Raw genomic sequence first — 115,343 nt, forward strand, 5'->3', positions numbered from 1 at the left:
GACCAACCTACGAATACGAAGCGATCGCGCTTGAGCCAGTCGTCTAGAACGTCAAACCACCCTCTACTGGGGGCACGTCCAACTGCGATGGTCATTAGAGCAAATCTCCAAATGTTTATAAGTACAGGTTGTATCTGTATTATAGATGGCTATATAAAAGCCTTCCACAAGCAGAAAGTTAACCGGGTTGTTAACCAAGTTTACAATTTTTTACATACCTTTAATCATATTAGGTGTAAATCGCTAATTTTTCTAGGGGATTTGTCATAAAAATTAATTTTTTATTCAGAAGAGGGGGAGTAGGGAGTAGGGAGTAGGGAGTAGGGAGTGGGGGAATGAGGGGACAAGGGGAATAACCATGCCCAATGCCCAATGCCCATTTCCCTAGAATCACTCAGCTGACGCTAAAATGAGTCCTACAGTTAAATTTGATTATTGCTAAATGTTTACCATCGATTTAAGCATCAGAAACACTGCTTTCCCGATCTCAGTACAACGTAAGTCAGCAGAGGATGCTGAAGCTGTCTATCAGCTAATTTTGGCAGCTATACGCTCTGGGAACCCTGACATTGTGGAACTCAAGTGCGAGGGCAAGACAGAGAAAAAAATTGCTGTCCGCGCTAGTGAAATTTCTGGGGTGCAGATTGTTCAGAAAGATGGTACAACCCCTGGTGGTGGCAGACCTCCTGGCTTTTTCGCTGTAGCTGCTGAGTAACCAAGGTTGACAAATGGCTCAAGTGGGCATTGAGGTCAAGGATTTAAATTTCAGCTGGCCTAATGGAGAGCAAGTTATCAAATCTTGCTCTTTAGAAGTACCCAAGGGTGAGTTTTGGATGCTCTTGGGTACAAATGGCAGTGGAAAATCAACGTTACTTAGACTGCTGGCGGGGCTATTAGCTCCTGAATCTGGCGAAATTCGGGTTTTGCACCCTGTTGGCTTTGTCTTCCAAAATCCGGATCATCAACTGGTGATGCCAACGGTTGGTGCTGATGTGGCTTTTGGATTGGTGGAAGAAAAGTTGCCACCTGCTGCAACTAGAGCAAGGGTTGAGGAGGCGCTAGGGGCAGTGAATTTGCTTGCCTTCCAACGACGCCCTATTTATGCACTTTCTGGGGGACAGAAACAGCGAGTTGCGATCGCAGGTGCGATCGCCCGCCGCTGTGAAGTCTTATTATTAGATGAACCCACTGCTTTACTAGATCCAGATAGCCAGTTGGATTTAGTTGCTGGTGTGCGCCGCCTCGTCAAAAGTCGAGGTATTACAGCCCTGTGGGTAACACATCGATTAGACGAGTTAAATTACTGTGACGGCGCTTTCTTGCTAGAAAAAGGCTCTCTTGTTGATGGGGGTGAAGCCCAGCGCCTTAAACAACGTCTGATGGAGGTACACAGCGAAGCCTCTTAATTAAGTGCTGAGTGCTGAGTAAATAAGTAAAATTCATTGCACTCAGCAATCAGCACTCCTGAACACTACTGAAAAAGAACTACAACGCGCCTTTTAAACAAAGGCGCTTTTTAATTTGGTGCGTCTGTCTTAGGTTGTAGTTTTGTGAGGCTATCGTATTTTTTATTCTGTGTAGCATAGTGTTACAGACAATGCATCAATTATTATAAAACTTATGAATGAATTTTGTTAACTCTAGAAAATTGTGATTAAAAACCATGCCCCGTTCCTTACTCCAAGCCGTTTTGTTAGTGGACGGCTACAATATAATTGGCGCTTGGCCTTGCCTTAAAAAAACGCGTGATCGTGTTGGACTAGAGGCAGCACGGGGTGAACTTGTGGAAGCAATGACTGGTTATAGTGCGTTTCAAGGTTATGCAACTCAGATAGTTTTTGATGCCCAATATCAGAACTCCTCTAGTAATAAAGAAATAATTACTGAGCTTTTATCAGTTTATTACACTGATTTTGGGCAGACAGCAGATACTTATATTGAAAAATCCTGTGCGTCTATGCGCCAGCAAATAGCCCAATGTTTGATTTCTCGTGTGATTGTTGCTACATCAGACCGGGCACAGCAGTTGATGATACAAGGGTATGGGGCTGAATGGTTGTCGGCACAACAACTCTGTGGGGAAGTGGAAACTAGCGTCTGCCGGATGCGACAAAAGTATCATACGCGCAAACAATCTAAAAGTAGGTTTTTAGCGAATGCTATTGATGCTAAAGCGCGGCAGCGTCTGGCTGAGTTACGAATGGGATTACAGTAGATATCAGTATTTATATTTAAAAGTCTCTGCTTAAGTTTCTGAATGGATTTTGACTGCAAAAATTCTATAATTAAGCATCTAAAAAAAATATTGGCGAAAGTACTTGCCAAATCCGATTTTTAGCCCTAAGATTATAAATCGTGAGTGGTCCTCAGTAGCTCAGTGGTAGAGCGATCGACTGTTAATCGATTGGTCGCTGGTTCGAATCCAGCCTGGGGAGTTGAGCAATTTTGGATTTTAAATTTTGGATTCTAAATTATCCATCAGAGGTTTATGGTCGCTTGACTCGGCTGTGACGTTTCTGAATCATGGGTCTTTTGGTGCTTGTCCTAAACAAGTGCTGGAATTTCAACAACGTCTGAGGTTGCAACTAGAACAGGAACCTCTACGCTTTTTTGGTAGAGAGTGGGAACCCCTGCTAGACGATGCGAGAAGTAAGCTGGCGGCGTTTGTGGGTGCTGATGTCGAGGATTTGGTATTTGTCCCCAATGCGACGACTGGTGTTAACTCGGTGTTAAGGTCGCTGAGGTTTTCACCAAAAGACGAAATACTTACAACCAACCACGAATATAATGCTTGTCGCAATGCACTTGATTTTGTTGCTAGTCGCACTGGGGCGCGGGTAGTGGTGGCAAAAATTCCTTTCCCTATTGACTCGCAACAGCAAGTAGTAGCAGCAGTAATTGAGCGAGTTTCGTCAAAAACCCGATTAGCACTTTTAGATCATGTTACCAGCCAGACAGGGCTAATTTTCCCGATTCAAGAGTTGGTGAAGGAGTTACAACAACGGGGTGTAGATACATTGGTAGATGGTGCCCATGCGCCTGGAATGATTTCCCTGAATTTGCGAGAAATTGGTGCAACTTATTACACCGGGAATTGTCATAAATGGCTGTGTGCGCCCAAAGGAGCAGCATTTTTGTATGTGCAACGAGATAAACAGTCAGAAATTCGTCCTCTGACAATTAGCCACGGGACAAATTCACCACGGACTGATAAAACACGCTTTCAGTTGGAATTTGATTGGACAGGTACAGATGATCCTACAGCTTATATGTGTGTACCAGAAGCGATCGCTTTTATGGGTTCGTTGCTACCTGGTGGGTGGAAAGAATTGATGCAGCAAAATCATCAGCTAGTATTGCAGGGAAGACTGCTACTTTGTGAAGCGCTAGAAGTGCAGCTGCCTTGTCCAGAGGAAATGATTGGTTCAATGGCGGTTGTGCCAATGCCTGCGATGTTGGAAAACCGCGATTTTATGGCTGTACACGATGAGTTGTTTGATAAGTTTGGGATTCAAGTGCAGATGATTCCGTGGCAGGAAAAACCTCGGCTACTGGTGCGGATTTCGGCGCAGATTTACAATAGGCGGGAGGAGTATGAGTATTTGGCAAAGGTGATTGTGGAGTTGTTCAAAAGTTGATGAGCAAGTATTAAGTGATCTCCTCGCACTGATTCTGAGTTAAAAGTAATCCAAAGTCTTATGATTCGAGGTATGGGGTATAAAGGTAGCAATACAGTTGTGCCAAAATATCCAAGGCACAGAGCAACCTGTATACAGGCTAATTTGCCGTGAATTTACCGGAGTGGAACGAAGACCTAAACAGTTTAGAAGCTAAAACAGCTGCTAAAAAACTTAGTCCTCAACAGAAGTTAATTTTGCTTGTTGAATTAGATCAGCTAAAAGTTTGGTATTCAGCAGCAAAAGAATCTCACAAACCAGAATGGTTTCAACAAGCTAGTATATGGGGATTTCCTTGGAAGCCAGGAAACAATAGAGAGATTTTGACACCATTTTTTAAATTTTTTGGGCAAGGATCAGAATGGTCAGCATCCAAGCGAGCTTCTTGGTCTAAATCTCTAGCAAAGTTAGAGTATCGTGGTTTAATTATTCGGAATAATTACAATTGTCAGCCTCGCCTATCTACCGATACTCCGCCACCTAAGCGCACCACAGCAATTAAATTTACCTACTTAGGTTACATAGTAGCCAACTTGGTTGATACACAAGGCTCAGTGTTTCCAGCCAAGCAGTTGCGGAAAGAAAGCGAAGCTAAATTGAGGATTGCTGAGATAAACAAACATTTGGACAGTCCACAAGTTAGAAAAGCAACTCGAAAACTCAGCCGTTTACAAAAAAGAATTTTGAGCGTTTTGGAGTTTCGGATGCAAGTAGTAGAGGAGGAAGATATTAAGTTTTCTAATCCTGACCTTGCTGATGAAGATCAAACTGGTGACTCTAATCCTGACCTTGCTCATTACATTGATGACTTGGGATTTCCGTGGTGGCTTCATCCATCAGAATTTTATGAGAAAAATATTGAGAATAAAAGCTTAAGTAAATATACATCATCTGACCGTTCTGACCTGTCTCGCTCTCTTAAGAGACTAGAAAATCGGGGCTTGATTATCCGTAATAATTACAAAAACTTACCTCGAAAGTCTAATAAGATAGCGGCTCCTAAGTACAGTACGCATATAAAAATTACTACTTTGGGGCGAGACGTAGCCAAATGGCTGATGAAGGGAAATCACTACGTTGGCGATACAAATTTATCTTGCAAACAACGTAAACAGCTAGTAAACCAAATAAAAAAACGGTTAACAAATAAGCGAAACTAACAAAACCCATTTGTTAGCTTTTTGTCAAAACGGCTAACATTAAAATTTCCAAAAAAATGTCAGCATTGCTTTGTGCTGTAAGCAATGTGGCTGTTTACTCACGTAATGTAGTGCGGGTAAATATTTCATAATTCCTCAATTGCCGGGATATATTTCTGTTTAACCTAAATGCTGAGTTTCCTATAGCTCCATGCATTGATGGTGAATCTCCAACTGAGAGCATCACTGCCTAAAGAAAGATCCTTTAGCTGTGACGAATCAGGGAAAGTTCATCTTTTAAACATCAAAGTTCAATATGAATCACCAACAGCACAATATATCTGGGCTTTTTCAGCCTTTATCCTCGTTTGGGCAAAAACTGGAAGAATATAAGCAACTGGAGTTAAATCTTCAACGTCCCATTTCGCTTAATGGTCTATCCTTCTACCAGGATGAATTTGACGGAAAACTTCGTCCGGCTATAGGCACAGTGTTTAACACCACTTGGTCTAAGAAAACTATCACTGTTCCAAAACGGCAGCAAAATCTAGATAAACGAGAATCAGATTGGATTGCCTATAGAAATCGTACTGAGGGAGCATCTTTTCATAAAATGATGGAGCAGCACTTTAATAATCAGCCTTTAGCGCACTACTGCGATCGCATTAAGGCTTATCGACTTAGCATAGAACCAGTTATAGAAAAAATCAGTGAAGTTCACCTTGTAGAAAAGGTAGTTCCTTGGAAAGGAATTTTACCCTATGCTGCCAAGCTAGATTTTATGGGCAAATACGATGGAATACTTCATGTAATTGAGTGGACATCAAGCACGCAGGCTATTTCTGAGTTAGCATTTCTCGGCAATGGCAATAAGTTAGAGCAAGTAACTGCCCAAGTCAAGGCAGTTCGGAATTTTTACAATCTGGAAATTAGTCATGCACTAATTGTTGTTGCCCACCCTTACACAGATGCAACTGTTTTTACTCTTGAACTAAAAGACTTGGCTAACTGCTGGGAAAATCAGTTAGTGCCTCGTCTGAAACGATTTTACGGCGACCAGATGTCACTTGCTTGTTAACTAAACAAGCAAAAAACAGCGATCGCTTACCTTCCTGCCTATAGGACTCATATTTGATTTTTGAAAAAACTCAGTACAACTCAAAGAGGCTTCTTCCCTACTCCCCACTCCCTACTCCCTACTCCCAGCCTACGCAAATAATTTCACAAATCAAATCGGATTGCTATAGTACTTGAGGAATAGTAAGCGATCGCGTCGATATTTGCATTTTGAACAGATGCGATAGTTGTCAGTACAATTATTAATTGACTCCCCTGATAATTGTATTATTTAGGCCAAATTACTTATTATGTGTGAAATATCACAGCTACTAGAGGCAATAACGCCAAAAGAAAACCATGCCAAGACTGCAATTGAGATTCTTGGATTGGTTCTGGTGGCGCTAATAGGGCTTCAATTCTCTGTTCTAAGCGATCTGCACCAGAAGAACCCAATGCAGCACAGCAAATTTCCGATAATACTGGGCTGGTACTCACTACTAATAAAAGTGATTCCGCTAACACCAAAGGGTCTACCTGCAAGGCTGCATAACTATCGGCACGGAGTTCGCGCAAAGCTAACAGTTCTTCCCACAAAGACTCTGTATTTGGCAACCATGCTGTGCAGGAACGCACCCAACCCAGCCAAAAAAACCAGAACGTATCCCTATAATAATGATGCCCTTGCTCATGCGCTAAGACGCTTTCTAAATGATCTGGTGAGAGAGTTTGCAGTAATCCCTGGCTAATCACTAATTCTGGTTGCCAAAAACCAATTTGACCCGCAAACAACGCGCCCGTTTGCAGTAACCTGGCTCGTTTATCCCCCAAATTCACCAGAGGACAGTTACGCGCAGATTCCACAGACTGCCAACCCTGGAAGGCAAGTTTAATACATAAAATGGCAAAAAATGCTATATAAATTAATGCCACCACATAGCTGACGGAGCCTGTGTACATCCCGCCCATTTCTCCTTGAGGCCCCATAAACAGCACAGCGATCGCAGTCATGAAAATTAGCAAGGGGGGGAAGAGGAACAAAAATAGCGATCGCCTCCACCGCAGACTCCAACTTCCTTGGTGTTGATTCCAAGAGGATCTTAACCACCAGGCAACTGCCAAAGCATTCAAAATCATTATTAGATGCATCATTTTTCCTCCCTGGCTTGGCGTGCTGATTGAATGCGTTTGGCGATCGCGGCTATTTGCTCACTAGCTGCTTCATCCAGACTATCGGCGAAGGCAGCAACAACATCGGGGTTTCCCACCGCTAAAAATCGCTGTAACTGCTCGTGAGCTTTGATCACATCTGCTTGCTGCTTACTCAGCATTGGCCGCCAATAGAATGCTCGCTCTTTTTTGTCGCAGGCTAGCCAACCTTTATCAGTGAGGCGACGTAAGACGGTGGTTACAGAAGTATACGCTAATTCGCGGTTGGGATCAGCCAGAATGCGATCGTGTACATCCTTTACTGTGGCTGAACCAAGTTCCCAGATGATATTTAAAATTTCCGCTTCCAACGGGCCTAAAGATAGTTGTTTAGGGCGGTAGTCGGGTAAAGGTGCCATAGCAATTTGCGATTTGAGATTTTGGATAAGCTGAGTGGAGGTGAAAATTTGGGTTTTTATTTGGCAAGCTTAGTCAGTATGCGTAGTGGTGCTAACTTGGAATGCCAAATACAGCTTTAAAAGGTACGTTCTTGTTTTAGATTACAGGATAGTGCAGCAAATCTGAAAGTCTAAAAGCATAAAAATGGACTTTTTGAGTATTTATCTGTTGAATGACTTACATCGTGCATTTTGATGCTAAAAAATGCTTTAGGAGCAATTGTGACTATAGTTAGTGACATCAACTAGGTAGAATGTTATTTGCGGCAGTAGTATTAAAGCAGGTGTATCCAGCGCGTGAAGCTATTTGTATACCACACTCCTGAATTGACTCCAACGGATGAAGCGCCAGAATGTGCGATCGCAGTCGATGTCTTGCGAGCCACTAGCACAATTGCGACAGTTTTGGCAGCTGGAGGCGAAGCTGTACAAGTATTCAGCGATTTAGATCAGTTAATTGAAGTTAGCGAAAAATGGCCTCTTGAAAAACGTCTGCGGGCTGGAGAACGCGGCGGCGCGAAAGTAGCTGGCTTTGAATTGGGTAACTCTCCCCTCGACTGCACACCAGAATTGGTGCAGGGGAGGCGTTTGTTTATCAGTACCACAAATGGCACTCGTGCTTTACAACGCATACAAGACTCCCCAAATGTATTAGCAGCAGCCTTGATTAACCGGGCGGCGGTGGTGCAATTTCTCCAAGAGTTGCAACCAGAGACAGTATGGATTGTCGGTTCTGGTTGGGAAGGCAGTTTTTCTTTAGAGGATACAGTTTGTGCGGGTGCGATCGCTCATAGTCTTGTGCAGCAAACCCAGTTGTCACCAGAAGAACTCGCTGGTAATGATGAAGTAATTAATGCGATCGCTCTTTACTCTCAGTGGCAAGATAACTTATTGGGATTACTTCACCAAGCTAGTCACGGCCAACGATTGTTGCGTCTTGACTGTCAAGAAGATTTAAAATATTGTTCTCAAACTGATATTTTAGATGTCTTGCCCATACAACATGAGACGGGAGTTTTAAAAAGAGGATAGGGACTGGGGACTGGGGGAGCAAGAATTTTAGATTTTGGATTTTAGATTGAAATTTAATCCAAAATTTAAAATCCAAAATCCAAAATTGAATTGCCCTATGCCCTATGCCCACTCTTGAAATCTGTGAGCATTTGTCGGAGTCTTTGTCGCCAATGGGGGGGATAAGTTCCTAGAATTGCCGCAATTTTTCCACAAGCAAGGACGGAATAAGCAGGGCGACGGGCTGGTGTGGGATATTCGGCAGTTGTAATCGGGACAATACTTTCAACTTTTAAAGGGAAGCCCAGCTGTTGGGCTTCTTCAAAAATGGCAACAGCAAAGTCATACCAGCTAGCAACGCCGCTATTAGTGTAGTGATAAGTGCCGCTAATTTCTGGGGTTAACTGAGGAATCATCTGGGCTATGACTGTGGCTATATCTTGCGCCCAAGTCGGGCTACCAATTTGATCGGCGACAACACGAAGTTCTTGGCGTTCTGCACCTAGTCGCAGCATGGTTTTGACAAAGTTACTTTTGCCAAAGGTTCCATAAACCCAAGCAGTACGGAGGATGAGGTGGTGGGCGCAAGTTGCCCGAATTGCTTCTTCTCCAGCGAGTTTGGTTTTACCATAGACACTCAAGGGATTAGTCGCATCGGTTTCTTGATAAGGGCGATACTCATTACCATCAAAAACATAATCGGTCGAAATATGAATTAGAAAAGCTCCTAATTTTTGGCTTTCTTGGGCAATAATTAAGGGTGCAGTAGCATTAATAGCAGTAGCAAGTTCGGCTTCGCTTTCTGCTTTGTCTACAGCAGTGTAAGCTGCGGCGTTAATGATGATTTGCGGTTGGTTGGATCTGATAACACTGCACAGAGTATCAGTCTGGGCAAGGTCTATTGTTGGGCGTGCCACTGAGATAATATTGCCGTAAGAAGGCAGAATTTGTTGCAGTTCCTTACCCACTTGACCGTTGCTACCAATCAGCAAAATTGATTTACTCATCCTAATTAGTTCTCGAACCTAACGCAATCATTAAGCTTAATCAAATATTTCCGCAGTTTTCAAAGGTTTCCCGGCTTGGTCTTTAGCTGATAAAATCGGTGGCGCACTCAGAGGCCAATCTATAGCTAAATCCGGATCGTTCCATAGAATTGTGCGATCGCTTTGGGGCGCGTAGTAATCTGTAGTTTTGTAGAGAACTTCGGCTATTTCTGAAAGCGCCAGAAAACCATGAGCAAAGCCTGGTGGTATCCACAGTAGGCGTTTGTTCTCAGCACTGAGTTCATAACCCACCCATTTACCAAACGTAGTCGAACTTTTTCTAATATCTACGGCTACGTCAAAGATAGTGCCAACAATAGCCCGGACAAGTTTACCTTGGGGTTGTTGGATTTGGTAGTGCAATCCACGCAGGACGTTTTGTTTGGAGTAGGAGTGGTTATCTTGGACAAAGTTCGTAACAATACCAGTCTCTTGGGCAAATTTTTGGTCGTTGTAAGCTTCAAAAAAGAACCCGCGATCGTCTGCGAATACTTGGGGATCGAGTTGTATAACTTCGGGAATTTTGGTACCGACAATGCTCATTAATATTATTTCGAGTAACCCACCACAGTGTTAATTGTGAGAGTAATTTAATGCTTGTATTTTACAGCTAGTAGGTAACACTTCGACTGTGGCTTTTCCTGTTTTTAACAAGTAAATCACGTTAGTTCAATTTGACAGTCATCGCCAATTAGAAATCGCAAAGCTTTGGGGCGACGGGGCGCAAGAGTCAATTGTGCCCTTTGCCCAATCACACTATCAATAATACGCTGATGAATTCCAACAATTTTAGCAGCTTCTAAAATCACACTGTGTTCTAAATCAGTATCAATGAGTGTGACATTGTTAGCGATGCTACTATAAGGGCCAATAAAGCAGTTTTCTAAATGACAATTGCTACCAATGACTACTGGCCCCCGAATTGTGCAGTTAATTACTTTAGATTTTACCCCGATTTGGACTCGTCCAATAATCTGACTATGGGCATCAATTTCGCCCACAACTGATGCTGTCAGATAGGTATCGAGAATTAATCTATTAGCTTCTAATAAGTCATCTTTTTTACCCGTATCTAGCCACCAACCTTTGAGATTGTAGGCTAAAACTTGCTTTTCCTGATTAATGAGGTATTGAATAGCATCAGTGATTTCTAGTTCGCCTCTGGTCGAAGGTTCGATATTTGCGATCGCATCATAGATGAGGTGAGAAAAGAAATAAACCCCTACCAGTGCCAAATTTGAAGGCGGAACTTTGGGTTTTTCAATTAACTGTAATACCCGTCCTGTATCATCTACCTGAGCCACACCAAAGGCGCTAGGATTGGCAACCGAACGTAAGAGAATCAAAGCATCTGGCTGTTGTTGGCTAAATTGTTGCAGAAAGTAACGTAACTCACCTAATTGAATCAGGTTATCGCCCAAGTACATGACAAAAGGAGAATCTCCTAAAAACGGACGGGCGATTTGGACGGCATGAGCAAGTCCAAGTGGCTGGTCTTGGATGATGTAGGTGATGTTCGCTCCAAAGTATTCTCCATTTCCAGTTTTCGCTTGGACTTCTGCCCCAGTTTCCGGGCTGATGATGATGCCAATATCAGTAATACCAGCAGCGACCATTTCTTCAATGCCATACCATAAAACAGGTTTATTCGCAACTGGTACGAGTTGTTTTGCTCCGCTATAGGTGAGGGGACGTAGGCGTGTACCTTTTCCGCCAGAGAGAATTAGTGCTTTCATAAGGATTGAGGATTGATTACAAGTCATTAGTCAAGATAATCTGAAATCTGGACAAAATCCCAAATCCTGGCATCTAACATTCTGGCGTTAGATTATCTTTTATATGTAACGGGATAAAACTTCGACGGTTGCTTTTCCTGTTTTTTCCCAACTGAATTGTTGAGAGTGAGTGATACCGTGGCTAGAAAGGCGCGATCGCAATTCCGAATCAGTTGCAATAACCTGCATCGCCTCTGTAATTTCTCCTGTGTTGTAGGGGTTGATCAGAATCGCCGCATCGCCAGCCACTTCTGGTAAGGAGGAGAGATTGGAGGTAATGACGGGAGTACCACAAGCCATTGCTTCCAGGACAGGTAAACCAAAACCTTCCCAGAGACTGGGGAAAACCAGAGCGATCGCTTGATTGATTATTTTTGGTAATTCGCCATACGGTACATAGTCAAGGAACTTTACCTGATTAGTTATACCTAGTTTCTCTACTTGCGCTTTTAAAACTGGAGTATAACGGCGATCGCTTGGTCCTGCTAACCAAAGTTCATAGTCTTGACGGTTAGGCAGTGCGGCAAAGGCCGTAATTAAGCGTTCAGGATTTTTGTGAGGATTATGCCGTCCTAAATAGAGAAAATAATTTTGCGTTGGTAAATCCAAAAAACGAAACTTTTCGCTGTCGTATGCTAGTGGAATCGCAGTTATTTTGTCTTCGGTAACTCCCAAAAATTTTCTTAAATCTTCAGCAGTTGCCATTGAATCACAAATAACGTGCTTTGATTGTCTTATTACAGCACGAATATAATAGCTGCAATAAAGTCGCTGCGTTATAGAAAACCATTGTGGAAATCTTAAAGGAATTAAATCATGAACAGTAACGACATAAGAACAGGAAGAAAATAAAGGAGCCTCTGGGATAGGACAAAATAGTAATGTAGACTTCATCTGTCGATATAAATTTGGCAGTTTAAATTGCGTCCATAGCAGACGCTTTAAATGGCCTTTCATCCCAAAATCCGTCGTCATATCTGGTGGCGAATGATGAGATTTAATATCAGAAATTCCAATTGGACTTAATACATTAATGTCTAAATTTTTTAGCTCTTTTAATAAATTCAGACTATAGCTTAACCAACCTGTAGGCTGTGCTGGGGCAAAAGATAAATTGACTAATATAGGCATAATAAAGTTACTACATTATTAATTAGATACAGGTGCTTTGATAGCAGATTTTTTAATTGCAAATAACAAAATGATAACTTTTAGACTGTTAGGATTAGCTGTAGTTATAAATTCCCAAAAAAATTTATAGAAAAGATATATACGTAATAGTAATTGTTCCCACCAAGGGCGATGTTTTTGATAATAATAAATCTGGCTACGTCTATATTCTATAGCCATTGTATTTGCAGCCTTTTGAATCGAGTATCCTTTCAAATGAATCAAAGATACATGAGGCGTGTAGATAATTTTATATCCTTGATTCTGCGCTCTTTGGCATAAATCTGACTCTTCAAAATACATGAAAAAGTTTTCATCAAATCCACCTAATTCATCAAATAAAATTGAACGAATAAAAAAAGCAGCCCCTACAACAATATCGACCTCTTGAATTTCTTGGAATTTCTGCTCAATCAAATTTTGCTGAGAGATATTTTGATAAGCTTGGTGTATCTGACGAGCTTGATATTCACCTTGAATTCCTAATGCTGGTGAAATAGAAATTTGTAAACTACCATCTGAATTCAACAATTTTGGGCCAATAATTCCTACCTGTGGGTCTGCTTCCATCAACTTAATTAGATGCGGAAAAATATTACTAGTAAGTACCGTATCAGTATTTAATAAAAATAAGAATTCTCCACTAGCAAGTTTTGCACCTGCATTATTTCCTGCTCCAAAGCCGCGATTTTCTTTCTGTTTAACTAGGCGAATTTGGGGGTAATTTTCTGCAACTAATTCAACACTACCATCGCTAGAAGCATTGTCCACAAGAATGATTTCATAGGTAGGTACATCAATAAATTTTTGTATAGATTTTAAACAATCTGGTAGAATTTCTGCTCCATTATAGTTAACTAAAATAACGGATACTGAGATAGGTTGCTGCTGGTTCATTTGTTTTGGATATTGCTCTTGGTCGCTTGAAATATGGGCAACACCTTGAAGATATAATTTTGAACTCGTTGAATATCGAATAAAATTTTAAAAATTAAAATTCGTAGTGCTATGCCTTCAGAACGATATCCTACTTTTAAACTTTGGTAACACAGCTTAAAAACAGCCCAACCAAAATCTAATCGCCGATCATCAAAAGGATTAGACCAGCTTGAGTCTAATTGTTGGTAAAATCTAGCCTGAAATGCTTTACTCAAGTTACAATGAATTAAATAGCTTTTACCTGTAATTCGATATTTTTTCCTGAACCACAGCATAAGTTCAGTGTAAAAATTGCCCGCATTTTGCATTGCTCCTACTGCATTGGAACTATGGAGCCTATAGCGGACTAAAGGTTGCCGAATATGGCCAATTTTACCTTTTTGAATTGCAACCAATGCTACCCACCAATCGTGATGCAAACCAACCTCATTTCCTTGTGGAAAGGGTAGAATATAAGTGAGTAGAGAAGTACAAAACAACAACGAGCATCCCGTTACCACATTGCGAAGCAGTAATAACTCCATCGTAGCTTTTTCAGGATTACGTCCTTCAAAATTCCAGGTAGAAGGATGGATTATTTCATCATAACTGTTGATAAGTTCCAGGTCAGAATGGACTAGGAGCATTTGTTCTGAGCGTAGTTCTGTTATCAATATTTCTAGCTTTTCTGTTTGCCAAATATCATCTTGATCTGAAAAGGCGATCGCTGTAATACTAGGATCTTGAACACAGTATTGTAAACCCCGTTCAAAATTATAATAATGTTTAAGATTATGGCTGTGAAAATGATAGATAAATCGTGAATCATTTTCAATAATTTTCTGGATTTCAGTTTGATATTCCGGCTTAGAGCAGTCATCAACAATATGACAAATCCAGTTTTGCCAAGTTTGGTTTTGAATTGACTTAATCTGTTTATAAAAATATTCAAGTTGAGGATTATAGGTTGCTAAAACAATGCCAATTTTTTCTTTATCCTGCATTTGAGTTAAATTTATTTATCAGTTTGAAATAACGAAATCTTGTAATTAAAAGCAGAATCTTTGTGAGTCAGTGAAGGCTTGGTGTTCGTTGAAGAAGAATTCAGAAATCAGAATAAGAAAGTCGGGGATTCAAACTCACGACTACGAAAGTTGACCTCTAAGTATGCAGATTTAGTGGAGGTACAAAAACGCCTTTGATTCAGATGCCCGCGAACTCGCTACTACTGCGTCATTCGCCAGTCGGACTCCAATTCAATACTGAATTCTGACTCCTGACTCCTGAATTATTTTCTGGTTGTCAACTTTCACGTATTCTGACTAAACTAGTATTTTGAAAAGATGATTTAGTGAGTTTTAGATTAGTTTGTTTTCTAGATGCTTGAGCATAATAAATCTCCTCTAGTATCTGTTGAAGATTATAATTATATTCCCATCTTGGATAGTGAGAACGAAACTTCCTTACATCTGAAATGTACCAGATATGATCGCCAGACCGATTCTGTTCTGTATAGGTGTATTGCATCTTTTTACCTACAATCTTTTCGGAAATTGAAATTGCTTCTAACATAGAACAATTGCTATGTCGCGAACCCCCAATATTATAAACTTCTCCACATCTGGGATTTTCATAAAAATGGTAAAATGCATTGACCAGATCATAACTGTGTATATTATCTCTAACCTGTTTGCCTTGATAGCCAAATATGGTATAAGTTTCGCCAATTATAGTACATTTCATTAAGTACGCTAGAAAGCCGTGTAACTGAGCGCCAGAATGGTTCGGGCCAGTCAAGCAACCTCCTCTAAAGCTAGCAGTTCTCATGCCGAAGTATTTACCATATTCTTGAACTAGTATATCTGCGGCAACTTTAGAAGCACCAAATAAAGAATGTTTGGAGTTGTCAATTGTCATTGACTCATCAATGCCTTGTGTATATTGATGATTTGGTTCAATTTCCCAGCGAGTTTCTAACTCCTGCAAGGGTAAATAATTAGGAGTATCGCCATAGACTTTGTTTGTCGAGGTAAAGATAAAAATTGCATCAGGGCAGTATTGTCGAGTTGCTTCTAGTAATACTAAAGTACCATTGGCATTAACTGTAAAATCTGTATGAGGATCTTTTGCTGCCCAGTCATGGGATGGTTGTGCTGCTGTATGAATAATCAGAGAAATATTGGAAGAGTATTCTTGAAATAGGTTTTCGACTGCGGAGCGATCGCGGATATCAATATCATAGTGACAATAGCTCTCACCATATTTATCTTCTAGGATACGACGATTCCAATCTGTGGAAGCCGATTCCCCAAAAAATACCGCCCGCATATTATTATCGATACCTACAACATGAAAACCTTTTTGGGCAAAAAAATGAACCGATTCTGAACCAATCAGACCACAAGAACCAGTAATTAAAACGGTGGGCATAATATTTTAACTCAAGTCATACTACAATCAACAGTTTAGGATAAAATGGGCTTTCACTCCGAGTTAAACTAGAAGGGTTTAGTTGCTTTGATAAACATCTGCCCTCCTAGAAAATTCCAAAGGAATGGTAATTTGAGATAAAGCTTCAATAAATTAGGCGATCCTGGTCTACCTTTAGTTGAATATGGCAAAAATCTGGGAATTAAAACATCAATTTTGAACCCAAGAGTATGTAATAATTCTTGAAGAGAAAGATGGGTAATTGGTAATTGATGATCGATAAAATCATAATATTCCTTCATGGAATACTTGAAGTTTGGCTGTATAATTAATATGGCTCCTCCAGGCTTGAGGTAGTTAAAGCAAAATAACAAAACTTCGATTAGCTCCTCCTTATTGCTTAAATGTTCAAAAAAGTTTGAAACAAAGATTTTGTCAAAGCGTTCCGTTATTTTCTTCTGTTCTGTTAAGTTCAAAATATCCAGATTGAGAACATTGACATCAGGATTGGCAAAATTTTTAGAATCAGGATTGAGATCGATTAAATATTTTTTTCTTGCTTGAATATTATTAATAAACTCACAATAGCCTCCTCCAATATCTAAAGTAATTGAGTTATTTTCCACATACTTTTGCAAAAATTCCTCAATTAAGGTTTTCCACAGCGCTATTTTAGCTCTTCTTTGTTGATGGTCAAAACGGTTAGAGTAAAGCTTTTTCAGGTATTCATCTTGTTTCATAGGTTTTTGAGCACAAAAAGTTAGTTTTTAATAAACAGCTTAGGATAAAATTGGCTTCAGGGTTGTTTCATACTCAATAATCCAATTATAAATATCTCCGAGAGTTTGTTCTGGATTGATGATTGGTTTCCATCCGGTCTTAGAGCTTATCTTGGAAGAATCCGTAATATAAATGGGGATGTCACCTTGTCTAGCCGTTTCTTCTGATTTGATAGGAATAGATTTACCAGTAATTGCCTCGCATAATCTAGTAGTCTCTAATAGAGATAGACTATTATCAGCACCTCCACCAACATTTAAAACATCTCCATCTAGTTCTGAAAAATGTTCTAATTGATAATTAATCAAACTTAACAAATCTTCAATATGCAATAAATCTCTAACTTGTTTACCTGTACCGCCATAGCCTATGTAGCTTAGAGATTTTTCAAAATAGTGTGCGGCTAACCACAAAACAAAAACACCTTGGTCAACTTTACCCATCTGCCAAGGCCCTGTAATTACACCACAACGGTTGACTATTGCCTGAATACCATAAGCTTGCCGATACTCTTCGATTAGCATTTCCGAGGCAAGTTTGGTAGTACCATAAAGAGAACGATAGCTTTGAAGTGGAAATTCCTCTGCTATACCAAGATGAGATACTCCCGATATTGTCTGTTCAGGAGCAATGCTAAAGCGGGTTGGTAGTTCTACTAAGTTAACTGACTTAAGCGTTTCAATCGGATAAATACGACTAGTGGATAGAAAGAGCAAACGAGCATGAATTTGTCTAGCTAGTTCAAGGACATTGATAGTTCCTAATAAATTTGTTTGCAGGACGTATTGTGGAGAGGTAAATCCTGCAAGGACAGAAGGTTCAGCAGAACAATCAATGATGGTATCGATGTTATTAAAGATTCCAGGATCTAAATCGCTAGGAGAGCGAATATCACCGTGAATAAACTCAATATCTAGTTTTTTTAATCTGGGAAGGTTTAATTCTGAACCGCGCCTTCGGAGATTATCGAAACATATAACTTTCCAAAACGGGTGATGCTTTTTTAAACTAATTGCTAAGGAACTGCCAACAAAACCAGCTCCTCCTAAAATCAGAATATTCTCAGCCATTTGATTTCAACCTTTGATTTATTAGCAGTCTTTTTTTGCTGAGATGATAATCTCCACGCGATAAATGTTTTTCTAGCCAGATGTAGAGAACTATAAACAAATATCGACTACCCATTTCTTTTAGCTTTAGCTTAGAAACCCCTGTGGTTCTATTTCTCCAAGTAATGGGAATAGTTGTATAAGAATATCCTCTGACTATGGCTTTGAGTGGTATTTCTACTGTTAAATTGAAATGATGAGATACTAATGGAGAGATACCTTCAATAACTTCTTGACGATAAATCTTAAATGCATTAGTAGTGTCGTTAAATTTCAAGCCAAATAGGATTTGAATAAAAAGATTTGCTAAACGATTTACAATTAATTTGTGACTGGGATAGTCGATTACTTTACCTCCTTTAATGAAGCGGGAACCAAAAACACAATCGTATCCCTCTTGCAGTTTATGGTAGTAAGATACGATATCTTCTGGTGCATCTGAACTATCTGCCATAACCACTGCTACGGCATCTCCTGTAAAATTTTCTAACCCACAGCGAACTGCAAAGCCAAAGCCGTTGGGATAATAATTATTGAGATAACGCAGCTTGCTATTTTCCGAATTCATCTGCTGCAATAATTCTTCGGTTTTATCTTTGCTGTTGTCGTTAACAACTAAAATTTCGTAATCTATTTTTTCCTGTTCCAAAATTTGGCTAATAGTCTGAACAGTTTTAACTATGCAGTCTTCTTCATTGTAGGCTGGAATTACTATTGATAAAGTCTTGATAGATTTTACAGAATTATCTACGATATTTAGAACAGCTTTTTTGAATCCAGAATTTACTGATAAAGCTGGAGAAAATGATTCGGGATAATATGTATCTGGCGAATTGTCTGTTTGTGATTTGTTATGATTTTTTTGTTTTGGTGTTTTAAATACAAAGCGATCGCTAATCAAATAGTTAATTGAGGCGCTTAAAAGTGCGCCTATTAGAGTATTTATGGCATAGTTAACTTTTAACCAATCTAAAATAGGGAAGATAAGGAAAATGCGAGTAATGACTGCAACTCCAGCAGAAACATGGTAAAGCGGAAGTTGTCGTAAAAATACTTCTCTAAGGCTCCAAACGCCCCCAGTCCAAACCCAAGTTCGGTATATAAAAAAGCCAAATATTAGAGATATTTCAATTGATATTACATTGGCGATATTACGCAAAAAAGCTGTATTGAATCCTAACTTGTCAATTATTAAATAAATCAGTGCTAAATTTAGCGCTGCCGCTAAGCCACCACCTAGTAAAAACTTTAGTATTTTTGAGGGAAACATTTTTTTTAGCATTTTGGCTCTATTCCTCCCTTGACAATCCCAATAATAAATGCAATCGTTACTAAAGTAGGTTTCTTTTTTACTCCAGCACTTTAATCTTTGGTTCACTATTCAACTGTATGAACTGTTGACCGATTCGGTCATAAACCCAAGCCTTAATTACAGTTTCACCTGGTGGTATAGATTTTAGAGAAATATTTGCTTCCCAACCTGATGTCTCATAAAGACTTGACTTTAAAGCTGTAGCTACATCAGGTCTTTTTGCATTTATCAGCCCACTGGCAAAAAATGATTGATTATTGCCATAGGATAGTAAAACGATGGGTGGCTGTTCTTGACGTTCAGGAAGAATAGCCCAACCCGACAACTTTAAAGTATCGCTTCTGCGTAGATTTAATACTTGTTCTATTGTTGGGGGAAAGTCAATGTAACCGTGAAGTTTTTCAGGTTTAGTGATAAAAGTTATATTTCGAGGAAAATTTCTAAACTCTAATTTTTCAAGAGTTTTACTTAGTTCTCGTAGCTGCAATGTATCTGGGTAAATAAACTGTAAACAGTTACCAGGTGAATCACTGATAGATTTATCTATATAATTTATAATTTCTAAGCAATTTTTACTAGCTTTTCTCTGACTAAAAACATTTTGACCTTCTACAATGCTATTCGTAGAGCTAAAAACAAAAAGCGATATTAGAAATCCCAGGCAAAATCCTGAAAATATATATGTATCTATGTATGTGTTTTTATCTTGGCATTTATATAAAACCCATAATCGACACAGTTGTAGGCAAGATATGACTAATAATATTGAAACAGTTACATATCTTGATGAAGTAGCTTGCTCAACACCAAAACCAGATCTACCAACAGTAGTCATTAATGCAAATAAAATGGCAAACCAACCCAATGATAGCCAAGGGACTGCTTTATTGACAAACTCTGATTGATAATGTTTGAAACAGAAAATATTAAAAAATGAAAATAATAATAATATTATTAACCCAGTAATTATAGGATTCCAACTATTTTTGCCTAATGAAAAACCTATGATAGAGAAGAAATATTCAGATGCAATTAATGGCTGCTGGAAAATAAAGAATATATTAGGAAGAGTAGAGGGTTTTTCATAACCAATAGAGTAAATAGCAACACAAAAAACAAAAAGTACTATCCATACTAAAACCCTGATTTTTTTTTGTTTACTCCTCCCTTCAACTAAGTATACTGATGGTAGTAGTGCCAGCCAAGACAGTAATCCATGAGCCAACGAAAAGCTAGCAATAAAACAGCAAAGAGATGCAAGTGATAGTCTGGAATTAGGATGCAAATTTGTTGGTACTGTAAGAATAAAAACTGCTAGTAGTAGGCATGTATTTATTAAGAACCAAGCTATTTGAAATCCCCATAACCAATTCTCGGACTGAATTAAAGAAAAATTTACAATACAAATTGTAAAATTAAATAAATGAAATAATATTTTATTATCCTTATTGTAAGTACAAATTGCAATTCTATACAAAATAAGGAAATTTACTAAAGCCAGTAAAAGGCTAAAGTAAGTCTCCAATTTAATGTTCCACTTGGAGGATAATGCAAGGATAATAAATATTATTTTTGGGAAAAAAATACGATGCTCATTGTGTTGTTCAAAAAAATCTCCGAAGTTTGCAGTACCTCTATAAATTTTCTCAAAAAATTCTACTTGTTGCCATTCGTCAATCCAATAAGGTACGTTGACGCTGAAGGTACTAACAAACCAGAAAACTAGAATAACTGGTAGGGAATAAGCAACTAATAAGAGTATCTTTGTTTTTGGGAATGGAAGAGGTTTGTTATACATATTTGAAGATTGTCTGATATTTTGTATCATTTTGACTACTGCCATTAATTAATTGTGATTTGAAAAGATAGTTTTGTATAAATGCTATTAACTATACTGAAAGTGTAATAGTCTAAAGTAGTGCCGGGTTTTTAGGTAAGTTTTTCTTTGCTAAAAGAACAGTTTTTTCGCGAATCTGCACTTGAGAAATTAGATATTAGCTAACTTTTAGCTTGATAGTGAATTGTAGGTGTGGCTCAAGAAAATTTTACTAAAAAAATCTCATGTAATCATCACGCAACACTGATAATCTCAACTCAAATTTTCTATACCATTCAATTAGAAGTATCAGAGCAAAAATAAAGCGTTCTCGAATAATACCTTGCTGAAGATCAACCTTTACCATTTGACATATTTGGTTAATATCTAATCCTGGAAAGTGTATTCCAGCAAAATAATTATCAACTCCACCATGAGTCTCAAACCACTGTTTTAGCCAATTTGCCATAGGTAGTACAAACCCTTGTTTACGACGCTGCATGATTTCCTTAGGTAACCAACGCCCAGCCACGCGACGCAGAGCGATTTTGCTTATTTCGTTCGACATTCTCTCACGCTCTGGTAGATTTAGTCCAATTTCAACTAGTTGTGGCTGCAAAAATGGGGCACGTCCTTCTAAACTATGAGCCATTGCCATCCTGTCATATTTCACCAACAAATCATCAGGTAGCCAAGTTGCCATATCTGCACTACTGGCTTTTTGCAAAGGGTTTGCAGCAGAGTCTAGCCAAGATAGCAAGTCGCGTTCCCACTCATCCATTTCAGAACGCGATCGCCCCATGAGTTGTTCGCGCTGTGCTGCATCTGACAACAACGGAAATCCAGAAGGTGTGATTGGCAAAGGATTATGCACTAAACTTTGATATGATTCCGATGTATCAGGCGATCGCACCAATAATGCCTTAAGGCTGTTTTTCCAACTTTTTTTGGAGGCAAAACGATTATAGTAACTGTATCCGGCAAATATTTCATCTGCACCTTCTCCAGATAGCACCACAGTGACGTGTTGCTTTGCTTCTTTGCACAGCCAGTAAAGCGGTAGCATGGCTTGATCGCCAATTGGCTCATCCAAAGCAGCAGCTACCACAGGTAGCAATTGGGCAAAGCTGTTGTCATCAAACATGAAATGATGATGATTACTGCCAATAGCTTGAGATACTTGCTGAGCATAAATGCTTTCATCATGGTCTTTTGAAGAAAATCCCATAGAAAAGGTATCTATTTGGGGATTGTGCCGAGCGGCGATCGCTGCCACAATTGAACTGTCGAGTCCTCCTGAGAGAAAAACACCAACAGGTACATCAGCAATTAATCTTGACACAACAGCATTTTCTAGCTGTTTAGCTAATTCTTCATCAGATACGCGGCGTTGTTTATCAATGGGAATTTGATAGTAGCGAAATCTTTGTGGTACAGGGTTGTCTACCGAAATGCAAAGCCTTTCACCTGGTAATACTCGCTTAATATCTTTGAGAATCGTGCGATCGCCAGGGACAAAATGTAGCGCTAGATAGCGATCTAAACTCACAGGATCTATCTCGTTATTAACCCACGGCAATGCTGCCAAAGCTAACATATTTGAGCTATAAGCAAAACGCCCAAGGGCGTAGCAGTAAAAAAGTGGCTTTTCTCCAAAGCGATCTCTAGCAAGATGCAGCTCCCGACTTCTACGATCGAGAATGGCGATCGCATACATCCCGTCGATTTTTTCTAGTAGTCCGTCAATTCCCCATTGGGCAAAGCCATGAGCCAAAACTTCTGTATCGCTGTTAGTTTTAAAGACAAAACCTTGCTGTTCTAGTTCTTTTTTTAGCTTTTGGTAGTTATAAATTTCACCGTTTTGAAAAGCAATAATTTGTCCATCTTGACTGGTGAGAGGTTGCCAGCCCTGTTCTAAATCAATAATAGAAAGGCGACGCATTGCCATCCCCATAGAACCTTCAATGAAGTTTCCAGATCCATCAGGGCCACGAGCAAGCATCACATCTTGCATAGTCGCTATTAAGGCATTAGGAATCTTTTCTAGATTTATATCGATTAAGCCAACAATACTACACATAATTCCTCTCCACTTTTGTTATTTTATCAAAGTAAAATATAATACACTGACTTCGTTTATAGCAATACTATTTTATTTTTGAAAAAGCCTAAGTATACGTAGCGTGTATTACGGCTTCCGTAACGCACCATTCGTAAGGATTTGGTGCAGTCCTCTCGGCGATAAAACACCCTACGTATCTTTTCAGAAATAAAATATTAGTCCTATATTAAGTATTTTACTATTAAGCTTTGTTGAGAAATTTATCTTAGTATAATATGATCTGCTATTTTTAGAGCATATATTTCATGATTTAGCATTTAGCCTTGATTACTATGATGCTAAAATAATTTTTATAATTATAATTTATAAAACTTTGACGATAAGAAATTAGAGGTATTTGAAAAAAAAATTATTATCTATAGATCAGAAAACTTGCTGATCAGCTTAAAAAGTATCACATTAAATGTAAAGGAAATATTGAAATGTGGATTGATAGATGCATGGTATGTAAATATCTAGTGCGAGGTATTGTTTCATCTGAGAATACCACTACCTTGCCCTCAGATTGTTTGTCTTATAGAATCAATCAGGATAAAATATATAATTTGAAATCGGTATTTTTCAACGGAAAAACAAATGAATTTTACTTTAAATTTCCCATAACTTTATCAAAAAATGATCGGATTGAAATTTTAAATTCATCAAATGGTCAAATACTTCATTCGTTGTGTATTGAAGATGAATTTATTAATCCACTGCAAGTTTTAGCTCATTGTTTATTTCGTTTACCTGATTGGTCTATTGACAAAGTAAGAGTTGAGCAGGATTTAATTGAAATTGATGGCTGGATTTTGAAAGAGAATGTTTCTGCTACATACTCTCTGCAAGTGAATGGTGCGCTTATGGAAACTGTTTCAACATATAACCGCGCAGATGTAGTTGAAGCATTTCAAAATTTGGGATGTTTGAGTTTTGTTTCTGGATTTAAAGCTAATATTTCTTTTTCAAAAATTGAGCGACAAAAGTATCTCGAACAAGGACTTAGATTTGAACTTCATAGATCAGGAACTTCAAAAGAAGCCATAGCTGCTTCTTTTCACTATCCGAACGATTCTATTAATGGTCGCTATGCGCTACCAGATAATGAACAAGTTGAGCGTGTTTATGGTACTAATGATATACATATTTATATTAAAAATGGATATACTCATTTTAAAAGAATGAGAGATTTAATTTTATCGCTTTTTCCCGATGGTAATAAGTTGAGAATACTCGACTGGGGGTGCGGTTGTGCAGGCTTAGGAAGATACTTCATCGATGATAGTTATTTTGAGTATTTTGGTTGTGATATTGATAGTGACAATATCCAGTGGTGTAAAAATTTAATTGCAGAAAATGCTTTTACTGAGGTTTCACCTCAAGCACCAACACCTTATTTAGATGAGCAATTTGATTTAATATTTGGCATTTCTGTATTTTCTCACTTAAACGAACATAATCAATTTATTTGGTTGCAAGAATTGCATCGTCTATTGAAGCCAAATGGCTTTCTAGTTATATCAATATTAGGTACTCAAGCCATTAGCAAAATGCAATCTCCGCTTTGTCTAGATATTCTTGAGAAAGGTTTTGTTTTCTTTTGTTCTGAGCACAAAATTGGGGAAATTATAGACGATCAAAGCTATTATGGAACCGCATTTCACACTATAGATTATGTAATGGAGAACTGGACAAAATACTTTTCATTGTACCAATATACACAAAGTTTTCTAGGGCATCAAGATTTAGTCATTTTAAAAAAATGTAAATAATTGGTAGTATATTTGATAATTGCTCATAAATTTTACTTTTGAGCAGCTTCTACATCTGGACGATGACTACCATAAAATAGAGATGCATAAGGCTTTTGATTAAGATACAAGCTTAACTGTACATCTTGAGGTTTTTGAGGTATATACCAACCAGAAAATCTAGTTAAATAGCTTAGTTTTCCCTGATTTTGGGTATCCAGATTAAACAATGGCATAGAAAATTTACTTTTTAGTTGGAGAACATGAACTAAAATATGCTTCCCGAAAAATATGGGCATAACTCTGCACCATATCCTCAAAGTTATTTAAACAGCCTAATACATGACGAGAATTATCTGCAAAGCGCGATCGCATCTTTTCATCTTGTAATAAACGTAAAATGGCTTCAGCTAACTGTTCTAAGTTACCAGGGTCATAAAAAATAGCATTATTTCCTGGTTGTACCTGCTCTTTCACTCCAAATACAGGTGTGGTGATAATCGGTAGTCCATAAGCCATTGCTTCTAAAATGACTCGTGGAAAGCTTTCAATCCGAGAGGTCAGGATAAAAATATCTGCGGCTTGGTAATATTGGGCAATATCAGGTGTTTCTGGTACGATGCTCACTTTTCGCCTGATCGCCTCTGGTAGTTGGGTGACAAGATTTTTCAACTCAGTACTGTAACTACTGGGGCGATCGCCTACAATAAAAACTCTGACTTTACCGTGCCATTCCTGAGGGAGTTGTGCTAACGCTAATGCTAGATCGTGTTGTCCCTTGCGTTCACAAACAGTTCCGAGCAAGAGTAAGATAACTTCATCTTCACTAACATTCAGCAATTTTCTGGCTTTGTCCTTTGTCCAAGTTTTGCTTTTTTCCTCTAGCCTTTCTAAATTTAGACCATTGTGAATAACAGTAAAATTGTGATGGCTATTCAAAGCTAAGTATCTTTGTTTGGTGGCATCAGCTACAAAAACTACCCGGTAAGGAAAGCGAAAGCATTCTAAAGCACGAGCCGCAATTTCCTGCCCAAAATTATTGAAGTAAGTTTGCCAAGGTTCACTTTCTCGCACATTCCAAATTGAGGGGATGCCTAAATTTTTGGCCGCGGCGATCGCGTAAAAAGTCTGTAATGTATTACCATAAATTATCTCTACTTTCAGTTCTTCAATGAATACTGCTAATACAGAGATTGCTTGGTTATAATCATTATTTGTGACTACATCCTGAAGTGGATGTTCTTTCACGTATACAGGAATTCCTTGGCTCTCATAATCTGTCTTCAAAGGGCCATCTTGAGGCGAATAAATTATGGGATCGATCGCACCCATTTCTTTAAGTTTGACAGTTACTTCATACTGACTGTAAGGGGCACCTTCCCAATTCAAATTATGAGTAAATACGAGAGTCTTAATTGGCTTTACTGAGCCAAGTACAACTCTGCGGGGCTGGATTTTGAACTGCTCGTCATTTAAAGACAAGTGAGGGCTATACCAAGGATCAATTTTGTCATTGTATTTACGTTTGAAGGCAGCTGGTTCTCTGGGATCATCCCTAAAACCTCTAGACGCGCCTTCTTTATGAAGCAGTTCGGCAGTAGGGCAATAGACCGAACGGTATCCCTTTTCTAGTAACCTATAACAATAGTCCACATCGTTATAAGCGACCGCAAACTGCTTCTCATCAAACCCGCCTAATTCCAAAAACAACTGGCGAGAAGTGAGCAGACACGCAGCCGTAACAGCCGAATAATTCCGGTTAACTTTTGCATATGAAAGATAACCAGAATCCCAGCTAGGCACATTTTTAAAAGCTGGCCCTGCCAAGCCGTGATATAAACCATGAATGATCCCAGCATGTTGAATGGTTTGATTGGGATAAAGCAAGCGAGCGCCTACAGCTCCTACCCCTTGAAATAAAGCCAAGCCCATCATTTGACTTAGCCAATGGGGAGATATCACCTCAGTATCATTATTCAAAAATAGCAGATAATCGCTATCTACTTGCTCGGCCGCACGGTTATTAATAGCAGCAAAATTAAACCCAGCACCGCCATTTCCAATCTGCAAAACTTGATGAGGAATTTGGTCTAGATAAGCCAGTGTTTTCGGATCGTCGCTTTCATTATCAATCACTACAATTTGATAATTCTTGTATGTCGTCTTTTTCAAAGAATTTAAACATGCTTGCAGTAAAGTCAACTGATTTTTTGTCGGAATAATAATTGTTACGCTTGGTCCTCGATCGGGAAATTGGTATTCAAATATTCCACACCCTGCTTTTGCAGCCCAATCTGGATGATAGACAGTTCCCGAAATGCCTCGACGTTCTAGTGCTTCTTGCAGAGCTTTTTGTCCAGATGTAAAGCTAGCTGGTTTGGCAGAACCCGATGTTGCTGTTGAGCCTGGAACTGCTCGCCAGTGATACAACACTAAGGGCAGATGCCCAACGTGATGAGAAATTTCCGTAGCTCTCAAGGCAAAATCGTAGTCTTGCGACCCTTCAAACCCAACCCGTAATCCCCTAATTTCCTGGAAAATACTGCGTTTAACTACGCATAAATGACTGAGGTACATGTAGGACAATAGCAACTCTGGCGACCAATCCGGTTTAAATTGTGGGGCAAAGCGACAACCGTTAGTATTTATCTTGTCGTCATCTGAGTAAAGAAAGTCGGTTTCTGGATGCTCTACTAAATATAAAGCCACTTCCCCAAGAGCATCAGAGGTTAGCTCGTCATCATGATCCAAAAACACTAAATAATCAGCATCAGCTAAACTAGCAGCGCTGTTGGTTGCAGCGCTAATGTTGCCGTTTTCTTCTCGAAAAACCACGCGGATACGTTCATCACTGGCAGCCCATCGCTTTAAAGTTAAACGTACTCCTGGATCGGTGCTGCGATCGTCAGCAATACAAAGTTCCCAGTTTTCATAAACCTGATTAATGACGCTGGCAATAGCTGATTCCAGAAATGGAATTTGGGGATTGAAAACAGGCATCACCACCGAAATCTTCGGGAGGCTGGTTTTGGCTGCCTTTAAACGATAAGTTAGATGATCGATCGATCGCTCATTTAACTCATTCATTTCTAACCACGCCTCATAAACATCAAGGGGTTGAGGAATCAGAAAACCAGGAGGAAGTGTTGTTAAATCTGTATCTAAATTTTTTTGTTGTCTGTAAAGGTTGATCGCCCGCCTTGCTAATAAAGGTAACTCTCCCAAAGTGGGGAAGTGGCCGAGTCGTTCGCGTCTTTCTATTATTCGCTTAACGATCAACTTGGCAAATTTGATTAATTTCTGAAATCTAAGTTTCCAATTTTGCAAAAACTTAAAGCGGTAAACAACCAACACCTCAGATGCAGGAAAGGTTACTATCTCACCTGACTCTAAGTAAGCATTTAAAGCAATTTTCCAGCTTCCAGGCGGCACATCAATGTTGACAATAAATCCACTATTGATGCTGTTAGGCGATTCTGGATAAGTTTGTCCTACGTCTTTACGAGGATAACCGTAGGTACAATCTCCGACAATTTTACCACAGGATAGTGTTAATTTAGTAACCTTGAACTTTGGATGGAAGCACCACCCAGAAAAACAAATATTACTGTTTTCTTGCTTCCATTCTACAGGACTATCGAATGCAGCCTTGATAAATAAACCTAATTTTTTCATCTGCAACTGCTCGAATTCTGCCTGAGTTTGCTCCAATTCCGATTGCGATCGCTCCAGTTCTGCCTGAGTTTGTTGCAATTCCGATTGCGATCGCTCGAATTCTGCCTGAGTTTGTTGCAATTCCGATTGCAAATTATCCAGTTCCGCCTGAATTTGTTGTATCTTTCTACTGTTTGATATATCGAGAGAATTTGTCATTTTATACAGATCCGGTAAGGTAAAACTGTACTCATTCTTCGCTATCGATAAGATATTTTTATTTTGGAAAAGACAAGAGAGCTTTTCATATCCAATACTTTGGATTAAAGACAAACTATGACTTAAGTATAAAAATGCTTTTTCTAATTCATACTCTGCACCTTCTTGGAAATTACTTTTTCTTATATTCTTTTCAAAAGCTTTTTTGAATAATTCAATATTAACGTCATCAAAAATATTTCGATATATTTGATATTGTTCAAATAGAGAACGAACCGAGTTATTTGGGTGACTTAAGTTATCTTCATTTTGGCGGATTCGGTACTTGACTAACTTATCTTCCATGATGAAGATATCATATTTTTTAACCAGTTTTATCCACATATCAAAATCTTGTAGCTGAATGGATGCCAAGTTGAATAAACCAGCTTCCAATAACATCTTTTTTTCTAAAAAAGCGGTAACAGCACATAAATAGTTACCTTGCATGAAGAAGTAGTTGAGAATTTCTGCACTAGTTTTGTTGCTATTATTAAAATAATTTCTAGCGAAATGCTTTCCTGTGACTGGATGACTGTCATCATCTATGAAATCAACAGAAGAAAAAATTACTTGATTAATCTTTGTATATAAATATTGATATTGTTTTTCTAACCGTTGTGGATAACAGACGTCATCCCCAGACATTAAAGCAATATACTTGCCTCTAGCTGCTATAATACCTTGATTTAGACCAGTACTCGTACCTTGATTTTCTTGATTAATATAAACAATCCGACTATCTTGAAAACTTCTAATAACTTCATCATTTCTATCGGTGGAGCCATCATTGACAACAATCAACTCAAAATCCGTAAAAGTCTGCTCTAGAACACTTTGAATAGCCTCAGCAATATATTTTTCATGGTTATAAGTAGTCATAACGACACTTATTAAAGGCGAATTTAGTCCCATTTATAAATCCTCATCCTAGAGTTGTTATTAATGCTTGAATGAATTGATGTTTTAGATAACGAATTTTAATTGGGTAAATCTTAATCTTCTTTTTTAAGTTCGAGATAACAAGTTTTGAAATCAAGAAATAGCAGTTTCATTAGTCTCCACTCGTACATTTGCTATAAATTCCTGGTAATCTCTGTAATAGTCAGCTTCGTCATAAAAAGTAGAAGCTAAAACCATACAGACAGAACCAGAGGAAAAGTTGTCAATTTCTCTCCAGATCATAGGACAGATGTAGAGTCCATAATAGGAGCGATTCAGGTGGTAGCGTTTTTGCTCATAACCATCATCTAAAATTACATCAAAGCTTCCAGACATAGCAATAATCAATTGCTGTAACTCTTTATGGGCATGTCCGCCTCGTTCAGCACCTCCAGGAACATCATATAAGTAGTAAACTCGCTGAATCTCAAATGGAATGTGCCTTTTACTTTCAATGAAAGTTAAGTTTCCTCGTGGGTCGGTGATTTTAGGAAAATCAATAATTTTACAGTTAACAATCATAAATAGTTTTTCTGATTAAAAAATAAGTCGTAATAATTTTATCCAAGAATTTTAAATATTTTATCAATTTCAACTAAATATAATTTACTAATTTATACTACCTTTTGCCCTATAGATATTGACTAATATTTGATAATTTAAATCTTTTGGTATGTCTTCCACCTACTAGATGCAATTTCTATTATAAAGTATGTAATAGATGCTAACAAAGTTGATAAAATGAGAGTAGCAATTAACCTTCTATAAAATGCCTCAATAGGGATTTCTGATGTAAATATAGTACTAATTTTTGTGACAATTGGTAGATGCCATATATATACACCATATGATAGATTTCCAAACAACTCCATAACTCTTAATGGATTTCTTAAGATAGCGCTAAATGATAAAGTTTCATTTTTTATTGAAGGTTGATAAATGTCAAATTCAAATACAAATATGAAAAAAGATGTGATTAATGCAGTTATTGGTTGCCAAATAAAAAAGCTTGTAAATGTCCTTATACCTTTGCCAGCACGCTCTGGTAAATTCCATAGCTCTTGATGATACAAGTGATGAGCAGTCAATATATAAAGAGTAATGAGCAATATAACAGCGAAATATTTCATATATGATTGAGGTACTTTCATTTTTTTATGATGAAAAAGTAATCCATTCACTATAAAACCACACAAGAACAAATCCATATTTGTCACTAATGGAGTATAGGAATATTGAATTACGTATTTGATTTCCTCACTAATTTGATGACGTAAACTAATCCAAAATATAAGCTTGACAACAAAAGTAAAAAAAATGATGAGAATAGCTGTAATGAAAATCTGTTTTCTACTAACTAAACGATGTAACAGAAGAATGTATAAGAAGGGAACAAGTATGTAGAACTGTACTTCTGTTGACAAAGACCACATCGCTCCATTCCATGTTGGTGGCAATGACTGATTATATGTGAACGTAATTATTCTAAACAAATATCCCCAGTTTTCTATTTTAAGAATATCGGTATAAACGAATAGAGCCAAAATCAATACAGCAAAATAATAGAGAGGACAGATTCTCAACAATCGGTTACGCCAAAAATTGATAACTCCTGGTACATCGGCAGTATAACGTTCAGTGTAAAAAGCTTTACCCATTAAATATCCTGACAGAGAAAAGAAAATCCAGACGCCTACACCTCCTGGACTAAATGTTAGCCAACTCAGGTCATAACCTTTATAAAAAATCGCATTTCTAGGAGGGCTACAGTGAGGAATTACTACTATTAAACATGCAAAACCACGCAGAGCAAGTAGTGCATCTAAATGATTAGAATTATTAATATCTGTTCGGATAGTTGGAAGCATTACTTAATCAACTAATAGTTTTAATTACTCTTGCCGGATTACCTGCAACCATCTTCCCAGGAGGAACATCCTTGTTGACTACTGATGCCGCAGCAATAATAGAATCTTCTCCAAGGTATACTCCAGGAAGAATATTAGCTCCTGCACCAATAGCTACTTTGTTACTAATTTTTGGCCCTTGAATACGTTCTTCATCATATCCAAGTTTACCAATAGCATTGTCATTAGTTGTAGCAACTAGCACGCTAATAAATACATCATCACCAATTTCACAATTACCCGTAATGTGGGTTAGATCCATAATTTTTGTCCGGTTGCCAATCTTGGTATTATAGTTAATAGTCACCCCTCGGCTCAGAATACAAAATTCACCAATTTTTACTTTTTCTCTAATCGAAGCATTATCACCAATTAAAGTATTTTTACCAATCTCAACATCATAATAAATTACACAGTTAGGCCCGATAGAACAATTATCATGTATGAATAACTCTTTTCTAAACTCCTGCTTTCTTGCGGTTGCACCCGCTCCTTTTGGCTCTTTTCCCAGATAAGCTCCTGGAAATATTTCTACTCCATTGCCAATGACAACACCTGATTCAATAGTTACATGAGGATGAATAATTACATTATTTCCTAATCTGACATCCGCAGCAATAACTACAAAATCTTTGATTTCTGTATTATTCCCAATTAAACTGGTTTCTACTACAGCAGTTTTACTAATCATATTTATGAAAAAGTTTATTCGCTAACTTTCGTGAAATCGATTTTGACAGGCGCATAAGCCCTTGACCAAAATCGGTGCATTGGATTCATCGGAGCATTAACTTTAAATACTACACAGTTGTCTACTATATCTAGATAAATATGTTGCTCATTAGGCATGACTGGTAATTCTACTCCAAAAACTATTGTGTAAATTCCCTCATTCAAAATATTGAGTGTTTTCGTCTCAATAATATATACTTCTCCTGGTTGTACAGCAGGCATATCAAGATTTTCAGTAGTAGTTGTACTACCAATAATCTCAATTCCCTTTAAGTCTTTAATTAAATATCCAGCACAAAAAGTGGAAAATTCTTTTTCAAATAAAATAGAAGCTTGAATATAAAAATCTTCTTTGTAGTCTAACTGCTCTGTTACTTGGTGTTGACTATTCAAGATTTTTATATCTAATAACTTGGCTCCGCCATCTCCATAACGGTAAGTACCATCACCAAAATTGACTTCTCGATCAGTTTTGACTAAAATTTCAAAATCTGAGGTTATTTTTAATTGATTATTTCGCTGCTGGTATAAATTATTAGAAAGAGTTTCTACATTTGTTACTGTTTCTAATAATTGTTTTTTTAATTCTTGATTAGTAGTCTTACGAATATTATTTAAATAATTGTCTACTACTAGTGAAGCTTTCCCAATATTTATTAGTTGACCGTGTTCTATAAAAGCGCATCGCTGACAAAGACTCTTGACCGAACCTATATCATGACTAACAAAAAGTACTGTAACTCCCGAATCCATCATTTGACGCATCCGCGCCATGCACTTTGCCTGAAAGAACATATCTCCTACAGCCAAAGCTTCATCCACAATTAAAATATCAGGGTAAACATGAATTGCTGATGCAAAAGCCAGCCGTACATACATCCCACTGGAATATGTCTTAACCGACTGATCGATAAAATCTCCAATATCAGCAAAAGCAGCAATCTGATCGAAGCGCTCATCCACCTCTTGTCTAGAAAGGCCCATGATTGCGCCATTCATATAGACGTTTTCTCTACCTGTAAATTCTGGGTTAAAGCCAGCACCCAACTCTAGCAAAGCTGCAACTCTGCCATTAACTTGCAGTTCTCCACTCGTTGGGGTCAAAGTTCCGCAAATCAGTTGCAGGAGTGTGGATTTACCCGCACCATTGCGTCCGATAATGCCCATAGTCTCACCTTTAATCACCTCAAAAGAGACATCCCGTACTGCCCAAAACTCTTGAGCATAAGTTTTTGCTGGTAAGAGCAGCTCTTTTAGCCGATCAACCGGATGAGTATATCGCTTGTAGCACTTCGAGACATTTTTTAGGGAAATTACAATTTTTTCTCCCATGCTTTTGCTGTCAATCCTCAAAATTCTGACACCACAATTAAAAAGCAATTAATTTGCCATATTTACAATACATCAGCAAAGGCGGGACGCAAACGTTTGTACATGGAAAATCCACAATAAAATACGATCGCTGCGATCGCAGTAGCAACTCCCCACTCATACCAATGTTTAACCTCCCCAAGTAAAATTAAGTCGCGATAAACTTCAGCTATAGCCGTCATAGGATTTAACCAAAATACCCATCCCCGCCATTTTTCGGGAATTGCTGACGCTGGATAAACAATTGGTGTCAGATATAACCAAAGATTTAAAATCACTGTTAAAGTCTGCGGTATATCTCGCAAAAATACCGTTAGCCCTGCTGCTAAATAACCCAATCCTGCTGTTAGTAATAACTGTGTTAGCCATACCAAGGGTAATAGCGCCAAAGTAGGATGTAAAGTATGAGAACTTACCGCTACAAAAAAAATCAACGCCATTAAACCAAAGGAACTCTCAATAAACGTTGATAAAACTGGCACAATTGGTAACAAAGCTAGGGGAAATACAATCTTCTTGACTAAGTTTGGCTGTACTATAACTGAACTAGCAGACTGCATCAAACCCCCTGTAAAAGCAATCCAGGGAAGCAAACCCGCAAACAACCATAAACCAAAGATGAAGTTATTTTCTGGTAAACCTTTGAGAGTTAACTTTACCTTTAGTACAATCGAAAACACATAAGTGTAAATCAATAATTGTGATAGCTGATTTAGTAAAGGCCACAAATTGCCCAAAACAGAACCCTTATACCGCGCCTCTAAATCCCGACGCACCAAAGTTCTGAGTAAGTCAAACTTTACCCACAACCGTTCATTTATCGGCAGAATGCGCCTAAGCTTCCCTGCCTTATGTACAAATACTTGCATTTTCTGTAACAATTTATCCTTCCTCCTTCCCTATCTACACACCTAATTCCTCTCCAGAAAGCTTCATAGCTATCAAAGTACGCTTGTATTCTTTGGAAAATATATCGGTACTAGAAAATAATACCTAAATTGTCTTGGTGATTGTACAATAAATCGGCTATTCCCAAGTGTTTTTTGACTACAAATATAATTTTTGTCGATAATGCTGCTTTATTTGTCAAGGGAGCAAGTTTTTGCTTAACTCAAGCTATCTGGGTCGACTCCCTGCGATCGCAAATATTCTGCCAATCGCTCTGCCCGTTGACGTTCTTGTTCTGCTTGTTCTCTTCGCGTCGGCACCCAACCTGCTGCATTATACCAACGTAACCACAAACCCGTTGTCTGCTGATAAGTGCCTTGCCAAAGACCCAATCCTAGTTCTAACTCCTCCAACCAGAAGCGGTTCTCTGGTAAAGATATTGCCTCGTAGCGAGTGCCCATGAGTTTAAAGAGCACGCAAATGATTTTTATAGCGATCGTAGACAACGTAGTAGGGAACTCGCAAAATGCGTTCATATACTTCCCACTTTGTTGGGGGTCGGTTTACTTCCCGCAGTGTTTTTCCTAAGTCTTCTTGTTCTGTACCTGGTGAAAGTAATTCAACTACTAAAAATGGATCAATCCCCTCTTGCCAAATGACGTAACTTAAGCGTAGGTCTTGCTGTTGGCTAGCACTAGGTACTCCTAAAATCATGTACCAATCAGGACGCTTGTACCACAAAGGATGGCGGGGGTCGTAATAAAGATTTAAGTCACTAGCAAGTAAAGTTTCCTCAGATGGATTAAGTGAGAGGCTGAAAAGTCTCACTGAGCAAATCCGCCTGAATGCGGTGAAATTCATCTGGCAAACCTGATTCCCCGACTAATTCACTAGGTAAATCATACATCGTAGGCATTGTTTCTTGTGGCGGACGGGGTGGATCTGTTTGATGCATGACTACTACCTTTGTTACTTAACTCAAGCTATCTGGATTAACTCCCAACGATCGCAAATGTTCCGCCAACCGTTGCGATCGCAGCCGTTCTTGTTCCAACTGCAATTCTGCCTCAGATGCCTGTTGCTGTGCTTCTGATGCTTGTTGCTGCGCTTCTAATGCTTGTTGCTGTGCCTCTGATGCTTGTCGCTGGGCTTCTGATGCCTGTTGCTGTGCCGCAATAGCAGCTTCCTCTGGTGTTGGAACTAAATCACCATCGGGTGTAAAGTAGCGTAATTTACCTCCTTCTACGCCTAAATACAGCCTAAGCACATCGCTCCAACACCATCCCCGCGCATTTGGTGTAATTTCCTGATACTTGTTGCCTACCAATTCAAAACCCGCAAATTCCAAATTCTCCGGCGAAAACCAAAAATATTCTGGTGTGTGAAATCGATTTTCATAGAGATTTTTCTTTAAATTCCGGTCAATATCAGCCGTACTTTCAGAAAGTAATTCAATAATCAAATCTGGATAACGACCGTCTTCTTCCCAGACTACCCAGGAATTGCGCGATCGCTTTTCGGTGTCTTTGACCAAAAAAAAGTCTGGGCCTCGAAAATCTCGATTTCGCAACTGCTGACGGCTAAAATAAATTGTTAGATTCGCACCTATAAAGAAATCATTACAGTCACGCCACAGCCACTCCAGACAAGTTACTAGCAGCAGTAGCTGCATATAGTGCAATGAAGTTTCCATCTCCGGCTCATCACTTAACAACCGAGTTGCATCGGGCATCTGCTGTTCTAGCTGTTGCGCTGTGACAAACATTGGGTATGTACCTGTTTGATTGTTGATTTAATTTTAAGCTGTTAGGTCAACAGTTTGGAATTTTCTCCCTCATCTCTCTCATCTCCCCTGAATTTGTGAGAGCAGAGTCACGGATTCCGGTACACTGAGACGAAGGTTTATTGCATTGTAATCAGGCATGGAAATCGGACAAAAGGTTAAAGTCTTTCGTTTGCGCGATCGCGTTTCTCCCCCCGTTGTGAAAAAACTCGGACAAGTGGGTATCATCCAAGGCTACAAAGTCATTGATGCTGGGATCGGTGTAGTGGTGTTGTTTGACGACAATTTTTCCACTTGGTTTTTTGAAGATGAAATCAAACCTGTGTAGTAGTAAAGAACTCAGATCCGGGTTTTTCTGGGAATCTGAAGTTGAAAGCACAGGCTGATAGTCTTTGTTGAGTGCTAAGTTGGAGTTGAAAAGCTCGGCGGTGAAAATAGGAATCAAGTCATGGCTCTAATATTGACATTTTTGGGCAAAGGCGGCACCGCTCGTACCAAAATTGCGATCGCCGCCGCCAAATTATTGGCAAATCAAGGCAAGCGTGTACTCCTAGCAGGACAAGCAGAACCAACATTGCAAATCTTGCTGGGTACTCCCATTGCTGCCGATCCCCAGGAAATCGCTCCCAATCTGCAAGCAGTCCAGTTTAAAACATCTGTACTACTAGAACGCAACTGGGACGAAGTGAAGAAACTTGAGGCGCAATATCTCCGCACGCCCATCTTCAAAGACGTTTTTGGTCAAGAACTGGTAGCATTACCAGGTATGGACAGCGCCCTAGCCCTGAATGCTATCCGCGAATATGATGCCAGTGGCAAATATGACGCGATCGTCTACGATGGCACGGGTGACTCTTTAACGTTGCGAATGTTGGGTTTGCCAGAATCTCTCAGTTGGTATGTCCGGCGATTTCGGCAATTGTTTGTCAACTCCGATTTGGGGAAGACGATTACTGAATCGCCTTTGATTCAACCGCTGATTAGCAGTTTTTTCAATGTCAACTGGACAGCAGATAACTTTGCAGGGCCCACTAACCAAGTCAATAGTTTCTTAGAAAAGGGGAGATCCGCTCTTGCTGACCCCAAACGTCTCGCTGCTTTCTTAGTGACCACAGGAGATCCAATTGAAGTAGCAAATGCTCGTTATTTGTGGGGTAGTGCTCAACAAATTGGTTTAACTGTCGGTGGTGTTCTGCTTGTGTCTACGGAGGCGAATGTCAATCTGTCAGAGGAATTTATACCCTTACATGTGAGCGTTGTTCCCGACTTGCCAACAGGTGAGTGGCAACCACTAATAGACGCCCTACCCAACTTTGAACTACAAGCGTTACAGGCTCCCAAACCAATTGAAATAAACATCCCCAATCGTCAAGTACGCTTATTCTTGCCAGGATTTGACAAAAAGCAGGTCAAACTCACCCAATATGGGCCAGAAGTCACGGTGGAAGCAGGAGATCAGCGGCGCAATATTCCCTTACCCCCGGCTCTAAGCGGCAGACCTGTTGCTGGAGCAAAGTTTCAGAATAATTATTTGATAATTTCCTTTTAAGTTAGTTAGGAACAAAGTTAGGAGTTAAGAGTGAGGAGTTAGGAATAAAAATAATAATTTCTAATTTCTAACTCCTAACTAATAATTCATAACTCCTAACTTCTAACTTCTAACTCATTAATAAACCTTATGTCAGAATCAACTCCCATTACCCCAGACCCCAACCCAACTGAGGTTATAGACTCAGTAGCAAATAATCTTAATGAGCAAGCAATCGCATCTGCCGATCGCAGTGCGAAAACTAGGCAGCTGCTGGGGATGAAAGGTGCAGCGCCTGGGGAAACTTCAATTTGGAAAATTCGTTTGCAGCTAATGAAGCCCATCACCTGGATTCCCCTAATTTGGGGCGTAGTCTGTGGTGCGGCTTCTTCTGGTAACTATACCTGGACACTGGAAAATGTCTTGAAGGTAGCAACCTGTATGCTGCTGGCTGGGCCATTGATGACAGGTTACACCCAAATCCTCAATGATTACTACGATCGCGAAATCGATGCGATCAATGAACCCTATCGCCCGATTCCCTCTGGGGCAATTCCCCTACCCCAGGTAATTATTCAGATTTGGGTATTACTGATTGCTGGCATTAGTTTGGCATTTGTGCTAGATGTGTGGGTTGGTGATGAATTCCCCACAATTACAGCGATCGCAATCATCGGTTCTTTCATCGCTTATATTTATTCTGCACCTCCCCTGAAACTCAAGCAAAACGGCTGGCTAGGTAGCTACGCCTTGGGTGCAAGCTATATCACCCTACCTTGGTCTACAGGACACGCTTTGTTTGGTGATCTCAATTCCACAATTGTGATTTTGACAATGTTCTACAGCTTGGCTGGATTGGGTATTGCCATTGTCAATGATTTTAAGAGTGTGGAAGGCGATCGCCAGCTAGGATTACAATCACTACCCGTAATGTTTGGCATCACCACTGCGGCATGGATTTGTGTAGTGACGATTGATGTATTTCAAGGATTGATTGCAGCTTATCTCGTCAGCATCCACGAGAATTTGTACGCAGCAATACTATTACTGTTAATCATCCCGCAAATCACCTTGCAGGATATGTATTTCCTGCGCGACCCCGTGAAGAATGATGTTAAGTACCAAGCCAGTGCCCAACCGTTCCTTGTTCTGGGAATGCTGGTAACAGGTTTAGCGCTGGGTCATGCTGGCGTTTAACTTATACTTCTATAGTAAGAAGTTAGGAGTTAGGAGTTAATATACTTCTAACTCCTAATTTGTATCAAGAAATGCCGTGTTTAAACTGATATCTTTTCTCATTCATGGGATTCAACCTTTTTTAATCCCGATTTGCTTTGTCGGTGCTTGGAGTGTAAGTATTCTTGTTGTTTTGAGTATTTGCGCGGCGGCGCGAGATAGTGTGACTACAGCCAAGCAAATGCATCAAATCCCCTGTACTGGTTGCCAATTTTTTACCGACAATTACCGTCTTAAATGTACCGTACGCCCATCTATTGCCAATACAGAACAAGCGATCAATTGTTCTGACTATCAACCGAAGACGAATCCTTATCTGTATTAGGGATTAGGGATTGGGGATTGGGGATTGGGGATTGGGGATTGGGGATTGGGGATTGGGAAAGAGTTTCTCCAATGTTCAATAACTATTTACTAATATCCAGCAAGATTTTTAAAACACCCCTACTTTGAGCGTGTTCAAAAGCTGCAAGCCCTTCAATTAGGGGATAGGTGGCATGAATCAGGGGTTGTACATCAACTTGTCCTGTAGCTAGCAACTGGATGGCTGGAGGAAAGGGGCCGCAACGGGAGCCGATGAGGGTGATTTCATCCACTACTAAAGAAGAAGCATCCAGGCTGAGGTTGCCAGCATAAGTACTTTTAAGCACTAGTGTGCCACGGGGACGTAGGGCGCGACGGGCGATCGCAAATCCTTCTGGATTGCCAGTACATTCTACTGAGATATCAAAATATCCATCTGTAACAGCGTCGGCCAGACTCGTTTTTATTCCCCGTGCCTCTAAGTTAGCCAGTTTATCTCGATGACGCCCCACAGCTAAGAGTTCACAGCCAGTTAGGGCTAGTGTCTGAGCTACCAACTGCCCTAGTTTGCCATCTCCAACCACTAGCACCCGGTCATTTGGACGCAATGGCACTTGCTGCTGAATTTCCAAAGCTGCTGCTAAAGGTTCAGTAAATGTTGCTACTTCCGTTGGCACATTATCAGGTACAGGATGCAGGTTCTCTATCGGTAAACAGAGATATTCCCCAAAAGCTCCATTCCGATTGACAATACCTAGAACTGTGCGATTTTCGCAGTGAGTTGGTTGTCCGCTGCGACAAAACCGACAATGCCCACACACAGCGTTGATTTCTCCAACTACGCGTTGGTTAACTAAGTGTTCTGGCCCTTGTTCGACGACGCCGACAAATTCGTGACCTAAAATACCAGTATAGGGATAGTAGCCTCTAAGTAGTTCCAAGTCAGTGTTACAGATACCCGCACGCAAGACGCGTACCAAGGCTTCTCCCGGTGGTGGTTCAGGAATGGGAATATCTGTGCGTAATTGCAACTGGTTGTTTTCGAGCCAAAGTCCTTTCATTTTTCTTCACGTCCTTTGCCTAATATTTTGTCATCGCATTTTCAAAAATAATTTTTGCAACATAATGAATCGGCTGTAGGGGCGTATATCTGTACATATGTGTCAACTTAACATTAAAAGGGCGGTTATAAACCGCGTCTACACGAGGCTTTACCCGTCTGTGCGGGTTACAAAACCTTAATTTTTTCTTAATCCGCAGAGGCGGACTTTATTTGTATAGCCAAGCCAGTGCGGTCTTCTCCCAAAGGGAGAGGCTAGCGCCTTCTCTACGAGAGGCTTTGCCAACGCGGAGCGTCTCGTAGAGAAGGGCGTTTCCACGCCACTTGACGACAGTTGCTTCTCCCAAGGGGAGACGCTACGCGAACAAGTCGGGAAACCGGCTGTTAGCGTCTGCCTCCTTTATGCCTCTTAACCCGTCCACCGCAGTGGCTCCCCATGAGCAACTGGCGTGCGAATTCCATTCGTCTTTGGCTCTAAGTTGATACTAATGATATCTGTACGCCCCTACCCACGCCTATGTATTTGTAGTAGATATTTCTTTAATTTTGGTTACATCAATTCTGCTTAACCAAGTAACCAAGTCATCTGAGTCAAGTGCTATCTCGCTTCCTAAAGTTTTGATATAAAGAAGTCCGTCGCTAATAATTAAATCTCTAATTGGATACCATGAATCTCGTGTCCTAATCAGAAGTTCCAACGGAATCCCTGGTCGCAAAGTATACTTGCGATGTCTCCACCAAGCTCGCCATAGAAGTACACATTTAGTACAGTGCATCTCATAGCCTTTGGGAACTTCGCAGTATTGATACTGATAGAAACCCCGACTATCTACTTCTCCTTTAAGGAGATAACTAGATTCTGCTAATGCCTGATTTATCAATTCCCACTGAGATGATTTTGGATAAATCAAGAATTCAGATAGGGTGTTAGACACTTGAGCGGTGGCAATCACACCTTCGGCTTTTGCTGTCAGTTGGTTAGTTTTATAGACTGTTTGCGCTGTCAAAGCAGGATTTGACAACAAAATTTCTTTTTTCTGGATAGAGTTTTGCACAAACTCTCGAATTAAATCTAGATTAGACAACATAAAAATTATTTATACTAAATTAATCAGTGTAATGGAAGCTACAACACTACTTAAATTAGTAACTACACTGGTCTTGCACTTAAATCAGGATTATCACCAGCTTTATTTATACTCAATTCTTTGTTTGACTAGGCTTTTGTTAAGTTTAATATCGATATGCCCCCGTCTACTAGGCTAGTGACAAAATCACTGTTTCCAGGCAGCAGAGCGGCAAATTAAATTTTTACGCCTTCCAAAAAAGGTTGAAATACCGGAACTAATTCGGGACGACTAACCACAAGGGTGGGAAAAGAGCGATCGCTATAATCTTCTCCCGGTGACAATGGAAACGGCTCTGACTTGAGCGATAACCAGACACCTCCAGCAGCCTGGACAATTACCCAAGCCCCGGCTAAATCCCAAACTTTTGGTGTCGCCTCAATACCACCTAGAGTAGCCCCAGTAGCAACTGTCAAAAAGTTATAGCTAGCCACACCCAACATCCGAATTTTGCAGGGAAAGCCGTTTTGGATAACTGCGGTGCTGCGCGAACAGAGGTTGAAAAAGTGATTATTGCTGGGACTATCTATACTGGTGTGGATGGGGTGGAGGTTGAGAAATGCTCCTATTGGCGGTGTTAACCCAGATGAACCTGCCCAGAAACCATGAAAAGCTTGATTCAAGGTTGGTGCGTAAACATAACCGAAAATGGGTGTACCTTGATACAGTAAACCCAGAGAAATTGTCCAGATGGGAATGCCGCGTGTAAAGTTGGTTGTACCATCCAGAGGGTCAATTACCCAGCACCACTCCGTACCGGGAAATGACTGATCGCTCTCTTCGCTCAAAATGCCGTAACCAGAGAAATTAGAAACTATCGCATCCCGAATTTCCTGATCTGCCCATTTATCTGCTTGCGTCACCAGACTACCATCAGCTTTTTGGTCAGCCTGTACCTGCCCAAAATCTTGCATTAGCTGCTTACCCACTCTGGTAGTGGTAGTTTGGGCAAAATCAAGAATTGTTGTCCAAAAATCATTCATTGGTTAATTCTCGCGCAAAGACTCCCCTGAGCCAAGATTAGGTAGATTCGGGTTGGGTTAAGTTTCTAGTTTAATCCAAATCGCTTTCTAAAACCGAAGCGATCGCAAGCTTTGTACTTGTTTGAAATTCTGTGACGTTCACCCGATTCAGAAACCAAATCGACACAATCATCCCTACAGCTTCTAGGGCAAATACTAGTCCATAAGCTAAAACTAAATTGGGTAGTAGCTTGCGACCTATATCCAATAAACTACCACCTAAAACCACCGCCACTCCTCTAGAGACAGACTGCGCTAATCCCCATGCCCCAATAAACGTACCTGCGGCTTCTGCTGCTGTGAGATCCAACATTAAACTAACTGCTGCTGTAGTTAAGACACCAGTTGCTAAACCGAACAAAATTAAACTTAGCTTCAAGAAAGCTGGATTAGCTGTGAAGCCTGAGATGCCAATTAATACTGTACAAAATGCCACTAATATGCATCCTAGTCTTGCAGTTCTTTGCTTACCTAAACGCGGCACAATGAAAAAGCCACTCACACCGTAAGCAATCAGTACACCTGTTCCATAAAAAACGTTCAGTTTAGTACTTTCAGCCAAAGGCATTTTAAATACCTGACCTGCGTAGGGTTCCAAAACTGGGTCTTGCATAAACAAGCAGAGAGTCATCACCAGTAAAAAGGTGAAAAATAAACCCGTTTGCGGACTAGCCGTCAAAATTTCCCAAGCTTTGCCCAGAGTAATGCTATCTTCTCGGTTCACCAGTGCGGAACGGCTTAAGTATTGGGAGTATTTTTTTTCCACGCCCAATGTTGCGGCGATCGCTAACCCAAATACAATTGCTGGGACAATAATAAATAATCTGTTGACGGAAGCCTGTAAAGTTACTGTGGTTGAATCTGGTGTTAGCAACTTGGAACTGATAATCGCCCCGACAATAATCCCCACCATTAGCATTGACCAAACCACACCGACTACTTTGGAACGGTTATCTTCTTCAGATATATCCACTAACAAAGCAGCAAAGGCAGTACTACTAGCACAAATTCCTAGACCATATATAGCGAAAACTAAAGCCAAAAGTGCTGTCCAGCCCATTGTTTGGGTTGTCCATGCCCAACCACCTGCACTACTTGCAGCAACATTGATCTGCCACATCACTTGTACAGCTAAAAAGGCTGCGATCGCAAATATTGCCGCACCCACCCAAACATAAGCTGTGCGGTGGTATCCCCATAACGGCTTGGCATCGGAAATCTGTCCGAACCAGACACGGGAAGGAGCAACAAATAAGGGCAGTGCTAGAACTACTGATACCAGCGTCGCCGGAATTGCTATTTCTTGAATCATGACTCTGTTGAGTACGCCCAGAGTCAAAATAGACATCATGCTCAACCCCATTTGAAATAAACCCAGGCGGAACATGGTTAGCAGGTTTACCCTTGGCACAGATAAGGTTTTGGTTTTGGTATCAAATACTTCACCGCTTGCCATAGCTACTTTTTCGTATGGTTTATGGAATATAGTCTCTCTTTTATTAACAATAAACCGTTAGATAAAACTTAAATCCCATATTCCAAAAAAACCAGTTAGTTGGGGGTATCAATTTTTGGGTTTGGTGTTAGAGATGCTGGTGACTTCGCTGTAGTTGAGATTTGGTAGCAGGCATTGGTGTCAATTTAACGCGAAATGGGCGGTTAGAAACCGCGTCTATACAAACAAAACCCACCTCCGTGGGTTCCAGACAAGGGGATTTTGCCTCTTGTTTCCTTAGTCTGCGGAGGCGGACGAGAGTTTGTGTAAGGGCGGCAAAGTTAAGAACCCTTCAAACCCTGTATTAATAGCACATTCGATTTCTACACCTGAACGTTCTAGGGGAAGAATAATTACACTCATTCTTGCCTGAAGTCCAACAACAGTCCCGTGTATCAGTGTGCCGTCCTGAGCAATGTACCACCAACTGCATAAACGGCATCAAAACCAATTCTTTCTCCCCAAAGTGCTGCATCGGTTTGCTTGGATCGTAATCGAAGACTCGTTTCGACTAAATCATCACCGATTTCGTAATCTCCTGTTTCAACATTAATCGAGATAATTTTGCCAATGTTCTCTTCCGTCTCAACTTTGGCACGGATACTCCTTTCATAGAGTTTCTTTCCACGTCGGGCGACTTCTTGGCTACTGAGCGTAGGGTGGGACATAAATAAATCCCTTATTTAAGCTGCTAGATTCTTCACTTCATTGTAGAGCAGAAGCTATAGAGGTTAGAGAGCTTTGTTTTGGTATCAAATACTTCACAGCTTGCCATAGCTAATTTTTTGTATGGCGGTGATGCGATCGCGCCAAAATGTCACAGATTAAGATGCTCATAACTTCATCAGAGGCGATCGCATCTGATACCAAAATGGGAACTATAAGAAAAGAAGCTAATACCATGCTTTGGTATTAAGTAGAGAAACGTAATACATCACAATATATTTGTTTATCCATGTCTAACGAACAAGAGCATAATTCCGCTTTTAACGCTGCTGCCAACATTAACGTTCACCATGCCCAATTACAGGATTTATCCTTAAGTGCAGCCCGTAGATTATATAAAGGTGGGATTCGATCTGGTGATCCGATCAGAACCAGAGTGCAAGCCCAAGAAATGTTAGATAAAATCCCTCCATCTCAAAGAGCAGGGATTGATGGCAAATCTACTGATGTTAATACCCAACAATATCTATCAGATAAGCACGCTAGTCATATCAAACCGCATAGCAAAGGCGGCTCAAATGATCCCAAAAATATCAAGTGGGAAAACGCCAAAGATAATTTAGCTCGTGGCGATAAACCCATGACTTCGCAGGAGCAAATAAGATTAGATGCAAAATGGCATTTTGACAACTTAACAGGTGCAGTCAAAGTAGGTGTTAAAGCCGCGCCCCTTGGAGCAGCTATTGGTGTAGCGACAGCAGCACCATTTTCATTACTAACCAACGCGCTGCGGGTAGTTCGGGGTGAAATTTCTGCACAAGAAGCCGCTATAGAAACATTGAAAGATACCGTCAAAGGCGGCGTAATTGGGGGTGTGACAGCGTTTGTAACCACAACACTAGCAGCAGCTTGTCCACCAATTGCGATCGCTTTAACCGCAGCCGTACCAGTTTTAGCTGTTGTTGGAACTGCGGGTATGGTTTACGAGTTTTTCAAAATCCTCGATGACCATAAACAAACGGTGAAAATCTATTATGAATCTTTAACTCAACAAGAATTAGAAAGATTACAAGCAATTGAAAATGAACTGATTTATGAACACCAAAAAAATCTAGAGTTTTTGGCTGAAGCAGAAGCAATTAATCAAGAAATTACAAATCGTCCAATTGCACCGGGAATAGAAGCGGCTATGCAACGGTTACGTGAATCAGTAGCTATTGCTAAATCTCTAGGATTAACATCAGCAGATAGTAAATTGCTTTCTAGTTCTCAACGTCCTCATCTGATCACAGAACAATAGGAATTAAATTTTAGAGGATTACATAGTTTTTATGCTTCCTTTTATTTTCGGCGCTCTTGGATTAGCTGTTGGGGCTGTTGTTGCTGCTTTTACCACTCACGCTGTTGGGGAAAGTGATAGACAAGCAGCCAAGCATCATAGGACGGTTGCAAATGAACTAGCTGATAAATATACAAATTTGGAGCAAAAATACTATGAACTAGCTGATGAAACGGAAAGACAGATTCTCAATTTAACTCACCAGCACGCTTTAGATGAAGTAGAAAAAGACTGTTTGCGTTTAGCAGTTAGATTACAGCATAGTCTGATTGATCTGATGTGGGATATTGATAGAGATCCAACAGAAGCTGCTTTGAAGGAATTTGTCAACGCAGTAGAATTTACAAATAATTTTCTCTGCGAAATAAATGAAAAGTTAATTTGTGTACCCAGTGACTATTATGCACGCAATCTTATTGCCTCTGCTCAAAGCGAAATCATTTTGAATAGTTCAGAAGATTTTTCCAATCCATCAAATAGAAACAATGAAGAATCGACGAAAAAAGCATTGTCAAGAGAAAACAAATTTATTGAAGGAGGGAGGAGCCAGGAGGCAGAAGAAGCAATTCACTTATGGGATTCGACCCCTCCTGAATTGAAGCCACTGAACGAAAATTCAGTGGGGGTTTTAAACCCAAGACCCGTCGGGTCGCAGCACGAGACAGAGGGCAGTATTCCTCCTGCCCTCTGCCCTCTGCCTCCTGCCTTCCTCGATAAGAAGGAAATTCCAATGAACAATAGGTACATTTTTTTAAACAATTTCAAAGGCTTGTATTATTTTTTCAAAGTTAGCTCCACATCTGAACTTTTAAAATGATATCCTGCCCACGGCTGAATCAGGGTTTGAGGTATAAAACCTGCTCAACTTTTGTCCGAAGTATGGCAATGAAATTATATTCTGAAAATATGCCGAATACTTACTATCGCCAAATCCTTAATGCTCAATGCCCTATTCGTAGTCTTGCCCATGACGATCGCACTATAAAAGTCAAAAAGCTTGAACAAAGACTGATCGCAACATTGAGCAGCAACTAGCTAAAAAATAGCGATCGCGCTAACCTTGTCGTCAGACATCGCACTCCAGCAAGTAAAATGAGGGTACAACAATAGTTGTACCTCCAGAGGCTAATAAAATGAAACGGACACTCTATATTCCTGATGAATTGTGGACACAACTTGACCAATACTTAAAAGATCACCCAGAGCAAAATCCATCAAGTGTTGTACAAGCAGCACTGGCGGAAAAGTTACGCCCCAAAAATGGTTCAAGGCTACTATCGCTGGCAGGAATCGTGGAAAATGCTCCTACAGACGCTTCAGTTAATGAAGATTATTTGATATAAGGATGAAGCGCCTCGTTTTGGATGCAGGCCCCCTGATTGCCTTGGTTTCTGTCCAAGATGACTATCATCAGGAATGCAAAGGGGGTTTTAGTAAGTTACCAGCGTTGTTTGGTGAGGTTCTAACCCCTCTACCAGTGCTGTTTGAAGTTTACAAGTTTGTGCTGCGAGAACAATCGAGCCGTCCTGCAATGACTGCACTAGGCGTCATTAGTGAGAACACAGTGACTGTACCAGTGAGAATGGAAATGTTTCAGGAGATTTACAGCATAGTTCGCCACATACCAGACTGGCAAGGAACTTTAGAAGATGCCTCTGTTGTAGCGATCGCTCAACTTTATGACGCTAGTGTTTGGACATTGGATTACAGAGATTTGAGTTGGTTCAAGAGTCTGGAATTGTGGTCTCCTTGATCATTACACAGGTTAGTTGAAACATTGTGAAGAATGTGGTTTTAACTACGCTATTACATTGAATTTTTAAGATAAACTTGCCGTATGTATGTCATCAAACTACTTACCTTCATCTAGTAACTAAAAAGGCATAAGCAATGACTAAAGAACCAGTTAAAGTAATATTATGGGAAGAAAATCAAAAAGATTTTCTAAAAAAGTTCTATGATCTCCAATTTACTCCCAGAGTAGGAGAGGAAGTTTACCTAAAAAAGGAAAGATGGAAAGTAACCAGAGTTGAGCATGATGTAGAAATTAGTGAGATTAATATCTACATGGAATTAATCAAAAAAACCAAGCAGGATAAATCATCTAATTCATAAATACAAGTAAATACACTCAACTATTATAAAAGGGAGGTTATTAGCCTCCCTTTATTCTGAGAATAGATATATTGTCAAGTGTAATTTGTAAATCTTTATGCAAGCCGCGATGTCTACGACGGGCGTAGCTACGACACCACAAGAGTTGCCGCCAAGTGGTGGCGAACGCACCCAATCTTCTCTATAACGATACACTATAAAAGTAAAGAAATGTAAATAAATTAAATTTTGCAACCGTGGAAAACATCACATTGGGGCAAAATGGCCCAGTTGTTACGCCCTTGTGCATCGGCACTTGGGCTTGGGGTGATAAACTATTTTGGAATTATGGCGATCGCTACGGCCCAGAACAGTTACAAGAAGCCTTTACAGCAGCCTTAGAAGCTGGTATTACCTTCTTTGATACCGCCGAAGTCTACGGAATGGGAAAGAGCGAGAAATTTTTGGGGCAATTTTTGCAACAGACACAACAACCTGTACAAATCGCCACAAAATTTGGCCCCCTACCGTGGCGATTTACAGCCCAATCTGTCTCTGATGCTTTAACTCAAAGCCTCAAACGGCTACAACTTGAGCGAATCGCGCTGTATCAAGTGCATTGGCCTTTTGCCTTCTTTTTAAGCCAAGAAACTTTGATGAATGCCCTAGCAGATGAAGTGAAGCGGGGCAGAATTGCCACAGTCGGTGTAAGTAATTACTCAGCAGAGCAAATGCGAGACGCGCATCAAATATTGGCAACCCGTGGAGTGCCTTTGGCTGTGAACCAAGTCCGCTATTCTTTACTCAGTCGCCAAGTTGAAAGCCAAGGTATTATCACAACTGCGCGTGATTTGGGTGTGACTATCTTGGCTTATAGTCCTTTAGCACAAGGATTACTCACTGGCAAATACAGTATTGATAATGCTGAAACCCCCACTGGTGCGAGAAAAATAGACGCGCGATTTAAGAAAGAAGGTCTGCAAAAAATTGCCCCAGTCATATCTTTGTTACGCAACTTCGGGGAAAAATACGATCGCACCCCTGCCCAAGTTGCTCTCAACTGGTTAATTGCTCAGGGGAACGTTATTCCTATTGCTGGGGTGAAAACAGCCGAACAGGTGCGGCAGAATGCTGGTGCTTTGGGCTGGAGATTGAGCGACGATGAAATTGGAGAGTTAGAACTAGTTAGTCGTCCTTGGCTGTAGTATTTCTGAACTACTCAAACACAGGAGGCCAAATTTCTGACACTACTAGCTCCCAACCTGGTAATAAGTCTGGTAGTGTCAGTTTGTCGTTGTCCTGCAAAACTATTGGTTCTTGGTTGAGTTGATAAACTGTGAGCGTCAATTTGTCAGGATCAATCAGGATACCAACCGTACATCCAAGTTGTAAGAATAGCTGAATCTTTTCTACCAGTGGTTTGATCCGGTCTGACTTAGATTTTATCTCTACCATCAAGTCAGGCACCAGTTCCACAAAGTCGCGCTTGCTTTTTTTTAGTTTATCAGCACGAACAAAAGACACATCAGGAGCGCGGAGATTTCGTTTTTCGTTATCAGCTTCTTTTCCGTTTTCAGTTTCTAATGTAGGCAAAATGAAACCAGCGCTAGAACCAGTTACCCGTCCTAGTCTCTGTGGGCGTACCCAATTACCCATCTGCCGTGCAAACTCTATACCTATTTCTTCTGACTCATAATCTGATGGCCCCATAACAACTATATTTCCGTCTACCAGCTCCATCTGCCATTCTGGATGCTCTGCTTGTAGTTGCTCTAAGTCGGGAATAGTGAACATAAGACCACTAAGAATGCATCTTTAATTTATCTTCCTACAAACCGGTAGAAGAAGTTACCCAAAAAGCCAAAAAGTCAAGAGCCAAAGTCAAAATCTTGACTCTTAACTCTCAACTCTTAACTCTCCAATTTTAGATTTGGATTTTGGATTGAAGAAAAAATCTAAAATCTAAAATCTAAAATTGATTAACTGTTGACTAAGAAGCTGATTCCCTAGCTGTAGGTGAACCTATCTTTTTACTCGGAGATGCAGAAGATTCCTGTCCACTTGTCCGCAGCTTTGGCTTGGGAGAAGCATGTCTTTCTTCACCATTGCTGCTATCTGATTTCCACGCAGAACGTGGGCGATCGCTGGAAGATTCACGACGCTTGCCCAGTCTGGGTTTGGGAGCGGAAGATTCCTCTTGGGGAATTTCCACGTCTGAGTTCAACCAAGCGGGACGAGTTTGATCGTAAGCGATTTGCAGTGCAGCTGCGGCGATCGCTTGAGCATCGTATTCTTCAATCAGTTCGCTGACAATTGGCAAGAATGAAGCCAAACGCTCACCCGTCAAAGCCTCTCGCACCAGTTCTTGTAATTTCAGAATGTGTCTTGCTTCAATCTGGGCGCGTGTAGGAATGGTCAGCAATTGCCAATTTTGGCGGTTATGACGTTCAAATGTTTGCTGTTTGCGCCGCTCAAATGGCTGAACTAAAGAAATTGCTGTTCCTTCTTTACCAGCACGACCAGTACGACCAATGCGATGGACGTAGGTTTCTGCACTATCGGGTAAGTCGTAGTTGATCACATGGGAGAGTTGATCGACATCTAACCCTCGTGCAGCAATATCAGTTGCTACCACCCAACGGACTTGACGGTTACGGAATCTGAGTAATAAGCGTTCCCGTGCTTGTTGGGACAAGTCACCGTGGTATTCATCGACACTGTGACCAGCCCCTTGCAACTGACTGGTGAGTTCGGCGGCGGTGCGTCTGGTGCGGACAAAGATTAAAGCTGTTTCTGGATCTTCCATTTCCAGAATCGGCTGTAAAGCTTTGGCTTTTGTCCAGTGGCGGGGGATCAAGTAAGCTACCTGATTAATCTTGTTTGGAGAGGCTTTTGGCTGCTCAACGGTGACAGTCGCAGGCGATCGCAAAAACTTATTCACCAACATCCGAATCGATGGTGGCATTGTTGCCGAGAATAAAGCTGTTTGGCGATCTACGGGCGCTTGCGAGAGGATTTTCACCACATCGTCGATAAAGCCCATGCTCAACATTTCATCGGCTTCATCTAACACAAACCACTTCACTTGATCGAGCTTTAAACAGCCGCGATCGAGCAAATCAATCACCCGTCCGGGGGTGCCCACGACCATGTGAACGCCACGTCTGAGTTGTAACATTTGGCGGTCAATTGATTGACCACCGTAGATTGCTAACACCCGCAATCCTTCATTGCCGATGAATTGAGCGATCGCATCGTGAACTTGCATTGCTAATTCACGAGTTGGTGTTAAAACTATGGCTTGCACGGCTTTTTGATTAATATCCAGCCGCTCTATGATTGGCAGTGAAAATGCTGCCGTTTTACCTGTTCCAGTTTGAGATTGACCAACCACATCACGACCAGCTAGCAATTGAGGAATTGCTTGCACTTGAATGTTAGTTGGTTCGGTAAAACCGATTTTTTCTAGTTGTTCGACACGTTCTTGGGAAATGCCTAATTCTTGAAATGAAAGAGTCATTAATTCGTCCTAAATTTTATGTAAGGATTTTTGGATTAGTCATTTAGTCATTGATTATTAGTCATTAGTCATTAGTAATTTGGCTACTGGTGAGCCACCAAAGTCTTAGGGGCAACCCCTATGAGCAACTGCCGTTAGTGCAGCATCGATCTCAGGAGAAGGGCGAACCCGTAAGGGTTATTTAACAAAAGACAAATGACAATTTAGTTATTGACTACTTGACCATAGAGGTCGTATGTATCAGCGTGGTGAATCGCTATTGGCACGATGGTTCCTAACTTTGCCTGGCCTTTGACATACACCAGACCATCAACCTCTGGGGAAAATCTACCTGAACGACCGATTAATTCACCACTTTCAGGATTTTCTTGCTCAATCAGGACATCGACGATTTTGCCTACTTCCTGTTGATTCTTCTTTTGAGAAATCGGTTGCTGGAGTTCCATCAGTTGGTATCGGCGATCGTCCATCACTTCTTGGGGCAACTGATTTGGTAGCTTGTAAGCTGGGGTTCCTTCCTCAGAGGAAAAGGTGAAGACACCAACATGATCGAATTCATGCCGCTGAACGAACTCTAGTAGATGCTCAAAATGCTCGCTTGTTTCTCCTGGGAAACCAACAATAAATGTTGTCCGCAATACGGCTGTTGGTAGCGCCGTTTTGATGCGATCTATAATCCCATCATTTACGCGCCCTTGCCAAGGACGGTTCATGGCGCGGAGAATATCTGGATGAGAATGTTGCAAGGGCAAATCCAGATAAGGCAAGACGTTTGGTGTTTCTTGAATCGCCGCGATCACATCTGGGGTCAGTCCCGTGGGATAAGCGTAGTGCATTCTGATCCACGGTATATCTACTTTCCCCAAAGCGCGAAGTAATTCGGCTAATTTTGGCTGACCGTAAATATCCAAACCGTAATTAGTGGTGATTTGGGAAATTAGAATAATTTCCTTTACCCCTTGACTAACTAACTGCTCGGCTTCGGCGACTATAGATTCAATAGTACGCGATCGCTGGTTTCCTCGAAGATGAGGAATTATACAAAATGCACAACGATAATCACATCCTTCCGCAACCCGCAGGTAAGCTACGCCCTCGGTTGTCGTGCGATAGCGCGGTGTAGTTTCGTCGGCAATGTAGGTTGGTTCGATACTAACCTGTTTGACCCGTTCGCCTTGTTCTACACGCTCAATTACATTTACAATTTTGTGATAATCGCCTGTGCCCACCACCGCTACTGCTTCGGGCAACTCCTCCAAAAGTTGTTCTTGGAAGTGTTGCGCCATACAGCCAGTGATTACAATTTTTTTGTTTGCCTCTGCCAGTTCTACCAAAGTTCTGACAGATTCAAGTCTCGCTGCTTCAATAAAACTACAGGTATTAACAATAACGTAATCTGCTAACTCTTCATTTGTATCTACACCATAGCCTGCTTCTACGAGCATTCCCAGCATGTGTTCTGTATCAATTCGATTTTTCTCGCAGCCCAGGTGAGAAATCGCAATTGTTGGCTTGTCACCCATATTTTGAAAATATCTTCATTTTTTTTTCTTGTAGTCAAACATTCCAGCGCTAATTTCGCTTTTTTCCGATCGCTATCCTTCTGATAACAGTACAGCGGTAGATTCCCACTGTCAGCAACTCTCCGTCAACTTATGACCCTATTAATAATAAAAATAGAGGTCATGTTATGATATTCTTATCAATCTGTTCCCCAGGGTAAATTGAAGTGTCTTTGGGTACATTTGACACTTGTAATGTTTTTTAACAGTTCGCCTATTGGTATTTTACATTACCGCAGCGTGTGCGTTGTTAACCTACCCATCGGGAAGCCGCCCAAAGGGCTTGTTGTGAGAAGTCGCTACCCTCAGGGAAATCGACGAAAGCGACTACGCCTATAAAGCAGTAATGCTACCCTGGCGATTGGCAAGTCCTACGACTGGGCGCGGACAAGACGCCTAAACCACGGAAAGCTGCCTCGCGTCTGGTGAGTGGCAAACTCCTCTTGTAGCCAAGTTTTATCTTAACATATCTTATGGGAGGTTTCACGCCAATTTCCATCTGAGGAAGGAGGCAGTAAACCGACTATCATAAAACACATTTGACTAGTTAATCAAAAGTCAAGAGTCAAGGGTCATACAGTCAATAGTCAAAAAATTCTAGACTCTGGACTCCGCGAGGCGGATTAAAGACGTGGACTTATATCAGCTATTTAAAACTCACTCACCGATTATTGGCGTAGTTCACCTGCTACCACTACCTACCTCACCCCGTTGGGGAGGTAGCCTAAAAGCGGTGATTGACCGTGCCGAACAAGAAGCCGCAGCCCTAGCAAGTGGAGGGGTTAACGGTCTGATTGTGGAGAATTTTTTCGACGCGCCGTTTACCAAAAACCAAGTCGATCCAGTGGTTGTGAGTGCCATGACCATTGTGGTGCAGCGGATACAGAATTTGGTGACTTTGCCTGTGGGCTTAAATGTTTTGCGAAACGATGCCAAAAGTGCAATGGCGATCGCTAGCTGTGTACAGGCACAATTCATCCGCGTCAACGTTCTCACAGGGGTGATGGCAACCGATCAGGGATTAATTGAGGGAGAAGCCCATCAACTACTCCGCTATCGACGGGAGTTAGGCTGCGATGTTAAAATTCTGGCCGATGTATTGGTGAAGCACGCCCGTCCTTTGAGTTCTCCAAATCTCACAGTCGCCGTGAAAGACACCATTGAAAGGGGTTTAGCAGACGGAGTTATTTTGTCTGGTTGGGCTACTGGTAGCCCTCCTAACTTAGAAGATTTAGAACTAGCTTGTGGTGCAGCAGCTGGCACGCCAGTATTCATCGGTAGTGGGGCCAATTGGGAAAATATTGATACATTGATGCAGGCAGCAGATGGTGTAATAGTTTCCAGTTCCTTGAAACGTCACGGACGTATAGAGCAACCAATTGATCCAATTCGCGTCAGTCAATTTGTGGAAGCCGCGCGTCGCAGTTGGAACTCCAAAGGTGAAAGCAAATCAACAGAACAAATGAAGTTACATTCTTAACTAGGGCATGGGGCATGGGGCATGGGGAGCAAGAATTTTAGATTTTAGGTTTTGGATTTTAGATTGAAATTTAATCCAAAATTTAAAATCCAAAATCCAAAATTGAATTGCCCTGTTTGGCCAATGCCCAATGCCCAATGCCCAATGCCCATTAATCAATAACAGTTTATGATTCGCCGCCGTTCTACTCCTTGGATTCATAAATGGTCACGTCCATTGATTGCCGCGATCGCTGGATGTGGTGCCCTGACAACAGGTTATCTCACCATAGAAAAGTTAACAGGAGGCAATGCAGCTTGTGTGGCACAGGCTGGTGCTAAGGGCTGTAATGATGTGCTTTCCAGTCCTTGGGCAACGGTTTTTGGTCAGCCATTAGCTCTGTTTGGGTTTTTGGCATACACCAGTATGGTGATATTTGCTTTGGCTCCCTTGGTATTCAACTCAGGGGAAAACAATAGCCGCAAACAATTAGAAAATTGGACGTGGTTGCTGCTGCTGGCCGGAGCGATCGCTATGTCTGTCTTTAGCGGCTATTTAATGTACGTGCTGGCATCTCAAATCAAAGCTATTTGTCCTTACTGTATCGGTTCAGCTTTGTTCTCTGTAAGTCTTTTGATACTGACGATTATCGGTCGGACTTGGGAGGATATTGGACAAATCTTCTTTACCGCCATTATCGTCGGGATGGTGACGCTGATTGGCACTTTAGGCGTCTATGCTGGCGTGAATCAATCAGATGTTACACCCGGAACACCTGGACAACCTGTTAAAATTACCTTTAATTCCAAAGGAGACCCTAACCCAGCTTTTGGTTGGGAAGTTACCACCACTTCTGGTGAGGCAGAAATAGCCTTAGCACGCCATCTGGCGAAAGCAGGCGCGAAGGAATACACTGCTTACTGGTGTCCTCACTGCCATGAACAAAAGCTACTGTTTGGTAAAGAAGCCGAGGAAATAATCAACAATGATGTTAAGGTAGAATGCGCTCCCGATGGACTCAAAGCTCAAACAGAACTGTGTAAAGCCGCAAAAATTGAAGGATTCCCCACTTGGATCATCAATGGTAAAAGCTATAGCGGAGTCCAAAACTTAGAGGAACTAGCGAAAGTTTCTGGTTACACGGGCCCTCGTAACTTCAAGTATTTCAAGTAATTGACTTGAGTCAGCCTCAGCGGCGGTTCCCAACGAATTGGGAAGGCTACACCGACCTAACGGTACGGTGTAGTTTACACCCTATAGTCAGCTGGATGAATAGAGCAAAGTCTGTTTCCAGTTAGCTTTTTTGTTTTTGGTAATAGATAATAGGTATTGTCAAATACGCTTTTTCCCAATTTTCCTGCGGCTTTTACTTGAAGAACCTTACTGAGTTGAAAAAACTCTTAGAAACTCTATTTAGCTCCCGCTTGAGCTATTTTAGTCCAATAGTTAATAGCTATAGAAAATAGAGAATATTTATTTCTCCCTACTAGGTAATGGGAATGAATCAGCAGCTAGGCAAGCGTTTTGTGAAGTTAATCTTTAGACTGAAACAATCGCTTAGTCGAGGACACAGAGAATTGATTACTGCCGCCAGCGTTGCAGTCTGCGTCCTGCTTTTGCACTCCATCGGATTATTGCAATCTTTGGAGTTGGCAGCTTTGGATGAATTTTTTCGCTTACGTCCATATGAACCGCAGGAAGATCGTATTACTATCGTAGTGATTGATGAAGCTTATTTAAAGGAAGTAGGTTTGTGGCCGATTCCAGATACAAAGATTGCCCAGTTGTTGCAAAAATTAAATGTCCACAAACCTCGTGCTATTGGCTTAGATATCTACAGAAATTTGCCAGTAGAGCCTGGTTATCAAAAACTGCGTAATGCTTATAAGTCAATGCCCAACTTGATTGGTATTGAACTACTAGCAAAAGACAAAAACGCTAATGTTTTACCTCCACTGGGACTAAATCAGGATCAAGTGGGCTTTAACAACGTGCTGTATGATCTTGATGGTAAAGTCCGTCGCAGTTTGTTGTATTGGCACGTTAAAAGTCAGGGACACGAAAGTTTTGCCCTGAAGTTGGCTTTATTGTATTTAAAGTCAGAAAATATCACTCCCACTAAAGCAAAAAATAACCCTGAGTCTTTACAATTGGGTAAGACAGCGTTTACTCGTTTTGAGACTAATGATGGTGCTTATGTGGGAGCTGACGATGGAGGCTACCAACTTTTAACCAATTTTCCCAAACCCAAATGTCAAAGCTCATGTGGAGAATTTTATAGTTTTTGCCAGGTATCGATAAGAGATGTACTGGCAGATAAAGTCAAAGAAAACTTAATCAAAGATCGGATTATACTCATTGGCTCCACCGCACCCAGTCTCCAGGATTTTGTATTTATTCCCTACTCCAGCAGTCTAATGGGTACGGCAAAGCCTGTACCTGGTATTCAACTGCAAGCTTATTTTATTAGTGAGTTAATCTCTGCTGCTCTGCAAGGACGACCTTTACTCAAAGTCTGGCCTGACTTAGTGGAAGACTTATGGATTTTTGTCTGGTCTTATCTGGGAGCCGTGATGACATGGCGGATACGACACGCAACTAGGGGCCTGCTTAGTATCCTAGTTTCTTGCTTTGTATTGACCCTGAGTGCGTACCTTGCTTTCTTGTATGGTTGGTGGATACCGGTTATTCCCTCACTCTTTAGCTATGGCACTTCAGCCATTTGGATGACCAGTCATATTGCCCACATGCAGGAAGAGTGGAAACGTTCTAAAGAATTTTTGCATCATGTAATCAACACGATTCCTGATCCAATTTTTGTGAAAAATGAACAACACCAGTGGATTGTTTTAAATGAGGCGTATTGTCGATTTATCGGTTATCCGAATAAGGTGTTAATTGAAAAGTCAGACTATGACTTTTTCCCTAAACATGAAGCCGATGTGTTTCGACAACAGGATGAGCTTGTTTTCCGGACTCAGCAACCCCAGGAACATGAAGAAGAATTTACAAATGCAGATGGTCATACTCATCAAATTGCCACTAAGCGATCGCTCCACAAAGACTCAGCTGGCAATTTCTTTTTAGTTGGGGTGATCCGAGATATTACTCAGCACAAGCTCATGGAGGAACATCTCAAACGGACTGCTGCTGAATTATTCCGCTCTAACAATGAATTAAAACTCAAAGAAGACCACTTGCGCTATTTAGCATATCACGACCCCCTGACTGGTCTATCCAATCGCAAATTTTTTGCCGAACAACTTTGCGAGTCGTTACATTGGGCGCAACACAATAACTTGTTACTGGGACTGCTATTTATTGATCTAGATGGCTTTAAGCAAGTTAATGATACTCTGGGGCACGAGACGGGCGATCGCTTGCTAATGACTATTGCTGAACGACTCAGCAACTCTTTACGCGCTAGTGATATAGTTTCTCGTTTAGGTGGCGATGAATTTACTGTGATTTTACGGGCAATTCCTAATGTTCAAATAGCTGCTAAAGTCGCCGAAAAAATTTTAAGCAGTATTATCAAGCCAATTGTTTTGGACGGCTATGCAATCCGAGTCTCTGCCAGTATTGGCATTAGTGTCTACCCATACAACAGTCAAGACAGTGAAACTTTGATGAAGCAAGCAGACGCAGCAATGTACCGTGCCAAGCACCTGGGTAAAAATCGCTACGAGTTTGCTTAATTAGTTAAAAGTCAAGCCTCCAGATTTTTTTCACTTTAGTCAATATTTTTACCTTCAAATTAGGAATGTGGACTGAATATCCGTCCAAGGCACTGTCTTGAAAAAGCATTGCGTATATGCATCAGAGGTGGCTTCTTAGGCAAAATGGAGATATAGCAAGGCTTTTTAGCTGAGGACTAAACCTTAATAACATAGGTAGGAAAATAATTAGTCATCAGAGGTAATTAGGAAACTAACTTAAGCTAGTAAGTATTTTTACTTTCAAAAAATATACTTATATTTACTAGGGTCATTATGATATTTCATAGTTCCATAGTTTTTAAAATCCTTGTAATCTAGCAATTTCGTTGTTTTATCTTTATGTATTTTTACTGGAATTAAATCTTAACTATACAACTAAATAAGTATTGTTTGATATCTTGATGAACCTCATAATTCACTGTACATAGTGTTTATACTTACAAGCTTTCAGCTACTCTAAGATACTATTAAGAAATAGTGATTTCGGCACAATGCTCACAGTAATTCATCAACACATCTAACTTTAGACTGATGTAAAAACATTATCTTAAGAATATCAGTTAAGTATAAATACTATTTAATCCCAGCAAATTAACGTTAATCTACAAGCAGATACCACAATTATTTGTAAACTACCAGCAAGGATTTATAAAGTTGAAATCTATTTTCCGATAAAGTCAGTAAATATACGGTCAGAAATAAAAAATACACTTTTAAATCAAAAAATAGTAAATTTACTGAAAACTATGAAAACTAACTTCCGAATTACAAAGTTTCTGATATTCTGTATAGGTGCTTACATCCTAATACCGAAAATTGCCGCTTCCACAGGTATGTTTAGTACTGAAAGTGCTAATGCTTTTGGCGCTACTAGCAATAACACTTTAATCACCCGCAAAGTCAATTCTCAAAATTTAAAAGACATATATATCCCACCAAATTATGGTGGTCCTGACAGTCAGCATGGTAGTGGCACCCGCTGATAGTAATTTTGGATTTTAGATTTTGATGAAGTAGCGCAGTGAGCAGCCCAATGTTGGATACCATATCCTTTACTTGGGGAAACCGAAGACGGTAGTAACTGTGCGTAGCGTCGCTCATCCCTTGCGGGGCGATCGCAGGAAAAGAGATTACAAGCCTTTACTAGAAGCCTATTCCAGAAACTTCAATCAAGACAATAGTGGAGATTTCCACCAATGATGTGTTTGTACAAGTGTGTGAACTTGCCAATTTGGATCTGGTTGAGGATAATCTAAACGGTAGTGTCCGCCTCGGCTTTCGATTCTAAAAGCAGCACTTTTGAGAATTAAATCAGCCACATCTAATAAATTGCGGGTTTCTGCCCAAAGTCCCAATTGCCGTTCAACATCTGGTAGGTCAAAACTAGCTGGTTCTGCGGGACGTAAAGCAAGCAAGAATTGACTTAAAGGCAAGATAGCGAAATCTTGCTGCCAAGATTCAACAGTAGCGATCGCAGTTTCCAATCTTGATTGCTCCCGACAAATACCAGCACTTTCCCACACTAGACGTGGTAACTTCTCCCTGAGTGCTTCTAGCTGTGCTTGCTGGATGTGCCACTCACTAGCATCAACACTAAATTTTCGTAATGGCAGCACTGGGGTTTCTGAGGGCAGCCCAATATTTTCCAACTCAATTTGGCCCATCTGGGCCCCAAACACAATACATTCCAGCAGGGAATTACTAGCAAGGCGATTTGCCCCATGTACCCCGGTACTAGCGGTTTCACCCACCGCGTACAAACTGGGGATATTTGTGCGATTCATCAGATCCGCGACAATTCCACCCATCCAATAATGGGCAGCAGGGGCTACAGGAATTGGTTCATGGAAGACATCAACGCCCCAATGCTGACAAACTTTGATGATATTGGGAAAGCGGTGACGAATCTTGTCGGCAGGGATGGGGCGCATATCTAACCACACATGGGCAGTCGCCAGATCAACGGCGGTACGTTGTAAATGGCTGAAAATTGCTCTACTGACCACATCTCTGGGTGCGAGTTCACCCGCAGGATGGTAGTCAAAGGCAAAACGCCGCCCTTCGTTATCAACAAGGTGTGCCCCCTCGCCGCGTACAGCTTCGCTAATTAGAAAGCGATCAGCACCAGGTTTAGTCAGGGCTGTGGGGTGAAATTGCATAAATTCCAAATCGCGGAGGATCGCCCCAGCCCGATATGCGATCGCTACCCCATCACCCGTACTCACAGCCGGGTTAGTGGTTTGGGCAAATACCTGACCGCCACCGCCAGTTGCCAATACCACAGCACCAGCTCTTACCCATGTGATTTTACCTTGATAAAACAGGCTAATTCCCTGACAGCGACCACTTTCGGGTTCGATCCACAAACTCAAAGCCAAAGCTTGCTGAATGACTTGAATATTCTGGCGACGTAATACTTGGGCGGTGAGGGTGGTGGTAACTTCCCTCCCTGTAGTGTCAGCGGCGTGGAGAACGCGGTTGCGAGAATGGGCAGCTTCTAAAGTTAAAGCCAAGGTTTGACCATGACGGTCAAAAGCAACCCCCAAGTTAACTAGGGATTGAATGCAGTTAGGGGCAAGTTGGGCGAGAAATTCTACAGCGGTGCGATCGCACAAACCCGCACCCGCCCGGATCGTATCTTCAATATGCAGCGTGGGAGAATCTTCCGGGGAAACTGCTGCGGCAATGCCACCTTGCGCCCAATCACTGGCGGACAAAGCAACAGTTTCTTTGGTAATCAAGCCGACTCGCAAGGACTCTGGTAGACACAGCGCTGTGTATAGTCCAGCAGCACCAGCGCCGACTACTAAGACATCAAATTGGCTAGGAATATCTATCTGAGGCAAGGTAATGGGGGAGTTAGAAGTGAGGAGTTAGAAGTGAGGAGTTAGAAGTGAGGAGTTAGAAGTTTTGAATTTTTAACTCATAACTCCTGTACAGACGCGATTAATCGCGTCTCTACTCATAACTCCTAGTTCTCCCACTCCCTAGAATTAGGAGTGGGCTGCTATTTGCTACATTAACTGCAATTCAGTTATCTGTAGATACCGTTGTTAAAGCGATCGTCTCCTTCATTGAAGGCAGGCTCTACTTCTGTCACGGTGAATTTATCGAAGTTGGCTTGCAAGGTTTGTTTTTGGCGATCGCTCAATCCTGGAAGATCCAATACATCCTCTACATTTTGGTAGGGAGCATTGGTGATGATTTTCTTAGCCAGGGTGGGATAAAGCCCTGGATACTGTTGAAAAGCTCGGACGTTGGTATTATTTAAATCAATTTTTTTACCAAATTCCGTTCCTAGTTTAGCGTCTGCCCGATTCTGCCGCTCAATTGCCAAAACTGGGACTTGAGGAAATGCAAAACTGTTGAAACTAGCAGCTTGGGCTATTTGAGTTGTTCCCAACCATCCCCAGCAACTAAGTAACAAACTAAACACTGTTAATAAACGCGCCAATCTTTTCACGATTTTCTACCTCTTTCCATCAAACAGAAATAAAAGTTTTAAGCTAACAGGCGTCGGCAGTCATTAGTCAGAGCGCCAAAGACAAAGGACAAAACCTGATAGCTTAATTAACACAGCAGTCATCAGAAACTAATATACAGCGTATTAATATCCACAATATTTGCCGTTACTGGGTTTGACTCTACTTTTGCCAAAAATTTTCATAGTGGTAAGAGTGCCTACATAGCTGCAATAGGGTTGCATCCATGATTCCGGTAGCATTCTCAGCTAGACGAAATCTTTTCGGGGTGGCTGATTCTACCTCCCAAGCAGACATGAAACTGTGCAATGTCTAATACCGAAAACCCTAGCAAGAAGACTTGATGCTGATGGATTCTTATGTAATATTTCTTAACTAATTAATCATCTACAGCATCATTCTTGATGTGCCGTAGATTGGGCTGGAAAAAGTTTCGGTTTTGATATTACACAATTTTTTAAAATTTAGGCTGCGATCGCAGCTAATAAAAATAAGCTGTCTACCAAAATTGTGCTTAAAACTGCGCCACTAAAGGCATACCAGTGTCTTTGATTTCGACCTAAAGCTAAAATCCCGACTGTTGACAGCACTAAGGCGAGAATTATGGCCCAACTTTGTCCCCAAGGTGTTTGTACTTGCATGAGGGCATTTTGTAAGATTTGTGGTGCTACATCTGCATCTACTCTCATGATTTGCCGCCAATAGGGCATCAAATCTGCTACATAAAAATATACATCTGTTAAAACTGTACCGAGTAAAGAACCTAAATAAAACCAGCTACCCACCTTGCCCCAATTCTTCGCCAGACACCAGCAAGCAAGCGGTAAGCCGATAGATTCTACTGGCAGATGCCATACAGGTTCCCAACGTAACCAGCCCCAGTAAATCGCTCCTGCTAACCAACTCCAGCTAAATCCTAAGAGCAAATCCCCCCAGACATAAGTTGCAGTCCGTGACATTAAGGTAAAACTTAGCCACACCCAAAATGCTGTCAGCGCTAAACTCAGACTTGGTAGCGATCGCACTATTGGCGCTTCTACAAATACTGGTACTGTTACCAAAAACACCGCCGCTGCAAACACTAACCAAGTTTGTCGGGCAGAAATAGATAAGGGGAGAGAGGGAGAAAAGGAGAGTGTAGATTCCAATTGGCTGATGCCCTTCTGCCCAGTATCAGCCAAATCCAACTCGGTATCAATAGAATGGGTAGAACCAGTGTAGGAGGACAGTGTATTATTAATCAAAGTTTTTAATATTTGTTACTAAACTTTATCTTATTTAAGATATCACATCTAAGAAATGCCCATAGGGGGGATTTTGATTGGATCTAAATTTTGTCAAGGTTGTATGTCACCCGGAAAAACTGACTACAACAACGTAAAGTTGGATAATTCGTAAAAGTACGCATTCATTTAGGAGTCTAGTTAATGGTGACAATCTTAGAAGCGGGCGGGATGAATTTACTCTGCTCGCAACTGTTACAGGTGGGAGGTTCAGCAACTGAAGTTAACTTGATACAGCAACTGTTTGAGGCATTTATTCTGGGGATTGTGCAAGGCATCACAGAATTTCTGCCCATTAGCAGCACTGCTCATCTACAAGTGTTCACCAAGGCGCTCCACTGGGAAGAATTGGGGTCGAAAGCTTTTCTAGCGACGATTCAATTTGGCAGTGTAATTGCCGTCTTAATCTATTTTCGAATAATTATTGCTCAAGTTTTAAGTGGAGGCTGGGCGGCTTTTCAAGAAAAAGACTGGCAGCGAGAAGAATGGAGATTATTAGTAGGAATAGCAATCGGAACCTTGCCTGCTCTAGTTGGGGGATTTCTGCTGAAGAAGGCACTAAATAATGAAAATTCCGGGATTAACAGCATGACTACCATAGCTGTGGCTTCTATTGTGATGGCACTCTTACTAGGTGCATCTGAAAAATTAGGCAGTCGCAAGCGAGATTTTAAAGACATAACCATTCTAGATGGACTGCTGATCGGATTAGGTCAGATGCTGGCTTTAGTACCGGGTGCGTCTCGTTCTGGCTCAACTTTAACAACCGCCTTATTTCTGGGGCTGGAGCGGCAGACAGCAGCAAGATTTTCCTTTCTCTTAGGAATTCCCACCCTGACTATTGCTACTTTATATGAATTTTTTAAAGAAGCACTGGGCAAAATTGACTTGCTAGTGGTAGGAGTAGGGACATTATCAGCGTTTGTATTTTCTTATTTATCGATCGCCTGGTTGTTGCGATATCTTCAAACTAAGAACACATGGATATTTGTCTGGTATCGTTTGGCATTTGGGTCGGTAATCCTCAGTGCGATCGCGGCTGGATTATTGAAAAATAGTTAATAGTCATTGGTCATTTGTCATTTGTGATTTGTCATTTCTCCAAAGCAGACGATAAATGCCCAATGCCCCATCCCCCATGCCCCATGCCCATGACTACAATTCATCCTGCCCGAATTACCAAGGTTCTTCCAGACTCAATAGCCGCAGAGATTGGCTTTGAGGCTGGGGATGCGATCGTTGCTATCAATGGTACACGTCCCCGCGATTTAATTGATTATCAGTTTTTGTGTGCTGATGAAGTTTTGGAATTAGAAGTTTTAGACGCTACTGGTAAAACGCATAGCCTGGAAATCGAAAAAGATTACGACCAAGACTTGGGGCTAGAATTTGAAACTGCCCTATTTGATGGCTTAATTCAGTGCAATAATCGCTGTCCATTTTGCTTTATCGACCAACAACCACCAGGTAAGCGCACCAGCTTGTACTTGAAAGACGACGATTACCGTCTGAGCTTTTTGTATGGCTCTTATCTTACCCTAACCAATTTGCCAGAAAGAGAATGGCAGCGGATTGAACAAATGCGTTTGTCTCCGTTGTATGTTTCTGTTCATGCGACGGAGGCTGAAGTCAGAATTAGACTGCTAAAAAATCCGCGTGCGGGACAAATCTTGCAACAACTTAAGTGGTTTCAAAAAAGGCGACTACAAATTCATGCTCAAGTGGTTGTTTGTCCTGGTATAAATGATGGCAAACATCTGGAACAAACTCTCAAAGATTTAACGTCTTTTCATACTGGTGAAGTGCCTGCGGTGGCATCGGTGGCAGTTGTACCAGTTGGATTGACACGGTTTCGGCCTTCAGAAGACGAACTCACACCCGTAACTAAGGAAAAAGCAAAAGAAGTGATTTCCCAAGTGAAATTGCTCTCGCGGCAATTTCGCCAACAATTCGCCTCTAGCGTTGTTTGGTTAGCCGATGAGTGGTTTTTGATTGCAGGTGAGGAATTACCCAGCGAATCTGAATATGAAGAATATCCCCAAATTGATAACGGAGTTGGTTCGATTCAATTATTTCTCAAGCAATTTGCCACCGTTGCGGCAGAATTACTCCCGCCAAAAGTATATCCTCAGAGAAGATTAACTTGGGTAGTGGGTAACGCCGTAGAAAAAGCATTTCAACCTATTTTGAAACGCTTAAATTTTGTTGAAGGTTTAGAAGTCAATATGCAAGCTCTATGTAGTGATTATTGGGGACAAACTATCAGTGTAACCGGATTACTAACTGGTCATGATTTGCTTTTAAATTTAGAAGGGCAAGATTTAGGTGATGGTATTTTACTACCGAATGTCATGTTAAAAAATGGGGAATTAGTATTTTTAGATGATATGAGTATTGAGGAATTAGCTAACAGACTAAATACAAAAATTTTCCCAGTAGCAGGAGTTGAAGATTTAATCAAAAAATGTATTTTAAATTCTGTTCAAGTTTAGCGATCAAAGATCAGTTGTTTTTCGGAGGTAATTTATTGTTATGTTAGATGATAAATAAGACGTAATGCCTAATAACTAATCCACTGAGGAGTCAGGAGTGAAGAATCGGGAAAAGTATCATGAAAAGGCTAATTCACAAATTAAAAAAGCCGGATTCTTCATTTTAAGTTTTAATTTTTTAATTTTAAATAGTTTTAGTATTTTGCCAGTAATGGCGGCGACTGAAGAACCTGTATTGAGCGTAGTGCATAGCCAAGAAAATGCGAATCAATGGACAGGGATCACTGACCGCTTACAAACAATAGGGGTGAAATATTGTGTAATTCCCCTAACTGATGTCAAGAGTGGGGCAGATTGGGGCGATCGCCGGGTATTATTTTTGCCAAATGTCGAGACATTAACGCCAACCCAAGCGATCGCTCTAGAAGAATGGATGAGTAAAGGAGGGCGCTTGATTGCTAGTGGCCCCGTAGGTAGTCTGTCAGCGCCGGGAGTGCGCCAGTTATTGCGATCGCTCTTGGGAGGTTATTGGGGATTCAGCCTCAGTGACACAGAACAGATCAAACCCACAAAAACCAACATCCCAGAATGGGCAAATCAAACTGGACTCTTTGGCAAAGTGCGTGGCGGCGTTGTGATTCCTAATGATATGGGCACTGAATCTGCTGCTGTTTGGAATTCCAAAGATAATCCTGCCGCAGTAGTCACAACTGAGCGTTCCACCTTTTTGGGTTGGCGCTGGGGAACAGACGCAGCCTCATCAGCAGAGTTAGATAATGCCTGGTTAAAAGCTGCTCTCAATCACTATTTGACAGCGCCACCACCATCGAATCGCATGAAAAAAGTAGCAGGAGGTTCCCCAAACTGCTCTACAACGGTGGCAGCTGCGCCAAGGGGACAAGGGGGCAGAGAGGCAGAGGGGCAGAGGGGCAGTTCATCTCCCTCATCTCCCTCATCTCCCTCATCCCCCTCATCCCCTCCTCCTAAAACTGCCACTGCTCCTATACCTAGAGCGCTAACTATAGTCAAGCCCCCAAATTCCGAGGCTATTGACCAGTTGGAACAAGCGGTGCGTCTGGATGTTAAGCCGAACTCCAATGAGCCAATTGACAACAATCAAGCGATCGCCCTCCAACAAGAGCTAGAAAATCTAATTGGTCGGGTGCAAAGCGCTAATTTAGCGGTGTTAGCTAATGCGGCTAATGAAGGCGTTGTGATATCTGACGACAAGCAGTCCTCTAGGCATCCACGCACTTACACCCCCCAATCTGTCAAGCAGCAGCCGACACAATTGGCCTCAACTAAATTGGGAGGGCTAGTCAGAAATAAAGACCAAGCCTTGGCACAGGTAAGGGTAATTGCCAAAAACTTACCCCAATTGATTGCCCAAAAAAACTACGCTCTGGCTCGTCAGCAGTGGCTGGTAGCGAAGACGATTTTGTGGCAGCAGTTTCCTGTTGATCAGAGGCTGGCTCAACCAGAAATTCGGGCAGTTTGGTTAGATCGGGGGACGATTGTTCGTGCTGCTAGCAAGGCGGGACTGGCACAGATTTTTGATCGCCTAGCCCAAGCTGGGATTAATACCGTCTTCTTTGAAACTGTTAACGCTGGCTATACCATTTATCCCAGCCAAGTCGCAAAAGAGCAAAACCCATTAATTCGTGGGTGGGACCCACTGGCAGATGCGGTGAAATTAGCCCATGAGCGAGACATGGAATTACACGCTTGGGTTTGGACTTTTGCTGCTGGCAACCAACGGCACAATGAGATTATCAACGTTAATCCAAATTATCCAGGGCCAGTGCTGGCGGCTCATCCCGATTGGGCAAACTACGATAATCTTGGCAACATGATTCCCATTGGTCAGACTAAGCCATTCTATGACCCAGCCAACCCCGAAGTGCGGCAGTACTTACTCAAGCTATACGACGAAATCGTTACTCGCTATGACGTGGATGGTCTACAGCTAGACTACATTCGCTACCCCTTTCAAGACCCATCAGCAGGTCGAACCTATGGCTATGGCAAAGCTGCAAGAGCGCAGTTTCAGCAACTTACTGGTGTAGATCCGATAAATATTTCCCCCAGCCAACCAGAACTGTGGCAAAAGTGGACGACATTTCGCACTACGCAAGTTGATAGCTTTGTTGCCCTAGTTTCACAGCAGTTGCGACAAAAACGACCGAATTTGATTTTGTCGGTTGCAGTATTTCCTTTGCCAGAACTAGAGCGGATTCAAAAAATTCAACAAAACTGGGAAATTTGGGCAAGGCGGGGAGATGTAGATTTAATCGTTCCTATGACTTATGCTCTGGATACTTCTCGTTTCCAACGACTAGCCCAACCCTGGATCGCCTCTAAACAATTGGGAGCTACATTGTTAGTGCCGGGAATTCGCTTACTTTCTTTGCCAACAATTGGAGCATTCGATCAACTCCAGTTGGTAAGGGACTTGCCAGTTAGTGGTTACGCACTCTTTGCCGCAGAAAATTTTAACAACGAGCTACAAAAACTCTTTATTAGCACCCAAGGTAGGATTAAATCCACAACAAGTGAACCAATTCCTCACCGCCAGCCTTTTCAAACTGCCGCCATCCGTTACACCGCGCTGCAACGGGAATGGAAATTTGTTTTCCAAAATGACCCACTAGAAAGACCTGCCCAGAAAATATCAGATTTTAACAACCAGGCAGAAGTTTTACGCAGTGCTTTAAATCAGCTTGCTGCTTCCCCTTCTCCTAGTAAGTTAGTAGTGGCGAAAGCCTCTCTAACTCGGTTACAGTCTCAATTTCGGGTATTGATGAGCCAAGAGCTTAAATCAAATTCCTATCAAGTAAAAGTTTGGGAAAATCGGCTTGTAACTATAGAAAGGCTATTGCGTTACGGCGAACGGCGGGTGCAGTTGCGTCCTTAGTGAAGAAGCAAGGAGGTAGGGGAGTAGGGGGAGAAGAGTTTTATCGCCTCTGCCCCCTGCACCCCACCCCTCTGCCTCTTTTCAATGTCCAATACAACTCTTGGAGAGGCTGGGCCAACGGCTTACCTCGGCTCCGCTCGGCACAAGTCGCTCAGTACAAGTGCCCTATACCCGATTTCCAACTAGCTGCATATAAGCTGCTTTGTATTTCTTAACACAATTTTTGCTGTGTTTATATTCCAAATATAACTATTTATTTAGCGTCAAAATATTGGAAAATATTTAAGTAAAGAGTTTTAGATAACTATTTTTTAATAATAACTATCGTAAAAATCTATGCAAGCCTTACCTCAGCTTCTAAGGCTACAAAGCTTAGAGTCAATAATTGACCGTTCGCTGCTGATGTTTGTGCCGTAAAAACCACTATTAAATGCGATCGCACTGATGGCAGCACGGGGCAAGAATGCCTTAGTTTATTCATCTTTGCAGCTAGTGAGGTGCCTCACCAAACATGATATGGTAATGCTTGTAGCTTCAGGAACTAGCTTGAAAACAGCCAATATTTTTGAAGTTATGCATATCTCGGTCATGACATTGAGCGTGTCATAATTTCCAAATATAGCCTCAGTGCTATTACTGTCGCAGCAGCAGTTGGATCTACTGCCAGTTGTAGATAACCAATATTAAGTTGTTGGTCTTATCAACCTTGAAAGTATTTGTCAAGTACTAGCATAAAAAACAGAAAAAACTAGAGGGAAGGCTAGTATTAGTTCCTTTGAGGTAGCACATTAGATTCTCCTTGAGAGACAATTATCCGAGTACAAATGGTTACTAGCACGCGCTATAGTACTGACAGACACGACAAACCAGATCGCCTCATTGGAGTTTCTGTGGATAGTACCTCCCGTGTACAAGCAGAAGTATCATTGCATGAAAGTGAAAGACGATTTCGCGCCATCTTCAACGGCACCTTCCAGTTCGGGTTGCTGACAATAGAGCGTATGGTGCTAGAAGTTAATCAAACAGCACTCGACTTTGGGGGACTACAGTCACAAAATGTAGTTGGGCGTCCATATTGGAAAATATGGTGGACGATTTCTGAAGAAACACAACGCCAATTAAAAGCAGCAATAGCACTTGCTGCTAGAGGTGAATTTGTCCGTTACGAAGTTGATGTAATCAATGCAGAGCAAACAGTAAAAACCATAGACTTTTCTTTGAAACCGCTTACAGACGAAATTGGCAAAGTCGTGCTGCTGATTTTTGAAGGACTCGACATTACTGACCTTAAACAGGCACAGACCGCTCTGCAAGAGGCGAAGCAACAGCTAGAAATACCATTGGCTGAACGAAGTATTGCTTTACAACAAAGAAATGGGCAGCTATTGTCAGAAATTGGCGATCGCCAAACCGTCAAGGATCAACTGCGACAATCCCAGCAAATGTTGCAGCTAATTATAAATACCATCCCCCAATGTGTTTTCTGGAAAGATAGAAATTCTGTCTTTTTGGGTTTTAATCCTAACTATGCCAGAATAGCTGCTGGTTTTGACAGACCAGAAGAGATCGTGGGCAACACAAGAGAAGTCATCGCTGACGTTGGCACCATCACCAATATTAGCGAACAACAAGTGGTGCTTTGCGAACGCAAACTTGCCGAAGAGGCACTACTTGTCAGCCAACAACATCTGCAATATTTACTCTCCTCCAGCCCAGCAGGAATTCACACCTGCAAGAGTTTCGGAGATTTTAATAGTACATTTATTAGCGAAAATGTTGTCGCTATCACGGGCCATCAAGCGTGGGAAATACTCGAAGACCCTGGCTTTTGGGATAGCCATCTCCATCCGGTTTTGGAATTCTTTTATCGCGCCATTAATGTTGGCAATATACTAGGCACTGGATTAAGAATGGGAATTGTAAAAAAGTTGATAAATATCTACCAAGGTGAAAGATTTGTCACAACTACTTTGGGATTTTGTACAAAGTTTGTTGTAATTTTGTAATTAAATAATTAAATACCATTTGAGGTAAATTATGCCAAAAATTTTAATAATAGAAGATGAAGAAGCAGTTCGAGAAAATATTTTAGATTTGCTAGAAGCTGAGGATTTTGAAACTCTTGCTGCGGCTAATGGCAGAATCGGGGTACATTTGGCTATTTGCGAAGTTCCCGATTTAATTCTCTGTGATATGATGATGCCAGAAATTGACGGTTATGGCGTGTTAACAGCGTTACGCCAAGATCCGTTAACGGCAATAATTCCCTTTATTTTTCTCACTGCAAAATCTGCCAAATCTGACTTCCGTCAAGGTATGGATATGGGTGCCGATGACTATATAACTAAACCATTCACTCGGTCTGAGTTATTAAGTGCTATCATCAACAGGTTGGAAAAGCACGCTACTTTAAAAAGGTATTTATCTCCTCAGACTGGAATTAACAACTTATCTCCCAAAATGCAGCTATTAGAAATTAGCTTGCACCGGGCTATCAAACAACATAACTTTCAAGAATTTGAAATTTATTATCAACCAATAGTTGATATTCCTTCGGGAAAAATAGTAGCTGCTGAAAGCTTATTGCGCTGGAAAAGTCCAGATTTGGGGATGATTTACCCAACAGAATTTATTCCGTTAGCAGAGGCTACAGGTTTAATTGTTCCTATTGGTAAATGGGTATTAAAAAGGGTATGTCAACAAATTAAAAGCTGGCGCGATGCCGGAATTTATTCCTTGATTATTGCTGTAAATCTGTCAGTAATTGAATTTAATCAACCGGATTTTCTTCATAACATAGTCAATTTTATAGCTATCAATGATTTGGAACCACATTACATAGAGTTAGAACTCACTGAAAGCATGATTATGCAAGATGTAAATAGTGCGATCGCTACTATGAAAAATTTGCAATCTTTGGGTATAAAAATTGCAATAGATGATTTTGGTACGGGCTACTCTTCTTTAATTTATCTGAAAAACTTACCAATTAATACATTAAAAATCGACCGTTATTTTATCCATAATGTTGCTAATGATCCGCAGAAGTCAGCCATTACCAAGGCATTAATTCAAATGGCTCACAATCTCAATCTAGATGTAGTTGCTGAAGGTGTAGAGACGGAAGCAGAACTGGGATTTTTGCGCCAACACAACTGTAATTATATGCAAGGTTTTCTATTTAGTCGTCCATTACCAGCAGCAGAGTTTGAAAATTTTTTGTTAACTAATAAATGCTTATATGTTTAAATATTGGGCATTGGGCATTGGGGAGTAAATTATTTTCCCAGTACCTTAAGGAATTTCCAAGAAATAAATTATCCCATCCCATAATAAATAGTTGGAGTTTTTTATTTGGAAGTCCCTAATAGGTCGACTAACTAAGAAAAATCAAACTTTAGACTGGCGACAATTATTAAGTCTCAAGTCTAGAGTAGGAAAATTGTGTATAGTGTCCACCGCCATGAAAGTCCCTGCGCGTTTCTTGCTGCCAGTTTTTTTACTCACCTTGGCAGCAGCCTGTAACCAGATTCGCGCTTCCTCAGATAATTCCACACCACAAATATCTGTACCTTCTGCCCAACTGACACAGAATCCTACACAGCCAAAAAATATTGTCCGAACTGAAGCGCTTTCACCTACACCCATTCGGATAAATCTGAAGAATTTACCAGCACCTTTCGCAACACAAAGTGCCTCCAAGCAACCTCAGGTTGTGCCCATTCCGCAAAACCCGGTGCTGCGCGTACCACCAGGCTTCACAGTTAACGTCTTTGCCGAAGGTTTAGATGCCCCACGCTGGCTAGCTTTAACCCCCAGTGGTGATGTTCTGGTGACTGAAACCAGGCAAAATCGGATTCGTCTGTTGCGTGACAGCAATGCTGATGGCATAGCCGACGTTCGAGAAACCTTTGCTAGTGGGGACAATGGACTTAATAGACCCTTTGGTATGGCTTTTGCGGGTAATTCCTTTTTTCTGGGGAACACAGATGCTGTGGTGCGTTTTCCCTATACTCAAGGTCAAAACAAGATTACAGGTCAGGGGCAAAAAATCGCCGACTTGCCATCTCAAGGTTATAACAACCATTGGACGCGCAATGTCGTTGTCTCGCCCGATGGCAATAAATTATATGTTTCAGTTGGCTCAGGAACCAATGTGGATGAAGAACCCCTACCACGGGCTTCGATACAGGTGATGAATTTAGATGGTTCCCAGCAGCAAACTTTCGCTTCTGGCTTGCGTAACCCTGTTGGTTTAGACTTTCATCCTGTAACTAAAGAACTTTACGCCACTGTTAACGAACGGGATGGAATCGGTGATGACTTGGTTCCAGACTATTTGACACGCGTTAAACAGGGGGCATTTTACGGCTGGCCTTATGCTTATCTGACACCAAACAACCTCGATCCGCGCCAAAAGACGGATGGCAAAAGTAAACGCCCCGACTTAGTAGCCCGTACCCAAACGCCGGATGTACTGTTCCAGGCGCACTCAGCAGCATTGGGTTTGCAGTTTTATGATGGCAAAACGTTTCCAGAAAAATACCGTAACGGTGCTTTTGCTGCTTTTCGTGGTTCTTGGAATCGCGATCGCGGCACTGGTTATAAAATTGTATTTGTTCCCTTCGATGCTAAAGGGCGATCGCTTGGCTACTACGAAGACTTTCTCACAGGATTCTTGCTAAATCCTTCTGTACCAACCACTTGGGGACGGCCTGTAGGTTTACTCGTGTTGCCAGATGGCAGTCTACTACTAACAGAAGAAGTCAATAATCGTATTTATCGGATTCAGTATACGGGGGGGTGAACAATTCAAAATTCAAAATTAAGAAATTCAGTAATAGAATCCATTACCTGGGGTCAAGTTAAAGCACTTGTTATCAATAGAGATGCTGTGACCATTTCCCTTCCCAGTTTATTGCCTTTACGCTAGATTCACTTAAAAATACTGATATTCATCTAGGTGAGAAATTAGTTATGGCTCAGAATGACAATAATACTCAGTCAAATATCAACGAATTGTCTCCACATTCAGGTACACGATATTGGGGTGAGGTGGAGGTGATCGAGGAGGGAGAAACCTATAGAATTAGTCGTGTTGAAATCAAGCCCAGGCACGGCATTAAACCACAAATCCATTATCACCGCAATGAACATTGGGTTGTTGTCTCCGGTGTAGCCAAGGTGACTTGTGGCGATGCAGAAATATTATTGAATCGAAACGAATCAACTTATGTTCCAGCAGCAACCCTACATAAGGTAGAAAATCCTGGACATATCCCGCTAATTATTCTGGAAATTCAAAATGGTGAATATTTGGGTGAAGATGATACTGAGCGTCCTTATGACTTAAATTTGGTCAAACCAGTAGCTGAAGGACAGTAATAATTTTAGATTTTAGATTTTGGATTTTAGATTGAAATTTAATCCAAAATTGTCAATCTAAAATCCAAAATTGAATTGCCCCATACCCAATCAAAACCACCCTTCTTGTTCCAGGGTTTCAATCAACTGCAAGCCACGGGGATCACCCACTCCTAACAGTGAGGCTTTGGCGTCTTCCCGGACTCCCAAATCTTGGTCTTCGGCAAAGGCTTGAATTAGGGCGTCGATTGCTGTGGCATAAACTACATTAGAAGGCAGTTCGCGGCACAGTTGACCAATCGCCCAAGCACTGTTACTCCGCACTGCTGCCACGGGATCTTGGACTAAGGCTTCAATTAATGGTGGTATTGCCCCTATAACTGCTTCGTAACCCACTTCTGCCATCTGTGCTAAGGCGCTAGCAGCCCACAAACGCACTGCGGAAATGTCGGTTCTTAGGGCATCTGCTAAGGGTGGTAAAGAACGGCGATCGCGACAGTTTCCTAAAGCCCAAACAACACCTTTACGCACATAGCCATTCCAATCACTGTTTAGTTGAGCAATTAACGGACTTACCGCCTCTGAACTGGGATTGCGTCCGATGCCATAGGCCGCACTCACCCGCACTAAGGGGCAGGTATCAGTTAACAGGCGAATCAGATGGGGGGTAGCACGCGCATCTTCAATATCACAAAAAGCACGCGCCGCTAACATTCGTTGCTGGGGCTGGGGATTTTCCAGCAAGGCTAGCATCACTTCTGGATCAGGCTTCGCCACAACTGATTCGGCAGTTAGCGGCTCTATTTTATCTAAGGGGCTTTCTAGATCCTCCTCAATATCAAGTAGGCTTAGATCGTCTTCGTCATACATAATTTCATTTGAATCCCTTTTTGGGATTAACACATAACGCGATGTGCCAATAAGTTAAAGCCTTATATATATTAGTTGCGTTATTATCCACTTTCCGTTCTCCCTCGTTGAGCTTTATCCAAATGAGAACCGCCATAACTCAGACGCTAAACTATGTTACCGCTATCCTCTAGTTTATTTTTCTGCACTCAGGAATTTTACCATCCACAGGGATTGCGTTTGATAACCTAACTGATTGTAAAGATTTAATGCAGGTTTGTTTGATTGAAACACTTGCAATCCAATCTGGCGATCGCCTCTTTGAATAGCCCAATTTTCCACATATCGCATCAAAGCTCTACCAATACCTCGCCGCCGATGTTCTGGTACAACGTAGAGGATAAAGATGTGAGCATGACGGTTGCCATGTACTTGATTTATAGCATTGCCCACCCAGAGGCAGGCGATGGGGGGAGAGGGGGATGAGGGAGAATTTTCTCCATTGTCTCCCCCATGTTCCTGACTCGAAAAATTAACCCACCATAAGGGCGTATCACTAGAAAAGTATTGCTTAACTGTTTGCTCTAGGTGGGAAAAATCCTCATTGGGAAAGAGATCCTGGTAAGTTCGCTGCATGAATTTAAGCAGCAGCGATTGATCCAATGTGGAACCACGGCGAATAATATACTCAGGTATTAGTTGCTCAGACACTTCTGATGTTTATTAACTTAGCTAGCTGAGTCATGTGCTGCTGGTGGCAAATTAGCAGGAGTGGGTTGATAACTTATACCTACCTCTTCAATTGGTGCGGGTGCTGCCATATCGGAGGGTAAAAAGATGCGGGCGCTGACTGCCACTAGCGCAAATAAAAATACTAATACTGCAAGCAAGGGAGCGATGTACTGACGAAATATAGCCATATTTTAGATTGCAAAGAGCTAGGAACTTTTATGAGAACCTAGCTGAAGATTTGTGAAGTATTCTTGATTTATTTTAGCGATTTTCTAGGCATGGGGAATCGGGCAACTCAATTTTGGATTGACAATTTTGGATTAAATTTCAATCTAAAATCCAAAATCTAAAATCTAAAATTCTTACTCCCCACTCCCTACTCCCCACTTCGATCGCGCTCCAAGTCATCAAGCACTCTCTCGCAATACCAATTCTCCGGCATCCCAGGATAAGTCTCCTTTGCCTGTTCAATTAACCGTTCGGCAGCGGCAGTGTCACCGGATAATTTAGCGATTAGCCTGTTTTTGAGATAGCTATCAGATACACCCTCGTCTACCTGGTTTGGTATCCCTTCATCTATAGTTGATGGCCGGGACTGCTCTCTCCGCAACTGCCAAAATAAAACGTAATAAAGTGTACCAAAAATTAAAATTAGGCTGAGTGTTCCGAAAAAAGTTAGGAGGTTAAATGCCAAAAATCCTAGAACTAACTGCGAGAGAACATAGCCAAGTAATAAACCAGTGAGTAAGAGAATAAATGTGCCGACAGCAATAACTACTTGATTCCCCATATATCCTCTTCTTCGTTCTCCAATCCTGGTCTGGATAATACTACCACTGGCTTTGGATTCCAAGGGGCAAAGAATGGCAATAATAGTAATCCCGGCAAAGCAGCTATTGCTGTCAGTAGAAAGAATGTAGACCAGCCGGTAGCTTGTGCCCATGTACCTGCTGGAGCTGTGACAATATCTCTACTAAAAGCCTGCAAACTCGAAAGTAAGGCGTACTGTGTAGCTGAAAAGCTTTGGTTACAAAGACTCATCAAAAATGCTACAAAAGCAGCGGTTTCTAGACCAGCACAGAATTGTTCTATATTAACGGCAGCTAACATTAGATAGAAGTTTTTACCTATTACTGCCAACGCAAAGAAAGCCAAGTTACCGACAGCTTGCAGTATGGCGAATATCCAGAGCGAGCGATTAACACCAATTTTGGTCATTACTGCTCCTGCTGCCAAGGTGCCAATAATAGTGGCGAAAATTCCCAGCGCACCAGGAAATGCGATGTCGGTTTGAGTGAAATGTAAGCCTTTATCTAACAAAAATGGGGTGGATACATTTTTTAGTAAAGAATCTCCCAACTTGTAGATCACAATGAATATCAGGATTAAAAGTGCTTGTAGCCAGCCATGACGCTGGAAAAATTCAATGAAGGGTAATTTGACGGCGGCTCCTAAAGTCTGAGGCGGGCGATCGCGTAGGACTGGTTCTGGCGCAAAAATAGAACTTACCACGCCTACGAGCATCAACAGCGACATCAACAAGTAAACAGCTTGCCAAGGCATTCTATCTGCCAAAAATAGGGTGACATAACCGGTTACTAAAATGGCAATGCGATAACCCAATAAGTAAATAGATGCTCCAGCACCTCTTTCTTGGACTTCTACTACATCAGTGCGGTAAGCATCAACTAAAATGTCTTGGCTGGCGCTAAAAAAAGCAACGGCCACAGCAGCAATTATTAAAGGTTGTAGCCCTTGGGATGGGTGTTGTAGAGCCATTACAGCTATACTTAACAGTAATGCTACTTGTGTAATTACCATCCAACCTCGACGCCGCCCCAAAAAAGGCGGTACAAATCTATCTAGTAAAGGCGACCAGAGAAATTTTAAAGAATAGGGCAGCTTTACTAAACTAAAAGCGGCGATCGCTGCCAAGCTAATTCCTTCTTTGGTCAACCATGCTTGTAATGTTTGACTGGTTAAATACAACGGCAACCCTGATGAAAAGCCCAGAAATAACAAAGCTCCCATCTTCGGGCTGCCAAAAATTCGTAGCAGCGATTTATTTACTTGCACAATCTTGAAGATTCCTTTTATCTAATTGAATTGCAGTTATCTTGCCATACCTGCTGTCTAATTTCGTGTAAGCACACAAACCTGCTAAAATTTTCTTTATTTAAGATACATATCAGCAATGCTCTAACAGTGTGATTATTCCTTAATTTTCCTTAATTGAATAAACCTGATGCGCCCTAATTTCTACCCCGTGTGCAGCAAGGCATTTTTCCCAACCTTCTCGCGTACCGATATCGCTTTTGTGATTGAGCAATCCTAATTGCTGTTCTTGTTGGGTAAGTTGAGCAAATTCTTTGTAACCAGGGTAGTTGCTGGTAACAAATGTTTCTTTCCGGTGCAAAATCGGTGGATTTGCTCTAGTTGCATAGTCTCGGTGAGTGACAACTAAGGTTTTTAAGTCAATAGTTATACTAGCTTTTAAGGCTGGATGGGGGTCAGTGTCGAACTCAGGGTAACACAGATAGGATATTTGCGGCTTATCAGTGTGATATTTGATCAATGTGGCTCCATCTACACGCCCAATGGTGCGACTAGCGCAACCTTCACAAATTCGCAGCACTGGGTCAAGTGATGCTAGTGCCGAAACATGGACGTAAAGGGCACCGCGCGTATGTTTACCTATTTTGCTTTTTTCGCAAGCAGTTTGAATTACCCCAGCTTTACCTAAGCTGAAAAGTTTTTGGTCGGCTACTTGACAAGCTTCCTCGTAGCTACTAAAAAAGGCTTTGATGTCGTGACGCATTTCTGCTGCTAGCTTCTGCCATGCAGGGCGTTGATCAAAGTGGGTGAGGGCGAGATAAACTTGGATATCTAGAGAACGATGGTAAGCGATCGCATCCCATTCTGCTTCGTCGGTAGCTTGTAAAATTACACCAAAGGCGCGGCGAAAGTTACCAAATTCGCTCAGTAATTCCTGTTCATTTTCCAATTCACCTTTGGCAGGTAGTCTACCGCGCTTGGTAAAAAAAGCCATGAGTGGTTGTAACTGTTCTTGATAATCTTCAAACCGCTTGATGGGGATGCGGACTCGTGGTGTAGAAGTGGTAGAAAAGAAGCGGATAGCTTTGTAACTTTCTTTTTCCGCTTCATCTCGAAAAATAAAGTATACGCCTAGTGCGATCGGCACCGCATCAACATTTAGGACTTCATCAATATAAGTTTTAAGTTCTTCTTGTTCGTAATATTTCTGAAAAGTATTGCGGCGCGTCACAATGCCATCATTGTAAGCAAGTTGGGTTTTGCTGGGTGCGTTAATCAGTATTTGAGCTGCCACAATTAAAACTTTGTGGGTGAGTTCCCAAGCTTGGCGAAGGCTTTGACGGCGTTCCTCTGGATCTTCAATGACGTTGAGGACATAACCCAGGTTGACCACATCGGCGGCGGTGCGTGGGACATCGGGATGGTAGTAAGGGTCCCAACCTGCACTGGTGTAGCCTAAATTGTTTACTCGCTGCACATCACCACCGTAGCCGCAACCGTAGTCAAAAAAAGTGGTGTCTTGATTTAAGATTGCCCCTTCTATGGCCAATCGTACAGGGCGAGATAAATCAGTGCGAGCGATCGCAGCTCTATGACGCTCAATTTCTAGCGCTTCAGGCATGATACTAATTCGTAATTCGTAATTCGTAATGACGCTCTCTACGAGACGCTAAAAGCGTAGCTTGCTTCTCTGTAAGAGTACGCGGACTCGCTAACGTAATTCGTAATTAAGAATTTAAATTACGAATTGCACAGCATCCGTTACGAATTATTTTGTCAATCTTTGACCGCCAGTTCAATTAAATCTTCAATTTTCTTGATATTTGGATCGCCTGCTAAGTAGCCAATACCGCGATGTAAATGCAGGCGGAATTGGGTGGCGAGGGTTTCTTTATCCGTGGGATAGCCGTCATTGTGACAGCGTTGCTTAAGGGCGAGGAGGAGAATATCGGACATTTCGCCGCCAAAGACGCGCCAAGTCATTTCGACGTTGCTATCTTGGGGAATTGGGACGGGTGAGGGTGTGGTTGGTTCTGCTAGGGAACGACAAAACGCCCAACGGCATAAGATATTCCATTGGTCGATTTTGGTGCTGCGTCTGAGTTTGAGCAGTTGGTCTTTGGCTGTTTGGGATAGGCGAATACGTTCGATTGGTGATTCCATAACTAAAGCTAAAAGGGAAAAAGTAAAAGGAATCCAATACATTATCCTTTCACATAATTAACAATACTTAACAGCAGGTTGATTAATTTGAGCTACTTAATTATTCCTTCTTTTATCACTTAGAGAGATAAATAATCATGTTTAGATAATTAGCGATGTCTAGTAACTTGCTGTAGTGAGTCTACACACACTAATCTCAACATTTAAAGTGGCATATATACTAGTTAATAATATATAATTTAATAGTTGTCTAGAAGCTGGCAGTAAACATCTTATACATATTTAACTAATACCAAAAAAATGGATTTAATTAAACTTCGCATTCAGAAAATATATTATGGCTAAATTGCAATTACATTTTAATGGGTCTTTTGCCTTTAAAAAAGATGAAATAAATAGACTTCTTCATGCTGCTGCCCAAGAAAAAGGCTTAAATGATAGCTTGCCTAATTTGATGGAGAAAACAAGTTTAGGTAATGGCAAAGTAGGACGAGTAAAAAGTTGGGCAGTACGTGTAGGGTTAATTAAGAATAATCGCCCTAGTCGGGAAGGAGAAATTATCTTGCGACTAGACTCAGGCTTGGAGTCAAATATTACAGACTGGTTGATGCACTTTTATTTAAGTTTTGGTGATAAAGGACTACAACAAACACCAGAAAATCCTGCTGATTGGGGTGGATGGTCTTACTTTATATATACGTTCTTGCCTCGTTATAGTAAATTTACTAGCGAGGAATTATTGTATCATATCGCTTCAGAGTTTGAAGAAGAAAGCAAAGTGATTGCTGACAGAATCAAATTTATCTTACGGGCATACACTGAGTTTCAAGCTTTAGCATCCTGCAAGTTTATCACTCAAGAAGGGGATAAATATGTTGCTGGAAATGCCCACTTACCTAACTCTTACCTGGTGGGATATTTCCTAGCAAAGCTGTGGGAACGTGACTTTAAAGGCGAAGGTTCTGTTCTTACCGAGGCCATCTTGAACCAGAAAATGGGAATTGCTACTGTACTTAGTATCAAAGCAGATGCACTACAGGAACAGCTAAATGCACTAGAAGCTTACGGCATCATCGAACAGCGACGGGCAGTACCTCCTTTCCAAGTGATTCCCCGTTGGGATGAACCCTTGGCACTGCTGGAAAAAGCCTATGACGGATAAAGCTGATTCTCTGCTACGAGATGCTAGACCCGATGACAGAATTCACTTGCTACTGTGGGATACACCTGATGAAAACGAACTAGTACGTATCGCTTTTGAAAATAATGCTCAACGGGTCAACTACCGAAAAAATTTGTTACAAAGGATTCATCCGGGAGAAAACTTTCTCACGCTTCATCACGATCTGGATCTGGAATTGGATGCTATCAAGTCAATGTGTTCTGGGGTTAGCAAGCAGATTGTTTTACTGGAAGGGTTAGATTGTCTGATTACTTATTTACAGGTGACATCTGGCAGTCACATTACCCTTTTCTGGAAGCAACTGGAAGAGACTCGCAAGCTAGAAAAAATTTTGTGGATACTGCTACCCCAGCAATTAGCACCCAAAAATTGGTCGTCAGAGAGAATTAAGCGTATTCCTTCAGGATAATTATCACTTTGCATTTGCTATTTTAATTGATTATGCTCCTCAACCAACTTGTTGAAATCAACGAAAAGGGTAGTATTGCCAGTTCTGTGAACTTTGGCATGTTGGATGATTTAGAGAAGAATTTGCCTCTGTGTGAGAGTTTTATCTTTAACTACGACTTAACAAAACCTGAGTTATCGACGGTTGGTATTTTGGATGCGGTGCGCCGTAGCTATCATAGTCCAAATCAGCCGAATATCCATTTGATGATTCAACAATATGGTAAGGGGAAGTCTCATTTTGCGATCGCGATCGCAAACTTTTTCAAAAAAACCTTCCACAGTCAGGAAGTGCAAGGGATTTTGTCACAAGTAGAAAAGGCGACATCTGCCAAAAATCAGGCTATCTCTGAAGGATTAAAGCTTTTTAAACAAAACCAACGCCACCAACATTTAGTTATCTGTCTGAGTGGAGATCAAGGTGGCGACATTAGGAAGCAATTTCTGCAACAACTCGTCAAAAATCTGGAAGAAGCAGGTATTCAGGATTCCTTAGCACAAGATATATGTAGCGAACCCCTACACTACTTAGAAAAGTTGAATATAGAGAAGCGGGCAGAAGCAGAGAAATATCTACAAAGTATTGGGAATCCTGATGGTGATTTAAATTCTCTCATTCGCTTACTCAGAGAAAATAACTCTGGTGTTCTATCTACTGTTAAAAAACTTGCCTTTCAAATTACGGGATTTACTCCTGATTTTGCTGCTGATGTAAATATCCAACTAATTATAGAAGACCTATTAAAAAATTATTGTACTGGACAAAATGCCCACTTTCAGGGGATTTTAATTTTATTTGATGAGCTAAATTACTATCTAAAATCTTGGGCAGCAGATGACATAGGTGCTGGAGGTACCGCACTGCAAAATATTACTAACATTTGCGAAAACTACAAAGGGAAAATTGCTTTACTAAGTTTTACCCAAATTCATCCTGGTAGGGCATTGGGGATTTCTGCAAATGCCATACCAGAGTACCAAAAGATAGCAACTCGCCTTGCACCAAAAGATGGCACTACCTACGATAACCCTACCTCTAGCTTAGAACTAGTAATAGAAAACTTATTGTTGCCAAAAAATGACTCTACTTGGCAAGTATTTCGTTCTCAATGGCATAACACGCTGACAAGAGAAGCTGAAACAGCTTACGAGGGAAGAATTAAAATTTATAAAAACAAAGGCTGGTCTTTCCAAGAGTTTTATACCCACTTGTCTGAGGGTTGTTTTCCCCTCCATCCTCTGACGGCATATCTGCTGTGCAACCTTGACTTTACCCAAGATCGAACTGCTATCCAATTTATAAAAGGCTATGTCAAAAATTTCATTGCAACTCAGCCTGTAGAAAATGCTGGAAAACTTAATTACATTTATCCCATTGCTTTAGTAGATACCTTTATTGAAAACTTTTCTAATTACCCTGTTTATACCAATTATAAAAAAGCTGTAGATTTAGTTATAGGTGCTGATGATGCAGATGAATTAATTGCTCTTAAAGCTTTATTTTTATATGAAGCTAGTGGAGAAAAACTGACCAAAGCAGACCAAGAAGAACATCAAGAGATTTTAGTAGCTTTAACAGGTTTAACTAAATTGAGACTCCAGACAGCACTAGATAAACTAGAAAAGGAAAGAGACTTAATTTATCACCAAGCAGAAATTAAGCTTTATCGTTTCTGGGAAGGAATCAACCCTAAAAGTATTCAAGAAGAAATTGAAGAAAAAATCAAATTTCAGACAACATCGATTAATGATGTTATTGCCTATTGTGGTGAAATTAATATTCTTGAAAAAGATAAAAAAGATAAATCTAATAATACAATTATTGCTACAAACTTTGTCAAGGATAACAAGTTAGTGGGTGAAGAATGGCGATTTGAGCGGAAGATATATAGTATTGATAAATTCATTAAAGCGCTAGAGAATAATCGTATTCTGAGAGATACCAAAGAGAAGGGAATTTTAGCTTATGTTCTAACAGAGACTCAAGAAGAGTTGCAAGAGTTTCGTAATACTGTAGCTAATCATTTATCTAAATCACCAATTAAAAATTACATTGCTGTTGCTATTCCTAGAGAAGAAACCGGCAATTTAGACCGTATAATTATACAGATAAAAGCTCTTGAAGAGACGAACAGTGCTGATAAAAGATTGTTGGGAAAAGCTTATCAAGAACAGCTTGAGCGTTGGCAAAAAGAAGCAAACACCCGGTTAACGAGGTTGTTAAATAATTGTACATATCATTGTGTGGGAATCGATACAATTCCATCTGCGGAACAACACAAAGCGCAACGGGTAATCAGTGTACTTTTAGAAGATTTATATACCTTTGTTCCTCCTGTGGATGAAATGGATAAAATGCGTTCAGGCCATCCGACAGGTAAAAAAATTATTGCCTGGATTGCCAAACAAATCTTCATAAAAGATAATTTCAGCGAACAGACCTTTGATCGTTCTTACAGTACTGTTATTGACCAGATTTTTGTCAAGTTATGGGGTCTATTGAAGAAAACATCTGATAAATATATCGTTCAAGAACCAACTAATGAACAAATCCGTGCTGCCTGGCATAAAATTTCTGAAATAACTGACCTAGAAGGATTACCGCAAAATACTTTTGGTCTAGAAACAATTTGGCAAGTACTTTCTGCGCCACCTTTTGGTTATAGCGAGTATAACTTTACCATGTTGCTAGCAGGATGGCTGGCAATCCACCGCAAAGAAGTATCTCTCAGGGGTTATATCGAACTTGGTTCTAAAAAGTTAAATATGACGTTGAAAACACAATCCTTGAAAGACTGGGGTAATACTGATATTCTCCAAAACCCCACCGCATTTGTTGACGACTGGATTATTAAACAAAAGTCCAAACTAATTCGTCGCCAACAAGCAGAAATGCCGATTTCGGCATCGCTAATAAACTATTATGATCAGGCGCAGGAGTATCTAGAGGTCGTTACTGCTTTTTTAGAGTCTAATGAACCGGATGAGTTAGAAAAAGAAGAATTAACTCAGAATAGAAAACAGGTGAGTGCGGCGGTTGCTGAAATTGACAAGTGGTTCCAACCAGTGCAAGCTGTGGAAAACTTACCTCCTGAGGCACAATTGGCAGCACTGTTACCACTTTACCCGCAACTGCTGAAGCGATCGCCAAACACCTCAATTTTACCAACACAACAACAACGCGATCGCTTCTCCCAAGCATTGCAAACTGTCAGTAATAAAATTGACCAACTTGTAGCAGCAGAAAGCAAGCGTGCTGAGTCACTATCTACCGAACAAGCTTGTAGTGCTTATCAAATAGAAATTCAAGGAATTATTGACCAGATTAATCAGATTGCAGATTTGCCTCCCCACCTAATTGAGAGTTTGCAAAATGCCTTCCGTACCAGCAACATCAGATTAACAGACATCAGGCAGCACGCAGAAGCAGGACAAAAGCAAGCCGATGATACACAAATCATGCTGAATATTCGCAATTCTGCCACAAAAGTCAAAACTATTCATCTTTCTCAGGAAGCGCTGCAAGAAGTTGAAAATTTACAATCTCGCTTCAATTATCCCGATAAATTTAAGCATGAAGTTGCTGAAATTGTCCAGTCAATCCACACTAAAATTACTGACTATCGTTCCAGTTTGGCAACTCTTCGGACTCGACTCCAGTCAGTAAATAATCTCTCAGATTTGGATGTTATTAATACAGAATATGCCAAATTGGATGTTGTCTTTCAAGATTCGCCTGATTATGAAGACTATCAAGAACTACAACCACAAATCCAGAATTTAAAAAATGATCTAGAGCAGATACAAAGTCTGGATATTCGCTATCAACAAAGTAATTCTATTGCCAGTTGTAATGAGGTTTTGGCAATAATTGCTAGTCGGGAGTTTAATATCTATAATGCTGACCGCTTTCAAGAAATAATTGCTCAGTTAGAAGTTAATTTCCGGCAAAAAATCCAAGAATATACTGTTGAACTACAAGAATGGAAGCATAACTTAGAGCATTTGACAACAGTAGAAGATGCACAAAGACTCCAAAAAGAGTTACTGAAAAAGTCGCATCGTTACTCACGCTCTGAAATAGAAACAGAGTACGAAGCAATTATCTCAGAACTGGCACTACTAATTGAGTTATTGCAGATAGCCGAGTCAACAAAGCTAGAGACTTTGGAAACTTGTCAAACTCACTTAGAGAGACTACGAGATTGGCAAAATAAGACTGAAGGACTGAGAGAAAAATTTAGCGATCGCCTTCACTCATTCCGTACAGAAATACAACAAAAACAATCACAAATTATCCAGAAACAACAAGCTGTTGCCCAGCAATGGGTCAAAGATTTAGAAAATAGTTGCACCCAAATAGACCAATTGCCTAATGATACAGATAAGCTCGAAGCAGCAAACAATTTACTGGAGCAAATTCAAGATGAAAAGTTTGAGTATATTAACTTACTTAGTGTTCCAGAAACTCAGTTATTAGAAAATATAGAGCGTCAATGCATTGAAGAACGGGATAAAGATACAGCTAATCAAATTTTCGTACTGTTCCGGCAACTTCCTTATTTACAGCAACAAAATGTTTACGAGAAGTTAGCGCAAATGCTTTCAGAAAAGACGGAGGAATAATAGGGATGAAGGATAAACATATCATACTAGACCCTACCGGACTTTACGATATTCCCTCCGGCTATATCCCTGTCACCACAGAGGTAGAATGGATACAGTTTTTTGGTGTTAGTGCTGCTCCCTGCTGGGTAAAAGGTGAGCGATTATGCGAATGGGCAAAAACTTGGCTACGAGCATGGAATAAGACTGAGGAAATCGCGGAAATTAAGCAACATCCCCGCAACAAGCTAGCACAATTATTTGATTCCATTCCTTTACCCAATGATTGGACTGACGAACAAGTATTGATTTTCGCTACCAAGTTAGATGCTTATCCCCAAGACAACTCCATTGCCCACTTTTTAGCAGATAACATCACTGAGAGTAATAGACAAATATGGTTTACTCAACCTTCTAATTCCCATCTTGCAGCTTGGTTAGCAATTATAGTTCCACAAGAATACAAACCTTTTGAGCGAGTTTGGCAGCAGCAGTTTAAGGAACATGAGTTAGCAACTTATTACCAGACTGAAGATAAATTATTACTTTTGCGTCGCTGGTTAGGCATAACAGAACCAGTTTTGAACGACATCGGCAAGTATCCCTTGCCAGTTCCCGACTTACTCACCGAAGAGTTTGATCGCTACTGGGAACAACTCATCTCGCGCACCGAAGGCAAAGTTCTCGATACCCTAAAGCCCACTAACCAAGTAGATATGGAGCGAATTGCCAATTGTGCTTACAAAGTTTTCGGCAATCGACCTAACTGGATTAATCGGGCAAGGGAAGCCAAAGTTACCCCATATCTTAACTATCAGCAACAGCAAGAATTAAACCTTAACAAACGTCCACCCGAACCCCAACCCCTAGCTTTAGATGCTACTCCCCAGCAAGCTTTAGCTTGGGCAACAAAAGATTACCTACCGTTCCGTCGCTGGGAAGTCATCAAGCAATCTGCTGCTGTACCAAAAATTAGTGAGAGTTTGGCGGATAGCTTTGTCGAGTGGATTCTCCAGCACTACCCCCAAATGCAGGTAGACTCGGTAGAAAATTCCTACCTTAACTACAGCGTTGCCTCAAGAGTGCAAAATCTTTGCCAAGAAAGTCCTGTGTTTTGGGTTGTGGTCGATGGCTTGGGATGGTTAGACCACTTAGAACTGTTATCTTTTCTAACAAACGATTACAAACTCGCTGTAGAAACTGCGTTCCCCGAAGGGGTTGTCGTTCGCGCAGCGTCTCGAAGAGAAGACATCGCACCTTACTTTAGCATCCTGCCTACCAAAACAGAATATGCTAAATGGAGCTTATATGCTCAACTTTTGCCTAATGATTCTGCTTGGGTTGCCGATGCTGGTAAAGCTTTTGTAAAAATGGGCGTAGGCAAACGTTATACAGATGGACAAGTTGACAAACTCTACAGCGCTTTAAGAAAAAAGACACATAAGTTGTATTGCTGGGATACAGATGAATTCGATAGTCTTTATCACAGTCAAAAAGACTGGCAAAGCTTTTATGAACTTGACCGTCCCCACACCCTAGAAGGTATTGCCAAGAAAATTGATTACTGTTTGCAACAATACCCTAACCCGGAAGCACTGAGAATCGTCATTGCTAGCGACCACGGTCAGATGATGGGTACCTCTGAAAAAATTACTGACTGTCCTCCAGGACTGGAACCCAAGGGGAGGATGGCGATTGGTAAAACTGATGATAGCAGGTTTGTGGTTTTGTCAGGCGATCGCTACAGTCTTCCCCATGACATTAGTATTGTCAAAGGCTCCGCTAGCTTAAGTTCTTTCAGCTACACTAGCAATAAAAAAATTATCGGTTCTCACGGAGGGCTATTTCCTGAAGAAGTTGTAGTTGGTGTATCTGTGCTGCGAAAATCTATCCAACGCCATCCTGTGTCAGTTTTCTGCTTGGGTGAAGGTAAACCCAAACAATTAGGAGAACTGGAAATTACTATTGATAATCCCAATTCAGTAGCGCTAACAAATCTTTGTCTATATATTCAGGAATTGCCCTCTTTACAAGCAGGAAAATTATTAGCACAGGAAATTCCAGCTAATCAGCGCTATAGTTTCAAAATAATAATTCCCGAAGTACCAGAATTAGCACCAAATCAAGAAAATGACTTATTCCTATCTGGTGAATTAACCTTTCGATTTGCCGATGCTGAAAATGCAAATGCTGCCCTAGTTATAGAATCCAAAATTATTATCAAGCAAATATTTAGTAGTGGATTTAATATAGATGAATTCTTATGAAGAAATAACCTACAATAACGATTTAGTTCGTGAGGTTTTTGGCAATCTCTGTATTGATAAAACTAGATTGCCATCCAGTGGACTCAGTTCTATTGGTTTACCTAGCTTTGTTGCTGAATGGCTCCTAGATAAAATTGTCCCTGGTTCGGGAACACTGACATCTATAGAATTAGAAAAAGTTAATAACTTTATTAAAAAAGCATTTCCCCGTAAAGATGACCGCAACGAAATTATTTTTGACTTGACTCAAGGTGAAATACGAAAACTCATCGCTCTAATGCAGGTACGTATCAAATTAGAACAGGGAGGACGAGTAATTCCTGAACCATTGGCACAAATTCCGGCTCTGAATTTAACTGAATGCAGCATTGCTACTGATATTGTAGAACGCTATAAAATACTTTTGCGCCAAGGAATTTGGGGCAAAATTACTTTAGCTATGCTTCCCGATGGTAAAGTGGAAGTGATGGATTTTGAACCATTTCAATGTTCGCAAGTTGACTTGCAAAGTTATGCCGAATGTCGGGCAAGATTCAATACACAACAATGGCGAGATTTAATATTTTGCTCAATGGGTTTTAACCCCCAGCATCCCAGTTATGACCAGGAAGCAAAAACATGGATATTGGCTAGGTTACTATCATTAGTAGAACCTAATTATCATGTGATAGAACTAGCTCCTAAAGGCACTGGTAAAAGCTTCTTTTTTGAAAATATCAGTAGCAAAGTTAGCTTAATTAGTGGTGGTAAAATTACTCCCGCCCAATTGTTTATTAACGGTAGAACTAAAGAAGTTGGTTTACTCGGTCGTCATCAAGTTGTGGTTCTAGATGAAGTTCAAAGTTTAACATTCGATAATCCTGAAGAGGTCATTGGCCCACTGAAAAATTATCTTGCTAGCGGTCGTTATAATCGCTCTGGTTTTGCAGATATTTCTAGTGATTGTGGGTTAGTGATGCTGGCAAATATCGAATTAGATGAGCAATTACAACCACGCAATGAAGATAATTTAATGGCTAACCTGCCAAAGTTTTTCACTGAGACTGCATTATTAGACCGATTATCTGGGATTATCCCTGGTTGGAAAATTCCCAAGTTTCAAAGAGAAATGATAGCTTCTCAAGTTGGTTTAAAAATGGATTTCTTTGGTGAAGCCTTGCTATCTCTACGCCAAGATAATCGCTTCATGTCCTACGTACAGCAGCATACTCACTTTGAAAAAAATGTTACGATTCGTGACCAGAATGCCATCCTCAAATCAGCATCAGGTTTTCTGAAAATTCTCTATCCCCATTTAGAATTAACATTAATGGACTACGAGGATGATTGTCTAGAACCTGCTTGTAAACTGCGCCAAGCTATCCGAAATTCACTATATTATCTCGATGATGAATTCAGGCAGCTTGGTAGAGAAATTCATGTAGAAGTAAAGTAACAGTCAATATCTACTACCAAAAATATCCTGGTTGTATGGTAGTTTGGCGGGTGGTCGAGTCGTATTTGAGGAGATATTCGCGGGCGATCGCTTCATTTTCTCGCAGTGTTTCGACTTCTTTCTTTCCAATCTCAGTATCGGTGGAAAGCAAAATTACTTGGTGACTGGCGGATGGAAAGTAACGTTCAACTAAGTTGCTACGGTGGGAGGAGTCTAGTCTACCTAGTGGCGTATCGATTGCTACTGGTAGGCGGTGTCCAGAGACTTTGGCTAAACCCCAGAGGAATGCGATCGCAAGTAGTTGTTTTTCCCCAGCAGAAAGGCGATGTTTGGGGACGGGTTTACCATTGAAATCATATAAGGAAAGTCCGAAAGTATTAGTATCAATGGCGATACGATGCACTAAGTCTGATTTGTGGAGGAGATAAAGGAAGCAATTTTTAACTTCTTCCTCTAATTTATTGAGCTTTCTCAAGGTTAATTTTTCACGGAAAATCTTGAGTGTTTCTTGAACTTTAGCCGCAGAACTAATAATATGTTCGTTATTTTTATATTTAATATTTTCTACAGTATAGTCACTTAATTCTTTTTTTGACTTAGCAATAATAGTTTCTAAATCAGCTAAACGGCGGCGAATTGTTTCATAATTTGCTTTAGCTTCAACAACTTGATTTTGTGCCGTTTCTACTGTCTGACGCAGCTTTGTATAATCTTCTGGTGCTGCTGCTGTCTGCACTTGTCTTTCCAAAGTGATAATTTCTTCTTCTTTATTTTTGATAATAGCTAATTTTTCTTTCGCAGAGATTTGAGAATTTTGCAAGTGATAGATGAGATTATCTAGCTGACTTAACGTTTCATCATCAGCTAATAACCAAGGTGCTTCCATTTGAAGAGTCTTTGCATATAGATTATCGACATCTTCGACTAGAAATGATTGAATTTTTTCAACTTGTGTTAGAGCAATTTCTACCTTACTTAGCCAACTGAGTAAGCGCTGATCTCTCTCAATTAACAAATCTTTGGAAATTTGGATTTGTCGATGGCGAAATTCTTTTTCTCCCTGCGTTTGCACTTGAGTAAGTAAATTGGGAATTAATGCTAGAGGTAAAACATCAGCCGCCAATTCACACATTAACTGACGCACTTGTTCAACTTCCGCAGTTTTCGCTTTCTGTTGTAGTTCTAGTTGATTGCGTTCTGCCGCAATTTTACCACCCTCAGAAATGAATTTATCAAAAGCTTCTTGCTGCTTTACTTCTAATTCTTCTAGCTGATTTTTGATATTTTCTAAATTCTGTTCACTTTCTTGATAATCTTGTTGCTGTTGGGTCAATCTTTTTTCAATTTCTTCTAGGTTAGCTAAATCTTTAGTATCAGCAAATTCTTTGCGTTTACGGTTAACTAAAATATCTAAATCAACAGCTAAACGATCTGCTAACTCTAGCCCGAAAAGTCCGCGAATAGCTTCAACAACAATCGGTGGTGGTATTTCTTGTTCTGCGAGTTCTTTAACTTGTTCACCATCAAATAGGAATAAGTTAGAAATTCCTAAAGGCAAGAGATTTTCAATATATTCATCCCAAATATTAACTAAAGCATCAGGCCATGTATCACTGTCGCCTAAAATACCTAATGTATCTTTACCATCTTTAGGATTTTTTGTCCAACTACGCACAACACGGTATTTTATTGGTTTATCGTTTTCAATATGTTCAAAAAGTAATTCAATTCGGGTGTCTACAACCGGATCAATTTTGTTGTTAACACATTGATTGAGAAAATCGCCATAACTTAAATTACCACGGGTAGAACATTGGGCGCGGGGCCCATAAAGAGCGAGACGAATGGCATCCATCAGCGTAGTTTTTCCGCCGCCATTCATGCCACCTAATAGGATAATTGGACGCGAGTTTTCCTCATCAATTTTTGGGTTAAGATTAATTACCTGTTTACCACTATAGGGACCAAAGTTTTGTAATACGAGTTCAAGAAATATCATTAGTTTTTAAGAGGGTGTTTGAAAAGTTATACGGTGTGATTTTTTACCCCCCTTATAAAGGGGGGAAACAATAAAATCAAGTTCCCTCACGCCACATGCTTCAAGTCGGCAAAGCCGCCCAACGCAGTGGCTCCCCTTTATAAGGGGAGGGTTAGGGTGGGGTAAAAATATTTGATACATCAATCACGACTTTTAAAATATCCTCTAAGATTAACATGAGTTCGACGGCGATCGCAGAAGCAGAAAGTTCGTGATAAAATGAATAAGATAAAACTAATTAGATGATTTTGTCTGACGCATTGAGAAAAAATATTATCTATAAAATATAGATAATACCATCACTAACTGTTAAGAAATGCGATCGCATCTGTCTCGGTATTGGTAAGGGTGGCTAGATTTGCACACCTCCAGCTTGAAAAATCTGTTCGGCGGTTAAATTCAATTCTGGGAAAGTAGGCGAGACAATATGGGTATCGCCTTTAAATTGAGTAACTTGGTACTCACCATCGATTAATAGATAAATGGATATAGTAGGCAGTTTAGGATTGCCAATAAACTTCCTAGCGCCATAAGCCGCGTAATCTATAATCCAATATTCAGGAATACCTATAGCTTCTCTTCGAGACGCTTCGCGAACATAATCAGCTAATTTTTTGTAGTAATCATCCCGCCAATTAGTACTAACCCTTACGGGTTCGTCAGTTGCTTCAACGCGGTGAACCCGCGCAACGCACTGACTCACAACTTCAATAACCAATGGAATAGATGCAGCTTGAGATACAGTTGATTCTTTTTTCCATAAAGGCTCATTCAATAAATTTGGTCGATTGATTATTAAGATGTCTGGTGAATAAGCTGATTCATTTTCAAATGGTTTGACTAATACAGTTTTTGGAATGAAGTAAGGAAGTTTTTGTCGCCCAATTTCGATAGATATATTTAGCGCCAAAAAACCAACAACATCCTCATGATCTACCACTGGTTGTGCCATTTCAACAATCACGCCATCATGTAATTTGTATCTTCCACCTTCAGTCCGCCAAGCTGCAAAATCTTCAAAAGTTACTAATTTGTGTATGGCTTGAATCATAGAACCTCGCTTGTTTTAAGATAATCAAACTTTGTCAAGGGTTCTTTAAGTAGTAGTCTGTCAAGGTTAAATTGATGGGTAGTGCGAGCATCTTGCTCGCGTCGTGAGCGAGACGCTCACACTACCAACTCGTCAAAATGAATTTGACAGACTAGTAGTTTGTTGACTGCTGTTTTCTATTCTTCTAAATTTTCCTTTTTAAATTTCATACTTGCCCAAGTTACCTGTTCATCACTTTCACCTTCATCTACTTCATTGATTGCTGCAACATCGCCCAAAGTCATCTGCTTGACTTTTGCAACATCACCTTGACTAACTGCTTCGCTTAATTCGCGTTTCAAACGAGCATTCTTAATCGCATCTTCTGGGGAACGGGAACTCGTATTAAAACATTTTTCTAGGGTTTCGTATATCCCCACGCGACGAGTCTTTTTGCGATATTGGCGTTCTGTGTCTAACAATTTCGCCATGAGTTCCAAGTGCATCGCGTCACCTTCACAGATTTCTTCTAATACTATCCATTCATCACGACCTAGTAGGCTATAGTCAGCGCCAGGACGGGGGTCTTGAAATTCTTCGCCAGTCACTTCTTGATAAATTCGGGGTAAGCTATCATCAAATTCGTGTTTGTCTTCTAGCCAAATGCGGCGAATTTCGCTCATTTCTTCGAGAGTAATTAGGGTGATATCGCGCATATTTTCTGGTGCTGTCCGACGGGTTTTTGTTTGCGCTTCTAATAATCGTCTGAGCCAATGTTCCCGCCAATATTTGGTATAAGGGCCAGGTATTGGTTCAACAGAAATTTCACCATTTTTATTGCGTTCAAATAGTTGGACATCTCCCCAAATGCGACGGAAATCTCTCTTGTCCCAGTCATCTTTAATATCTAGTTCGTTACGGATATCTAATAGAGGCTGCATCCATTCTTTCTCTTCATCATTTTGAATCATTGCCTCCATCGATTTATCCTTACTAACGATTGTGCAAACCCAGCAGCCAAATCGTGAATCACCACAGCTAGGAGTAGAAGTATCAACAACTAATGGACATTCATTATCGGCTGTTGCACCTCGATACATAATGAATAAGTCTTTGTTGCTATATCCCCAAGGGTTTTGCCACTGATTTAGGTAAATCCAAACTTCATCAGTACGCCAATCTTCGATAGGAAGATAAATCAATGAGTTAGGTCGGTTAGGATTAGTATTTATGTGATCACGTACCCGCGATTCTCTATGTTTAGCCATCGTAGCAGCACGTTTAGTACTTTCAGCCTTGCGTGTACCTAAGACAAGAATTACTTCACCATTAGACCTAATAACTGCACGGATAAAGCTGTCGGATGGTTGAATTTTAAGGCGTTCAGTACACCATCTAAATCTGTTTCGCGGCGCTGGGTAGCCTTTCCCAATTAAGCTTACCCAAAAGGTGTCCTTAATTGCAGGATAAAGCAAATGGGGTTCAATTGGCATTTCTTGCTCTTTAGCAGCAACTTTCATCTGTGCTAAAGAGTTACGTACCCAAACAGAGACCACAGGATTTTCTACCAGCGTATCAGTTGTAATAACATGGATTGTTTTAGTTCTCTTTTCCTGGGGGAGTGCTGCGATCGCATTCCAGATAAGCTGTAAAGTAGCAGTACTATCTTTTCCGCCCGAATAGCCCACCACCCAAGGAATCTCATCTAAACAATACAATTCTTGAATTTCAATGGTGAGAGCTTGGATGTAGTCCACTAACTCTGCTACAGTACGTGTTTGTTGAACTGTCTTTTCTGGTTGTTGTGCTGTAGTCATTTCTCCTTCTCTCTGGAAACACTGGCGTAATATCTGGGCGAATAGGGCGAATAGAATTCGCGTCTACACAAACAAAACCCAGCGACCTGGGTTGAAAAAATAGTTTTTAAAAACTTTACTACTAATATCCAATTTTTTGGATAATTAAACGACATAATCCTATTCTGTTTTTAAAATTTAACATGAAAGATAGTACATCTGACCCAACTGCTGACGTCGCTAGAGAATACCTGGAACGAGAAAACAAGGAAAAACAGGTACTAGCTTTACTCCTGGAGAACTTTTTAGGGAGAAAAGATCAGATTCTCGTTCAAAAAACCGAGATGGGTGGTACTGAGGCTTATGTTAGCTCTGTTACATTGGAATGGTTTGCAGGTCGGGTTCACTTCGCCTCTGGCTTACCTCTGTTTCAGGAAAAGTACAATCCTGAAACTGATAATGTCGAAATTGACGCGGATAGTATTGATGAAATTCAGCAACGTCCCCTTGATTGGTCACGTCAAGCACCACTAGTCCAGTATTTAGCGGCTCGACATAACCATAAGTTTCCACCAGTGTTAGTAGTAATTAATCAACCGTGGGTGGATAATCCCAAAGCTGCTGAGTGGGATAGCGAAGGACGCGCTACAAAGTCTACTACTGATTTCATCCCCCTAGATAAAGACGCTAAAGTAGGTCTGTTAAATATTTCTGAGGATGATGTCACCATTTATGCACTAGATGGTCAACACCGATTAATGGGGGTTCAGGGGTTGATGGAGTTAATTAAAACTCGGAAACTCCAGCGCTATAAAAAAGATAAAGGTGTTGATGACAGTTTTATTACAGTAAATGATTTGATAGAAAAGTACCAAGTAGACCTTGCTTACTTGCAAAATTTACCCAAGGAAAAAATTGGTATTGAGTTCATCTGTGCGGTAGCGCCTGGGGAAACTCGCACCCAAGCGAGGCGGAGGGTAAGATCGATTTTTGTTCATGTCAACTTGATGGCTGCACCCTTGACTAAAGGGCAACTAACACAGTTGAATGAAGATGATGGTTTTGCGATCGTTGCGAGAAAAATTGCAGTTACACATCCACTATTAGAACAACGACAAGAGCGCAATCCTCGTGTTAATTGGAATAGTGCAACAGTGGCTTCCAATTCTACAGTTTTGACGACTTTGCAAGCTCTGCAAGATATGTCTGAGCGATATTTGGCTCAAAAGTTCCCCCACTGGAAACCCTTGGAGAAAGGTCTAATTCCCATGCGTCCAGAGGATGAAGAACTTGAGCAGGGGATTGAGGAATTTAGAAAGCTATTTGATTCTTTGGCTAGTCTTTCCAGTTATAAGATTTTAGAACACGAGGATACACCATCTTTACGGCGCTTCAGCTTTGAGAAGGATGGAGGTGAAGGAAATATGCTTTTCCGTCCGGTTGCTCAAGTTGCATTAGCGCAAGCTTTGGGAATTTTGGTTTTTAAAAAAGGTTTTTCTCTGGCAGATATTTTTAAGAAACTACGGAAGTTTGACCAGCAAGGCGGCTTTAGTGGTATGGAATATCCGCAATCTATTTGGTATGGAGTTTTGTATGACCCAAATAAAAAGCGGGTGCAGGTTTCTGGACGAGATTTGGCGACGAAGTTATTGGTTTATATCCTGGGTGGAATTCAGGAACAGATGGAACGTGCTGAACTTCGTAAGGCTTTAGCGGATGCTAGGACTGTGGAAGATAAAACTATAGGTTTTGATGGCAAGCTTGTTGAACCGAAAGCGGTAGGACTTCCAGCTATTCTGTAATGATTCTATATAAAATGACGTTTATGTAGTTGCATTTAGCCAAAGTATAAGTGTATAATTTTGTGAGTGTCCAGTTGGGCATAAAACATAAGCAAAGCGTTCCGTAGAGCGCAGGAAAAATAAATGTCTACAAAGATAACAGCTCCTTTCTTTGCTACTGCTGCTTGTAAAGCATACAAAGAGGACAAAGAATCCAGTCGAGTAATTTGGAATCTCACTGTCCCTATATGCCAAGTGCCTCAAGGTTTACCTCTAGATCCTAATGCCAGACTAGCCAACGAAAATCGGCGGACTGTAAAGAGTATGTTGACAACTCTGGCACAAAAGCCAGAAGAGTTTATTTTCTACAACAATGGAATTTTAATTGTTGCAGACTCCATACAAGTTAAAGGTCATGGCACTGGCGGAGGGTTTGACGTTGAGCTTTTACTTGTCAGTCCTGAAGAGGGACAGGAAGACAATTTCATTGGTAATGGTATCGTAAATGGTGGGCATACTTACACTGCTATCACAAAAGCCCGCAGCTATTACGATAAATTAAAATCAAAAGGATCTAAACCAAAACTTAACCAACAAACTGGTAAGGTTGACTATTCAGAGTTTGAAAGTGCTAGTGTCCAAATTTTTGTGCTGGTCAACATCAGCCAAGAAGAAATATCAAATATCAGCAGGTATCGTAATACTAGTGAGAGTGTTGAGGAGTTTAGTCTTAAAAACTTAGCTGGAGATTGGGACATCATCGAAGAATACCTTCCTGCTGGATGTAAACCTTATGTTGCTTTCAGAGAAGGTGAAAATAAGCAATTCGATGTGACTGATTTGGTTCGTCGCCTTGCTTGCATTAATAATAAGTCGTACCCCTGGCGAGGTTCAGACGGTTCACCTAAAAATCCTAGTGCAACTTGCTCTGCATACGGAACTCTCATTAAGAATTGGAAAAAGGAAGACTTTGGAGAGATTGTGCCTTTACTTAAAGATATACTCTATATTGAAGAGTGCCTTCGTGATGAGTATGATCGGCAAAAAGGGCTGAGTAAGTTAAACGGCGTTGAAAAAAAGCCTTATCAGTTCATCACAGGTAAGCAATTTAATCACACCCTTCCTATTACTTTTGTATTTCCTATTCTTGCAGCCTTCCGTGTATTTATCAAAGATGGGCAGTGGGAGTATCCTGTCGAAAAGTTATGGGATGAGATGGGAAACACCCTTCTGAATAACTTGCTAACCGCCTACAGAAATGAGGGGAGGGGAAATCCAGCCGCCTTTGGGCGTTCAGCTTCAACATGGTCTAACCTTCTTTTAGTTCCCATGTTGAAGTTAACTGAATAGTTGAACTTACTTGAGCATTAATAACTATACCCATATCGGAAGTTAAATTCTTGTATGGGTATAATTTGATATTTCATCCTGATTGAAATATATTTTGGCGATGCCATTGCAGCGCTTCCAGTTCGGGAAAGTGTTGCTCTATATTTGGTAGAAGTATTGTTTCACCATGAAAATCTTTCATAGGTTTAGCATGGGGAGATGCTTCTTCTAAATCATTGCTAACTATGATTTTGTATTGCTCATTTACAGCAAACCAACCCCTATCAAATGCCCAATGATGATTTTTACAAAGAGCAATTCCATTATTAATTTTACTATCATATAGCAATCCGATTTGATTTCTGAAATTATTTGCGTAGGCTGGGAGTAGGGAGTAGGGAGTGGGGAGTAGGGAAGAAGCCTCTTTGAGTTGTACTGAGTTTTTTCAAAAATCAAATATGAGTCCTATAGAATTGTGAAAATGGCTTAATATGTGCGCCATCAACGATGTTTTGACTTACAGATTTAGTTACTTTTATCCCACAAAAAGCGCATTTATAATCATAAATACTTACAATTGCTTTCCTGAAAAAAGCATTTCTAATCACTGCTTTTCTTAAGCTCCATCTAGGATTGGTATCTAAATTGCTAGACTCAATAGTTTTATCTATTTTTAAGGGGACATCTTGAAAATTCTGATTAATGGTTAAAAAATTTTCTATCGTATTATCTTCAGATGGCAGCCAAGCTGAAACAAGTGCATCAATTAATATTTGCCTGGAAATTTCATCTTGAATGAAATCAAATAGTTCATCATCCAAATGTGCATAGTCAACATCTTCCTTGAGTTTGGGAATTGTTTGCGGACGACCACCATCATATCCAGAACTATACTTCAGATGCCAAAATTTACCATTATCATTTTTTAGATGAAAAAAAGGAAGGGCAAAATCACTTCCCTTAAAAGTACTAGAAGCAAGTACTTCCCAATACTTCTTGAAGGTACCGAGCAATTCATCTGATATGGTGATACGATTATCTGTGATTAAATCTTGTGTAATTAGGTCAATTATAGATAAAAGTAATATGGGTTTATTAAGAGCATCACCCTTTTTCTGAGTTTTATATACCTTAATATTAGAAAAACATTCACAATAATAAACTAAACTACGCTGATTTGCTGGCTGTTGTGCTTTAATCATTATGATGATTTACGAAAGAAATTTGCTTAAATCAAAATCCTCTTCTTCAGAGTTATCTTGAAACCTTTCATGACTGAGAATCAATAAAATTCTTTCAGAATAATCTACTGCGCCCCGGATTTCTGATTGTAAGATTTCAAGTCCACCATTGGCATATTCTTCAAAAATATAATTACGTTTTTCATTATTGTTTCCTTCTTCGAGAGATAAAACTTTTATATCTTGAGTTTCAGCAATTCCTATTAAATTTATTACCGTATTATATCCCCTGACTATAAACTGTTCTTGGGGTATTGGCGATGGTTCCCTTTTAGAAATCTCTCCCAAAGCCACCCGCTTTTTATGTTTTGCACCCAAAGCTGCTGCAAATACAATCACATCAGCAAAAGTCTGAAAAGGCCCTGTTGCACCATCTGAAGATGTTAAATCCTTCACCAAGTCAGCCTTATCTTTAGCAACCCTGATTCTGCCAGTTTCAGCCATGATATTAATATTTACATTGCTGCTATTTTAACCTACGCCTACGCACTTGCCAAGGTATTATTTTATGATGGTATGCAGGCGATCGCTAAACAAACACTAAACAAACAAATTATCCACCAACATAGTCCATCCTGGTAACGCGGGTTCACCTTCCGCCACCTCGCCACGACGATACACTTGCGGTTCTTCGGGATTACTAGCGCCATATACTCTGATAACTTCCTCTTTGAGTACATCCACATCCCAAACTACCAAAGTACCAGCCGCAAAATAATCACGGCGTTTACTTTCCATATCTTTTTCAGCCTTATCACCGTAATCATTTTCACTTCTCACCTCAGCAGCAAACACAGGCGCACCATTAAGGAACTTCCCACCTGTAGGTTTGCCAGTATAAAATGCGGCATCAGGACTTAAAGAACGACGATGAGGGAGATTGACAATAAAACCGACATTATCAGGTAAAGCATAACCGCTTTTTGTTAGTCTTTCATAATCACGCAAATTAGCATAAATTTCACCGCCTGCACGTCCTGGTAAAAATCCAGTTGGAGACATCAGCACCAATTTTCCATTGACAATTTCTGCTTTACAATTGTCAGGTAAGTGATATAAATCTTCAATAGTTGCTTCAGTTTTAATACTCATATAGCATTTCCAAATCTAGTGAGGTACAGCTTAAGCTTTATCTCCCCTCTCCTTACTAAGGAGAGGAGTTGGGGGTGAGGTTTTAATCTTCTAATTAGTTAGCGATAATCTCAATTTCACCATCTTCTCTTCCCTCCGCGTTCTTTGCGCCTCTGCGGTAGCCTGCGGCAAGCCGCTTATGCGTCTACGTTTATCCAAAACTTATATTGCAAACTGAACATCCTCATAAACCAAAGAAATCGGAAAGTGGAAATCAATGCTAGTTAAATGAACCTCATCCCCTGCTTCATAAGGATGTAACTCCCAAAGTCCTCTATCATTTAACCGGAAGCAATCTAAACCAATTTTTTCAGCATCGATGAGGATGTATTCTTGCAAAGTCTGAATACGACGATACCGCGTAAATTTTGTACCTCTATCGTAAGCTTCCGTGCTTGGGGACAGAACTTCAACAATTAAACAAGGATATTGGAGAAATTGAATAGCTTGTTTATCCCGTTCATCGCAACTCACCACAACATCGGGATAATGAAAAGGCCCCTTCTCAGATACACCTACTTTCCCATCTGCCATATTCACACGACACCCACTCCCTCGCAGGTGACTTTTTAACGCTGAAGCTAAGTTTAAAGCAATATCATTATGGGGAAGAGTACCCCCAGTCATGGCGAAAACTTCACCATCAATATATTCATATTTAATTTCTTGGCGTTCTTCCCATTCCAGATATTCCTGGGGGGACATATAGTTTCTGTCTGGACTCGCAACCATAACCTTATTCCTTCTCAAAAGCCACTTTTCTCAACTGTAACTAAAATCGGACTTACGCACAGGTAACGGAAATGACACGCTGTAATTACTTATCCCGTTCGACTTCCATAATTTCAGTATATTCAAACTCATTCGGACTTTGTTTCACCAAAGGATATCTTTCAACACCCAACTGAATATAATCTTGTTCGCAATCCGGCTTAGATGAATAATACGTAAGCACATATTCTCTACCGATTCTGTCTGTCATTTCTGCTTCTACTTCACCCCGCCACTGAGTCTTAGTAACTAAAACTATTAACTGATTCGCTAATTGGGGAATTGTCTTCGCAATGTGTCGCCGTGAACTTTCATCCAAACTACCAAACGGCGAATCCATGACAATTGGGAAAGTGCTACTATCGGGAATCATCATCATTTTTCGCTTCTCACTCCATTCCCTTACTTTGTCAATAATGCTGGCAATAAAAGATAAACTAAGAATTTGATTCTCCCCGGTGGAAGCTGCAACTGGTGCTTCTATACCCGTGGTATTTTCTACTAATGTCAGTTCATATTTATCGCTAATTTTAGGAATGTATGGAGTTACAGAAATCTCCATAAATATCTCCTGCACTCGCTTTTCTAGTTGCAGGCGAAATTGTTGTTCTTGACGATTTTTAACTTCCGTTAACCGTTCAATTGCATCTTGAGTGGCGTTAATTCGTCGTTGTGCTAAAGTTTGCTTATCTTCATTCAGCTTTTGTTTAGCAATTTGTTTATTTAATCCTTCAATTTCAGTTGTCAGTTGAGCAATTTGCTGCTGATTTGCACCCTGTTCTCGATTTAATTCGTCAATTTTACTTTCAATTTCATCTAAACGTTTTTGCAAACTGCTAATTTCTTCATTAGCATCTTTTCGCAACCGTTCTTGAATATTGTCTAAATCGCCTTCAATTTGAGATATGCTTTGCCTTAACTGATTAATCCTAGTTTGTTCTCTATCAACTTCTTCCCAAAATCCTATTGCTTGCTTATCAATTTCATCTACTTGAGCGCTCATCCGAATTGCAGTTTCTTCCACCGCCGAAGAACCTGCTTTATTTAACCAGGTACTCACATGAGTATGAGAATGATTACCCTCGTGTAATTCTGCGCCACAAATACAGCGTTGAGAATTCAGTAAATCATTCACAAATTCCCGCGAAATTCCTGATGTTAACTCGCCGCGCTGCTTCAAATCATTGATAATTCCGCGAAACTCTGCTGTGGTTTCTGACAGTAAAACGGTATAACCCCGCGCGGAAATAACTTTTTTCAGCGCTTCCTTGGTTTTTTTATATTCTTCTTGATTCGCTGCTTTCTGTGATTCTAAATCCTGCCATCTTTCTTGCAATTCCTTAGCAGCACTCAGTTCTCGTAAACGATTACTTGTCTCTTTTTTAAAAGTTTGTTGATATTCTAACTCTTCTTTAATTTCAGTTTGCCGTTTGGTAATGCGTTCACGTTCTCGTTCTATCTTCTCTTGCTGTCGTAATAGCTGTTTGGTTTCAGAATCACCAATAGCTTTTAACTCATTTTCTAGAGCTTTTTTGGCATCTCCCAAATGTCTGATGGAACGGTTGATTACTTCCACACCCAAGAAAATTTTTGTAGCTTCGGCAATTTCAGCTTTTTTGTCAGAACGAACGATTTCTTCAATCCGTTCGCCGTCAAAGAAAAAATATTGATGTAAAGTAGCCGGTAAAATTTGATTAATTATATCGTCTGGTTGCTGAATTGGTATATTCCATTTCCCATCATCCGCACCAACCCACATGGTTAATTGAGTTTTACCAGCATCAAAATCACTTTCGTTTTTATAACCCCGACAGGCGCGTTTAACTCGATAGCGTTTACCTTCATGTTCCCAGCCAATTTCTACCCAACATTCTACAGCTTGACCTTTTTGAGTTTCTGCGATCGCACGCTTATTTACCAACTGCTCTATCGATGCAAATGCTGCACTAAATTTATCATATAATACCCACGTAAAGGCATTCAGCAAGCTAGTTTTGCCAGAGCCATTATTGCCATGAATAATTGTCGTGTTCTGAGCATCTCCCCCAGCCAGGATCATCTCTGGTGTCGTACCATAAAAGGAGCGAAAGTTGCATAGCTTGATTGAAGTTAGCTTCATCGCACCTCTTCCTTAATAATGTCCAAAATATTATCATTTATATGGCTGTTAATCTTCTTATCTAGCCTGCCTTTTTCCAGCTTCCATACCCGCTCAATAATTTGCCGTACTTCCGGCGGTGCGCTGGTTATTGGCTCCTGCACATCATCGATATTCGCCTCTTGTGACATATTGAGTTTTCAAATATACTTTTTCTATATTTTAACTTTCTCTAGTGCTGGAATAGCATCAGTAAAGCCACTGTTTGTGTTATATCATGTCCGCTTGATTGCTTATTAAACCCGAAGAACCCCAAAGAGCCAAAGCTATGCTTTGTCTCCCCTCCCCGCCGGCAGGGAGGGGATTAAGGGGAGCATCTCGCGTGTGGGGTGCAATGACTATGGGAATCACAACTAATTACCCGGACATGATATTATCTTTAAAATCCTAATTTTTTTTGAAAAAACACTTTATTCTTTAATTGTTTTCTGTTATTATTAAAGTATCTTGATGATAATGGGATGTAAGTGAAATTTTTAACGCAGCTTACATCCCATTATCATCAAACTCATAATCTTATTATTTCATACTTAATACACCTTTTTTCAAAACTCGAAAAATTTTACAAAAAAATACAACTATTCTCTGATTCATCATCAAATATCTAATAACCCATATCGCTTTTGTAAATCCAGTAACTTCATTCTGGCAACACCTGCGTTATCAGCCAAATCAGCAAACTCTACAAAGCGCCGTAATTCCTTTTTCAACAAATTACGCTCAACTTCTATAGTTTCTCTATCTAAATCTGGTGGCAAAACAATCATGTCAAATATAGTGGCGCGTTCTTTAGCCGGATGAGGACGTAAAACTCGCCCCCGTCGCTGAATAAATTGGCGGGGATTACCAGAACTTGATAAAATCACCGCAGTTTGAATTGCCGGAATATCTACACCTTCATCTAAACAACGAATTGCCACCAAACCCTGCAACTCACCACTTTCAAATTGATGGCGCAAAATTTCCCTTTCTTGTAAAGTTGTTCGAGCCGTATAGGTGCTTACCTTATACCCTAAATCCACTCCCAAAATTTTAGCAACAGCTTTAAGTTGGCGTAGGGATGAACGTTCTCCCGCATCTTGTGAACCATCACTGCAATAAAAAAGAGTGTGAGTAGTTTCGCGGCGAGTTGCCATTAAATCCCGCAAAGCAGTTAATTTATTTTCCGCCGCACCAATTAACCTTGCTCTTTGCATCAACAATGGCTTTAAATCTTCATTATCTTCAAAATTTCCGCCATTTTCTCTATCTCGATAAAGTAGCGATCGCCCAATTCTTTTAGTTAACTTTAAATAGGCAATACTTTCAGCTTCAGTTAACTCCACCAACACCGGATAATACAGATAATGTACCAAAGCACCTTGAGCGATCGCATCCCTCAAAGTAAACTCTGGTTGGAGAACTGGGCCAAAATAATCAAACAGAGATTGCGTGCCAAAATCATCAAAATACCTCTCCGGTGTGGCAGATAAAGCCAATCTCAACCCAACAGTGCGCGGTAAACTTTCTTCTAACTTGGGTGCGCCTAAATTATGCGCCTCATCCCCAATAATTAAAGTTTTGGCGGGAAAATATTTGAGTTGAGACTGAAACCCATCTCCAATTAAAGTGGAGTTCGTAGTAATCACCGTCACAAACCGTTGAGAACCAGAACGCAGATTATAAATTTGCGTAGATAGTTGACTTTGCCAAGTGCGTAAATTCTCAAAAGCTAAAATGGGTTGCAAATTAAATTTTTCACATTCTCGCGCCCATTGGGTGACAAGATGGCGGTAGGGACACACCACCAACAGAACTTGTAAATTAATCTGCTGATATAATTCGCAAGCGATCGCTAATGCGGTAATCGTTTTACCACTACCAGTAGCCATTTTCAGCGTCCCTCTGCCATTGTTGGTAAACCAGCTAGCGATCGCTTCTCGCTGATATTGCCGCAATTGCAGAGATAGAGGCATTCTTGGGCATCCTGGTAATGGTTGCGAAGTGTAATAACTGCCCTTACTTTCCCTTGCAATTGGTAATTTCAACCGGAAAGTGGGCAGTTGCTGCACTGAATTTTTCGTCAGGTACATAAAATGTTAAGGGCATTGGGCATTGAGAATTGGGCATTGAGAATTGGGCATTGGGCATTGGGCATTGGTTATTCCCCTTGTCCCCCACTCCCTACTCCCTACTCCCTACTCCCCATTTATTCAGTTGTAACCGCGCCAAACACCAATCAGTGAACCTTGCACCTGCACTTGCATAGCACTGACTTCAATGGGATTGTACTTAGGATTTGCTGGTTTGAGGGTAACGCGATCGCCTTGACGATAAAAACGTTTTAATGTGGTACCAAATCCATCTACTCTGGCGGCGACAATGGTGCCATTTTTTAAATGATTTGGTTCTGCGACTGGACGCAAGAATACCACATCGCCATCAGCAATTAAATCTTCAATCATGCTATCGCCAGCTACCCGCAAAGCATAAGTTTGGGGAGGTAACTCGAAATTAGAAAAGTCTAGATGATCTACAGCATCAGTAAACGGTTCTATTAAACCACCAGCTGCGATCGTCCCCAAAATTGGCACACCTTGCTTAACAGCACGTAAAACCCGAATCGTTCGCGCTTGGCCTTCAGTCCATTCTATATATCCTTTAGTGCGTAAATGTTCCAAACGACTTTGAATTGGTGCTGGTGACTTCAAATTCATCGCTTGCATCATTTGCCGAATTGAAGGCGAATGCTGGTGCGATCGAATGTATTCTGTTACCCATTCGTAAAGTTCTTGTTGAGCTTCCGTTAGACGTTCCATAAATTTGCGGGAAGTAATTATTAATGTCTCTAGAACATTAGTACTACAAAAAACTCCCCATAACAAGAGAAAAGTAAAAATATAAAAGGCAAAAGCAAAAATATTCTCTTTTGTTTTACCCATTTATTTGGGATTTTTTACCAGTAAGTAGTTAGGAGCCAATCGCACACTCGTTATTTTAACTCCTAACTCCTGTAGAGACGCGATGAATCGCGTCTCTACTCTTGACTTGTACAGACGCGATTCATCGCGTCTCTCTTTTATTCATTCCGCCCCTAAGATACTCGCAAGTAAAGCTTTTTGAGCGTGCAGACGATTTTCTGCCTGTTCCCAAACTCGTGATTGGGAACCTTCAATAACTTCTTCGGTAATTTCTTCACCGCGATGGGCTGGTAAGCAGTGTAAAACAATTGCCTCTGGATCAGCAAGGCTCAAGAGCTGCTCAGAAATTTGGTAAGGCTGGAAAATTGGCATCCGGTTATCTGCTTCTGCTTCTTGCCCCATACTCGCCCAAACATCAGTGTAAAGTACAGCAGCTCCCTTAGCAGCTAATTCTGGATCGTGAGTGAGCAAGACTTCAGTTTTGTGATTAGCGATCGCTCTTGCTTGTTCTACAATCCTAGAATCTGGCTCATACCCGCTAGGAGTAGCAATTCTGACATTCATCCCCACCAAAGCACAGCCCAACATCAGAGAATTAGCTACATTATTCCCATCACCCACGTAGGTTAAAGTTAACCCAGCAAGAGTACCAAAGCCTTCTTGAATCGTCAATAAATCAGCCAAAACCTGACAGGGATGTTCTGCATCGGTAAGCGCATTAATTACCGGAATCTTGGCATAGTGAGCAAAAGTTTCCAAATCCTGCTGTGCAAAAGTGCGAATTGCCAAAACATCCAGATATCGATCTAATACCCGTGCGGTATCCTGCAAAGGTTCCCCGCGACTAACTTGAGTGACATTGGGGTTGAGATCGATTACCTGTCCCCCCAGTTGGTACATCGCCACAGTAAAACTTACCCGTGTCCGAGTTGAAGCTTTGGAGAACAACAACCCCAAAACTTTATTACACTGCAACTTCAACTGTTGTGATTTAAGTTGAGTTGCCAATTGCAGGAGTTCTTGAAGTTCCGTAGGACTAATGTCCGCTAGACTTAATAAATCTCGTCCGAGCAATGCTGCCATGCTTATAATCTGTAAAAAATAATTATATATTTCTGTTCCTTTATTCAGTCGTGCCAAAAAAATACAGTTTTAGAAGCGTACCAGATATTTTTGCGTCCAGCCCAGGATTTGAGTTAGCTTTTGCTATGAATGAATATTAATTTATCAACTTTATCAGTGAGCAGAATCACTGATTTTTTTCTGTTTCATCACAATTGCTACGCAGCTTAAACCATCTAGGGGGCACAAAAGCCGCGATATTGCCAAAATCTCTGGTCTTTTAGCCTAATTTAGTCAGAGGGAGATATTTTTTAGCAATTACAGGTAGACAAATAGATTAATTATGGTACAATTAGAAATTGTGGTTGCTATATAAGAGCGATCTCAAACTTGCCAGCATAGCACAGTGGTAGTGCATCCGACTTGTAATCGGAAGGTCGCAGGTTCAAATCCAGCTGCTGGCCTTAAATCAAAACCCCCGAATTCGGGGGTTTTGTTATTTCTATGCCAAATTGTTTAACCGCGAATTCCGCCATTTACCAGATTAATAATCTATATCCCAAATTACCCCAAAATATGGTTAATTACAGACATAATTTAATGAAGAAGTTAGTTCAGATAAATGGTGCGTTGCACTGCGCTCTAACGCACCCTTGTATCTTAGAATAAGTGGTAATTCTTAATTACGAACTAGTACAAGTCTTCTCGTTCATGAATTCGCAAGTTGTCGGTAGCGTTTCTGAACTTCTTGAATCGAAAACAAAGTTTCAAACTTCAACCCAGCTGACTGGTACAACTCCCCTCCTCCTTGCTCTCGGTCTACCAGTGAAATTACTTGATTTACCGTATAACCCGCATCCTTAAGACGCTCAACTGCTTTTAGAGCAGATTGCCCAGTTGTCACCACATCTTCTAACACTACTACTTTTGCACCTTCTGGTAAACTGGGGCCTTCTATATAAGCTTTCGTCCCATAACCCTTGGCTTCCTTGCGAATAATCAGCGCTGGTATTGGTCGGTTTTCATAAACAGAAACTATACTCACTGCTGTCACAATTGGGTCAGCCCCCAATGTTAAACCACCCACAGCCTGTGTATCTATAGGTAACAAAGGAAATAGCAACCGTCCAACTGCCAAAGCGCCTTGAGGATGGAGTGTTACTTGTGTCTTGTTCACGTAATAAGAACTACGTAGCCCAGAAGAGAGGAGAAAATCACCTTCTTGATAAGCAAGTTGGCAAAATAAATCTAGTAGCTTGTGGCGCAAAGTGGTCAAATCAGCAGTGGTTGCCCAAATATCTGAGTGGGTAAGAGTTTCAGTAGGATACGTCATTACAAAGCATTAAAAGTTGTGCTACACCAAAGGTTGAACTCATCAGAGTTCTGAACTTAAGCATAAATTAAGATTGCCCAAAAATTGAGGAGTCAGAAACGTGCGTATAAAATTAAAAACCTTTGGTGGTTTATTGGTGCTGCTTGCTGCTAGTATTGCTTTTCCCTCTGTTGCATCTGCCCAAACGGCAACACCCAATAATGAAACTACGAATGATGTATTTGAAGGAGCTTTTTTTCGTCACGATCGCAATTTCTACGAAAATGGCAGCCTTAAGCGTCAGCTAGACTCATTTTTAGGATCTGGTTCCGGTTTCGGTGGTTCCTTCCCAGAAAATGAAATTGCCCACGATGCTGAGTTGGTTAACACTTTATATCATGATGTCCTGACTCAGCAAGTTAGCAACGATCCTTATATTCGCACTCCTGATTTACCAAATCCTTACGACACGTCGCTGATGATGTCTCCTCGTTTGAATAGTAACAAACTCAAAGTGGGAACTGAATTCAGGTTTGAAACTTTACCACCTCGGTAATATTGGGGAAGGTGGGGCCCCCTCTGGGGATAAGGGGTAATGGGGAGTAGGGAGCAGGGGATAATAATGACTAACCAATGCCCAATACCCCATGCCCAATGCCCTCTATTAATTTTTAATCATTCAGTGCGCCCTGCTGGAATCGAACCAGCCTGAAGGCGAATTATGAGTTCGCTGCCTCCCCAATCGGCCAAAGGCGCTTGTTTTACTGGGTTTCGGGTTCCTATGAGTCAATTACTTCAACTCTTAGGTCAACCTTATTTGCTAACTTTAGACTGAGGAAAATACCTTATGCACTGAGTTTAGCCAATTGCGTAATTATAGCACAAATTTACCACCTGTGAATACTGGACAATAGTTTACCATATTTTTATACTACATAATTTGATTATGAAATAGTGCAAACTAATATTGATTAAGTTCCTTTAAGGATTGAGGTCAAAAGCTTCACTATTCTTAAATAGACCAGCATTCTTTTGTGATAGCTTGTCAGCGATGAAAATAAATTCTACTGTACTTCTTACTTTGATTTTGTTAATCCTGATGTTGGGAGCAGGTTCTGTGAGCGCGTTTTTGGGGTTTGATCTGGGGAGTTCAGCCCTTAAAGGCGTTACCGCACCAGATGGGCGTCCCACAACCAAATTTGCCAGCAATAAGACAAATAACTCCCAACAGGGAGGGCTAGTGCTATTAAAAGAGGAAGAGATCCTGAAAATTGTCAAGGCGCGAATTGAGGGTAAGACCAAGGCTGCTAAATCGGAAAAGCTAGAGGAAGATGATGAAGAAACCAATAGCACCAAGCAGAAGCCAGAGGAAAAACCCCCAGCAGTAGTTGAAGAAAAACCCCAGCCAGGTTTTCCGGTTACTGCCCAGAGTCAGGGTGTAACCATGTCTGTGCAATCTGTCCGCTACTCTGGTGGTGATTTGCTACTGAAAGTGAAAATGCAGAACAAAGGTAAGGATTCTGTGCGCTTCCTGTATAGTTTTTTAGATGTTACTGATGATAAAGGACGAACCCTGAGTGCTAGTACAGAGGGTTTACCAACAGAATTACCTGCAAATGGGCCAACATTTTCCGGTACAGTGAGCATTCCCACAGCTTTACTTGATGATGTCAAGAAGATATCACTCGCTCTCACTGATTATCCCGCTCAAGAATTGAAGTTAGAGGCATCGAATATTCCTGTAGAAAGGTAGATAGGGCATTGGGCATTGGGCATTGGGCATTGGGCATTGGGAATAGAGAAGAGACAAAGCAGAGGGGGAGTAAATTCTCCCTTGTCCCCCTCATCTCCCCCCACTCGCCATTCCCCACTCCCCATTTCCCCTAAATGGAGGACGTGAGTTTTACACGAGCTTTGGCAGTGAGTGGTTTTCCTAATTTAATTTGGACAGACGTGGCGCTGCGGTTATTGTCAGTGCTACTACTGATTGCCATAAATGCCTTTTTTGTGACTGCGGAATTTTCGATGGTGAGCGTGCGGCGATCGCGTATTCACCAGCTAGTTAAGGCTGGGGATATTCCAGCGATCGCTGTGGAAATGCTACAACGTAGTATTGACCGACTGCTATCTACCACCCAGTTAGGTATTACCCTCTCTAGTTTGGCACTGGGATGGATCGGCGAAAGTACGATTGTTGTGCTGGTGAATGCATGGTTAAAATCCTGGCCTTTACCCAGTGGGATGACTACCTTCCTGGCGCATTCTCTATCAATTCCCATTGCCTTTTTCTTGATTGCCTATTTGCAAATTGTGATCGGAGAACTATGTCCCAAATCCTTAGCCATGCTGTACTCAGAACAGCTAGCTAGGTTTTTGGGGCCTTCGGTAAAAGCGATCGTTCGTTTTTTTGGCCCCTTCATCTGGATTCTCAACCAATCAACTCGTTGCTTATTGCGGATTTTTGGCATCCAATACACAGGACAAGGCTGGAGGCCACCTGTGACTCCCGAAGAATTACAACTGATTATCTCTACAGAATGGGGATCTACTGGTTTACAGCGTGCAGAGCGAGAACTGCTCAATAATGTCTTTGAGTTTGGGGATGTCATGGCCCAAGATGTGATGATCCCCCGCACCAGTATTATCGCGCTGCCAAAAGATGCTACCTTCCAGACATTACTCACGGAAATGGCTTCTACTGGTTACTCTCGCTATCCCGTGATTGGTGAATCTTTGGACGATGTTCGCGGCATTGTTTATTTTAAAGATTTGGCACAACCTTTGGCTGTAGGAAAGCTAAGTTTAGATACACAAATCCAACCTTGGATGCGTCCCGCCCGGTTTGTTCCAGAACACACGTCCTTGAGTGAGCTTTTGCCCATGATGCAGCAAGAGAAACCAGCTATGGTCATGGTAGTGAATGAATTTGGCTCTACTGTGGGACTAGTGACAATCAAAGATGTCATTGCCGAAATCATCGGCGACGCCAGCGAACCTGAAAACAGCGACGACCTACTGATTCAGATGTTAGATGAGCAGAAATTTTTAGTGCAGGCACAAATCAACCTCGAAGACCTCAACGAGATTTTACATCTCAATTTGCCCTTGACAAGAGAATACCAAACACTAGGGGGCTTTTTGCTGTATCAGTTACAGAAAATTCCTGCCAAAGGCGAAACCTTCTGTTATCAAAATCTCGAATTCACTGTGGTATCAATTGTTGGCCCACGCCTGCATCAAATTCAACTGCGGCGGTTAGAAGAGTTAGGAGTTGAGAGTTAGGAGTTAAAAGTTAAGCTGAAAAACATCTAAGTTACATAATCGAATTAAATCAAACTCTTGTGGGGTGGCCATCTTGCCATTGGTGTCAAGTTAAATGTGGAAAAGCTTATGAATTTTAACTCCTCACTCCTCACTCCTCACTCCTCACTCCTAACTCCTAACTCCTAACTCCTCACTCCTCACTCCTCACTCCTCACTCCTCACTCTTCATTCAAAAAGCATACGCTAGTGGATCAACAAGTCCCAATTCGGCAAAAGCTGCTAGCCGCAAGCGACAAGAATCACACACACCGCAAGCGACATCTCCACCGGCATAGCAAGACCAAGTTAGCTCCCAAGGAACTCCCAATTGGTTCCCCAATTGGATGATTTCAGTTTTTTTCAGCTTGATCAGGGGTGCAACAATATTAATTGGTTGTCCCTCACGTCCTTGTTTGGTTCCCAGGCGAAATACTTCCTGCATTGCTTGGATATAGTCGGGGCGACAGTCAGGATATCCTGAGTAATCTAAGGCGTTGACACCGATATAGACACGTTCAGCTGCGATCGCTTCGGCGTAACCAAGAGCAAAGCTTAAGAAGATGGTATTACGAGCCGGAACATAGGTTACAGGAATATTTTGAGACATTTCATCCAGAGAACGTTCTTGGGGTAAATCAATGGTGTCATCGGTAAGTGCTGAACCGCCCCATTGTCGTAAGTCAAAATTAACCACCTGATGTTTCACGATCCCAGCTTTTTGAGCGACGGTGAGGGCTGACTGTAACTCTTGTCGGTGTCGCTGCTGGTAATCAAAGGAAATAGCATGACATTCACAGCCATCAGCCTTAGCTTTGTACAGAATTGTGGAAGAGTCCAATCCCCCAGATAACAGAATTACAGCTTTCATCTCGGTTGCAAATTTTGGATTTCAAATCGCCAAATCAAACCTTAACAAGATGCCAGGAAGCAATGCTAAGGAGAATTTACACTTAGGTCTTACTGAATTTTTTAAAGTTAATAAAAAGACATCTATTTTTTGTAGAAAGTCCAAAATCCCAAGCAAACCTGAAATATCTATACAAAAGATATTTGGATTACGGGAACCGATCACAAACTTTGAAATTCTTCATAAACATAGGCTCTATGTTACCATCTGGATGGTTTTAGACGGATCGTAACTGGCTTTCGAGTATAAACGCCAACGGCCGTAGCGTCTCTAAATTTGGTGGTTGAGGAGAGAATAATAGTGCAAGATAGCATGTCAGTGGCAGAACCGAATCTATATACACAGCGCAACCACCCACGACCAATCCGCATAGGCGTGATTGGAGTGGGTAACATGGGACAACACCACGCTCGCGTGCTGAGTTCAATGAAAGATGTTGAACTAGTCGGAGTGGCAGATATTAATGTCGAGCGAGGGTTAGAAACTGCCAGTAAGTACAAGGTGCGTTTTTTTGAAGATTACTGTGACCTGCTACCCCTTGTGGAAGCAGTTTGTGTAGCTGTTCCCACCCGTCTGCACTATGCCGTGGGCATCAACTGTCTGTTAGCGGGAATTCATGTTTTGATTGAAAAACCGATCGCAGCCAGTATTTCTGAGGCAGAGTCTTTAGTAAATGCCGCAGCTGAGTCTGGGTGTATCCTGCAAGTAGGTCATATTGAGCGTTTCAATCCAGCTTTTAAAGAACTGAGCCAAGTGCTGAAAACTGAGGAATTGCTAGCGCTAGAAGCCCACAGGATGAGTCCTTACTCAGATCGGGCAAACGATGTTTCGGTTGTGCTGGATTTAATGATCCATGACATTGACCTACTTTTAGAATTAGCTGCTTCCCCAGTCACGAAATTGACTGCTAGCGGTAGTCGCGCCCTGGACTCTGGTTATTTAGATTACGTAACCGCCACCTTGGGGTTTGCCAATGGTATTGTTGCTACTCTGACTGCCAGTAAAGTCACCCACCGAAAAATTCGCCGGATTGTCGCCCATTGCAAAAATTCATTTACTGAGGCAGATTTTCTCAAGAATGAAATTTTGATTCACCGACAAACGACTGCCAATTCTCTCACCGACCACCGACAAGTACTTTACAGGCAAGATGGTGTGATTGAAAAAGTCTACACCAGCAATATTCAACCCTTGAGTGCAGAATTAGAACATTTTGTCAACTGTGTACATGGTGGTAATCAACCCTCAGTAGGTGGTGAACAAGCTCTCAAAGCCCTGAGACTGGCAAGTTTGATTGAGCAGATGGCGCTGGAAGATCGAGTTTGGAATCCATTAGACTGGCAATCGGAACCAAGAGTACAATCGTTGACCCCGACAGCTTAGAACAAGAAGAGGGGTAGAGGGGGATAAGGGGGACAAGGTAAAATTTTCTCCCTTCTCTCCCCCACAGCATCAACCTCAAAAGAAAACCCTAGAGTATATTTTTAAATTTGCCATCAAATCTTTAGATCCTCCCTAGTCCTTTTAAAAAACCGACTAAGGGGGATCTAAAAAATTAGAAAACAAAACCTAGTGCTTCGTTTCATTAATTTTGTGAGGTTCGTAGTGAGCGATTTATCACTCAATTTCAAGGGCTAGAGCTACTGACTACGAACTTTTATAACCCTCGAAATTAATGAAACAGGCCCCTAGCTTCCACTTGTCTTACTCTGTTTCTCAGTTGCGATGTCAACTTTTAGTGCAGCCAAGTTACCTTGAGCGTGCCAATTTTAGATTTTAGATTAAAAATTATTTCGGTTCATGCCCTGCTTAAAGTGGGCGGAACAAATCCAAAATCCAAAATTTAAAATTCGGCTTGCCCCAAGCCAAAAAGTGGTCGGGGTCAATCCAAAATTTAAAATCCAAAATCCAAAATCGATTGACTCTAGCAAGTGGGGATAATTACCTTTTGAAAAAGCTAAGGCTGAATTTAGTAACAAGACTAGTGCAGCAATTTCAGGAATTGACTCAATGCTTGAATGGATAACTAATACTATCAACTATTTTGGCTATTGGGGAATCGCCCTACTAATGTTCCTAGAGAACCTTTTTCCCCCCATTCCTTCAGAATTGATCATGCCACTGGCTGGATTTACAGCAAGTCCATATCAACCAGGAGGGGCAAAGCTGAATATCATTGGTGTATTTTTCGGAGGACTTTTAGGTTCTGTATTGGGCGCACTTATTTGGTATTATCCAGGTAAGTTTTTGGGCGAAACCCGTTTGAAAGCTTGGGCTGACAAGTATGGCAAATGGCTGGCTATATCTAGTAAAGATATCACCAAGGCCAAAGAGTGGTTTGACCGACAAGGTAGAAAAGCAGTATTGATTGGTCGCCTTGTACCAGGAATCCGCACCTTGATTTCTGTTCCCGCAGGGATCAACAATATGCCTTTGCTGCCATTTCTGTTTTACACAACATTAGGTAGCGCGGCTTGGGTGGGTTTGCTAACATACTCAGGATACGCATTGGGTAGTCAGTATGAACTTGTGGACAAGTACCTTGCTCCTGTATCCAAAATCGTACTTGGGGGTTTGGTTCTAGCATTTGTTTTCTGGATATTCAAGCGCCAGTTAAGACGTACTAGAAGATGAGACACGGACGCTTTTGGTTTGAAAGCAGTGAAAGCAGGGGTTACATCTGGCCAAAATTCGCCTACACTATGCCAAATAATACTAGATGTGCGTTGGCAAAGCCCATCGGAGGGATCGCCGGAATTAATTTTTGGCGTATTTCTAGCTACACTTGACGCAACCTAGAATTTCTGGTTGCTCGCATTTTTGTAAGATGAGCATGACAACTTTTTACAGTTAAGTTTGAACTAGGAGCTTTCATGACAGACCAACCTTCCGCTGCTACCCCAATCAATGCCGCTGCTATACCCATGAATAGGCAGCCGTTAGCATCGAC

General features: G+C 40.9%; 99 protein-coding genes, 3 tRNA genes and 2 pseudogenes (1 of these 104 running past the window's edge). 45 read left to right on the forward strand and 59 right to left on the reverse strand.

Features of this window, described 5'->3' with window-relative positions; all coding sequences use genetic code 11:
• Positions 1-442: 442 nt before the first annotated feature.
• From V7K30_RS06415 to V7K30_RS06445, 7 genes are all read left to right on the forward strand, one after another.
• Positions 443-715: a hypothetical protein gene (locus V7K30_RS06415; protein ID WP_012410874.1), complete on the forward strand. Its 273-nt coding sequence runs from the start codon at positions 443-445 to the stop codon at positions 713-715.
• A gap of 13 nt (positions 716-728) precedes the next feature.
• A complete protein-coding gene (locus V7K30_RS06420; protein WP_334998244.1) occupies positions 729-1,406 on the forward strand; it encodes an ABC transporter ATP-binding protein in 678 nt (225 codons plus the stop codon).
• 257 nt (positions 1,407-1,663) lie between these two features.
• Positions 1,664-2,215: an NYN domain-containing protein gene (locus tag V7K30_RS06425; protein ID WP_334998246.1), complete on the forward strand. Its 552-nt coding sequence runs from the start codon at positions 1,664-1,666 to the stop codon at positions 2,213-2,215.
• 148 nt (positions 2,216-2,363) lie between these two features.
• A tRNA-Asn gene (locus V7K30_RS06430) sits at positions 2,364-2,435 on the forward strand.
• Positions 2,436-2,459: 24 nt separating this feature from the next.
• On the forward strand, positions 2,460-3,638 hold the full coding sequence (locus V7K30_RS06435; RefSeq protein WP_334998248.1) for an aminotransferase class V-fold PLP-dependent enzyme: 1,179 nt from the start codon (positions 2,460-2,462) through the stop codon (positions 3,636-3,638).
• A gap of 149 nt (positions 3,639-3,787) precedes the next feature.
• Entirely contained in the window at positions 3,788-4,837 is a 1,050-nt protein-coding gene (locus V7K30_RS06440) for a hypothetical protein (RefSeq protein ID WP_334998250.1), read from the forward strand.
• A gap of 295 nt (positions 4,838-5,132) precedes the next feature.
• Entirely contained in the window at positions 5,133-5,894 is a 762-nt protein-coding gene (locus V7K30_RS06445; protein WP_334998252.1) for a hypothetical protein, read from the forward strand.
• A gap of 287 nt (positions 5,895-6,181) precedes the next feature.
• Here V7K30_RS06445 and V7K30_RS06450 read toward each other — a convergent pair whose 3' ends face one another.
• Both V7K30_RS06450 and V7K30_RS06455 read right to left on the reverse strand, forming a co-directional pair.
• Complete coding sequence (locus V7K30_RS06450) at positions 6,182-7,021, reverse strand: M56 family metallopeptidase (RefSeq protein ID WP_334998392.1); 840 nt, start codon at positions 7,019-7,021, stop codon at positions 6,182-6,184.
• Entirely contained in the window at positions 7,021-7,440 is a 420-nt protein-coding gene (locus V7K30_RS06455; RefSeq protein WP_292770778.1) for a BlaI/MecI/CopY family transcriptional regulator, read from the reverse strand. The genes V7K30_RS06450 and V7K30_RS06455 overlap by 1 nt, the downstream gene beginning before the upstream one ends.
• A gap of 336 nt (positions 7,441-7,776) precedes the next feature.
• On the opposite strand from V7K30_RS06455, the gene V7K30_RS06460 reads away from it, so the two are divergent.
• On the forward strand, positions 7,777-8,511 hold the full coding sequence (locus V7K30_RS06460; protein WP_334998254.1) for a 2-phosphosulfolactate phosphatase family protein: 735 nt from the start codon (positions 7,777-7,779) through the stop codon (positions 8,509-8,511).
• A gap of 95 nt (positions 8,512-8,606) precedes the next feature.
• Here V7K30_RS06460 and rfbD read toward each other — a convergent pair whose 3' ends face one another.
• From rfbD to asnB, 12 genes are all read right to left on the reverse strand, one after another.
• Positions 8,607-9,497 (reverse strand): dTDP-4-dehydrorhamnose reductase, encoded by an 891-nt coding sequence (gene rfbD, locus V7K30_RS06465; RefSeq protein WP_334998256.1) that lies wholly within the window; start codon positions 9,495-9,497, stop codon positions 8,607-8,609.
• A 36-nt stretch (positions 9,498-9,533) separates the two neighbouring features.
• Positions 9,534-10,079 (reverse strand): dTDP-4-dehydrorhamnose 3,5-epimerase, encoded by a 546-nt coding sequence (gene rfbC / locus V7K30_RS06470; protein ID WP_334998258.1) that lies wholly within the window; start codon positions 10,077-10,079, stop codon positions 9,534-9,536.
• Positions 10,080-10,195: 116 nt separating this feature from the next.
• Positions 10,196-11,272 (reverse strand): glucose-1-phosphate thymidylyltransferase, encoded by a 1,077-nt coding sequence (locus V7K30_RS06475; protein ID WP_334998260.1) that lies wholly within the window; start codon positions 11,270-11,272, stop codon positions 10,196-10,198.
• Between the two features lie 99 nt (positions 11,273-11,371).
• On the reverse strand, positions 11,372-12,442 hold the full coding sequence (locus V7K30_RS06480) for a glycosyltransferase family 4 protein (protein WP_334998262.1): 1,071 nt from the start codon (positions 12,440-12,442) through the stop codon (positions 11,372-11,374).
• Positions 12,443-12,460: 18 nt separating this feature from the next.
• Positions 12,461-13,378 carry a glycosyltransferase family 2 protein gene (locus V7K30_RS06485; RefSeq protein ID WP_334998264.1) on the reverse strand — a complete coding sequence of 306 codons (918 nt, stop codon included), beginning with the start codon at positions 13,376-13,378 and terminating at the stop codon, positions 12,461-12,463.
• Positions 13,375-14,403 (reverse strand): glycosyltransferase family 2 protein, encoded by a 1,029-nt coding sequence (locus tag V7K30_RS06490; protein WP_334998266.1) that lies wholly within the window; start codon positions 14,401-14,403, stop codon positions 13,375-13,377. The genes V7K30_RS06485 and V7K30_RS06490 overlap by 4 nt, the downstream gene beginning before the upstream one ends.
• A gap of 298 nt (positions 14,404-14,701) precedes the next feature.
• Positions 14,702-15,829 (reverse strand): NAD-dependent epimerase/dehydratase family protein, encoded by a 1,128-nt coding sequence (locus V7K30_RS06495; protein ID WP_334998268.1) that lies wholly within the window; start codon positions 15,827-15,829, stop codon positions 14,702-14,704.
• Between the two features lie 68 nt (positions 15,830-15,897).
• Entirely contained in the window at positions 15,898-16,569 is a 672-nt protein-coding gene (locus tag V7K30_RS06500) for a class I SAM-dependent methyltransferase (RefSeq protein ID WP_334998270.1), read from the reverse strand.
• Positions 16,570-16,608: 39 nt separating this feature from the next.
• Positions 16,609-17,679, reverse strand: a complete 1,071-nt coding sequence (locus tag V7K30_RS06505) for an NAD-dependent epimerase/dehydratase family protein (protein ID WP_334998272.1) — start codon at positions 17,677-17,679, stop codon at positions 16,609-16,611.
• The gene (locus tag V7K30_RS06510; RefSeq protein WP_334998274.1) at positions 17,672-19,000 is read right to left on the reverse strand and encodes a glycosyltransferase; all 1,329 of its coding nucleotides are present in this window, start codon (positions 18,998-19,000) and stop codon (positions 17,672-17,674) included. Before V7K30_RS06510 ends, V7K30_RS06505 begins: the two co-directional genes overlap by 8 nt.
• Before the next feature lie 67 nt (positions 19,001-19,067).
• Positions 19,068-20,873 (reverse strand): hypothetical protein, encoded by a 1,806-nt coding sequence (locus V7K30_RS06515; protein ID WP_334998276.1) that lies wholly within the window; start codon positions 20,871-20,873, stop codon positions 19,068-19,070.
• A 205-nt stretch (positions 20,874-21,078) separates the two neighbouring features.
• Positions 21,079-22,926 carry an asparagine synthase (glutamine-hydrolyzing) gene (gene asnB / locus V7K30_RS06520; protein ID WP_334998278.1) on the reverse strand — a complete coding sequence of 616 codons (1,848 nt, stop codon included), beginning with the start codon at positions 22,924-22,926 and terminating at the stop codon, positions 21,079-21,081.
• A 464-nt stretch (positions 22,927-23,390) separates the two neighbouring features.
• On the opposite strand from asnB, the gene V7K30_RS06525 reads away from it, so the two are divergent.
• Positions 23,391-24,719 (forward strand): class I SAM-dependent methyltransferase, encoded by a 1,329-nt coding sequence (locus V7K30_RS06525; protein ID WP_334998281.1) that lies wholly within the window; start codon positions 23,391-23,393, stop codon positions 24,717-24,719.
• A gap of 32 nt (positions 24,720-24,751) precedes the next feature.
• Here V7K30_RS06525 and V7K30_RS06530 read toward each other — a convergent pair whose 3' ends face one another.
• The 9 genes and pseudogenes from V7K30_RS06530 to V7K30_RS06570 form a co-directional block, all read right to left on the reverse strand.
• Positions 24,752-24,934, reverse strand: coding sequence for a hypothetical protein (locus tag V7K30_RS06530; RefSeq protein WP_334865582.1), 183 nt, complete (start codon positions 24,932-24,934; stop codon positions 24,752-24,754).
• Between the two features lie 7 nt (positions 24,935-24,941).
• Positions 24,942-29,525, reverse strand: a complete 4,584-nt coding sequence (locus V7K30_RS06535; protein WP_334998283.1) for a glycosyltransferase — start codon at positions 29,523-29,525, stop codon at positions 24,942-24,944.
• Between the two features lie 120 nt (positions 29,526-29,645).
• Positions 29,646-30,074, reverse strand: coding sequence for a sugar 3,4-ketoisomerase (locus tag V7K30_RS06540; RefSeq protein WP_334998285.1), 429 nt, complete (start codon positions 30,072-30,074; stop codon positions 29,646-29,648).
• Between the two features lie 137 nt (positions 30,075-30,211).
• Entirely contained in the window at positions 30,212-31,420 is a 1,209-nt protein-coding gene (locus V7K30_RS06545; RefSeq protein ID WP_334998287.1) for an acyltransferase family protein, read from the reverse strand.
• A 7-nt stretch (positions 31,421-31,427) separates the two neighbouring features.
• A complete protein-coding gene (locus V7K30_RS06550) occupies positions 31,428-32,150 on the reverse strand; it encodes an N-acetyltransferase (RefSeq protein ID WP_334865589.1) in 723 nt (240 codons plus the stop codon).
• A gap of 14 nt (positions 32,151-32,164) precedes the next feature.
• A complete protein-coding gene (locus V7K30_RS06555) occupies positions 32,165-33,523 on the reverse strand; it encodes an ABC transporter ATP-binding protein (protein WP_334998289.1) in 1,359 nt (452 codons plus the stop codon).
• 62 nt (positions 33,524-33,585) lie between these two features.
• Positions 33,586-34,431 carry an ABC transporter permease gene (locus V7K30_RS06560; RefSeq protein WP_334866023.1) on the reverse strand — a complete coding sequence of 282 codons (846 nt, stop codon included), beginning with the start codon at positions 34,429-34,431 and terminating at the stop codon, positions 33,586-33,588.
• Positions 34,432-34,668: 237 nt separating this feature from the next.
• Positions 34,669-35,405 (reverse strand): annotated as a pseudogene (locus V7K30_RS06565) (Uma2 family endonuclease).
• 18 nt (positions 35,406-35,423) lie between these two features.
• Entirely contained in the window at positions 35,424-36,215 is a 792-nt protein-coding gene (locus tag V7K30_RS06570) for a Uma2 family endonuclease (RefSeq protein WP_334998291.1), read from the reverse strand.
• Positions 36,216-36,372: 157 nt separating this feature from the next.
• Here V7K30_RS06570 and petP point away from each other — a divergent pair, with 157 nt between their 5' ends.
• The 4 genes from petP (at position 36,373) to V7K30_RS06590 (ending at position 39,322) form a co-directional block, all read left to right on the forward strand.
• Positions 36,373-36,561, forward strand: coding sequence for a cytochrome b6f subunit PetP (gene petP, locus V7K30_RS06575; RefSeq protein ID WP_334998293.1), 189 nt, complete (start codon positions 36,373-36,375; stop codon positions 36,559-36,561).
• A 120-nt stretch (positions 36,562-36,681) separates the two neighbouring features.
• Positions 36,682-37,782 carry a Get3/ArsA fold putative tail anchor-mediating ATPase NosAFP gene (locus tag V7K30_RS06580; RefSeq protein WP_334998295.1) on the forward strand — a complete coding sequence of 367 codons (1,101 nt, stop codon included), beginning with the start codon at positions 36,682-36,684 and terminating at the stop codon, positions 37,780-37,782.
• A gap of 129 nt (positions 37,783-37,911) precedes the next feature.
• Complete coding sequence (gene chlG / locus V7K30_RS06585) at positions 37,912-38,958, forward strand: chlorophyll synthase ChlG (RefSeq protein WP_334998297.1); 1,047 nt, start codon at positions 37,912-37,914, stop codon at positions 38,956-38,958.
• A 76-nt stretch (positions 38,959-39,034) separates the two neighbouring features.
• A complete protein-coding gene (locus V7K30_RS06590; RefSeq protein ID WP_334998299.1) occupies positions 39,035-39,322 on the forward strand; it encodes a hypothetical protein in 288 nt (95 codons plus the stop codon).
• 82 nt (positions 39,323-39,404) lie between these two features.
• On the opposite strand, the gene V7K30_RS06595 is transcribed toward V7K30_RS06590, so the two are convergent.
• The 6 genes from V7K30_RS06595 to V7K30_RS06620 all read right to left on the reverse strand — a co-directional run bounded on the left by V7K30_RS06595 (position 39,405) and on the right by V7K30_RS06620 (position 44,907).
• Complete coding sequence (locus tag V7K30_RS06595; protein ID WP_334998301.1) at positions 39,405-40,361, reverse strand: MDR/zinc-dependent alcohol dehydrogenase-like family protein; 957 nt, start codon at positions 40,359-40,361, stop codon at positions 39,405-39,407.
• Positions 40,362-40,875: 514 nt separating this feature from the next.
• The gene (locus V7K30_RS06600; protein WP_334998303.1) at positions 40,876-41,448 is read right to left on the reverse strand and encodes a hypothetical protein; all 573 of its coding nucleotides are present in this window, start codon (positions 41,446-41,448) and stop codon (positions 40,876-40,878) included.
• Positions 41,449-41,663: 215 nt separating this feature from the next.
• On the reverse strand, positions 41,664-42,470 hold the full coding sequence (locus V7K30_RS06605; protein ID WP_334998305.1) for an inositol monophosphatase family protein: 807 nt from the start codon (positions 42,468-42,470) through the stop codon (positions 41,664-41,666).
• Positions 42,471-42,540: 70 nt separating this feature from the next.
• Complete coding sequence (locus V7K30_RS06610; protein ID WP_334998307.1) at positions 42,541-43,965, reverse strand: BCD family MFS transporter; 1,425 nt, start codon at positions 43,963-43,965, stop codon at positions 42,541-42,543.
• A 434-nt stretch (positions 43,966-44,399) separates the two neighbouring features.
• The gene (locus V7K30_RS06615) at positions 44,400-44,672 is read right to left on the reverse strand and encodes a hypothetical protein (protein WP_334998309.1); all 273 of its coding nucleotides are present in this window, start codon (positions 44,670-44,672) and stop codon (positions 44,400-44,402) included.
• 109 nt (positions 44,673-44,781) lie between these two features.
• The gene (locus V7K30_RS06620) at positions 44,782-44,907 is read right to left on the reverse strand and encodes a hypothetical protein (RefSeq protein WP_334998311.1); all 126 of its coding nucleotides are present in this window, start codon (positions 44,905-44,907) and stop codon (positions 44,782-44,784) included.
• Positions 44,908-44,959: 52 nt separating this feature from the next.
• On the opposite strand from V7K30_RS06620, the gene V7K30_RS06625 reads away from it, so the two are divergent.
• The 7 genes from V7K30_RS06625 (at position 44,960) to V7K30_RS06655 (ending at position 49,308) form a co-directional block, all read left to right on the forward strand.
• Complete coding sequence (locus V7K30_RS06625) at positions 44,960-45,970, forward strand: hypothetical protein (protein WP_334998313.1); 1,011 nt, start codon at positions 44,960-44,962, stop codon at positions 45,968-45,970.
• A 31-nt stretch (positions 45,971-46,001) separates the two neighbouring features.
• On the forward strand, positions 46,002-46,826 hold the full coding sequence (locus V7K30_RS06630; protein ID WP_334998315.1) for a hypothetical protein: 825 nt from the start codon (positions 46,002-46,004) through the stop codon (positions 46,824-46,826).
• A 68-nt stretch (positions 46,827-46,894) separates the two neighbouring features.
• On the forward strand, positions 46,895-47,044 hold the full coding sequence (locus V7K30_RS06635; RefSeq protein WP_334998317.1) for a hypothetical protein: 150 nt from the start codon (positions 46,895-46,897) through the stop codon (positions 47,042-47,044).
• A gap of 98 nt (positions 47,045-47,142) precedes the next feature.
• Positions 47,143-47,352, forward strand: coding sequence for a hypothetical protein (locus V7K30_RS06640; protein ID WP_334998319.1), 210 nt, complete (start codon positions 47,143-47,145; stop codon positions 47,350-47,352).
• A gap of 2 nt (positions 47,353-47,354) precedes the next feature.
• Positions 47,355-47,762 (forward strand): type II toxin-antitoxin system VapC family toxin, encoded by a 408-nt coding sequence (locus V7K30_RS06645; RefSeq protein ID WP_334998321.1) that lies wholly within the window; start codon positions 47,355-47,357, stop codon positions 47,760-47,762.
• Between the two features lie 137 nt (positions 47,763-47,899).
• On the forward strand, positions 47,900-48,124 hold the full coding sequence (locus tag V7K30_RS06650) for a hypothetical protein (RefSeq protein ID WP_334865627.1): 225 nt from the start codon (positions 47,900-47,902) through the stop codon (positions 48,122-48,124).
• Positions 48,125-48,360: 236 nt separating this feature from the next.
• The gene (locus tag V7K30_RS06655) at positions 48,361-49,308 is read left to right on the forward strand and encodes an aldo/keto reductase (protein WP_334998323.1); all 948 of its coding nucleotides are present in this window, start codon (positions 48,361-48,363) and stop codon (positions 49,306-49,308) included.
• Positions 49,309-49,318: 10 nt separating this feature from the next.
• Here V7K30_RS06655 and V7K30_RS06660 read toward each other — a convergent pair whose 3' ends face one another.
• The 3 genes from V7K30_RS06660 to rimO all read right to left on the reverse strand — a co-directional run bounded on the left by V7K30_RS06660 (position 49,319) and on the right by rimO (position 53,146).
• Positions 49,319-49,897, reverse strand: a complete 579-nt coding sequence (locus V7K30_RS06660) for a Uma2 family endonuclease (RefSeq protein WP_334998325.1) — start codon at positions 49,895-49,897, stop codon at positions 49,319-49,321.
• A 196-nt stretch (positions 49,898-50,093) separates the two neighbouring features.
• Positions 50,094-51,623 (reverse strand): DEAD/DEAH box helicase, encoded by a 1,530-nt coding sequence (locus V7K30_RS06665; protein WP_334998327.1) that lies wholly within the window; start codon positions 51,621-51,623, stop codon positions 50,094-50,096.
• A gap of 203 nt (positions 51,624-51,826) precedes the next feature.
• Positions 51,827-53,146 carry a 30S ribosomal protein S12 methylthiotransferase RimO gene (gene rimO, locus V7K30_RS06670; protein ID WP_334998329.1) on the reverse strand — a complete coding sequence of 440 codons (1,320 nt, stop codon included), beginning with the start codon at positions 53,144-53,146 and terminating at the stop codon, positions 51,827-51,829.
• 670 nt (positions 53,147-53,816) lie between these two features.
• On the opposite strand from rimO, the gene btpA reads away from it, so the two are divergent.
• The 4 genes from btpA to V7K30_RS06690 all read left to right on the forward strand — a co-directional run bounded on the left by btpA (position 53,817) and on the right by V7K30_RS06690 (position 59,346).
• Complete coding sequence (gene btpA, locus V7K30_RS06675; RefSeq protein ID WP_334998331.1) at positions 53,817-54,665, forward strand: photosystem I biogenesis protein BtpA; 849 nt, start codon at positions 53,817-53,819, stop codon at positions 54,663-54,665.
• A 168-nt stretch (positions 54,666-54,833) separates the two neighbouring features.
• Complete coding sequence (locus V7K30_RS06680; protein ID WP_334998332.1) at positions 54,834-55,817, forward strand: vitamin K epoxide reductase family protein; 984 nt, start codon at positions 54,834-54,836, stop codon at positions 55,815-55,817.
• A gap of 326 nt (positions 55,818-56,143) precedes the next feature.
• Positions 56,144-58,342 carry a CHASE2 domain-containing protein gene (locus V7K30_RS06685; RefSeq protein WP_334998333.1) on the forward strand — a complete coding sequence of 733 codons (2,199 nt, stop codon included), beginning with the start codon at positions 56,144-56,146 and terminating at the stop codon, positions 58,340-58,342.
• Between the two features lie 767 nt (positions 58,343-59,109).
• Complete coding sequence (locus V7K30_RS06690; protein WP_334998334.1) at positions 59,110-59,346, forward strand: hypothetical protein; 237 nt, start codon at positions 59,110-59,112, stop codon at positions 59,344-59,346.
• A 186-nt stretch (positions 59,347-59,532) separates the two neighbouring features.
• On the opposite strand, the gene nadB is transcribed toward V7K30_RS06690, so the two are convergent.
• The 3 genes from nadB to V7K30_RS06705 all read right to left on the reverse strand — a co-directional run bounded on the left by nadB (position 59,533) and on the right by V7K30_RS06705 (position 63,089).
• Positions 59,533-61,209: an L-aspartate oxidase gene (gene nadB, locus V7K30_RS06695; protein WP_334998335.1), complete on the reverse strand. Its 1,677-nt coding sequence runs from the start codon at positions 61,207-61,209 to the stop codon at positions 59,533-59,535.
• Between the two features lie 188 nt (positions 61,210-61,397).
• Positions 61,398-61,826 (reverse strand): photosystem II complex extrinsic protein PsbU, encoded by a 429-nt coding sequence (gene psbU, locus V7K30_RS06700; protein ID WP_334998336.1) that lies wholly within the window; start codon positions 61,824-61,826, stop codon positions 61,398-61,400.
• Positions 61,827-62,309: 483 nt separating this feature from the next.
• On the reverse strand, positions 62,310-63,089 hold the full coding sequence (locus tag V7K30_RS06705; RefSeq protein WP_334998337.1) for a DUF3120 domain-containing protein: 780 nt from the start codon (positions 63,087-63,089) through the stop codon (positions 62,310-62,312).
• A 183-nt stretch (positions 63,090-63,272) separates the two neighbouring features.
• Between V7K30_RS06705 and V7K30_RS06710 the strand changes: the two genes are divergently transcribed.
• The 3 genes from V7K30_RS06710 (at position 63,273) to V7K30_RS06720 (ending at position 68,534) form a co-directional block, all read left to right on the forward strand.
• Positions 63,273-64,190, forward strand: coding sequence for an undecaprenyl-diphosphate phosphatase (locus tag V7K30_RS06710; protein ID WP_334998338.1), 918 nt, complete (start codon positions 63,273-63,275; stop codon positions 64,188-64,190).
• A gap of 89 nt (positions 64,191-64,279) precedes the next feature.
• Entirely contained in the window at positions 64,280-65,620 is a 1,341-nt protein-coding gene (locus V7K30_RS06715) for a TIGR03279 family radical SAM protein (RefSeq protein ID WP_334998393.1), read from the forward strand.
• Between the two features lie 97 nt (positions 65,621-65,717).
• On the forward strand, positions 65,718-68,534 hold the full coding sequence (locus V7K30_RS06720; RefSeq protein WP_334998339.1) for a family 10 glycosylhydrolase: 2,817 nt from the start codon (positions 65,718-65,720) through the stop codon (positions 68,532-68,534).
• A gap of 334 nt (positions 68,535-68,868) precedes the next feature.
• Here V7K30_RS06720 and V7K30_RS06725 read toward each other — a convergent pair whose 3' ends face one another.
• Positions 68,869-69,015: a hypothetical protein gene (locus tag V7K30_RS06725; protein WP_334998340.1), complete on the reverse strand. Its 147-nt coding sequence runs from the start codon at positions 69,013-69,015 to the stop codon at positions 68,869-68,871.
• 343 nt (positions 69,016-69,358) lie between these two features.
• Between V7K30_RS06725 and V7K30_RS06730 the strand changes: the two genes are divergently transcribed.
• From V7K30_RS06730 to V7K30_RS06745, 4 genes are all read left to right on the forward strand, one after another.
• The gene (locus V7K30_RS06730; RefSeq protein WP_334998341.1) at positions 69,359-70,540 is read left to right on the forward strand and encodes a PAS domain S-box protein; all 1,182 of its coding nucleotides are present in this window, start codon (positions 69,359-69,361) and stop codon (positions 70,538-70,540) included.
• Between the two features lie 31 nt (positions 70,541-70,571).
• Entirely contained in the window at positions 70,572-71,783 is a 1,212-nt protein-coding gene (locus V7K30_RS06735) for an EAL domain-containing response regulator (protein ID WP_334998342.1), read from the forward strand.
• A 214-nt stretch (positions 71,784-71,997) separates the two neighbouring features.
• Positions 71,998-73,341, forward strand: coding sequence for a PQQ-dependent sugar dehydrogenase (locus tag V7K30_RS06740; protein WP_334998343.1), 1,344 nt, complete (start codon positions 71,998-72,000; stop codon positions 73,339-73,341).
• A 170-nt stretch (positions 73,342-73,511) separates the two neighbouring features.
• A complete protein-coding gene (locus tag V7K30_RS06745; RefSeq protein ID WP_334998344.1) occupies positions 73,512-73,919 on the forward strand; it encodes a phosphomannose isomerase type II C-terminal cupin domain in 408 nt (135 codons plus the stop codon).
• A 90-nt stretch (positions 73,920-74,009) separates the two neighbouring features.
• Here the strand turns inward: V7K30_RS06745 and V7K30_RS06750 are convergent, their stop codons facing one another.
• The 7 genes from V7K30_RS06750 to dndE form a co-directional block, all read right to left on the reverse strand.
• Positions 74,010-74,768 carry a HEAT repeat domain-containing protein gene (locus V7K30_RS06750; RefSeq protein ID WP_334998345.1) on the reverse strand — a complete coding sequence of 253 codons (759 nt, stop codon included), beginning with the start codon at positions 74,766-74,768 and terminating at the stop codon, positions 74,010-74,012.
• Between the two features lie 174 nt (positions 74,769-74,942).
• On the reverse strand, positions 74,943-75,458 hold the full coding sequence (locus V7K30_RS06755) for a GNAT family N-acetyltransferase (protein ID WP_334998346.1): 516 nt from the start codon (positions 75,456-75,458) through the stop codon (positions 74,943-74,945).
• A 17-nt stretch (positions 75,459-75,475) separates the two neighbouring features.
• Positions 75,476-75,667, reverse strand: a complete 192-nt coding sequence (locus V7K30_RS06760) for a hypothetical protein (RefSeq protein WP_334998347.1) — start codon at positions 75,665-75,667, stop codon at positions 75,476-75,478.
• A 188-nt stretch (positions 75,668-75,855) separates the two neighbouring features.
• Positions 75,856-76,269: an ABC transporter permease gene (locus tag V7K30_RS06765; protein ID WP_334998348.1), complete on the reverse strand. Its 414-nt coding sequence runs from the start codon at positions 76,267-76,269 to the stop codon at positions 75,856-75,858.
• Positions 76,254-77,555 (reverse strand): AmpG family muropeptide MFS transporter, encoded by a 1,302-nt coding sequence (locus V7K30_RS06770; RefSeq protein ID WP_334998349.1) that lies wholly within the window; start codon positions 77,553-77,555, stop codon positions 76,254-76,256. The genes V7K30_RS06765 and V7K30_RS06770 overlap by 16 nt, the downstream gene beginning before the upstream one ends.
• A 142-nt stretch (positions 77,556-77,697) precedes the next feature.
• The gene (locus V7K30_RS06775) at positions 77,698-79,155 is read right to left on the reverse strand and encodes a DNA phosphorothioation-associated putative methyltransferase (RefSeq protein ID WP_334998350.1); all 1,458 of its coding nucleotides are present in this window, start codon (positions 79,153-79,155) and stop codon (positions 77,698-77,700) included.
• 155 nt (positions 79,156-79,310) lie between these two features.
• Positions 79,311-79,697 carry a DNA sulfur modification protein DndE gene (gene dndE / locus V7K30_RS06780; protein ID WP_334998351.1) on the reverse strand — a complete coding sequence of 129 codons (387 nt, stop codon included), beginning with the start codon at positions 79,695-79,697 and terminating at the stop codon, positions 79,311-79,313.
• A gap of 337 nt (positions 79,698-80,034) precedes the next feature.
• Here dndE and V7K30_RS06785 point away from each other — a divergent pair, with 337 nt between their 5' ends.
• From V7K30_RS06785 to brxL, 5 genes are read left to right on the forward strand one after another with little or no spacing between them, the layout of a single operon-like run.
• Positions 80,035-80,859: a DUF4007 family protein gene (locus V7K30_RS06785; protein WP_334998352.1), complete on the forward strand. Its 825-nt coding sequence runs from the start codon at positions 80,035-80,037 to the stop codon at positions 80,857-80,859.
• Entirely contained in the window at positions 80,849-81,289 is a 441-nt protein-coding gene (locus tag V7K30_RS06790; protein ID WP_334998353.1) for a hypothetical protein, read from the forward strand. Before V7K30_RS06785 ends, V7K30_RS06790 begins: the two co-directional genes overlap by 11 nt.
• Before the next feature lie 32 nt (positions 81,290-81,321).
• Positions 81,322-85,953 (forward strand): hypothetical protein, encoded by a 4,632-nt coding sequence (locus tag V7K30_RS06795; RefSeq protein ID WP_334998354.1) that lies wholly within the window; start codon positions 81,322-81,324, stop codon positions 85,951-85,953.
• 5 nt (positions 85,954-85,958) lie between these two features.
• Positions 85,959-88,199 carry a hypothetical protein gene (locus tag V7K30_RS06800; protein ID WP_334998355.1) on the forward strand — a complete coding sequence of 747 codons (2,241 nt, stop codon included), beginning with the start codon at positions 85,959-85,961 and terminating at the stop codon, positions 88,197-88,199.
• Positions 88,186-89,634: a BREX system Lon protease-like protein BrxL gene (gene brxL, locus V7K30_RS06805; RefSeq protein WP_334998356.1), complete on the forward strand. Its 1,449-nt coding sequence runs from the start codon at positions 88,186-88,188 to the stop codon at positions 89,632-89,634. Before V7K30_RS06800 ends, brxL begins: the two co-directional genes overlap by 14 nt.
• 13 nt (positions 89,635-89,647) lie before the next feature.
• On the opposite strand, the gene dndD is transcribed toward brxL, so the two are convergent.
• From dndD to dndC, 3 genes are all read right to left on the reverse strand, one after another.
• Positions 89,648-91,633 (reverse strand): DNA sulfur modification protein DndD, encoded by a 1,986-nt coding sequence (gene dndD, locus V7K30_RS06810; protein WP_334998357.1) that lies wholly within the window; start codon positions 91,631-91,633, stop codon positions 89,648-89,650.
• A 391-nt stretch (positions 91,634-92,024) separates the two neighbouring features.
• A complete protein-coding gene (locus tag V7K30_RS06815; RefSeq protein WP_334998358.1) occupies positions 92,025-92,723 on the reverse strand; it encodes a Uma2 family endonuclease in 699 nt (232 codons plus the stop codon).
• Positions 92,724-92,899: 176 nt separating this feature from the next.
• On the reverse strand, positions 92,900-94,519 hold the full coding sequence (gene dndC / locus V7K30_RS06820; protein ID WP_334998359.1) for a DNA phosphorothioation system sulfurtransferase DndC: 1,620 nt from the start codon (positions 94,517-94,519) through the stop codon (positions 92,900-92,902).
• Positions 94,520-94,701: 182 nt separating this feature from the next.
• On the opposite strand from dndC, the gene V7K30_RS06825 reads away from it, so the two are divergent.
• Positions 94,702-96,300 (forward strand): DGQHR domain-containing protein, encoded by a 1,599-nt coding sequence (locus tag V7K30_RS06825; RefSeq protein ID WP_334998360.1) that lies wholly within the window; start codon positions 94,702-94,704, stop codon positions 96,298-96,300.
• Positions 96,301-96,423: 123 nt separating this feature from the next.
• Positions 96,424-97,629, forward strand: coding sequence for an AIPR family protein (locus V7K30_RS06830; RefSeq protein ID WP_334998361.1), 1,206 nt, complete (start codon positions 96,424-96,426; stop codon positions 97,627-97,629).
• 73 nt (positions 97,630-97,702) lie between these two features.
• Here the strand turns inward: V7K30_RS06830 and V7K30_RS06835 are convergent.
• The 10 genes and pseudogenes from V7K30_RS06835 to argF all read right to left on the reverse strand — a co-directional run.
• Positions 97,703-97,951: pseudogene (locus V7K30_RS06835) on the reverse strand (HNH endonuclease); the annotation flags it as partial.
• Between the two features lie 109 nt (positions 97,952-98,060).
• A complete protein-coding gene (locus V7K30_RS06840; RefSeq protein WP_334998362.1) occupies positions 98,061-98,810 on the reverse strand; it encodes an HNH endonuclease in 750 nt (249 codons plus the stop codon).
• A 9-nt stretch (positions 98,811-98,819) separates the two neighbouring features.
• Positions 98,820-99,293 (reverse strand): DNA phosphorothioation-associated protein 4, encoded by a 474-nt coding sequence (locus V7K30_RS06845; protein WP_334998363.1) that lies wholly within the window; start codon positions 99,291-99,293, stop codon positions 98,820-98,822.
• Positions 99,294-99,389: 96 nt separating this feature from the next.
• Positions 99,390-99,941: a Uma2 family endonuclease gene (locus tag V7K30_RS06850; protein ID WP_334998364.1), complete on the reverse strand. Its 552-nt coding sequence runs from the start codon at positions 99,939-99,941 to the stop codon at positions 99,390-99,392.
• 201 nt (positions 99,942-100,142) lie between these two features.
• Positions 100,143-100,712 carry a Uma2 family endonuclease gene (locus tag V7K30_RS06855; protein WP_334998365.1) on the reverse strand — a complete coding sequence of 190 codons (570 nt, stop codon included), beginning with the start codon at positions 100,710-100,712 and terminating at the stop codon, positions 100,143-100,145.
• Between the two features lie 85 nt (positions 100,713-100,797).
• On the reverse strand, positions 100,798-102,870 hold the full coding sequence (locus tag V7K30_RS06860; protein ID WP_334998366.1) for an AAA family ATPase: 2,073 nt from the start codon (positions 102,868-102,870) through the stop codon (positions 100,798-100,800).
• The gene (locus V7K30_RS06865) at positions 102,867-103,040 is read right to left on the reverse strand and encodes a hypothetical protein (RefSeq protein WP_180277607.1); all 174 of its coding nucleotides are present in this window, start codon (positions 103,038-103,040) and stop codon (positions 102,867-102,869) included. Before V7K30_RS06865 ends, V7K30_RS06860 begins: the two co-directional genes overlap by 4 nt.
• A 465-nt stretch (positions 103,041-103,505) precedes the next feature.
• A complete protein-coding gene (locus tag V7K30_RS06870; protein WP_334998367.1) occupies positions 103,506-104,981 on the reverse strand; it encodes a DNA phosphorothioation system restriction enzyme in 1,476 nt (491 codons plus the stop codon).
• A gap of 120 nt (positions 104,982-105,101) precedes the next feature.
• Entirely contained in the window at positions 105,102-105,707 is a 606-nt protein-coding gene (lexA, locus tag V7K30_RS06875) for a transcriptional repressor LexA (protein ID WP_334998394.1), read from the reverse strand.
• Positions 105,708-105,971: 264 nt separating this feature from the next.
• Complete coding sequence (argF, locus tag V7K30_RS06880) at positions 105,972-106,892, reverse strand: ornithine carbamoyltransferase (protein WP_334998368.1); 921 nt, start codon at positions 106,890-106,892, stop codon at positions 105,972-105,974.
• 371 nt (positions 106,893-107,263) lie between these two features.
• On the opposite strand from argF, the gene V7K30_RS06885 reads away from it, so the two are divergent.
• A tRNA-Thr gene (locus V7K30_RS06885) sits at positions 107,264-107,335 on the forward strand.
• A 245-nt stretch (positions 107,336-107,580) separates the two neighbouring features.
• Here V7K30_RS06885 and pyrE read toward each other — a convergent pair.
• On the reverse strand, positions 107,581-108,204 hold the full coding sequence (pyrE, locus tag V7K30_RS06890; protein ID WP_334998369.1) for an orotate phosphoribosyltransferase: 624 nt from the start codon (positions 108,202-108,204) through the stop codon (positions 107,581-107,583).
• A 100-nt stretch (positions 108,205-108,304) separates the two neighbouring features.
• Between pyrE and V7K30_RS06895 the strand changes: the two genes are divergently transcribed.
• Positions 108,305-108,739, forward strand: a complete 435-nt coding sequence (locus V7K30_RS06895) for a hypothetical protein (protein ID WP_334998370.1) — start codon at positions 108,305-108,307, stop codon at positions 108,737-108,739.
• A gap of 127 nt (positions 108,740-108,866) precedes the next feature.
• Here the strand turns inward: V7K30_RS06895 and V7K30_RS06900 are convergent.
• A tRNA-Ile gene (locus V7K30_RS06900) sits at positions 108,867-108,939 on the reverse strand.
• A 295-nt stretch (positions 108,940-109,234) separates the two neighbouring features.
• Between V7K30_RS06900 and V7K30_RS06905 the strand changes: the two genes are divergently transcribed.
• Both V7K30_RS06905 and V7K30_RS06910 read left to right on the forward strand, forming a co-directional pair.
• Positions 109,235-109,936, forward strand: a complete 702-nt coding sequence (locus tag V7K30_RS06905) for a hypothetical protein (protein ID WP_334998371.1) — start codon at positions 109,235-109,237, stop codon at positions 109,934-109,936.
• Positions 109,937-110,070: 134 nt separating this feature from the next.
• Entirely contained in the window at positions 110,071-111,465 is a 1,395-nt protein-coding gene (locus V7K30_RS06910; RefSeq protein WP_334998372.1) for a hemolysin family protein, read from the forward strand.
• 211 nt (positions 111,466-111,676) lie between these two features.
• On the opposite strand, the gene queC is transcribed toward V7K30_RS06910, so the two are convergent.
• On the reverse strand, positions 111,677-112,354 hold the full coding sequence (gene queC / locus V7K30_RS06915) for a 7-cyano-7-deazaguanine synthase QueC (protein ID WP_334998373.1): 678 nt from the start codon (positions 112,352-112,354) through the stop codon (positions 111,677-111,679).
• A 339-nt stretch (positions 112,355-112,693) separates the two neighbouring features.
• Here queC and V7K30_RS06920 point away from each other — a divergent pair, with 339 nt between their 5' ends.
• From V7K30_RS06920 to V7K30_RS06930, 3 genes are all read left to right on the forward strand, one after another.
• Entirely contained in the window at positions 112,694-113,776 is a 1,083-nt protein-coding gene (locus tag V7K30_RS06920) for a Gfo/Idh/MocA family oxidoreductase (protein WP_334998374.1), read from the forward strand.
• Between the two features lie 627 nt (positions 113,777-114,403).
• Positions 114,404-115,027, forward strand: a complete 624-nt coding sequence (locus tag V7K30_RS06925) for a DedA family protein (protein WP_334998375.1) — start codon at positions 114,404-114,406, stop codon at positions 115,025-115,027.
• 239 nt (positions 115,028-115,266) lie between these two features.
• Positions 115,267-115,343, forward strand: partial view of a ParM/StbA family protein gene (locus V7K30_RS06930; protein WP_334998376.1) — the 5' portion only. Its footprint extends 1,090 nt past the window's final position; only the first 77 of its 1,167 coding nucleotides appear in the window; the start codon lies at positions 115,267-115,269; the stop codon falls past the right edge of the window.

It is taken from the genome of Nostoc sp. (genome assembly GCF_036917655.1).
Taxonomy (GTDB): Bacteria; Cyanobacteriota; Cyanobacteriia; order Cyanobacteriales; family Nostocaceae; genus Nostoc.

What these genes read in the sequence shown, in the direction of transcription:
- V7K30_RS06760 (WP_334998347.1), bottom strand. Translation starts at nt 75,667, where the DNA reads ATGGCTATATTTCGTCAGTACATCGCTCCCTTGCTTGCAGTATTAGTA.
- V7K30_RS06740 (WP_334998343.1), top strand. Translation starts at nt 71,998, where the DNA reads ATGAAAGTCCCTGCGCGTTTCTTGCTGCCAGTTTTTTTACTCACCTTG.
- V7K30_RS06570 (WP_334998291.1), bottom strand. Translation starts at nt 36,215, where the DNA reads ATGTTTGTCACAGCGCAACAGCTAGAACAGCAGATGCCCGATGCAACT.
- V7K30_RS06415 (WP_012410874.1), top strand. Translation starts at nt 443, where the DNA reads ATGTTTACCATCGATTTAAGCATCAGAAACACTGCTTTCCCGATCTCA.
- V7K30_RS06735 (WP_334998342.1), top strand. Translation starts at nt 70,572, where the DNA reads ATGCCAAAAATTTTAATAATAGAAGATGAAGAAGCAGTTCGAGAAAAT.
- V7K30_RS06790 (WP_334998353.1), top strand. Translation starts at nt 80,849, where the DNA reads ATGACGGATAAAGCTGATTCTCTGCTACGAGATGCTAGACCCGATGAC.
- V7K30_RS06640 (WP_334998319.1), top strand. Translation starts at nt 47,143, where the DNA reads ATGAAACGGACACTCTATATTCCTGATGAATTGTGGACACAACTTGAC.
- V7K30_RS06825 (WP_334998360.1), top strand. Translation starts at nt 94,702, where the DNA reads ATGAAAGATAGTACATCTGACCCAACTGCTGACGTCGCTAGAGAATAC.
- V7K30_RS06625 (WP_334998313.1), top strand. Translation starts at nt 44,960, where the DNA reads ATGTCTAACGAACAAGAGCATAATTCCGCTTTTAACGCTGCTGCCAAC.
- V7K30_RS06910 (WP_334998372.1), top strand. Translation starts at nt 110,071, where the DNA reads ATGGAGGACGTGAGTTTTACACGAGCTTTGGCAGTGAGTGGTTTTCCT.
- V7K30_RS06560 (WP_334866023.1), bottom strand. Translation starts at nt 34,431, where the DNA reads ATGCAAGTATTTGTACATAAGGCAGGGAAGCTTAGGCGCATTCTGCCG.
- V7K30_RS06600 (WP_334998303.1), bottom strand. Translation starts at nt 41,448, where the DNA reads ATGTTGTCTAATCTAGATTTAATTCGAGAGTTTGTGCAAAACTCTATC.
- petP (WP_334998293.1), top strand. Translation starts at nt 36,373, where the DNA reads ATGGAAATCGGACAAAAGGTTAAAGTCTTTCGTTTGCGCGATCGCGTT.
- V7K30_RS06420 (WP_334998244.1), top strand. Translation starts at nt 729, where the DNA reads ATGGCTCAAGTGGGCATTGAGGTCAAGGATTTAAATTTCAGCTGGCCT.
- V7K30_RS06490 (WP_334998266.1), bottom strand. Translation starts at nt 14,403, where the DNA reads ATGCAGGATAAAGAAAAAATTGGCATTGTTTTAGCAACCTATAATCCT.
- V7K30_RS06775 (WP_334998350.1), bottom strand. Translation starts at nt 79,155, where the DNA reads ATGCCTGAAGCGCTAGAAATTGAGCGTCATAGAGCTGCGATCGCTCGC.
- V7K30_RS06545 (WP_334998287.1), bottom strand. Translation starts at nt 31,420, where the DNA reads ATGCTTCCAACTATCCGAACAGATATTAATAATTCTAATCATTTAGAT.
- V7K30_RS06685 (WP_334998333.1), top strand. Translation starts at nt 56,144, where the DNA reads ATGAATCAGCAGCTAGGCAAGCGTTTTGTGAAGTTAATCTTTAGACTG.
- V7K30_RS06480 (WP_334998262.1), bottom strand. Translation starts at nt 12,442, where the DNA reads ATGCCTATATTAGTCAATTTATCTTTTGCCCCAGCACAGCCTACAGGT.
- V7K30_RS06485 (WP_334998264.1), bottom strand. Translation starts at nt 13,378, where the DNA reads ATGAACCAGCAGCAACCTATCTCAGTATCCGTTATTTTAGTTAACTAT.
- rfbD (WP_334998256.1), bottom strand. Translation starts at nt 9,497, where the DNA reads ATGAGTAAATCAATTTTGCTGATTGGTAGCAACGGTCAAGTGGGTAAG.
- V7K30_RS06525 (WP_334998281.1), top strand. Translation starts at nt 23,391, where the DNA reads ATGTGGATTGATAGATGCATGGTATGTAAATATCTAGTGCGAGGTATT.
- V7K30_RS06475 (WP_334998260.1), bottom strand. Translation starts at nt 11,272, where the DNA reads ATGAAAGCACTAATTCTCTCTGGCGGAAAAGGTACACGCCTACGTCCC.
- V7K30_RS06710 (WP_334998338.1), top strand. Translation starts at nt 63,273, where the DNA reads ATGGTGACAATCTTAGAAGCGGGCGGGATGAATTTACTCTGCTCGCAA.
- dndC (WP_334998359.1), bottom strand. Translation starts at nt 94,519, where the DNA reads ATGACTACAGCACAACAACCAGAAAAGACAGTTCAACAAACACGTACT.
- V7K30_RS06815 (WP_334998358.1), bottom strand. Translation starts at nt 92,723, where the DNA reads ATGATTCAAGCCATACACAAATTAGTAACTTTTGAAGATTTTGCAGCT.
- brxL (WP_334998356.1), top strand. Translation starts at nt 88,186, where the DNA reads ATGAATTCTTATGAAGAAATAACCTACAATAACGATTTAGTTCGTGAG.
- V7K30_RS06865 (WP_180277607.1), bottom strand. Translation starts at nt 103,040, where the DNA reads ATGTCACAAGAGGCGAATATCGATGATGTGCAGGAGCCAATAACCAGC.
- V7K30_RS06495 (WP_334998268.1), bottom strand. Translation starts at nt 15,829, where the DNA reads ATGCCCACCGTTTTAATTACTGGTTCTTGTGGTCTGATTGGTTCAGAA.
- chlG (WP_334998297.1), top strand. Translation starts at nt 37,912, where the DNA reads ATGTCAGAATCAACTCCCATTACCCCAGACCCCAACCCAACTGAGGTT.
- asnB (WP_334998278.1), bottom strand. Translation starts at nt 22,926, where the DNA reads ATGTGTAGTATTGTTGGCTTAATCGATATAAATCTAGAAAAGATTCCT.
- V7K30_RS06515 (WP_334998276.1), bottom strand. Translation starts at nt 20,873, where the DNA reads ATGGCAGTAGTCAAAATGATACAAAATATCAGACAATCTTCAAATATG.
- argF (WP_334998368.1), bottom strand. Translation starts at nt 106,892, where the DNA reads ATGGCAGCATTGCTCGGACGAGATTTATTAAGTCTAGCGGACATTAGT.
- V7K30_RS06660 (WP_334998325.1), bottom strand. Translation starts at nt 49,897, where the DNA reads ATGTTCACTATTCCCGACTTAGAGCAACTACAAGCAGAGCATCCAGAA.
- V7K30_RS06630 (WP_334998315.1), top strand. Translation starts at nt 46,002, where the DNA reads ATGCTTCCTTTTATTTTCGGCGCTCTTGGATTAGCTGTTGGGGCTGTT.
- V7K30_RS06665 (WP_334998327.1), bottom strand. Translation starts at nt 51,623, where the DNA reads ATGACTCTTTCATTTCAAGAATTAGGCATTTCCCAAGAACGTGTCGAA.
- V7K30_RS06635 (WP_334998317.1), top strand. Translation starts at nt 46,895, where the DNA reads ATGAAATTATATTCTGAAAATATGCCGAATACTTACTATCGCCAAATC.
- V7K30_RS06445 (WP_334998252.1), top strand. Translation starts at nt 5,133, where the DNA reads ATGAATCACCAACAGCACAATATATCTGGGCTTTTTCAGCCTTTATCC.
- pyrE (WP_334998369.1), bottom strand. Translation starts at nt 108,204, where the DNA reads ATGACGTATCCTACTGAAACTCTTACCCACTCAGATATTTGGGCAACC.
- dndD (WP_334998357.1), bottom strand. Translation starts at nt 91,633, where the DNA reads ATGATATTTCTTGAACTCGTATTACAAAACTTTGGTCCCTATAGTGGT.
- V7K30_RS06530 (WP_334865582.1), bottom strand. Translation starts at nt 24,934, where the DNA reads ATGCCATTGTTTAATCTGGATACCCAAAATCAGGGAAAACTAAGCTAT.
- V7K30_RS06540 (WP_334998285.1), bottom strand. Translation starts at nt 30,074, where the DNA reads ATGATTGTTAACTGTAAAATTATTGATTTTCCTAAAATCACCGACCCA.
- V7K30_RS06795 (WP_334998354.1), top strand. Translation starts at nt 81,322, where the DNA reads ATGCTCCTCAACCAACTTGTTGAAATCAACGAAAAGGGTAGTATTGCC.
- V7K30_RS06550 (WP_334865589.1), bottom strand. Translation starts at nt 32,150, where the DNA reads ATGATTAGTAAAACTGCTGTAGTAGAAACCAGTTTAATTGGGAATAAT.
- V7K30_RS06715 (WP_334998393.1), top strand. Translation starts at nt 64,280, where the DNA reads ATGACTACAATTCATCCTGCCCGAATTACCAAGGTTCTTCCAGACTCA.
- V7K30_RS06680 (WP_334998332.1), top strand. Translation starts at nt 54,834, where the DNA reads ATGATTCGCCGCCGTTCTACTCCTTGGATTCATAAATGGTCACGTCCA.
- V7K30_RS06725 (WP_334998340.1), bottom strand. Translation starts at nt 69,015, where the DNA reads ATGAATAAACTAAGGCATTCTTGCCCCGTGCTGCCATCAGTGCGATCG.
- V7K30_RS06620 (WP_334998311.1), bottom strand. Translation starts at nt 44,907, where the DNA reads ATGGTATTAGCTTCTTTTCTTATAGTTCCCATTTTGGTATCAGATGCG.
- V7K30_RS06580 (WP_334998295.1), top strand. Translation starts at nt 36,682, where the DNA reads ATGGCTCTAATATTGACATTTTTGGGCAAAGGCGGCACCGCTCGTACC.
- V7K30_RS06860 (WP_334998366.1), bottom strand. Translation starts at nt 102,870, where the DNA reads ATGAAGCTAACTTCAATCAAGCTATGCAACTTTCGCTCCTTTTATGGT.
- V7K30_RS06845 (WP_334998363.1), bottom strand. Translation starts at nt 99,293, where the DNA reads ATGGCTGAAACTGGCAGAATCAGGGTTGCTAAAGATAAGGCTGACTTG.
- V7K30_RS06765 (WP_334998348.1), bottom strand. Translation starts at nt 76,269, where the DNA reads ATGGGGAATCAAGTAGTTATTGCTGTCGGCACATTTATTCTCTTACTC.
- V7K30_RS06425 (WP_334998246.1), top strand. Translation starts at nt 1,664, where the DNA reads ATGCCCCGTTCCTTACTCCAAGCCGTTTTGTTAGTGGACGGCTACAAT.
- V7K30_RS06850 (WP_334998364.1), bottom strand. Translation starts at nt 99,941, where the DNA reads ATGAGTATTAAAACTGAAGCAACTATTGAAGATTTATATCACTTACCT.
- V7K30_RS06535 (WP_334998283.1), bottom strand. Translation starts at nt 29,525, where the DNA reads ATGGGACTAAATTCGCCTTTAATAAGTGTCGTTATGACTACTTATAAC.
- V7K30_RS06870 (WP_334998367.1), bottom strand. Translation starts at nt 104,981, where the DNA reads ATGTACCTGACGAAAAATTCAGTGCAGCAACTGCCCACTTTCCGGTTG.
- V7K30_RS06500 (WP_334998270.1), bottom strand. Translation starts at nt 16,569, where the DNA reads ATGAAACAAGATGAATACCTGAAAAAGCTTTACTCTAACCGTTTTGAC.
- V7K30_RS06690 (WP_334998334.1), top strand. Translation starts at nt 59,110, where the DNA reads ATGAAAACTAACTTCCGAATTACAAAGTTTCTGATATTCTGTATAGGT.
- V7K30_RS06595 (WP_334998301.1), bottom strand. Translation starts at nt 40,361, where the DNA reads ATGAAAGGACTTTGGCTCGAAAACAACCAGTTGCAATTACGCACAGAT.
- V7K30_RS06455 (WP_292770778.1), bottom strand. Translation starts at nt 7,440, where the DNA reads ATGGCACCTTTACCCGACTACCGCCCTAAACAACTATCTTTAGGCCCG.
- lexA (WP_334998394.1), bottom strand. Translation starts at nt 105,707, where the DNA reads ATGGAACGTCTAACGGAAGCTCAACAAGAACTTTACGAATGGGTAACA.
- V7K30_RS06605 (WP_334998305.1), bottom strand. Translation starts at nt 42,470, where the DNA reads ATGAATGATTTTTGGACAACAATTCTTGATTTTGCCCAAACTACCACT.
- V7K30_RS06450 (WP_334998392.1), bottom strand. Translation starts at nt 7,021, where the DNA reads ATGCATCTAATAATGATTTTGAATGCTTTGGCAGTTGCCTGGTGGTTA.
- V7K30_RS06800 (WP_334998355.1), top strand. Translation starts at nt 85,959, where the DNA reads ATGAAGGATAAACATATCATACTAGACCCTACCGGACTTTACGATATT.
- V7K30_RS06510 (WP_334998274.1), bottom strand. Translation starts at nt 19,000, where the DNA reads ATGCTAAAAAAAATGTTTCCCTCAAAAATACTAAAGTTTTTACTAGGT.
- queC (WP_334998373.1), bottom strand. Translation starts at nt 112,354, where the DNA reads ATGAAAGCTGTAATTCTGTTATCTGGGGGATTGGACTCTTCCACAATT.
- V7K30_RS06745 (WP_334998344.1), top strand. Translation starts at nt 73,512, where the DNA reads ATGGCTCAGAATGACAATAATACTCAGTCAAATATCAACGAATTGTCT.
- V7K30_RS06855 (WP_334998365.1), bottom strand. Translation starts at nt 100,712, where the DNA reads ATGGTTGCGAGTCCAGACAGAAACTATATGTCCCCCCAGGAATATCTG.
- V7K30_RS06650 (WP_334865627.1), top strand. Translation starts at nt 47,900, where the DNA reads ATGACTAAAGAACCAGTTAAAGTAATATTATGGGAAGAAAATCAAAAA.
- V7K30_RS06610 (WP_334998307.1), bottom strand. Translation starts at nt 43,965, where the DNA reads ATGGCAAGCGGTGAAGTATTTGATACCAAAACCAAAACCTTATCTGTG.
- V7K30_RS06645 (WP_334998321.1), top strand. Translation starts at nt 47,355, where the DNA reads ATGAAGCGCCTCGTTTTGGATGCAGGCCCCCTGATTGCCTTGGTTTCT.
- V7K30_RS06785 (WP_334998352.1), top strand. Translation starts at nt 80,035, where the DNA reads ATGGCTAAATTGCAATTACATTTTAATGGGTCTTTTGCCTTTAAAAAA.
- rimO (WP_334998329.1), bottom strand. Translation starts at nt 53,146, where the DNA reads ATGGGTGACAAGCCAACAATTGCGATTTCTCACCTGGGCTGCGAGAAA.
- V7K30_RS06905 (WP_334998371.1), top strand. Translation starts at nt 109,235, where the DNA reads ATGAAAATAAATTCTACTGTACTTCTTACTTTGATTTTGTTAATCCTG.
- dndE (WP_334998351.1), bottom strand. Translation starts at nt 79,697, where the DNA reads ATGGAATCACCAATCGAACGTATTCGCCTATCCCAAACAGCCAAAGAC.
- V7K30_RS06840 (WP_334998362.1), bottom strand. Translation starts at nt 98,810, where the DNA reads ATGATTAAAGCACAACAGCCAGCAAATCAGCGTAGTTTAGTTTATTAT.
- V7K30_RS06730 (WP_334998341.1), top strand. Translation starts at nt 69,359, where the DNA reads ATGGTTACTAGCACGCGCTATAGTACTGACAGACACGACAAACCAGAT.
- V7K30_RS06750 (WP_334998345.1), bottom strand. Translation starts at nt 74,768, where the DNA reads ATGTATGACGAAGACGATCTAAGCCTACTTGATATTGAGGAGGATCTA.
- V7K30_RS06615 (WP_334998309.1), bottom strand. Translation starts at nt 44,672, where the DNA reads ATGTCCCACCCTACGCTCAGTAGCCAAGAAGTCGCCCGACGTGGAAAG.
- V7K30_RS06555 (WP_334998289.1), bottom strand. Translation starts at nt 33,523, where the DNA reads ATGGGAGAAAAAATTGTAATTTCCCTAAAAAATGTCTCGAAGTGCTAC.
- V7K30_RS06925 (WP_334998375.1), top strand. Translation starts at nt 114,404, where the DNA reads ATGCTTGAATGGATAACTAATACTATCAACTATTTTGGCTATTGGGGA.
- V7K30_RS06505 (WP_334998272.1), bottom strand. Translation starts at nt 17,679, where the DNA reads ATGGCTGAGAATATTCTGATTTTAGGAGGAGCTGGTTTTGTTGGCAGT.
- rfbC (WP_334998258.1), bottom strand. Translation starts at nt 10,079, where the DNA reads ATGAGCATTGTCGGTACCAAAATTCCCGAAGTTATACAACTCGATCCC.
- V7K30_RS06830 (WP_334998361.1), top strand. Translation starts at nt 96,424, where the DNA reads ATGTCTACAAAGATAACAGCTCCTTTCTTTGCTACTGCTGCTTGTAAA.